This window comes from Streptomyces sp. NPDC048419 (genome assembly GCF_043200415.1).
GTDB lineage: Bacteria > Actinomycetota > Actinomycetes > Streptomycetales > Streptomycetaceae > Streptomyces.
The window spans coordinates 116,125-231,033 of the sequence record NZ_JBICXT010000003.1 but is presented as its reverse complement, the minus strand read 5'-3'; the positions used below and the strand labels follow the sequence as shown (position 1 = coordinate 231,033).

Sequence of the window (114,909 nt, the reverse complement as noted above, 5' to 3'; positions counted from 1 at the left end):
GGGGCAGGCCGGGCAGGAGGTTGAAGATGGCGACGATCAGGTTGGAGACCATCAGGCCGGCCAGCAGGACGCCGGGGACGGTACCGGGCTCCACGGGCTGCATGGCGACGTAGAAGACGCCGGCGAGGACCAGGGAGAGCAGCGGGCCGACGAAGGCCAGGACGAACTCCCGGCCGGGGGTCTCGGCCTCCTTCTCGATCTCGGAGACGCCGCCGAAGAACTGGAGCTGGATACGGCGCACGGGGAGCTTGAAGCGCAGGGCCGCGACCGTGTGGGCCAGTTCGTGGACGAGGACGGAGGCGTAGAAGGCGACCGCGAAGAAGAGGGAGACGAGGTAGCGGGCGGCGCCGAGTTCGGGCAGCACGCGGTCGAGCTGGCCGCCGAACACCCAGGTGATCAGGGCGGCCACGAGGAACCAGCTGGGCGCCACGTACACGGGCACGCCGAAGGGGCGGCCCATGAGCAGGCCGCCTCGGGGGGACTCGGGGCGCCGGGGCGGTCGGGTCCTGGTGGAGCCGGAGTGGGCGAGGGTGCGCTCGTGACCTGCCGCCTCGTGACCGGGGGCGTGGGAGGCGTGGTCCTCCGCGGAGCGGTCGCCGGTGGGGTGGTCGCGGGTGGGACGGTCGTGGGCGGCCGGGTGGCTGTCCGCGGTGGCGTGGCCGTCCGCGGAGTTCCTGCCTTCGGGGCTGTCCGAAGGGGTGGCCTCCGGGCCGGCGCCGTGAGTGGTGTCCCGCCCGTCGCTTCCGCCGGCCCCGCTGCCGTCCTCCCCCTCGGTGGTCTGCGCGGGCCGTCCGTCGGCCGGGGTGGGTGAGGGGGCGGCCGGGGCCACCGGTCCCGCGTGGTGCTCGGTCGGCTCGTCGGTGCCGGACCGCGGCTGCCCGCTCCCGCCGCTCTCGTCCACGATGTCCCCTCGTTCGAAGAGTCTTCCGCGCCTGCCGGGCGGAAGGGTCTGGGGTCGATGGTATGCGGCCGTCGCGGCGTGTTCCGCCCCGGCACCCCCTCTGTTTTCCCGTGCGTCGCACCTGTCACGGGCGCGGCTGGGTCACTGTCAGTGGCGGGCCGTAAGGTCTGGGACATGGAGACGAGCGCGGAGGGCACGGCGGAGGCCCGCAGCAGCGGTGTGGCGCAGGGGGAGGTGCCGGTTCCCGAGGAGCGCGGGGAATCGGTGGCGGCGGTGGTCGCGGTGGAACCCGCCGCGGCCGGCGCGGCGAGCAGGCCGGTGCGGGTGGCCATAGCGCCCGCGAGCCTGTCGCCGTCGCGTGCCAGTGACTTCATGCAGTGCCCCCTGCTCTACCGCTTCCGCGTCATCGACCGGCTGCCCGAGAGGCCGAGCGAGGCGGCGACCCGGGGCACGCTGGTGCACGCGGTACTGGAGCGGCTCTTCGACGCCCCGGCCGCCGACCGGACCGCGCCGCGTGCCAAGTCCCTGATCCCCGGGCAGTGGGACCGGCTGCGCGAGACCAGGCCGGAAGTGGTGGAGCTGTTCAAGGACGACCCCGAGGGCGAGCGGCTGGCGCGCTGGCTGGGCGAGGCCGAGCAGCTGGTCGAGCGCTGGTTCACCCTGGAGGACCCGACCCGGCTCGAGCCGGTCGAACGGGAGCTGTTCGTCGAGACCGAGCTGGACTCGGGGCTGACGCTGCGCGGGATCATCGACCGGGTCGACGTGGCGCCCACGGGCGAGGTGCGGATCGTCGACTACAAGACGGGCAAGGCGCCCCGCCCGGAGTACGCCGAGGGCGCGCTGTTCCAGATGAAGTTCTACGCCCTGGTGGTGTGGCGGCTGAAGAACGTCGTCCCGCGGCGGCTGCAGCTGGTGTACCTCGGCAGCGGTGACGTCCTCACCTACGATCCCGTCGTCGCCGACCTGGAGCGCGTGGAGCGCAAGCTGCTGGCCCTGTGGGAGGCGATCCGGACGGCGACGGAGTCCGGCGAGTGGCGCCCGCGCCCCACCAAGCTGTGCGGCTGGTGCGACCACCAGTCCCACTGCCCGGAATTCGGCGGCACTCCCCCGCCGTATCCGCTGGCGGTGCGGGCGGCCGGTCCGGACGCCGCCGCCGGTCCGGGCCCCGCCGCCGCCCTGGAATCCACGGCCGCCGCGGACCCGGAATCCACCGCCGACCCGGACCCCGCCGCGGGCCCCGACGCCGGCATCCGGGAGGCGCAGCCGGTGCCGGTGAGGGTGGTCGAGTCCGATGACCGCACGCAGGGCAGAATGGGGCCGGACTAGCGAAGGAGACTTACGTGGCCATCCGCGTCCTACTGGTCGACGACCAGCCGCTGCTGCGCACGGGCTTCCGGATGATCCTGGAGGCCGAGCAGGACATCGCGGTCGTCGGCGAGGCCGGAGACGGCCTCCAGGCTCTCGACCAGGTGCGGGCACTCCAGCCCGACGTGGTCCTGATGGACATCCGTATGCCCCGCATGGACGGCGTCGAGGCGACCCGGCAGATCACCGGCCCCGGGCGGGACGGCCCGGCGAAGGTGCTGGTGCTGACCACCTTCGACCTCGACGAGTACGTGGTGGAGGCGCTGCGCGCGGGTGCCAGCGGCTTCCTTCTGAAGGACGCGCCGGCCAACGAACTGGTGCAGGCGATCCGCGTGGTGGCCGGCGGCGAGGCCATGCTCGCGCCGAGCATCACCCGGCGGCTGCTCGACAAGTACGCCACCCATCTGCCTTCCGGCGAGGAGCCCGTGCCGGACACGCTGCACACCCTCACCGACCGCGAGGTGGAGGTGCTGAAGCTGGTGGCGCGCGGGCTGTCCAACGCCGAGATCGCCGCCGACCTGTTCGTCAGCGAGACCACGGTGAAGACGCACGTCGGCCATGTGCTGACCAAGCTGGGGCTGCGCGACCGGGTGCAGGCCGCGGTGTACGCGTACGAGAGCGGGCTGGTGCGTCCCGGCGCGCAGTAAGGCGTCGTAGCCGAAGTCGTGGCCAAGACGGAAGAAGGGCGTCCCCGGCGAGGGGCGCCCTTCTTTCCGTGTGTGCGGTCGCTCAGTCCTTGCTGAGCTCCCAGAAGCGGAACACCGTGGAGGCGTCCAGGCAGTACTCGAGGCCGTAGACGTTCTCCCGGGTCACGGCGTACTGCTTGGCCTGCCAGACCGGAAGGACCGGCAGCTGGTCGGCGACGATGTCCTGGAGCCGGCCGTAGTCGTTGTCGGTCGCGGAGCGGTCGCTCTGGGCGGCGGTGCGCGGGATGAGCGTGCCGGTGATCATGTTGTTGCTGTAGTTGTTGCTCAGCACGTTGCCCTTGCCGAAGAACGGCGCGGTGAAGTTGTCGGCGTCCGGGTAGTCGGGCACCCAGCCCTTCACGTACACGCCGTACTTGCCCTTGGCTATGTCCTTCTCGTACTGGTCGAAGGCGACGGACTTCACGTCGGCGTCGAACAGCCCGCTGTCGTTGAGCTGCTTGGCGATCGCCTTCAGCTCCTCGTCGGTGGCCGGGCCGTAGCGGGACGGGGTGGACCACAGGGTCAGCTTCACCTTGCCGGTGATGCCGTCGGCCTTCAGGGCCTCGGCGGCCTTGGCCGGCGAGGGACTGGCGCCGTAGGTGTCGAAGAAGGCCGTGTTGTGGCCCGCGATGCCCGCCGGGATGATCGAGTACAGCGGGGTGGCCGTGCCCTGGTAGACGTCCTTGATGAGGGCGTCGCGGTCGAGCAGATAGGCGATCGCCTTGCGCACACCGAGCTTTCCGGCGACGGGGTCCTTCATGTTGAAGACCAGGTGCTGGACCTCGGCGCTGCTGCCCTCGACGACCTCGACCTTGGAGTCGTTGTCGGCGTTCTGCAGGTCGGCGACGTCCTTCGCGGTCAGACCGCGGTAGGCGATGTCGACCTTGTCGCTCTGGAGGGCCTTCTTCAGCGCGGACTGGTCGCCGTGGAAGAACTTCAGCGTCACGCCGGAGTTCTTGACCTTGGCCGTGCCCTTGTACTTGTCGTTGACCGAGAAGACCGCCTTCTCCTTGTCGAAGGAGTCCAGCTTGTACGGGCCGGAGCCGATCGCCTTGCCGTCCTTGCGCAGCTTGTCGCCGTCGTACTGGGTGTGGTCGACGATCGAGCCCGCGCCGGAGGCGACCTTGCTCGGGAAGGTGGCGTCGGGGACATTCAGCCGGAAGACGACGGTCTTCTCGTCCGGCGCCTGCACCTTCTCCAGCATGGGGAACATGATCGCCGGACCGGCCGCGTCATTGATCTTGAGCATGCGGTCGAAGGAGAACTTCACGTCCTCGGAGGTCAGCTTGTCACCGTTGCTGAACCGCAGGCCGTCCTTGAGCGTGCACTTGTAGACCTTGGTCGAGGCGTCGGTGAAGCCGCACGACTCGGCCGCCTCGGGCTCGGGCTCGGTCCCTCCGTTGGGGAAGCTGAGCAGCGACTGGAAGACGTTGTTGAACAGCAGCCAGGACCCCGGGTCGTATCCGGAGGCGGGGTCGGTGGCGAGCACGTCGTCCGACATTCCCATGACGACGGAGGACCCGGTCCCGCCGGAGTCGCCGCTGTCTGCTCCGCAGCCCGTCAAAAGCCCGGAGGCCAGCCCCGCCACTACAGGCAGGACCGGCCACTGGTTGCGCATCTTCACGGCAAGTGCTTTCTCGTCGGTGTCAGGACTCCCGGGGCCGCCGTCCCTGGGGCCCCGGGGACGGACGTCAGCCGCTCACGCCGCGGCCGAGCTCCCACAACTGGAGAGTCGAGGAGGAGTTGAGAGCGTACGCGGTGCCGGTGACGTCGTCGCGGGCGGCCACGTACTGCTTGCCCTGCCACAGCGGCAGGATCGGCACGTCGTCGGCGACGGTGTCCTGGATCTCGGTCAGGTCGGGAGAAGCGGCGATGCGGTCGGCCTCGCGGCGGGACGCCGGGATGAGGTCGTTGATGACCTTGCTGTTGCGGTAGGGCAGCTTGAGGAAGTTGTCCTTGTCGAGGAACGGCGCCAGGTAGTTGTCGGCGTCCGGGAAGTCGGGGAACCAGCCCATGCCCCAGACGTCGTAGGCACCCTTGCGCTCGGCCGGGATGTAGGTCTTCCAGAGGGCGCCCTGGATGCTGACGTCGAACAGGCCGCTGCTGTTGAGCTGCTTCTGAAGGATCTCGAATTCCTTCTTGGTCGCCGAGCCGTAGTGGTCGGTCGTGTAGTGCAGCGTCAGCTTCACCGGAGTGGTGATGTTGGCGGCCGCCAGCAGGGACTTGGCCTTGGCGGTGTTCGGGTCGCCGTACTTGTTGAAGAACGAGTTGGAGTGGCCGGTGATGCTGGCCGGGACCAGCGAGTAGAGAGGCTCGGCCTGGGTGCCGTACACCTTGGAGACGAGCTCGCCGCGGTTGATCACCTGCGCCATCGCCTGGCGGACGGCCTTCGACTTCACGCTCGGAGCGTTGGTGTTGAAGGCGAGGTAGCGGATCTCGAGGCCGGCCATCTCGACCAGGTCGATGTTGTTGTCCGAACCGCCGGACAGCTTCTGGATCTGCGCCGGCGACATGCTGCGGGTCATGACGTCGATGTCACCCTTGGTGAGCGCCTTGCCCATCGCGTCGGCGTCCGCGTAGGAGACCATCTCGGCCTTGGAGTTGTTCACCTTGAGAGTCCCCTTGTAGTTGGGGTTCTTGGTGAACGTCGCCTTGGTGATCGAGTCGTCCTTGACCTGGGTCTGCACGGTGTACGGGCCGGAGCCGTCCACGTCGAAGCCGTCACGCAGCTTGTTCTTCTCGTAGTCGTCGGGGTTGACGATGCCGGCGACCGGGGTCGACAGCTTGTACGGGAAGGTGGCGTCGGCGGTCTTCAGGTGGAAGATGACGTCGCGGTCGCCCTTGGCCTCCACCGTGTCGATCGTGGAGAGCAGGCCGACCGGGCCGCCCTCCGCGTTGATGGCCCGCACACGGTCGATGGAGTACTTGACGTCCTGCGCGGTGATGGCGTCGCCGTTGGCGAACTTCAGGCCGTCACGCAGCTTGCAGGCGTAGCGCTCATTGCCGGAGTCGGTGAATCCGCAGCTCTCGGCGGCCTCGGGGACGGGTTCGCCCTCGCCGCGCGGCTGGATCATCAGCGTCTGCACGGTCTGACGCAGGATGTTCCAGGTGCCCACGTCGTACGCGTACGCCGGATCGAGCGGCGCAGGGGCGTCCTTGGTGGCGGTGAACTGGTCCGTCGTTCCGACGACGATCGCGTCCCCACCGCTGCTGCCGCTGTCGGAACCACCACAGGCGGCGAGCACGGGCGCGAGCAGGCCGACCACGACCGGCAGCACCAATGTCTTGCGGTTCATGCTCGTGTTTCTCCAGAGCTGTTCAGGTCCGTGTACCCGGCATGCAGGGGTGTCGCGGCGGATCACGGGGGTAGGGGCGATGGTTCTCGCGACGAGATTAGTCCGCACCTGCACGAGGGTTCGCAGTCACTGGAGTTGAGCCACCATCACGCAGCGGAACCGGCCGTGGACAGACCGGAAGCCCGTGACAGGAAGGATTAGTGCAGCTTTCCATCAATCGGGACACAAGGGCACACGCAACCTGCCCGAAACAGGGCTGTCTGCACACACCGCCCGACCTGTCGAGCCCCATAGGAGTGGCGAACGTCACACCTTCAACAAGCGTGATCGGCACCGGAATTCAGCCGGTCGTCTGGATTCGAATTCTTTCGCACACCGGACTCCGGAATTCCTGTCCTATCGAGTCTGCACACTGGGTGAAGGCTCAGCGCATTTCTGTCATCAGCCCAGTCGCCGGTTCTGTCATGGGCTCAGTCATGGGCTCGGTCGGGGCTCAGTCATCGGCTCTGTGATCACGCGGCGATCAGACCACGCAGAAATGTCAGGTCCACGTCTTCGAGGGTCTTGACGACGGTCCGCCGCACGGCGGGGGCGATGGGGGCCACCGAGGGCACCACGACCACATGACAGCCCGCGGCCTCGGCCGCCGCGACGCCGGTGGCGGTGTCCTCGACGACCGCGCATCTGGCCGGATCCACGCCGAGTCCGGCGGCCGCGGCCAGGTAGGGGTCGGGGTGCGGCTTGGTGCGCGGCACCTCGTCGCCGGCCACCGACAGGGCGAAGTGGTGGGGGCCGAGCGAGGTGAGCACCCGGTCGATGATGCGCCGGTGCGAGGCGGAGACCAGGGCTGTCGGGATCTCGTACTCGGAGAGTTCGGCGAGGAGCCTGGCGGCGCCCGGCATCAGCGGCAGGGCGCGGTCGATCCGGCGCTCGAACCCCTGGTTGAGCAGGACCGAGAGCTCGGCGAGGGCGATGTCGGCGCCGGTGGCCTCGATCAGGAACCCCGCGCTGCGGGTCATCGGCCCGCCGACCACGACATGACGCCAGGAGTCGTCGAGGGTGTGGCCGAGGCCGGCGAAGATCTCGACCTCGACGTCCCACCAGAAGCCCTCGGTGTCCACCAGGGTTCCGTCCATGTCGAGGAGCACGGCCTGAAGAGCAGAGCCTTCGGCCGTACGGGTTCCGAGCGCAGGGACCGTACTGGTCATCCGGGCGCACCTCCTTGAGGGACGGTCAGGCCGGTTCCCGCCCGGGAACCGGCCTGCAGTGGACCGACCAGTGTACGACTGTCGCGGCCGAAACGCCTCGTTTATCCGGCGCGCTCCGGGGCACACCCTCTTTACGCCGAGGGATGCTGTGAGCTGCGCTTTCGCCGGATCCGGCGCGCGGTGTTTCAGCGCGCGTTGAAGTACTTCGCCTCCGGGTGGTGGATCACGATCGCGTCCGTGGACTGCTCGGGGTGCAGCTGGAACTCCTCCGAGAGCTGGACGCCGATCCGCTCGGGCTCCAGCAGGTCCGCGATCTTGGCCCGGTCCTCCAGGTTCGGACACGCTCCGTAGCCGAGGGAGAAGCGGGCGCCCCGGTACTTCAGGGCGAACATGTCCTCCATCTCGCCCGGGTCCTCACCGGCGAAGCCCAGCTCCGAACGCACGCGCGCGTGCCAGTACTCGGCGAGCGCCTCCGCCAACTGGACGGACAGGCCGTGCAGTTCGAGGTAGTCGCGGTAGGCGTTCGCTTCGAACATGCGCGCCGTCTCCTCGCCGATCCGCGAGCCGACGGTGACGACCTGGAGGCCGACGACGTCCGTCTCGCCGGACTCCTGCGGGCGGAAGAAGTCGGCGAGGCACAGCCGGCGGCCGCGGCGCTGGCGCGGGAAGGTGAAGCGGGTGCGCTCGTTGCCGTGCTCGTCCAGGATGATCAGGTCGTCGTCCTTGGAGACGCACGGGAAGTAGCCGTGGACGACAGCCGCTTCGAGCAGGTTCTCGGTCTGCAGCCTGTCGAGCAGACCGCGCAGCCGCGGCCGGCCGTCGCTCTCGACGAGTTCCTCGTACGAGGGTCCCTCACCGGTGCGGGCCTGCTTCAGGCCCCACTGGCCCTTGAACAGCGCGCCCTCGTCGAGCCAGGTCGCGTACTCCTTGAGCTGGATGCCCTTGATGACGCGGGTGCCCCAGAACGGCGGCTCCGGAATGCGGTTGTCGATGGCGACGTCGGAACGGACGCCCTCCTCCGGGCGCTCCTCCACCTCGGCGGGCGCGGTCGCCCGCACCCGGCGCTGCTTGAGCTCGGGCAGCTTCGCGCCCGGCACCCCGCGCTTGACGCCGATGAGCGCGTCCATCAGGCGCAGGCCCTCGAACGCGTCGCGGGCGTAGCGGACCTCGCCGTCGTAGACCTCGTGCAGGTCCTGCTCGACGTACGCGCGCGTGAGGGCCGCGCCGCCCAGGATGACCGGGAAGTCGGCCGCCAGACCGCGCTGGTTGAGCTCCTCCAGGTTCTCCTTCATGATCACCGTGGACTTGACCAGCAGACCGGACATGCCGATGACGTCGGCCCGGTGCTCGGCGGCCGCCTCCAGGATCGCGGAGACCGGCTGCTTGATACCGAGGTTGACGACGTTGTAGCCGTTGTTGGACAGGATGATGTCGACCAGGTTCTTGCCGATGTCGTGCACGTCGCCGCGCACGGTGGCCAGCACGATGGTGCCCTTGCCGTCCGCGTCGGTCTTCTCCATGTGCGGCTCGAGGTGGGCGACCGCGGTCTTCATCACCTCGGCGGACTGGAGCACGAACGGCAGCTGCATCTGGCCGGAGCCGAAGAGCTCGCCGACGACCTTCATGCCGTCCAGCAGCGTCTCGTTGACGATGTCCAGCGCCGGGCGCTCCGTCAGGGCCTCGTCGAGGTCGGCCTCCAGGCCGTTGCGCTCACCGTCGATGATGCGGCGCTTGAGGCGCTCGTCCAGCGGCAGCGCCGCCAGCTCCTCCGCCTTGCCCGCCTTCAGCGACTTCGTGGTGGCGCCCTCGAACAGCTGCATGAGCTTCTGCAGCGGGTCGTAACCCTCGGAGCGGCGGTCGTGGATGAGGTCGAGGGCGGTCTGCACCTCTTCCTCGCTGAAGCGGGCGATCGGGAGGATCTTCGACGCGTGCACGATCGCCGAGTCCAGGCCCGCCTTGACGCACTCGTCCAAAAAGACGGAGTTGAGCAGGATGCGGGCGGCCGGGTTGAGGCCGAAGGAGATGTTCGACAGGCCCAGCGTGGTCTGCACGTCGGGGTGGCGGCGCTTGAGCTCGCGGATCGCCTCGATGGTGGCGACGCCGTCCTTGCGGGACTCCTCCTGACCGGTGCAGATGGTGAAGGTCAGGGTGTCGATGAGGATGTCCGCCTCGTGGACACCCCAGTTCCCCGTCAGGTCCTCGATCAGCCGCTCGGCGATCTCGACCTTCTTCTCCGGGGTGCGGGCCTGGCCCTCCTCGTCGATGGTCAGCGCGATCAGCGCGGCGCCGTGCTCCCGCGCCAGCGCGGTGACCTTCGCGAAGCGGGACTCGGGGCCGTCGCCGTCCTCGTAGTTGACGGAGTTGATGACCGCGCGCCCGCCGAGCTTCTCCAACCCGGCCCGGATGACGGGGACTTCGGTGGAGTCCAGCACGATCGGCAGGGTGGAGGCGGTGGCGAAACGGCCGGCCAGCTCCTCCATGTCGGCGACGCCGTCCCTGCCGACGTAGTCCACGCACAGGTCCAGCATGTGGGCGCCCTCGCGGATCTGGTCGCGGGCCATCTCCACACAGTCGTCCCAGCGGCCCTCCAGCATCGCCTCACGGAACTTCTTCGACCCGTTGGCGTTCGTGCGCTCGCCGATCGCGAGGTACGCGGTGTCCTGGCGGAACGGCACCGTCTGGTAGAGCGAGGCGGCGCCCGGCTCCGGCTGCGGGGTGCGCTCGGTCGGGGTGACGTCCCGGACGCGCTCCACCAGCTGGCGCAGGTGCTCGGGGGTCGTGCCGCAGCAGCCGCCGACGAGGGAGAGGCCGTAGTCGCGTACGAAGGTCTCGTGGGCGTCGGCCAGCTCGGTCGGGCCGAGCGGGTAGCTGGCGCCGTTCTTGCCGAGGACCGGCAGGCCGGCGTTCGGCATGCAGGACAGCGGGATGCGGGAGTGCCTGGCCAGGTAGCGCAGGTGCTCGCTCATCTCGGCGGGACCGGTGGCGCAGTTCATGCCGATCATGTCGATGCCGAGCGGCTCCAGCGCGGTCAGCGCGGCGCCGATCTCGGAGCCCAGCAGCATGGTGCCGGTCGTCTCGACGGTGACGGAGACGATGATCGGGAGGTCCAGGCCGGAGATCTCGCGGGCGCGCTGGGCGCCGATCACGGCGGCCTTGGTCTGCAGCAGGTCCTGGGTGGTCTCCACGATCAGCGCGTCGGCGCCGCCCGCGATCAGGCCCTCGGCGTTCTGCTGGAAGGCGTCGCGGATCGTGGTGTACCCGATGTGGCCGAGCGTGGGCAGCTTGGTGCCGGGGCCGATGGAGCCCAGCACCCAGCGCTGGCGGCCGTCCCGGGCGAGGTAGCCGTCGGCGGTCTCGCGGGCGATGCGGGCGCCCGCCTCGGACAGCTCGTACACGCGCTCGGGGATGTCGTACTCGGCCATCGCCGCGTGGTTGGCGCCGAAGGTGTTCGTCTCGACGCAGTCCACGCCGGCGTCGAAGTACTCCTCGTGCACCGAACGGACGATGTCGGGGCGGGTCAGGTTCAGGATCTCGTTGCAGCCCTCGAGGTTCTGGAAGTCCTCGAGGGTCGGGTCCTGCGCCTGGAGCATGGTGCCCATGGCTCCGTCGGCGACCACCACCCGGGTGGCGAGCGCCTCACGGAGCGCGGACACACGGGTCCGGCTGTCGGAGGAAGGGGTCAGTGGCGACGAGGCCATGAAGGGGCTCCCTTGAAGTGCGACGGCTGTCGGCTTTGCGTCCGCCCGCGGATCTTCCTCGGTGGGCGCACCTCGCCAGGGTAACCGGGTCCGGTCGGGGACGGACGGGGCGTCCACGACGCGGACGAGGATGACGTGCGGGCCACTTGCGGGATACGAGTGACGCAACAGATCGCGACGGATGACGGCCGATCATTGGCGAGAGGTCGACATCGACCGGTAGTGTTCGACATTGCCGAACAGCGGCAGCGACGTCGTTCGTCGACGGTCGAAGGGGACGGAGGCAGCACGGCGATGGCACGGAACATCCAGTCGCTCGAACGGGCGGCCGCGATGCTGCGGCTGCTCGCGGGTGGCGAGCGACGGCTCGGGCTCTCGGACATCGCCTCGTCGCTGGGCCTCGCCAAGGGCACCGCCCACGGGATTCTGCGCACCCTCCAGCAGGAGGGCTTCGTCGAGCAGGACGACGCCTCCGGGCGCTATCAGCTGGGCGCCGAACTGCTGCGCCTGGGCACCACCTATCTCGACGTGCACGAGCTGCGGGCGCGTGCCCTGGTGTGGACGGACGACCTGGCCCGCTCCAGCGGGGAGAGCGTCTACCTCGGCGTACTGCACCAGCACGGCGTGCTCATCGTGCACCACGTCTTCCGGCCCGACGACAGCCGTCAGGTGCTGGAGATCGGGGCCATGCAGCCGCTGCACTCCACGGCCCTCGGCAAGGTTTTGTCGGCCTACGACCCGGTCGCGCACAGCGAGGCGATCGAGGCCGACCGCAAGGCCTTCACCGACCGGACCGTGTGCGATCTCGAGGACTTCGAGCACATCCTCGACATGTCACGCGCGCGTGGCTACGCGGCCGACGTCGAGGAGACCTGGGAGGGCGTCGCGTCCGTCGCGGCCCCCATCCACGACCGGCGGCGGATGCCGGTCGGCGCCGTGGGCATCGCCGGCGCCGTGGAGCGGCTGTGCCGGGACGGCGAGCTGCGCCCCGAACTCGTCGCCGCGGTACGGGACTGCGCCCGCGCGGTGTCGCGGGACCTGGGCGCCGGACGGTTCTGACCTCTTCGCACCCTCTGCACCGGAGCGGGCCGGGCGCTGCAGACCGTCCAGTCGGTACGCACCGTGCTTGTTACCCCGCCGTACGCAGCTGACCTGCAAGATCGACATTTCTCGCCGATCGATAACGATCGAATTTTCGCCAACGGGACCCTTGACGGGCATGTGACCCCGAGGCAAGACTCCCGTCCATCGGTCGGCATTGTCGAACACCTACCGGCAATACGCGCTAGAGTGTGACAACGCCAAGGGCCGGCATCGCTCTCACCCCCGAGGGCAGCTCGAACTCCCGGAGGGACCCGGGGTTCGGTCCCCTGGACGAAGGACAAAGGAGTCGCGGGTGTCCAGCTCCGACATCTTCATCGGCGAGACCATCGGTACCGCCATACTCATCCTGCTCGGCGGTGGCGTCTGCGCCGCCGTGACGCTGAAGGCCTCCAAGGCCCGTAACGCCGGCTGGCTCGCCATCGCCTTCGGGTGGGGCTTCGCGGTCATGACGGCGGTCTACATCTCCGGCCCGCTCTCCGGCGCCCACCTCAACCCCGCCGTCACCGTCGCCCTGGCCATCAAGGACAGCGACTGGAGCAACGTCCCGGTCTACTTCGCCGGCCAGCTGCTCGGCGCGATGATCGGCGCGACCCTGGTGTGGGTCGCCTACTACGGCCAGTTCCACGCGCATCTGACCGACAAGGAGATCGTCGGCGGCCCGGGCGCCCAGGCCACGAAGGTCAAGGCCGTCGAGGCGCAGGAGACGGGCGCCGGCCCGGTCCTGGGCATCTTCTCCACCGGCCCGGAGATCCGGCACGCGGTGCAGAACCTGCTCACCGAGATCATCGGCACCATCGTGCTGATCCTCGCGGTGCTCACGCAGGGCCTGAACGACAAGGGCAACGGCCTCGGCGTCCTGGGCGGTCTGATCACCGCACTGGTCGTCGTCGCCATCGGCCTCTCGCTCGGCGGCCCGACGGGCTACGCGATCAACCCGGCCCGCGACCTGGGCCCGCGCATCGTGCACGCCCTTCTGCCCCTGCCCAACAAGGGCGGCTCCGACTGGGGCTACGCCTGGATCCCGGTGGTCGGTCCGCTGATCGGCGGCGCGATCGCTGCAGGCATCTACAACGTCGCTTTTGCTTGAAGCACGGTGGAACAGTCCCTTCCTAACTCAGTGAACCCCAGGAGCACACAGTGACCGACGCCCACACTGCCGGCCCCTTCATCGCCGCCATCGACCAGGGCACGACCTCTTCGCGCTGCATCGTCTTCGACCGGGACGGCCGTATCGTCTCCGTCGACCAGAAGGAGCACGAGCAGATCTTCCCGAAGCCGGGCTGGGTCGAGCACAACGCCACCGAGATCTGGACCAACGTCCAGGAGGTCGTCGCCGGGGCCATCGCCAAGGCCGGCATCACCCGCGACGACATCAAGGCCATCGGTATCACCAACCAGCGCGAGACCACCGTGCTGTGGGACAAGAACACCGGTGAGCCCGTCCACAACGCCATCGTCTGGCAGGACACCCGCACCGACGCCCTGTGCAAGGAGCTCGGCCGCAACGTCGGCCAGGACCGCTTCCGCCGCGAGACCGGCCTTCCCCTCGCCTCCTACTTCGCCGGTCCCAAGGCCCGCTGGCTGCTGGACAACGTCGAGGGGCTCCAGGAGCGCGCCGAGGCCGGGGACATCCTCTTCGGCACCATGGACACCTGGGTCATCTGGAACCTGACCGGTGGCACGGACGGCGGCAAGCACGTCACCGACGTCACCAACGCCTCCCGCACCATGCTGATGAACCTCCACACCATGGAGTGGGACGACAAGATCGCCGAGTCGATCGGCGTGCCGCTGCAGATCCTGCCCGAGATCCGCTCCTCCGCCGAGGTCTACGGCGAGATCACCGGCGGCAAGCTCGGCGACCTGCTCGGCGGCATCCCGGTCGCCTCCGCGCTCGGCGACCAGCAGGCGGCCCTGTTCGGCCAGACGTGTTTCGCCGAGGGCGAGACCAAGTCGACGTACGGCACCGGCACCTTCATGGTGATGAACACCGGCGACAAGATCATCAACTCCTACGCCGGCCTGCTCACCACCGTCGGTTACAAGATCGGTGAGCAGAAGACGGTCTACGCCCTCGAGGGCTCGATCGCCGTCACCGGGTCCCTGGTGCAGTGGATGCGCGACCAGATGGGCCTGATCTCCACCGCCGCCGAGATCGAGACGCTCGCGCTGTCGGTCGAGGACAACGGCGGCGCCTACTTCGTACCGGCCTTCTCCGGCCTGTTCGCGCCGCACTGGAACGCCGACGCCCGCGGTGTGATCGCCGGCCTGACCCGGTACGTCACCAAGGCGCACCTCGCGCGCGCCGTCCTGGAGGCCACCGCCTGGCAGACCCGGGAGATCGCCGACGCCATGACGAAGGACTCCGGCGTCGAGCTGTCCACCCTCAAGGTCGACGGCGGCATGACCGCCAACAACCTGCTGATGCAGACGCTCTCCGACGTCCTGGACGCCCCCGTGGTGCGCCCGATGGTCGCCGAGACCACCTGTCTCGGTGCCGCCTACGCCGCCGGTCTCGCCGTCGGCTTCTGGAACAACACCGACGACCTGCGCGCCAACTGGCGCCGGGCCGCCGAGTGGACCCCCCGCATGGACGCGGAGACCCGCGACCGTGAGTACAAGAGCTGGCTCAAGGCCGTCGACCGGACCATGGGCTGGCTCGAGGACGAGAGCTGACGAGCGCCTCGCGCAGGTTCAGCCGGCTCTGATGAGGAGTAAGAACCCGAAATGACCAGTCAGTCCACCCTGCAGTCCGTGCCTGCCCTGGGCACCCGCCCGGCCTCCGGCTTCACCGCGAGCCGCGCCGAGACCCGGGAGCAGCTCGCCAAGGCGTCGTTCGACCTTCTTGTGATCGGCGGCGGCATCCTGGGCATCTCCACCGCCTGGCACGCCGCGCAGTCCGGCCTCAGGGTGGCTCTGGTCGACGCCGGCGACTTCGCCGGCGCCACCTCTTCCGCCTCCTCCAAGCTCCTCCACGGCGGTCTGCGCTACCTGCAGACCGGCGCGGTGAAGCTGGTGGCGGAGAACCACTTCGAGCGCCGTGCGGTCTCCCGCCAGGTGGCACCTCACCTGGCGAACCCGCTCACGTTCTACCTCCCCGTGTACAGGGGCGGGCCGCACGGCGCTGCGAAGCTCGGGGCGGGTGTCTTCGCCTACTCCGCGCTCTCCGCGTTCGGTGACGGCGTCGGCCACCTCCTCTCCCCCGCCAAGGCGGCGCAGGACGTGCCCGAGCTGCGCACCGAGAACCTCAAGGCCGTGGCCGTGTACGGCGACGACCAGATGAACGACGCGCGCATGGCGCTGATGACGGTCCGCGCGGCCGTCGAGTCCGGCGCCGTCGTCCTCAACCACGCCGAGGTGACCGGCCTGCGCTTCACCCGGGGCCGGGTGACCGGTGCCGAGCTGCGCGACCGCACCTCGGGCGACGAGTTCGGCGTCGACGCCCGGCTCGTACTGAACGCGACCGGCCCCTGGGTCGATCACCTGCGCAGGATGGAGGACGCGAATGCGGCACCGTCGATCCGGCTGTCGAAGGGCGCGCATCTGGTCCTGAAGCGGACCTCCCCGTGGAAGGCCGCCCTGGCCACCCCGATCGACAAGTACCGCATCACCTTCGCCCTCCCCTGGGAGGACATGCTGCTGCTCGGCACCACCGACGAGGAGTTCGAGGGCGACCCGGCGGACGTCGCGGTCACCGACAAGGACATATCCCAGATCCTCGACGAGGCCGCCTTCTCCGTCCGCGACCAGCAGCTCTCCCGGGACCTGATCACGTACTCCTTCGCGGGTCTGCGCGTGCTGCCCGGCGGCCCCGGCAGCACGGCGAAGGCCAAGCGCGAGACCGTGGTCACCGAGGGCCGCGGCGGCATGCTGTCCGTCGCGGGCGGCAAGTGGACGACGTTCCGCCACATCGGCCGTACGGTCATGAAGAAGCTGGAGTCGCTGCCGGGCGCCCCGCTGGGCGACGACTTCGAGCCCATCGCCTCGCTGCCGAAGAAGCTGCCGCTGCCCGGTGTCGCCAACCCGCGCGCGGTCGCACACCGGCTGCTGGTGGACAACCCGGCGCCCGGGCCGCGGATGGCCGCCGACACGGCCAAGCACCTTGCCACGCACTACGGTTCGCTGGCCTTCGACATCGCGCGGCTGGCCAACGAGAGCCCTGAGCTGGGCGAGCGGGTGCACCCCGACGCTCCGGAGATCTGGGCGCAGGTCGTCTACGCCCGGGACAACGAGTGGGCCGAGACGCCGGACGACGTGCTGCGCCGCCGTACGACGCTGACGATCCGGGGCCTTGCCACGGACGAGGTCCGTGCGAAGGTCCAGGACCTGCTCGACAAGAAGTGACCTCGTGCCGGTCCCTTCCCCTGGCCAGGGCCGGCGCGATCACGGAACGGCCCCTCTCCCCTAGGGGCCGGATCCGCGGGAAGGGGCGGCTCCGCGCCGACGGAGCCGCCCCTTTCGCGTGGCCGGAGATTCAGGGCCTGAGCTGAGCGTTCGGTACCCCGTTCAGCCCGTTGGAACGCCATAATGACGTGAGACATCGGATGTCTGAACGACAGGGAGGCGGGACATGGCGGTCACCGACGAGGCGATCGAGAAGATCAAGGGAATGATCGTCTCCGGCGCGCTGCGCCCCGGCGACCGGCTGCCCAAGGAGAGCGAGCTGGCGGCCGAGCTCGGGCTGTCCCGCAACTCCCTGCGGGAGGCGGTGCGCGCCCTGTCGCTGATCCGGATCCTGGACGTACGGCAGGGCGACGGCACGTATGTCACCAGCCTCGACCCGCAGTTGCTGCTGGAGGCGCTGAGCTTCGTCGTCGACTTCCACCGCGACGACACCGTGCTGGAGTTCCTGGCGGTGCGGCGCATCCTGGAGCCGGCCGCCACGGCGATGGCCGCCTCGCGCATCAGCGAGCAGCAACTGGACGCACTGGCCGCCCAGTTGGAAAAACTCGGGGACGCCCCGTCGGTGGAGGAACTGGTCGCCTGCGACCTCGACTTCCACCGCGGCATCGTGCAGAGCTCCGGCAACTCGGTGCTCTGCTCGCTGCTGGACGGCCTGTCGGGGCCGACCACCCGGGCCCGCATCTGGCGCGGTCTGACCCAGGAGGACGCGGTCAGCCGCACCCTGCACGAGCACCGGGCGATCCTGGCGGCGCTGCGCGACCGGGACGCGGAGGCGGCGCGGTCGTGGGCCACGGTGCACATCGCGAGCGTCGAGCAGTGGTTGCGTTCCACGCTGTGAGGTATGCGAGAGGCATGGGTGTCCGGGGCTCCCGAACAGGGCAGTGATCCGTTCACCCGCCCGTGCAAGGGGGCTGCGGCTGCCCCCGTCGCACGCCGTAAGGTTGGGTGGTCAAGCGAGGGCATGTCGGAAAGGAGGCCTGGGTGATCGAGCTCGAGGGGGTTCCCGAGCTGATCGACCCGGTCATGGTGGCCGCGTTCGAAGGCTGGAACGATGCCGGCGACGCAGCCTCCGCCGCGGTCGCACATCTGGACAAGGAGTGGAAGGGCGAGGTGTTCGCGGCGCTGGACGCCGAGGACTACTACGACTTCCAGGTGAACCGCCCCACGGTATGGATGGACGGCGGCGTGCGCAAGATCACGTGGCCGACCACGCGCCTCTCGGTGGTCCGGATCGGCGGAGACAAGCCGCGCGACCTCGTACTCGTCCGTGGCATCGAACCGTCCATGCGCTGGCGCTCGTTCTGCAACGAGCTGCTGGGCTTCGCGCACGAACTCGGCGTGGAGCTGGTGGTCGTGCTGGGCGCCCTGCTCGGTGACACCCCGCACACACGTCCGGTGCCGATCAGTGGCACCACGTCCGACGCGGACCTGGCGCGCCGCATGGACCTGGAGGAGACGAAGTACGAGGGGCCCACGGGCATCGTCGGGATCCTCCAGGAGGCCTGTACGCACGCGGGCGTGCCGGCGGTGTCGCTGTGGGCGGCCGTGCCGCACTACGTGTCGCAGCCGCCGAACCCCAAGGCGACGCTGGCCCTGCTCAACCGCCTGGAGGACCTGATCGACGTGCGCATCCCGCTGGGCGAGCTGGCCGAGGACGCGCGCGCCTGGCAGGTGGGCGTGGACCAGCTGGCCGCCGAGGACAGCGAGGTCGCCGAGTACGTCCAGACGCTGGAGGAGGCCCGGGACACCGCGGAGCTGCCGGAGGCGTCGGGCGAGGCGATCGCCCGCGAGTTCGAGCGGTATCTGCGCCGCCGGGACGGATCGGGCCCGTCGGGCGGCGGGCACGCCACCGCGGACGGCAGCGACAGCTCGCCCTACCTGCGGGACAACCCCGGCGGCCGGTCGAAACCGCCGAAGCCGCCGAAGCCGGAGCCGGAGGACGACGAGTCCTCGGAGGAATGAGCGAGTGAGGTCCGAGTGAGGGCGGTGCGCCGGTGGCGCACCGCCCTTCTTGTCGCCCCTACGGCCGCTCCGGCGCGTCAGGACGCCGGTGACTTTGGCCGGAATGAGACGTGACCGCTACTTCCGGTCGGAATGCACACGTTACCCAATTCAACTTGTTCCAAACCGAGTTGGCGAAAACAGCCTTTACGCGTCGGCGCGCGCGTGCTTGGTTGTGGAGCGACGGCGCACCCGCACGGACCGAACCGAAGGGAGCGGCACCGATGAGCGACCAGGTACAGCCGGCACAGGGTCCCGGGGCCGGTGGGCCCGGACCCGACGGAGCGGGATTCACCTATCGAGGAGCCGAGCAGGAGCTGATCGTCGTCGCGAGCGCCGAGGCCCGGCTGCGCGCCCGCACCGAGGGCGTCCGCTCGGCGGCAGGTGCCGACGTCTCGGCCCTCAACATGTTCCTCACCGACGAACAGCTGCGGCTGCAACCGCTGTTCGGCAGCGAGGACCGGCTCCAGCAGACCTCCGCGGCGCCGGGCGAGCAGGGCGTGCCCGACCTCGCGCTGTTCTACCGGGTGCGGGGCGGGGAGAGCCGCGCCCAGGAGCTGCGGTCCCGGATCGCGGCCCTGCCGGGCATCGACACGGCGTACGTGAAGCCGGGCGCCGTCCCCGCGACGGTGTCCGACGACGACCGCCGCCTGAAGGAAGGCGCCCCGGTCACACCGGACTTCAGCGGCCGCCAGGGCTATCTGCGCCCCGCCCCGGACGGCATCGACGCCCACTGGGCATGGCACCGGCCCGGTGGTTCGGGTCAGGGGGTGACGGTCGTCGACGTCGAAGGCGCCTGGCAGTTGGGTCATGAGGACCTGGCCGCCAAGCTGGCCGGCGTCGTGGTCGGCACCCCGCTGTCCGACCTCGCCTGGCGCAACCACGGCACCGCCGTGATCGGCGTGATCGGCGGCGACCGCAACGAGTACGGCGTGTGCGGCATCGTGCCCGAGGCCGTGACCGCGGCCGCGTCCTTCCAGGACATCGGCACGGCGGCCGCGATCCACGCGGCGGCCGACCGGCTCGGCCCCGGCGACGTCGTCCTGGTCGAACTCCACCGCCCGGGGCCGCGGTTCGAGTACGCCGAGCGCGACGACCAGCGCGGCTACCTCCCCCTGGAGTGGTGGCCTGACGACTTCGCGGCCGTCCGGTACGCGGCTGCACGCGGCATCCTCCTCGTCGAGGCCGCGGGCAACGGCGGCGAGTCGCTGGACGACGCGATCTACGAGCGCCGCCCCGACGAGTTCCCCGAGTGGTGGCGCAACCCGTTCAACCCCTCCAACCAGTCCTCCGGCGCGGTCCTGGTCGGCGCGGGCGCGCCGCCGCCCGGCACGCACGGCCGTGACCACGGACCGGACCGGTCGAGGCTCGCGTTCTCCAACTACGGCGCCCGCCTGGACGCCCAGGGCTGGGGCCGTGAGGTCACGACCACCGGCGGCTTCTGGGACCGGCCCGGCGATCTGCAGGGCGGTCCCGAGGAGGTCGCCTGGTACACGGACACGTTCTCGGGGACGTCCTCCGCCTCCCCGGTCGTGGTCGGCGCACTGGCCGCGCTGCAGGGAATGCTCAAGACGGCGGGCCAGGAGCCGATGTCCCCGGAACGTGCCCGTGAGGTGCTGCGCGCGACGGGCTCGCCGCAGCAGGACGCACCGGGCCGGCCCGCCTCCCAGCGGATCGGCAACCGGCCGGACATCAAGGCGGCGGTCAACCGTCTGCTGCCGCAGTCGGTCGGCTCGGGCCAGGCCGAGCGGTACTGGGACGAGTTGCTGCCGTATCCGCGCGAACTCCCGCCGAGGCTGAGGCTGTTCGTGGCCGGCGCCTGGCGGAACCTCAACGACCCGTCCCCGGAGATCCGCCAGGCGGTGCACTCCGCCTTCGCGGCGGGACGGCCCGACGTCCGAGTGTGGTTCTCGGACGACGAGATCGTCGGCCTGGTCGTCACGGGCTGACGTATCCCAACCATCAGGGAAGGTGACACCCGCATGAGCACCACCCCGCAGATGAGCCAACTGGGACAGCAGAACCCGAGCACGTCGCCCTACCAGCAGCACCAGCAACAGCCGTTCGGGCAGCAGGGCTTCGGCCAGCAGGGCTCCGGGCAGCAGGGCTCCGGCCAGCAGCCGTACGGGCAGCAGGGCTTCGGCCAGCAGCCGTACGGGCAGCAGGGCTTCGGCCAGCAGCCCATGGGCACGGGCATGGGCATGGGTATGGGCGGCTCGCTCGAGCAGCTCCAGCAGCTCGGCCAGCAGCAGCCCTACCAGGGCCTCCTGCAGCAGCTCGGCCAGCCGCAGGTGGGGCAGCAGCAGCCGATGGGGCAGCAGCACCAGGTCGAGCAGCAGGTGCAGCAGCAGATCCACCAGATCGTCCAGGCCGCGCTGCAGCACATCCAGCAGCAGATCCAGGCGCTGCAAGGCGGCGTCGCGGACGGCTACATCGACGTCGTGCAGCCCCTGCCGGGGCAGCCCAGCGTCATCGTGCTGCGCATCGACGGCCAGCTCAGGATCCTCGCCGACCCGAACCCCCAGACCCGCGACCAGGTCCAGGAGGCCTTCGCGTTCGGCCACCAGGTGGTCGGCGTCTGGGACTCCAACGCGCCGCACATTCTGCGCAGCATCCAGATCCGCAGGATCTGACCCGCGACAGGTGACACGAGGGGCGCTTCCTCCCGGGAGGAAGCGCCCCTTTCCGTGTGCGGCGAGCGCTACAGGGCCACGCCCAGCAGGGCGTCCACGGCGCGCGACGCGACACCGGGAGCGCCGATGTCGGTGCCGCCCTCGGCGTCCTGCCGCGCGGCCCAGCGGTCTACCGCGGCGAGCGCGGCCGGTGCGTCCAGGTCGTTGGCGAGCGCCTCGCGGATCTCCTCGACCAGGGCCTCGGCCGGCGGGCCGTCGGGGCGGGAGACCGCGGCGCGCCAGCGGCCGAGCCGGGCCACGGCGTCCGCGAGCACCTGGTCGGTCCACTCCCAGTCGGACCGGTAGTGGTGGGCGAGCAGCGCGAGCCGGATCGCGGCCGGGTCCACCCCGTCGCGCCGCAGTGCGGACACGAAGACCAGATTGCCCTTGGACTTGGACATCTTCTCGCCGTCCAGGGCGACCATGCCGGCGTGGACGTACGCCTTGGCCATGGGGAACTCGCCGGTCAGCACCTGGGCGTGCGAGGCGCCCATCTCGTGGTGCGGGAAGGCGAGGTCGGAGCCGCCGCCCTGGACGTCGAAGCCCATGCCGAGGTGGTCCAGGGCGATGGCGACGCACTCGATGTGCCAGCCGGGGCGGCCAGGGCCGAGCGAGGCGCCGTCCCAACTGGGCTCGCCGTCACGGGCGGTCATCCACAGCATCGGGTCGAGCGGGTTCTTCTTGCCCGGGCGGTCCGGGTCGCCGCCGCGCTCGGCGGACAGCAGCCGCATGGCGCCCGCGTCGAGGTTCGAGACCTTGCCGAAGTTCGGGTCGGACTCGACGGAGAAGTAGATGTCGCCCTCGAGTTCGTAGGCGGCACCCGCGTCCCGCAGCCGCTCGACGAGCGGCACGATGCCGGGTATCGCCTCGACGGCGCCTATGTAGTGCTGCGGGGGCAGCATCCGCAGGGCGGTCATGTCCTCGCGGAAGAGGGTCGTCTCCTGCTCGGCGAGGGCGACCCAGTCGACACCGTCGCGCTGCGCCCGCTCCAGGAGCGGATCGTCGACGTCGGTGACGTTCTGGACGTACTGAACCTGCCGCTTGGTGTCGAGCCACACGCGCTGAACGAGGTCGAACGCGTTGTAGGTCGCCGCGTGACCCATGTGGGTCGCGTCGTACGGCGTGATGCCGCAGACGTAGATACGGGCGACGGGACCGGGGTCGAGGGGGACCAGACCGCCGGTCGCGGTGTCGTGGATCCTCAGGTCGCGGCCCTGACCAGGCAGGGCGGGGACCTCGGAAGCGGGCCAGGCATGCATGTCATGAGCCTAACCGGACGGAAGTTCCACATACGAACCGGACCGGGCCGGATGGCCGGTGGGGCACTCTTGCGCGCCACCGGCCAGTCTGCTCCTAGACCGGCGGCCAGGGAATGGCCGGCCACTCGCCGCTGGGCTCCGGGTGCCTGCCGGACTCCAGCAGTACGGCGACCCGCGCGCGCGTGGCGTCCAGTTCGGCGGCCGTGATCAGCCCCGACAGCCGTGCGGCCAGCGCTCCCCCGTCGCCCAGGGACTCCTGAAGGTCCTTGAGGACGTCGACCGCCTCCGGGGCCAGCGGTTCGCCCGCCCATCCCCACAGCAAGGTCCTGAGCTTGTTCTCGGTGTTGAAGGTCACCCCGTGATCGATCGCGTACAGCCGGCCCTCGGCCGTGGGCAGCAGATGGCCGCCCTTGCGGTCCGCGTTGTTGATCACCGCGTCGAGCACGGCGAGCCGGCGCAGCCGCTCGTCGTCTGCGTGCACCAGCAGCGCCGTCCGCCCCTCGCCCACCTCGGCGAAACCGATGGCCTTCCAGCCCGGCTCGGGCTCCTCGCCCTCCACCAGGGCGAGCAGGTCCGCCTCGGGGCTCACCTCGATCCACAGCTGGACCATCCCCTCGCCGTACGGCCCCTCGCGCAGCACGGTCGGCGGGACGAGACCCCAGCCGGTCGCCTCGGAGACCTGGTACGCGGCCACCTCGCGTCGGGCGAGATTGCCGTCGGGGAAGTCCCACAGCGGCCGCTCCCCGGCCACGGGCTTGTAGATGCAGGCCGCCTCCCGGCCCTCGTGCGAGAGGGTGCAGTACAGCGCGGCGTTGGAGGCCTCGCGGATACGCCCGCGGACGGTGAGCTCACCCTGCACGAGCAGGTCGACGCCGGTCACGCTCCGCGGCGGTATCCGTTCTGGCGCGGACATACGTGTCCTTCCGGGTCGAGCGGGAGGCTGCACAGCGGACACGGCGGCCGCCCGGCGTTGACGACGTCGAGGGCGCGCTTGGCGAAGGCCCTCGCCTGCGCGCCGGTCAGCCGGACCCGCAGCATCGGGGGTCCGTTCTCCTCGTCCTGGAGCAGGCGCTCCTCGGCCTCGGCGAGGTCCTCCTCGGAGTCGGCGTCGAGCTCCACGAGGGCCTGCGCCTCGACGATCATGCGCTGCTCCTCGCCGTCCCAGGCGAGGGCCATGGTGCCGACCCGGAACTCCTCCTCGACGGGGGTGTCCAGCGGGTCGTTGTCACCGACCTCGGTGGCGGCCACGGCCGGCACGGAGGCACTGCCTCCACTGCGCCGTACGACCTCGTCGAGCAGTTCGTCCATGCGCTCGGCGAGGGCGGCGACCTGAGTCTTCTCCAGGGCCACGCTGGTCACACGGGGGCCCGCGGTGGCCTGGAGGAAGAACGTACGGCGTCCGGGCAGCCCGACCGTACCCGCCACGAAGCGGTCCGGCGGGTCGAAAAGGAACACCTGACGGGACACGTCCTGTCTCCTGGATTCATGGATCGGCATCGGACCGGATGACCGCACGGACCGCGTGGGCGGAGGGGTGCGGCGCTATTGCGACCGCTTCACCCTACTGCGCCCGACGATCACGGTGCGCCCGCACCGCCCCCGACCGGGGCGTCGCCGGCCGGGGGTTCCTCGCGCGGCACCAGGGACGTGAAATCGCCGGTGTCACCGAGGCGGACGAGGAACGGCCTCAGTCGTGTGTAACGAATCGCGGTGATGGAACACGGTTCAACGGAAATCCTCTGGAAGAGGTCGAGATGAAGTCCAAGTGCGTCCGCCACGAGCGACTTGATGATGTCGCCGTGCGAACACATCAGGTAGACGGCGTCGGCGCCGTGGTCGCGCTCCACGCGCGCGTTCCACTCGCGTACGGCCTCGGCGGCACGGGTCTGCATCGCGCGCATCGACTCGCCGCCCGGGAACGCGGCGGCCGACGGGTGTGCCTGCACGACCTGCATCAGCGGCTCGTCCCCGAGCTCGGCGAGCTTGCGGCCGGTCCAGTCGCCGTAGTGCGCCTCCCCGATCCGTTCCTCGGTGTGGACGGTCAGCTCCGGACGGGCCTCGAGGAGCGGCCGGAGGGTCTCCTGGCAGCGCTGCAGCGGGCTGCCGACCACCTCGGAGATCGGCAGCTCGGCGAGCCGGCCGGGCAGTGCGGCGGCCTGGGCTGCGCCGCGTTCGTCGAGGGCGACACCGGGCGTCCAGCCCGCGAGCACCCCCTCGGTGTTGGCGGTGGAACGTCCGTGCCGGACCAGGATCAGCGTGGGCATGCGGCCAAGCGTAGGCGCACGCCCGGGTGCATCCACGGGCGGACGGCGGGAGAATACGCTCCGTGATCGTCGACTGCGCCATCTACCGCGACGGGCGTCGGACGGAGGGGCCCGAGGACTTCTCCGACGCCCTCGACATGTGCCGCCGCGGCGGTGACGCCTTCGTCTGGATCGGCCTCTACGAGCCGACCGAGAAGGAGTTCGACAAGGTCACGCAGGAGTTCGCACTGCACCCGCTGGCCGTCGAGGACGCCCTGAACGCGCACCAGCGCCCCAAGCTCGAGGTGTACGACGACTCGCTGTTCGTGGTCCTCAAGCCGGTCGGCTACGAGGCCAAGAGCGACATCGTGACCTCCGGCGAGGTCATGGTCTTCCTCGGCGACTCGTTCGTGGTGACCGTTCGCCACGGCGAGGAGTCGCCCCTGGCGGACGTACGGCACCGGCTGGAGGAGGAGCCCGACATGCTCCGGCACGGCCCCACGGCGGTGCTGTACGCGATCTCGGACGCCGTCGTCGACCACTACGTCGTGGTGGCGGACGAGCTGGGCACCGACCTGGAGGAGCTGGAGGCGGAGGTGTTCTCGCCGACCGGCGGCGGCTCCCGGCACACGGCGTCCCGGATATACGCCTTCAAGCGGCAGGTGCTGGAGTTCCGCCGGGCCACCGGCCCGCTGGCCCAGCCGCTGACCCGGCTCGCGGGAAACGGTCTGTTCGGCGTGAAGGTGCCCTTCGTGCACGAGAAGGCACGGCCGTTCTTCCGGGACGTCAGCGACCATCTCACGCGCGTGAACGAGGCGGTGGAGGGGCTGGACCGGCTGGTCTCGGACGTGCTCTCCGCGCATCTCGCGCAGATGAGCGTCCGGCAGAACGACGACATGCGGAAGATCTCCGCGTGGGCGGCCATGGCGGCGGTGCCCACGATGATCGCGGGGATCTACGGAATGAACTTCGACCACATGCCGGAGCTGCACTGGACGGTGTCGTATCCGGCGGTGATCCTGCTGATGGCCGTGCTGGAGGTGCTGCTGTACCGGCTGCTCAAGCGCCGGGGCTGGTTGTGAGGCGTACGGCCGCGGGGAGGCCCCGGGGACGTCAGGCGAACTCGGGTGCGGTCGTCGCGGGTCCGCCGAGCGCGTCGCGCCGCTCCGGCATCCTCAGGCTGACCATGCGCCGCCAGCCCGCGGTCCGCTCGTACCCGTAGACGGTCTTGATGCCCGCGCCGAGGAAGGCCGACTTCGCGCCGGACCAGCCGAGAACGCGGCCCATGTGCTCCATGACGGCGATGCTGACGTCGCGGTAGACGCGGATCTCGGCGAGCGCGCACTCCCGCAGCGTCCGCTGGATCGCCCGGCCGTGCCCGGCGTGCGCGAGGCGGAGCAACTCCTCGTGGCAGTAGGCCAGATGGTTGTCCTCGTCGTTCGAGATCATCTTCACCGCGCGGCCGATGTCGGGGTGGTCGGAGAAGTGCCTGCGCAGCAGTTCCATCTGCTCGGAGGCTCGCTGCTCGGTGACCCGGCTGTGGGCGAGGTAGACGACGATGTCCTGCACGGTGAGGGGCTCCTCGCCCTTCAGCTTCTCGTGGGCCAGGCCGATGCCGTGCTTCTCCAGGAGCATCGTGTAGTCGGTCTCGGGCGGTACCGGGACGGGTTCGAGCCCGCGCTTCTTGATCAGCGCGTTGAAGATCCGCCCGTGCTTGTCCTCGTCGGCGCCGTGCCGGGTGATCTTGGGAGCCAGTCCGCGTTCGCTCTCCGGTACGAGCGCGGCGATACGGGTGTTCTCCCAGCCGCCCTGGGACTCCCCGCTGGCCGCGATCGAGCAGAACAGGGCAAAGGACTCGTCGTTGTCGAGGATCTCCTGGAACAGGCTCTTCGCCGAAAGCATCGTGGGCACCTCTCTGCAGGCCGCGCGGAATTCCGCCGGGTTCCGCGAAGAACGAGTCAAATGCGGCTCGGGAGGTGCTGCAACAGCTGTGTCGGACAACTCCGCCAAAAGGAGGACCCGCGAGGTCGCACCGATGCGTAACCACCGGGGCCCGGGCGCGTTGTTCACGGTGACGGCCGTGGCGGGGAAGACCCCCGAGCCCCCACCACGGCCGCAGAAAACTTCCTCGCCCAACGTTCCCGTTCACCGCCCGGCGTCACGCCAGTCCGGCACGCTCCAGGGCCTCGGTGCCGGCGCGGAGCGACGCGAGCCGCTCCTCGAGCGTGAAGCCCGCCGGGTTCAGGCTCAGGGTGGTGACACCGGCCGCGGCGTACTCCTTCATCCGGTCCGCGATGCGGTCCACGGAGCCGAGCAGCGTCGTCTGGTCGATCAGGTCGTGCGGGACGGCGGCCGCGGCGCCCTGCTTGTCGCCGGAAAGGTACTTCTCCTGGACCTCGGCGGCCGCGGCCTCGAAGCCCATGCGCTGGGCGAGCTGGTTGTAGAAGTTCTGCTTGGCGCTGCCCATGCCGCCGACGTACAGAGCCGTGTAGGGGCGGAAGGCGTCGGCGAGCGTGGCCACGTCCTTGTCCTCGCCGACGGCCAGCGGCAGCGTCGGGTGGACGTCGAAGCCCTCCATCGTCTTTCCGGCCTTCTCGCGCCCGGCCCGCAGGTACTTGATCGTGGTCTCCTCCAGGTGCGCGGCGGAGGGGAAGATCAGCAGGGCGCCCTCGGCGATCTCACCGGTCTGCTCGAGGTTCTTCGGGCCGATCGCGGCGATGTAGAGCGGGATGTGCTCACGCTGCGGGTGCACGGTCAGCTTGATCGGCTTGCCCGGGCCGCCGGGCAGCGGCAGCGTCCAGTGCTCACCCTCGTACGTCAGCCGCTCGCGGCTCATCGCCTTGCGGACGATCTCCACGTACTCACGCGTGCGTGCCAGCGGCTTGTCGAACTTGACGCCGTACCAGCCCTCGGAGACCTGCGGTCCGGAGACACCGAGGCCGAGGCGGAAGCGGCCGCCGGAGAGCGAGTCCAGCGTGGCGGCGGTCATCGCGGTCATCGCGGGCTGGCGGGCCGGGATCTGGAAGATGGCCGAGCCGATGTGGATGCGCTCGGTCTGGGCGGCGACCCAGCTGAGCACGGTGGCCGCGTCCGACCCGTACGCCTCCGCGGCCCAGCACACGGCGTACCCGAGCCGGTCCGCCTCCTTGGCGACCGCGAGGTTGTCCGCGTCCATTCCGGCACCCCAGTAGCCGAGGTTGATCCCGAGCTGCATGCCGCATCCCCTTACCGATCAGTAACGTGCCTGTTCGGCAGACCCTAGCGTGTGGAAACTGGTTGTCCACAGGCCCCCACACCATAGGTTCTGGCCAGTAATCTCGGCGTTCATGGAGCAGAGGCATCTCGGCCGTACCGGTCTTCGCGTGTCCCGCATCGGACTCGGCACCCTCACCTGGGGCAGGGACACCGACGAGCACGACGCCGCGGACCTCTTGAAGTCGTTCTGGCAAGCGGGCGGGACCCTCGTCGACACGGCGGACGTGTACGGCGACGGGGAGGCCGAGTACCTGCTCGGACGCCTCATAGAAGGACTGGTCCCGCGCCGCGACCTGGTGATCTCGACGAAGGCCGGCAGCGTGCCCGACCCGGACCGCCGCGTCGACGGCTCGCGCGGCCACCTGCTCTCCGCGCTGGACGCCTCGCTCGCCCGCCTCGGCACGGACTACGTCGACGTCTGGCACATCCACGCCTACGACCCCTGCACCCCGCTCGACGAGACGCTCCACGCCCTCGACCTGGCGGTCGGCAGTGGTCGCGCGCGCTATGCCGGCGTCTCCAACTTCTGCGGCTGGCAGCTCGCGAAGGCGGCGACGTGGCAGCTCGCGGCTCCCGGCACCCGGACCCGGCTCGCGAGTTCGCAGATGGAGTACTCGCTGCTGCAGCGCGGCGTGGAGCGCGAGGTGCTGCCCGCCGCGCTGGACCTGGGCATCGGCCTGCTGCCGTCCTCGCCGCTGGGCCGCGGGGTCCTGACGGGCAAGTACCGGGGCGAGGCCACGCCGCCCGACTCGCGCGGTGCCTCGGAGCATCTGGCGCCGTTCGTCGCGCCGTACCTCGACGACACGGCGAGCCGCATCGTGGACGCCGTGCAGACCGCTGCGGACGGACTGGCGGTGACGCCCCTTCAGGTCGCCCTCGCCTGGATCCGCGACCGGCCCGGCGTGACCGCGCCGATCATCGGTCCGCGCAACGCGCAGCAGCTCACGGCGGCATTGTCAGTGGAGGCCCTTAGTCTTCCTGACGAGATCTGCCGGGCTCTCGACGATGTGTCGGCGCCCGTGCACCGCTATCCCGATCACGACTGGAGCACGCTGTGAGCACGGACCCCGAGACCACGGAGAACGCCGAGCCGGGGACGCCGGGCGCGGCTGCGGAGGACGAGGCACAGGAGTCGGACGCCACCACGGAGGCGGCGGCCGAGGGCGGAGCGCCGGCGGCCGAGGGCGACGGCGCGGGCAAGAGCGAAGAATCCGAGGCCGAGGCCGAGTTGGCGGCGCAGCGGGTCGAGCGGGACCGGATCGAGCGGCGCAAGGCCGAGAAGGCGGGCCCCCTCGACAGCGGCGCGAAGCTCAGCGGGAAGGCCGCCGATCTGCTCGCCGCGGTGCGGGCCGTGGAGAGCGGCCAGAAGCCCGTCGCCACCGCCTTCGAGGACTCCGAACCCGCTCCTCGCCGCCCCGCCCCCGAGCCGGTACGGCGTCCGCAGCCCACGCAGGCGGTCGCGCCGGCCGCCGGTCCCGCGCCGGAGACGGTCGGCGCGGTGGGGCGCGTCCTCGCCGACGGTGGCGCCCCGGACACCCTCGCCGCACGGGCCGCCGCCGCGCTCGGTGAGGACGCGGACGAGCAACTGCGCGCGGATCCCTGGCTACTGCTGCGGGTCGGCGGGGTGCGGCCCGAGCAGGCCGACGGCTTCGCACGGGCGCTGCTCGGCGCGGACGGCCGGCCGGACGACGAGCGGCGGGGCCGGGCGCTGACGGGCTGGCTGCTCGAGCAGGCGGCGCTCGCCGGGCACACGGCCCTGGAGATGCCCGCGCTCACCGCGGCGCTGGCGCAGCGGGACGTGCCCGACACCGAGGCGGCCGTGCAGAGCGCCGTCACGGAGGGCGAGGCGCTGGTCTTCCAGGACGCCCTCGACCCGACCGCACCGGAGCCGCAGGCGGGCGAGGACGGCGAGGAGGCCGAGGAGCGTCCGGTCCGGATCCTGATCGGCCTGGAGCGGTACGCCCTCGCGGAGGAGAGCCTTGCCGACGGCCTGGCCCGGCTCATCAACTCGGTCCCCAAGCAGGACGGTTCGGCCGAGGACTGGGAGCAGGCCGCCGCAGAGGCACCGGGTTCCACCGCAGAACTCCTGCGCGCGGTCGCCGACCACGGCCTGGTGCTGCACACCGGCGGCGAGGCCTCCCTGGCCGAACCGGCGGCCCTGCTGCGGACGGCTGCCGGCCTGGGCCAGCGCGCCTGGGCGGCCACGCACACCCCCGGCGGCCGCGACCGGTTCGCGGCGCTGCGGGCCGGGCAGGGGGACGAGGGCCGCGAGCCGGCTGCCGGGTCCGTCGTCACCGTCGCCGGTCTGCTCTCCGGTGCCGAGGGCCCCGGGCGGGCAGCCGACGGTGCGCTCGACCTCGACCTCCTGGTCGTGCTCGACGCCCCCCAGCTGGACGTCGAGACGGGCGCCCTGCTGATCGAGTCGCTCCCGGACGGCGCCCGGCTGGTGCTGGCCGGTGACCCGGCGGTGCTGTGGTCGGCCGGGCCCGGGCGGGTGTTCGCCGATCTGCTGGGGGCGGGGATCTGTCCGCGCATCGCCTCCCGGATGCCGGACCCGGGCCCCTTGGGCGAGCTGGTCTCGGGCGTCGGCATCGGTGAACTGCAGCAGGTCGAGGCTCCCGGCAAGGAGGTCGTCATCGTCCCCGTGCGGGACGCGGGCGAGGCCGTGCACCGGACCGTGCAGCTCGTCGCGGACTCGGTGCCGCGGGCGATCGGCGTCACGTCCGAGCAGACCGTGGTGATCACTCCGGGCCATGGCGGCGCGGCGGGGACGCGAGCCCTCAACGCGGCGCTGAAGGAACGCCTCAACCCCGGCCCCGGCCGCTTCGGCGGCTTCGACCCCGGCGACCGGATCGCCTACTCCCCCGCGCCGGGGCGTACGGTGCCGGGCACCGTCGTGAAGGCCGACACCGACGGGCTGCACCTGTCGTGCGCGGGCACCCCCGTCGTCGTGGCGAAGGAGCGGGTGGAGCAGTCCGTGCGGCACGGGTGGGCGCTCACCGCGCACCAGGCGGTGGGCGACCGCTGGCCCGCGGCGGTCGTGGTGCTGCCCGGGGACGCGGCGCAGGCCCTGAGCCGCCCGTGGGTCTACACGGCGTTCGGCAGGGCGGACCGTCACCTGTCCGTGGTCCACGGTGTGGAACAGGCGCTTCCGCGGGCCGTGGCCGAGGTCGTGGCCAAGCCGCGCACCACCCGCCTCCCGCTGCTGCTGGCGACCCAGGCACCGGCCGCCGGCTGACGCTCACACCGGACGGCGACGGCGGCGGTCCCCCGGTCTCCCCCGGGAACCGCCGCCGTCCGGCCGCGATGTCGGTGCGCGGTGTCAGCGCTCCGCGTCGAGCGGCTCCAGGTCCTCCTCGCCGTCCAGGTCCGCGTCGAGGTCGTCCTCGAGATCCTCGTCGTCCACGTCCTCGAGGCCCACGTCGTCGAGGTCGTCGTCGAAGACCGCGCTGACGTCGAAGCGGCAGACCACCCGCTGCGGGTCGATCTGCTCGAACGGCGCCTCCAGCCACTCGCCGGGCTCGGCCGGTTCGTCCGTGGCCGTCACCCAGAGCGTGGAGTCGCCCTCCTCCAGCCCGAACTCCTTGTGCCGCGAGGCGATCTCGTCCGGTTCGAACTCGCCGAAAAGGATGCCGAGCGCCCCGTGCACCGTCGCCGAGGCCTCCGCGCCGGAGCCCCGGGAGTCGTCGGAGTCCGCCGCCTCCACCCGCTGTGCCTGCGCCAGCAGCCGCTGCGGCTCGACCACAGCGTAGTCGCGGCGGATGAGCACACTCAGTGCGTTCGGCTCCTCGGGACCCGTGTAGGGCGGCAGCGCGTCCTCCGCACCGGGGATCTCGAAGGGCGTGACCTCGTCGTAGCGGTCGTAGAGCAGCTCGTCGTAGCTCTCGGCGGCCGCGGCGAGCTCGTTGAACGCCTCGTAGACGGCCGGGTCGTCCTCCCCGGACCTGCGTTCGACCGCGGCCAGGTGGCGGTCGAGCGCGGTCTTGACCGCCTCGGCGGCGGCTCGTACCTCGGCAGCGGTGGGCTGCGCAGCATCAGACATAGTGCAGACGCTATCCGTACCGGGCCCCAGCCCGCACAATAGATGCGATGCCGGAATACGAATTTGTCGACGTGTACGTACCGCGCGGGGTCTCCCGCAAGGACGCCACACGCCTGCTGACGGACCATGCCGAGTACGGACACTGGGAGTTGGACCGTCTGAGCCTGCTGCGCGACGGCAGCCGCAGAGTGCGGTTGCGCCGGCGGATCATCCGCCAGGTGCGCGCCACGTGGTGAGCTGAGACCCAGGACGCGACGACGAAACGGAGCGGGCCCCGCATGCACGGGGCCCGCTCCGTTCTGCGCACCGTGGGGGAAGTTCGCGGTGCTTCATCTGCGCTTGCGCCGGTTCACGCCGAAGCGCGCGCCTTGCGGTACATGACAGCGCCGGCCAGCAGAGCCCCGGCGCCCACCGGGAGCACGACGCCGATCGGCAGGTCGCTGCCCGTGTGCGCGAGCTGCGCGCCGCCCTTGGGCTGGGTGACCGTCTGCGTGCCCGGGAGGTTGACCTGCGTGGAGCCTCCCGGCGCAGAGGTGCCCGGCGTGGAGCCGCCCGGCGTGGAGCCGCCGGTCTGGGGCGGGGTGCTCGGGGTGCCCGGGTGCGAGGGATGGCCCGGGTGGCCTGGGTGACACGGGTGACCGGGGTGGCCAGGACTGCCCGGGTGACCCGGGTGGCCGGGAGGCGTCTTGTGCCCACCGCCCGAACCGCCGTTGAAGCAGTCGTTGTCCTTGGCGGCGTTGCCGACGCCGACGACGTTCACGCCGTTCCCACAGACGTTCACCGGCACGTCGATCGGCACCTGGACGTGGTTGCCCGAGCCCACGCCGGGTGAGTCACTGGTGTGCCCGCGGGCGTGGGAGCCGCCGTGCGACCCGGAGGAGCCGCTGCCTCCGCCCTCGTTGGCGCAGGAGTTGCCCATGGCCGGGTTGAGGATCCCCACGACGTCCACCGTGTTGCCGCAGACGTTCACCGGCACGTGCACCGGGACCTGCACGGTGTTGCCGGACAGGATGCCCGGCGAGTTGGAACTGGAGCCGCTCGCGCCCGAGTCGGCGTGGGCGTAGCCGCCCGCTGCGGCGAGCACGCCGGTCGCGGCCGCCACGGTCATCAGGCCCTTGCGGGTGACCTGTCGCATTGCTGAATTCTCCCTGCCTTCGATCCTGACCTGGAATCTCGCGCATCCGCGAAATCGTTCGAAGAAATCCAGAACAACGGCCGGTCGGCTCCGGAGCGCATGGCACGCGCTCCGGAGCCGACGGCGTGAGCGATCCTCAGCGGATCGACGTCACTTGTTGATGCAGGTGTTGCCGAAGGCGGGGTTCAGCAGCCCGATCACGGAGACCGTGTTGCCGCAGACGTTCACCGGGATGTGCACCGGAACCTGAACGACGTTGCCGGACACGATGCCCGGGGAGTGCACCGCGGCACCCTGAGCACCCGAATCGGCGACGGCCAGGCCCGCACCCGCGAGAACCAGACCACCAGTGGCAGCCGCAGCAGCGACGACCTTCTTGATCATTACTTCCTCCTTGTTGGCAAAAGCGATCTCGTGTCGCTGATCGCATTACCTGTAACGAGGAGGGAGTGATGGAGCTACGAGCTGATCGTCGCATTCACTCTTCTCGGTCCGGCTCCGTACGCGCTGCCGATTACGAAGGTCACGACGCGTCGATGAACCGGTCGAGCACGCGCACGCCGAACTGGAGGCCGTCGACCGGCACCCGCTCGTCGACACCGTGGAACATGCCCGCGAAGTCCAGCTCCGGGGGCAGCTTGAGCGGCGCGAAGCCGAAGCCGCGGATGCCCAGGTCGTCGAAGGACTTAGCGTCCGTGCCACCGGAGAGCATGTACGGGATCGCCTTGGCGGCCGGGTCCTCGGCCACCAGCGCGGACTGCATGGCCTCCACCAGCGCCCCGTCGAAGGTCGTCTCGACGGCCTTGTCGGCGTGCACGTCCTCGCGCCTGACCTTGGGCCCGAGGATGCGGTCGAGATCGGTGAGGAACTCCTCCTCGAAGCCGGGCAGGAAGCGCCCGTCGACATGGGCCGTGGCCTCGCCAGGGATGACGTTGACCTTGTAGCCCGCGCCGAGCTGGGTCGGGTTGGCGGTGTTGCTCAGGGTCGCGCCGATGAGCTTGGCGATGCCGCCGAGCCTGGCCAGCGTCGACTCCATGTCCTCCGCGTCCAGCTCGGTGCCGAGCGCGTCTCCGAGTTCGTCGAGGAAGGCCCGGGTCGTCTTGGTCACGCGGACCGGGAACTTGTGCCGGCCCAGGCGCGCGACCGCCTCCGACAGCTCGGTGATCGCGTTGTCCCGGTGGATCATCGACCCGTGCCCGGCGGTGCCGGCCACGGTCAGCTTCATCCAGTGCATGCCCTTCTCGGCCGTCTGGATCAGATAGAGCCGCCGCTGCTCGCTGACCGTGAAGGAGAAGCCGCCCACCTCGCTGATCGCCTCGGTGACGCCCTCGAAGAGGCCGCGGTGCTTGTCGACCAGGTGCTTGGCGCCGAACGTGCCGCCCGCCTCCTCGTCGGCGAGGAAGGCGAGGACGATGTCGCGCGGGGGCCTGCGGCCGCTGCGCAGCCGGTCGCGCACGACCGCCAGGGTCATGGCGTCCATGTCCTTCATGTCGACGGCACCGCGTCCCCACACGCAACCGTCGGCGACCTCGCCGGAGAAGGGGTGGTGGGTCCAGTCGTCGGCGTTGGCCGGGACGACGTCGAGGTGCCCGTGGATGAGGAGCGCGGGCCGCGAGGGGTCCTCGCCCTCGATGCGGGCCACCGTGGAGGCCCGGCCCGGGTGCGACTCGAAGATCTCCGGTTCGAGACCCACCTCGGCGAGCTTCCCGGCGACGTACTCGGCCGCCTTGCGCTCACCCGGACCCGAGTGGTCGCCGTAGTTGCTGGTGTCGATCTGGATCAGCTCGCGGCAGAGGTCCACGACCTCGTCCTCGCCGGAGACGCCCCTGGCCGTGTCCGTCTCGCTCACGCTGCTTCCTCCCGCTGTCACTGCTGGTGGTTCCCCTCATCCTCCCTCTCCGGCCGGCCGGTCCCCAAGAGCGGACCCCGCCCGTCACACGCCGTTCACGCCGGACAGGGGGTGACCAGGGGCCCCTTCAAAGCCTGGTAGTGTTTCCCTCGTCGCCGCGGGCACTCCTCGCGCACGACAGACACCTTGTCCGGGTGGCGGAATGGCAGACGCGCTAGCTTGAGGTGCTAGTGCCCTTTATCGGGCGTGGGGGTTCAAGTCCCCCCTCGGACACATCAGAAGTGAGGCCGTGACCCCCTGGGGTCACGGCCTCACTCGTCGTGTGGGGCATCTCTCCTTCCTCGGAAGATGACCAGGTCAGCGCCCTCTTCAGGCCTCCACGCGCCCCTGATCGGCCCGCTCGAGTGGCCGATTCACGGGGGCGAACCTAGCGTTCGTACTAAAATTTCCGGCTTGTTACGGAGCTGGAGTCGGACAACCCCAGGCACACCTGCGGGCCCGCCAGCGCCCCGGAGGCTTCCGGGATCGAGACGCGAGGACCGATGGCAGCCATAGACGAGAGCAGCGCTCTCGGCCTGCTCGGCGATGAGCTCAGCGCTGAGATCCACGAGGAGATCGACCGGCAGTTCGGCGACATCGCCCGCTTTTCGGGAGGTCAGGCGGCCTCTCCGCGCACCCTCGTCGACATCTTCGACGCCTCCGTTCGCTCCTGCCCGGACGAGCTGGCCCTCGACGACGGCACGACGCGCCTCACCTACCGCGCGCTGGCCACCGAGGTGGAGCAGCTGCGCCGGCGGCTCGCCGCGGCCGGGGTCGGTCTCGGCGACCGCGTGGGCGTCCGGGTCCCCTCCGGCACCAACGACCTCTACGTGGCCGTCCTGGCGGTCCTCGCCGCGGGCGCGGCGTACGTCCCCGTGGACGCCGAGGACCCCGACGAGCGGGCCGAGCTGGTGTTCGGGGAGGCCGGGGTGCGGGCCGTGGTCGGGGCCGGTCACGAGCTGACCGTGCACGGGCGCAGCGACGTGCCCGCCGCGCGGCCCGGTGGTGAGCACGACGCGTGGATCATCTTCACGTCAGGCTCCACCGGCAGGCCCAAGGGCGTCGCCGTCAGCCACCGCAGCGCCGCCGCGTTCGTGGACGCCGAGGCCGCGCTGTTCCTCACCGACGACCCCATCGGCCCCGGCGACCGGGTCATGGCCGGGCTGTCCGTCGCCTTCGACGCCTCCTGCGAGGAGATGTGGCTGGCCTGGCGGTACGGCGCCTGTCTGGTGCCCGTGCCGCGGTCGCAGGTGCGCAGCGGGGCCGACCTCGGGCCCTGGCTCGTCGAGCAGGAGATCACCGTGGTGTCCACGGTCCCGACGCTCGCCTCGCTCTGGGAGTCCGAGACCCTCAACGACGTACGTCTGCTGATCTTCGGCGGCGAGGCCTGCCCGCCGGAGCTGGTGCAGCGGCTGGTGACCGAGGGGCGCGAGGTCTGGAACACGTACGGGCCGACCGAGGCGACCGTCGTGGCCTGCGCCTCGCTGATGTCCGGCGAGGAGCCGGTGCGGATCGGGCTGCCGCTGGACGGCTACGAGCTGGCCGTCGTCGACGAGGCCGGCGAGCCCGTGCCGATGGGCGGCAGCGGGCAGCTGGTGATCGGCGGGGTCGGGCTCGCCCGGTACCTCGACGCCGAGAAGGACGCGGAGAAGTACGCGCCGCTGCAGTCCCTGGGCTGGGAGCGGGCGTACCGCAGCGGTGACCTGGTCAAGGCCGAGCCGGAGGGTCTCGTCTTCCTCGGGCGGGCCGACGAGCAGATCAAGCTCGGCGGGCGCCGGATCGAACTCGGCGAGGTGGACACCGCGCTGCAGGCGCTGCCCGGCGTCGCGGGCGCCGCGGCGGCCGTGCGCACCGCGCGCAGCGGCAACCAGCTCCTCGTCGGCTACGTCGTCACCCAGGACGGCTGGGACCACGCGGCCGCGGTGGAGAAGCTGCGCGCCGAACTGCCCGCCGCGCTCGTGCCGTTGCTGGCCCCGGTCGGCGACCTGCCGACGCGGACCAGCGGCAAGGTCGACCGCAACGCGCTGCCCTGGCCCCTGGAGGGCCTGGAGACCGGCGGGCCCGCCGAGCAGCTCTACGGCACCGAGGCGTGGCTGGCCGAGCAGTGGACGGAAGTCCTCGGCATCCCCGTCACCGGCGCCCGTGACGACTTCTTCGCGATCGGCGGCGGCAGCCTGGCCGCCGCCCAGCTGACCACGAGGCTGCGCACCCGCTACCCGAGCGCGGCAGTCCTCGACATCTACCAGCAGCCCACCCTGCGCAAGCTGGCCCGCCGGCTCGAGGCGTCGGTGACGGACGACAGCGCCCGGCGCACCGTCGCCCCGGTGCCGGCCCGTGCCAAGGTGATCCAGCTCCTGCTGCTGGTCCCCCTGTTCACCCTGCTCGGCCTGCGCTGGACGATCGCGCTCGCCGCGGCCGGGAATCTGCTGCCGGCCTACTCGTGGCTGCCGACGGCCCCCTGGTGGCTGCTGACGGCCGGTGCCGCCGTGCTCTTCACCCCGCCCGGGCGGCTCGCGATCGCGGCGGGCGGTGCGCGGCTGCTGCTGCGCGGCGTCGAGCCCGGCCGGTACCCGCGCGGCGGCGCCGTGCATCTGCGGCTGTGGACGGCCGAGCGGCTGGCCGAGTTCAGCGGGGCGACCTCGCTGACCGGCTCCTGGCTGGAGCGGTACGCGCGGGCGCTGGGTGCCAAGATCGGCCAGGACGTCGACCTGCACTCACTGCCCCCCGTCACCGGTCTGCTCAAGCTGGGCCGGGGCGCGGCCGTGGAGTCCGAGGTCGACCTGTCCGGGCACTGGCTGGACGGCGACCGGCTGGAGATCGGGGCGGTCAAGGTCGGCGCGCACGCCACCGTCGGCACCCGCAGCATGCTCTTCCCGGGCGCCCGCGTGGGCAAGCGCGCCGAGGTGGCGCCGGGTTCGGCGGTCACCGGGCAGATCCCGACCGGCCAGCGCTGGGCCGGCGCACCCGCGGTCAAGCTCGGCAAGGCCAAGCGCCACTGGCCCAAGGAACGCCCGCAGCGGGGCACGTACTGGCGTGTGATGTACGGCCTGACTGGCCTCGCGCTCTCCGCGCTGCCGCTGCTGGCGGGCGGGGCCGCGTTCCTCGTGGCGCGGGCGCTCGTCGACCCGGCCGCGCCGGTGCGGGGTGCCGCGCTCGCCCTGGTCCCGGCGACGCTGGCCTTCGGGGCGGCGTACGCGCTGCTGATCCTGGTCTCCGTACGGCTGCTGAGCCTGGGCCTGCGCGAGGGCACGTATCCGACGCACAGCCGGACCGGCTGGCAGGCCTGGACCGTCACCCAGCTGATGGACCGCTCCCGCGAGACGCTGTTCCCGCTGTACGCCGGGCTGGTCACGCCGGTGTGGCTGCGGCTGCTCGGGATGCGCATCGGGCGCGGTGCCGAGATCTCCACGGTGCTCGCGCTGCCGAGTCTGACGACGGTCGGCGAGGGCGCGTTCCTGGCCGACGACACGCTGACCGCGCCGTACGAGCTCGGCCGTGGCTGGATGCGGATCGGGCGCGCGGAGATCGGGCGGCGGGCGTTCCTCGGGAACTCCGGGATGACGGCGCCGGGCCGCAGCGTGCCGGACGGCGGTCTGGTCGGGGTGCTGTCGGCGACCCCGAAGAAGGCGAAGAAGGGCAGCTCCTACCTCGGGCTGCCGCCGGTGAAGCTGCCGCGCAGCGCCGAGTCCGGCGACCACAGCCGGACCTACGACCCGCCGGCCCGGCTGCTGCTGGCCCGCGCCCTGGTGGAGCTGTGCCGGCTCGTGCCGGTGTTCTGTTCGGCGGCGCTCGCCGGCGCGACGCTGGCGCTGCTGTGCCTGCTCGGGCCGTGGGCCCCGCTGCTGTCCGGCCTGGTGCTGCTGGCGGCCGGCGGTGCGGCGGCCCTCGTCTCGATCGTCGCGAAGTGGCTGCTCGTCGGGCGGCACCGCACCGGTGAGCACCCGCTGTGGAGCGGCTTCGTGTGGCGCAACGAGCTGGCGGACACTTTCGTCGAGGTGGTGGCCGTGCCGTGGCTGGCGGCCATGGTGCCGGGGACGCCGCTGATGACGGGCTGGCTGCGCGGCCTGGGTGCCAGGATCGGCAAGGGCGTGTGGGTGGAGAGCTACTGGTTGCCGGAGACCGATCTGGTGACCCTTGAGAACGCGGCGACCGTGAACCGCGGCTGCGTCCTGCAGACCCACCTCTTCCACGACCGGATCTTGCGGACGGATACTGTGGTTCTCCGTGAGGGCGCCACGCTGGGCCCTGGCGGGATCGTGCTGCCCGGCAGCACGGTCGGGGCCCGCACCACCCTGGGTCCCGCGTCGCTCGTCATGGCAGCGGAGTCCGTCCCGGACGACACCCGCTGGCTGGGCAACCCGATCGAGGCATGGCGTCCCTGAGCGCGGGTCACTCGGAGCCGGTGAGCGGGGCATCGGCGAGGGCGAGTGGCGATACGGCGCAGGGAGCAGAAGCGGCAGTGGCAGTTCAGCAGCAGGCGGGTTCGGACCCGTACTTCCCGGACCACGGTGACGCCCGGTACCGGGTGCACCGCTACGAACTCACGCTGGACTACCGCCCGGGCCCGAACCGGCTGGCCGGGACCGCCCGGGTCAACGCCATAGCGGGCCGGTCGCCACTGTCCGAGTTCTTCCTCAACCTCTCCGACTTCAAGGTCGGCCGGGTCCGGGTCGACGGGCGGCAGCCGCACTACACGCACCGCGGCGGGAAGCTGCGGGTCCGGCCCGCCAAGCCCGTGCGGGCCGGGGCCGCCTTCACCGTCGAGGTGCAGTGGTCCGGCAACCCCAAGCCGGTGAACAGCCCGTGGGGCGGGCTCGGCTGGGAGGAGCTGGAGGACGGGGCGCTGGTGGCGAGCCAGCCGATCGGGGCGCCGTCCTGGTACCCGTGCAACGACCGGCCCGCCGACAAGGCCGCCTACCAGATCTCGATCACCACGCCGTCCTCGTACGCGGTGGTGGCGGGCGGCCGGCTGCTGACCCGTACGACGCGCGCGTCCACGACGACCTGGGTGTACGAGCAGCCGGCGCCGACGTCGAGCTATCTGGTGGGCCTCGTGATCGGCAAGTACCAGACGGTGCTGCTGGGCGATCCGGGGCCGGGCGGGGTGCCGCAGCACGGGCACATCCCGGCGCATCTGCTGCCGCAGTTCTCCCGGGACTTCGCGCGGCAGCCGCAGATGATGGACCTGTTCCAGGAGCTCTTCGGGCCCTACCCGTTCGGCGAGTACGCCGTGGCGGTGACCGAGGAGGAGCTCGACGTCCCCGTCGAGGCACAGGGGTTGTCGCTGTTCGGCGCCAACCACGTGGACGGCGCGCGGGGTTCGGAGCGGCTGGTGGCGCACGAGCTGGCGCACCAGTGGTTCGGCAACAGCGTGTCCATCGCGGACTGGCGGCAGATCTGGCTGAACGAGGGGTTCGCCAAGTACGCCGAGTGGCTGTGGTCGGAGCGGTCCGGCGGCCGCAGCGCGCAGCAACTGGCCGCCGTCGCACACCGGTTGCTGTCCGCACGGCCGCAGGACCTGCGGCTGTCCGATCCGGGCCGCAAGTCGATGTTCGACGACCGGCTCTACGAGCGCGGCGGGCTGACCGTGCACGCGGTGCGCTGCGCGATGGGCGACGACGCGTTCTTCCGCATGCTGCGGGGCTGGGCGGTGCTGCACCGGGACGGGGCCGTGACGACCAAGACCTTCACGGCCCACGCCAACCGGTTCGCGGACGAGCCGCTGGACAGCCTCTTCGAGGCCTGGGTGTACGGCGCGGAGCTGCCGCCGCTGCCCACGCAGATCCCGGCGCGTCCCTCGCACCCGCCCACCAACGCCGAGTCGGCGTAGGCGGGCGGGCGGCCGTCCCTGGGCAGGGCTCTCAGCTCGCGGGCACCTTCAGCTTGTCCCAGCTGACCTTGCCCGGGATGCCGTCGGCGTCCTTGCCCTTGAAGCCGAGCTTGTGCTGCCAGGCCTGGTAGGACTTGCGGTCGGCGTCGGTCCACTCGGGGCCGGGGCCCGACTCGTAGTGGTCGCAGCCCTCGGCGACCAGGCGCTTGCCCATCTCGGTGACGAGCGGGGACTTCTGCCCGTCGTGGAAGAAACCGCCGCCGGGGAAGGGCGCGTACCGGGGCTTGGACGGCGGCTTCGGGTCGCCCGTCCCGCCTCCGCCTCCCTTGCCGGCCAGCCGTTCGGCGATGCGCTTGCGCATCCCGTCCATCGTGAAGCCGCGCGGGTCCTGCTTGCCCGGCTGCCACTCCTTGTGGCCGATGACCGACCGCTCGCTCCAGCCGTAGTGCCGGCAGATCGCCGCGGAGACCTTCTCGATGGCCTCCTTCTGCGCCTCGGGCCAAGGGTCCTTGCCGTCACCGAGGTTGATGCACTCGAAGCCGTAGAAGTGCCGGTTGCCGTCGGTGTCGGCCTCGTTGTCGTGCGGCAGCTTCGACTCGTTCACGACGGCGCGCAGGACGTCGCTGTCGCCCAGACCGGCATGGTTGGCACGGCCGTTGCCGACGAGGTGGATTTCGCCCTTCTTGTCGATGACGCCGTGGCACAGCGGGCCGGGCAGCCCGGAGTAGCCGTTGTAACAGATGTTGACGGAGTTCTCGGTGCCCGAGGTGACGGTGTGATGGATCATCACGCCGTTCACCGGGCCCCAGGGTCCCTTCGTATTGCGGTTGTGGGTGCGCCAGTTGCGCACCTCATGGACCGTCAGGCCCTCCGCCCGCAGGATCTCCATCAGCTTGGACGCGCTCATGGGCGTGGCCATCAGTTGTCTCCTTCCGCGGTTGCCTCCGCCTCCGCCGTGGTCTGCGACCTCCCGTGGGACGGGTCCTCCGCCGCACTCTCCTCACGCCGCGCCTGCTCCTCCGCCGCGAGGGCCGCCTTGTCCGCGGCGGGGATGCTGCTGGCCAGCGGGCCGAAGGCGAGCCGCAGGTCGACGGCGCTCTCCTCGCCCTTGACCAGGGCCAGCGGGGCGAAGTGGCGGGCGATGCCGGCGGGGCCCTGGAGCAGCGGGCGGCGGGCCGGGTCGGCCGGCCATTCGACGCTGCCCGTGGCGGTGCGGGCGGGGATCAGCCAGTGGTCGCCGGTGCGGTAGCCGCCGCCCTTGGCGAAGTACACCGCGACACCGTCCTCCAGGGGCAGCCACTCCCCCTCCGTGACGGGGACGGCGCCGGCCTTGAGGCCTGCCGTACGGCCCTTGCGCCTCGGCCCCTCGTGGTGGTCCCAGCGGCGCAGGAACGGGTTGAGTCCGGGCAGCCGCCCCACCCCGGGGTCGGGCTCGGCGGAGAGCCGGACGCGGCGGCCGGGCAGGTCGAGCTCCTCGACCCGCAGCAGGGGCAGGGCCTCCAGCCGGGAGGAGTACGCCGTGTCCGTGAACTCGACGTGGTCACCGACGTCCAGGTCCAGCTTGCCGTCGTTCCCGAGAGACGCCAACTGCACCCAGGTGCCGTCGAGTTCGTCGACCGGGAAGACGACGGAGCCGTTCTCCCGCGACCACTTGAAGGTGGCGTCCTCGGCCTCGCCGGCGGCGTGCACCTCCACCCGGTAGAGCTGGTTCTCCGGTCCGCGGTAGCGGGCGTCCGGCCTGACCAGGCAGGGGTCCTCGTCGGCGTGGTCGGGCCGCTCGCTGCGGGCGGCCAGCCGGGCCGAGGACAGCGCCTGGCGCTGCGCCCACTTCTCGAAGGCGGCGCGGACCACCTCCTTCGACGGATCGGCGTCCTCGATCGCCAGCTCGCTCAGGGAGAGCGGCAGCACCTGCCAGACCACCTTGACGCGGGCCGCCGTGTCCGGCATCGCCGCGCCGAGGGCGACCTCGCGCAGCGCCGGGTCCTCGGCCGAGTTCACCGAGCGCTCCCACACGTTCAGGTAGACCAGGAACGGCGATTGGGCGGGGGAAGGCAGCCGGTCGCCGGGCTTCTCCGGATCGCGGAAGGCGTCGGGCTGGTCCCAGTAGGTCCAGTACGACGGCGGCGCCGGGGTGTCCGGCGCCGCGTCGGCGTCCTCGTCCGGCACGGGCGTGCCCGGCGCCGGACGGCCCGCGTCGACGAGGATGCCGTCGACGTAGTAGCGCCCTCCGTGGACGTGGAGCGTGTCGATGTCGTGCTTGCCGCCGACGTACTCGATGCGGAAGCCCGCCGCGTCGCGCGGCCCGCCGTGGCGGCCGATCAGGTCGGCGGCGAGGGTGCGGGCCCGGTGCAGCTGGATCGCGGTCTGCTCGTTGGCGTCGGCGTCGAGCTGGACCCGGCCCTGCTGGGCGACGACCGCGGAGTAGTGCCGCTCCGGCCGGAAGGTGAGACGGGAGAGATCAGCGTGCATGAAGGGGGTCCCCCTGGTTCAGGAAAATGCGGGTGAGTCGTTCGGCGGCACTGCTCATGTCACGAAGAAGATCCCGGCGTCGACGCCCGCGGGCGTGTACTCCGCGAGCCGCGCGCGCAGTCCGTCCTCGCGCTGTGGCCGGTACAGGTCGTGGAAGGCGCCCATCTCGGCGCCGTCGTCGGCGCCGCGCCGGATCTCCTCGGGGCAGGAGTCGGCCAACTGCCCGTACCAGGGCGTCCCGTAGCGCACGGCCGCGAACAACGGCCGTACGCCCGGGGCGAGATCGGGCAGGCAGCGGTGCCGCCGCGGGGTGCGTGAACCGGCGGGGACGTAGGAGTGCCGCAGGCAGCCGACGCCGCGCCGGGCCACGTGCAGTTTCCCGGTGAAGACGGAGTTCTCGGCGATCTCCACCGCGTGCGTGTGGACTTCGCCGATGACGGTCGTGCGGTGCAGGTGCAGCACGGCGTGGGCGTGCCGGCAGTCCGGGGCGGACAGGGCCTCGCGGTCGTCCCCGGTGGCGTCGAGGATGCTGTCGCGCAGATGGATGTCGAGCGGGTCCTCGCTCACCTCGTCGCCGATGACCTCGACGGTGCCGAGGATGCTGTGCTCGATCTGGACGCAGGCGGTGGTGCGGTCCAGGACGATGCTGGGCTCGTCGGGCGAGTGCGGCTCGCACTCGGGTTCCAGGGACCAGCCGGGCACGAGGGTGGAGTGCCGTACGACGACCGCACCCATCGGGCCGGTGACGTTGATGCCGCGCCCGGCGACGAGCAGCCCGTCGAGGACGACGCGGGGCCGCTCGTGGGGGGCGCAGTCCGCCTCCACGGCACGGATGTTGAGGGCGTCGGGACGGTTGCTGTACCAGTCCAGCAGCCGGATCACCGGCCGGGTGCCCTCGGCCGCGCGCAGCTCCAGCCGGTCGCCGGGGTCGAGGTCGAAGTCCAGCTGCTCCTGGTAGGCGCCGCTGTGCGTGATCTCGATGATGCCGTCGGGGCCGGTGTCGCCGGACCGGTGGTCGTGCTGCCAGGCCCGGTAGGCGTCCATGATCTGGCGGTACGGCTGCCCCGGGCCGACCCGGTAGAAGGCGGCGTCGGGCCGGTCCACCCGGTCGGGCCGCTCGTACTCGCCGCCGCCGAGGTCGGCACCGCTCGCGTAGTGGTGGTCCACCCACACGCCCTGCCGGGGCGCCGACCTGGCCCCGAAGGCGATCCGCCCGAGCTCCGGGTCGACGGCGACCTGACCCCGCTTGGGCCGGTAGCGCCACTCGGAGAGGTCGGCGACCACGATGTCGGACGGCGGTACGGGCCGGTCCTCGCCGTCGCGCCGAATGACGAAGCTCTTGCCGGGGCCGTAGTAGTCCAGCAGCCGGTCGTGGAGCAGGCGGCGGGTGACGAAGGCGGGGACGTTGTCGACCGTGGCGATGTGCGTGGGCGACGGCTCCGGGACAGGCTTGGTCACCAGGGGGCTGTCGTTGCCGAGGATCGAGAACGTGTAGAGGTTGCGGGCGCGGTCGATGCAGTACGCCGGGGACGAGGTCACCGGGTACGCCTTGAGCCGCCAGACGAAGAGGCCGACACCGGTCGGCGTCCAACCGCCCTGACCGCGCGCCGAGTTGGCGCGGCGGACGTCGGCCGTGCGGGCCGTCGTCCCGAACGGCCCCCCGGTGAGCGCGAGCGCCGAGCCGTCGCGCAGGTCGAGCAGGCGGCCGCGTCCGGTGTCCCGGTACAGCTTCACCGACTGGTTCTGCGCGACCAGCCGTGACAGCTCGACGGCCCGCGCGGGCCAGCCGGCGACCTGCTCGGAGATCTCCTCCAGCAGGTGCAGCGTGCCCTTGCGGCGGCGGTTCGCGACCGTCGCCGCCACGTCCGCGCGCGGCGCGATCGCCTCGGCGAGCGCCTCCCGGCCGCCGTCGTGCAGGCCGGTGGTGAGGACCCGCTCGTAGCCGGGCAGGGTGCGGTAGCCGACCAGGTCACCGAGGTAGGGCAGCACCCAGGGCGCCGCCGTCTCCACGAACAGGTCCTCGTAGCCCTGCTCGACGCCGTCGCGGACCCGGTCCAGCTGCTCGGCGATCACCGCGAGCAGCGCGCGCAGCGGCTCGCCCTCCTCGGCGTCGCGCAGCAGGTGCCAGCGGGGCAGCAGGGCGGCGAGGCCGTCGGGCTCCCGGGACACGACGGGGGCCGTCGTGTCGAACTGGACGTCCGCCGGGTTCGCGGCCATCACTTGACCTCCGTGAGGATGAGGGTGTCCGCCGCCCGTGGGGACAGCAGGGCGAGCTGGGCTGGGCGGATGCCGCGGAACACGCACACCGGGCGGCCCTTCTTCAGGCGCCGGGTGTCGGTGATGTCCGGGTTGAGGCGCAGGAGTTCGGCGAGCGGGACGCCGTAGCGCCCGCAGATCTCCGACAGTGTCTCGCCGTTGTCGGCGCGGACGGTGTGGATCTTCTCGTCGTACGTCGCCGGGCGCGCGGGCACCGAGGCCCTCGGCGGGCCGGGGTCGTTGAGCACCGCGGCGAGTTCGTCCGGGGTGGCGGAGGCGGCGACGCCGGTAAAGACGTCGACGTCCACATAGTCGACCCCGGGCACGGTGTGGGCCGTGGCGAGAAGGTCGGAGAGCCGGGCGGGCTGCCCCAACTCCCGTCCCTCGTAGCCGAGTCGGCCCAGCAGCGCCTGGCGCAGGCGCGGCTCGACGTACTCCCATGCGTGGTCGGGTGCGACCTTCACCCTGGCGGCGGCGAGCAGCAGGACCAGTTCGCGTACGTCCACGCGGACGGCCAGGTCGGCGTCTCCGTACTCGGTGAGGGCGCCGCGCAGGGCGCGCAGGGTACCCGAACCGCCGTCCAGGGGCACGTCGTCGGTGCCCGCGACCGTCACGTGCAGCACGCGCCGCCGTCCGTCGAAGAGTTCGCGTGCGGCGGCCCGGCCGATGCCGACCCGGGAGCGGGCGAAGTCCTCGTAGTCGGCGGGTGAGACGAGCCGGTCGAGGGCGGAGACGGCCAGCGGGATCGTCCGGCGGGTCAGCCCCGGACCGTCCGCGTCCGCGCCTCCGGTCGCCGGGCGGGGATTGGTGACGGCGGTGACGCCGAGCGGGCGGGTGAGCGGCTGGGTGAGCCGGTCCGCGGGCACGTCGGCGGCCTTGCCGGTGCCGAAGCGGTAGCTCGCGTGGACGTTCTCATGGCCGCTGGGCAGGCGGGCGCCGTGCACGCCGTCGCCGAAGCTGACCGTCGTACGGCCGTCGGAGGCGGTGCCGGTGATGTAGACGCGTTCGCGCGGGCCGCGCCCGGCGAGGCTGTCCACCTCGTGCCAGCGCACACCGTCCACCCTGATCTCCAGCACCGGTGTGGCGCCGAGGGGGTTGTCGTCGGCGAGCCAGGTCAGCGGAGACTGCCAGAGCGCGAAGGTCTGGCCCACGCGGTCGGAGTCGCCGCTGCCGATGGCCTCCTGACGGCTCTCGCCGTGCGTGGCCTCGACGACGTTGCCCAGGACGCGGACCGTCTCGCGGCGGTAGCGGTGGGCGAGGTCTGTGGTCAGGGTCAGGCCGGTGTGCACACGGTCGCCGGGCAGCCGCGGGTCGACGGCCGGGTCGGCGGAGGCGATCGTGACGACCTCGGTCGCCGTGACACCGGTCGTGCCGGGGATGTCGCTGCGCTCGCCGGTGACGACCAGGAGGCGGCCGGCGGTCAACCCGTCGTAGAGCTGGGCGAGTTCGATCTCGTTGCTGTGCACGTCCTCGCCGAGCGGCTCGTCCGCGAGGCGCAGCGACTCGCCCGCCGCGTACACCGTGGTGTCGCGGATGTGCGAGAGCAGGACGTCGAACTCGTCCAGCCACGGGTCGGCGAGGGTGAGTTCGGTGCCGCGGCCGGTGATGCCGTAGTTGGTGTACGCCGCCGTACGGACCGATACGACCTGGGTGGTGACGAAGGCCAGCGCGGCGTCGCCGGGTATGCCGTCCTGGGTGCCCTTGGTGGGGCGCTGGATGGCGACCCAGCTGCCGACGGTGATGCCGGTGTGCACGGTGTCCAGCTGGAGCACCTTGCGGTTCACGGGTGCCGGCTTGCTCGCGATGACGATCTCGACGTTGGGCTCGGTGCTGCCCACGGTGTAGCGCAGGCTCACCTCGTACTCGCCGTGCGTGAACTGCCGTGTGTCGCCCGGCTGGAGGGACTCCTCCCGGGCCGAGCCGTTGTTGATGCCGACGTGGATCGCGCCGTGCTCGTCCGGCCGGGACACGAACAGGGTGCGGTCGGGCAGGCCGTCGCGGAGGCGCACGGTGACGCCGGGCTCCTGGGAGTCGGAGGGGCGCCGGGTGAGCCAGCCCAGGTCGTGGTCCTGGGCGGCCCGCGTCGACAGGTCGACCTGGCCCGGCCCGAGCGCGAAGCTGACCTGCTGGGTGAGCGGCAGCGTCACCGCCCGCTGGTCGGAGCTGTTGCCCTCGACGTGCTGGAACTCGGCCCGGACCGGGGCCTTGGCCCCGGTGTCGTAGACGATCCGCAGGCCGGTGAGCGCGGCTCCCGTGAGCGGCCAGTCCGTGGAGCGGATGACCCGCCCCTTGTCGTCCTGGACGGCCTTGAGCGGGGCGGTGGCCCCGAACGGCGCGGCGCTGACCCGCATGGCGAGCAGGTCCCGCAGGATCTGCGCGCCGCCGTACGAGGCCGCGGCCGCCTTGCGCCAGGCGGGATACAGGCCCGCGAGCCCGGGGTTGAGGGCCGTGAGCAGCCGCGCAGTGTCCGCGCCGGGCTGCTGGGCGCCGGGGCCGGCGGGCGCGGCGGGCGTCCGGGCGCGCAGGGCGGGCAGGACGGCGGCCAGCGCGTTGAAGGCAGCCTCACGGGGGTTCGTGGCGCTCGTCGCCTTGGTGGAGGCCTGGGGCTCCACGCTCTGTGCAGGCGCCAACCCCAGTGCGCGCCGGGCGAGTTCGTCGAGGACGGCCTGCAACTGCTCGAACCAGGCCGCGACGTCGCCCCACGGCGTGGCCAGCACCTTTGCCTCACCGGTCCGGGCGACCGGCTCCGCGAGGCCGGCGGCAAGCCCCTCCGGCGTCTTCACGTCGTCCAGAGCTGCCCGCAAGGGCGCCAGCACCTGATCCTCGAAGTCCTCGATCAGCCGGCTCACCGGCCGTGGATTCGGCACCTCGGGCGTCGGCGGCTCGTCGCCCGGCTCACCGGGGGCGGACGGCTCCGCGATCCACCGCCGGACCTCGTCGACCAGCTCCTTGAGCGTGGGCGGAGCCGACTTCGGCAGGGTGAGCGCCGTGACGTCCTCGTCGCGGTCGACGCGCGCACCCGCGACGGACAGCAACTTGCGCTCACCGCCCACCTGTTCACCGAACACGAACAGCAGCTGGTCACCGGTCTGCAGCGAGTTCGCCGTCCCCTCGACGAAGATCTCGGAACGGCGCTCCAGGTCGTCCGGTGTCACCAGCGACGGCCGGCGCCTGCGCACCTTCAGCTCGTTCCAGTCCCAGCGGGCGGTGAGGTCCCGGCCGGTCTCGAATTTCACGGACTCCTCGTCGGCGGAGGCCGGCACGCTGTGCGTGCGCGCACCGCGCGGGATCACGACCTGGAGCGTCTCCGCCCGCGGGTCGCGTTCGAGGGTGTACGCGAGGTGGGTGGCGGCGGCGACGCCGGGCCGCGGCCGGTGTCCGACGAGCCGGCCGAGCAGGACCAGCGAGCGGTGCTCATTGGCCGTACGGACATAGGCCTCGTCCGCGATCCGCTCCGAGTGGAAGGTGAGCAGGTCGCCCAGGACGGCGGCGGCGTCGAGCAGGCCGATGGCCGGGTCGTCCGGGGTGCGCACCGTCAGGCCGTCGAGTGCCGGGTACGCCGGTGAGGCGAGCCGGTCGAGCAGGGCGGCCAGGAAAGAGCCGTACTCGCCGACGCGGTAGTCCAGGGCGGTGCGACCGGGCGGGTTGTGCACAGGGGCGGGCGCGAGGCGCTCGTCGTGGCCGCCGCATGCCCCGGCGCAGGAGCATGTCCGGCTCATCGGGCACCTCCCAGGGTTATCGCCAGCAGGCCGTTCTCCGGCCGGTCCGGGTCGTTGTCGCAGGTGGCGATCTCCAGCGGGCCGAGCCGCAGCACGCCGTCCTCCCTCTCTCCTCGTTCCTGTTCGAACAGCCGCCGCAGCCGGGTGACCTCGACGCTCAGCACACCGGGTACGGCGGCGGCGACGGCGACCAGACGGCTGAGCCGTACGGGCTCGCCGAAGGTCAGCGCGTCCGGGTGGAAGAACCCGAGCCGGCCGTCCGCGAGCCGGCCGCTGCCGAGGACGCGGTACAGCTCGGCCAGGATCTGCCCGTGCTGGTGGCCGGGCGCGGCGCACACGCGCAGCGCGAGGTCGAGCGGCACCAGGCGGGCGGGGCCGACCACGAGGTCGTGGCCGATGCGCCGGAACGCCTCCAGGTCCTGCTCCACCCGCGCGAGCAGCCGGGCCGAAGGCTCGGCGCCGCCGTACGCGTCGATCGCGACGTGCGCCTCCTGGACGCTGCCGGTCCAGCGGATCTCGGCGGCGGCCCGCTGCACGCCGGGCAGCGCGCCGGCGAGGGCCGCGTAGTCCTCGGCGGTGACCGCGCGCAGCCGGGTACGGCGCAGGTCGAGCGGGGCCAACTGGCGTGCCTGCTCGACGGGTTCGGGCTCGATGCCGCCCACGGCGGGCAGCGGGTTGCGCACGAGTGCCGTCGGCGGCTGCTCGCAGTCGCTCCGGATCACCAGGTGGTTGATGGCCTCCGCGCCCACGTTGCCCGCGACACCGCCGCCGAGGCGGTGATGCAGGGTGAGGCGACGGCCCGGTTCGGGCCTGGCGCCGTGCCGGCCGTCGCCGAAGCGCAGCGCGAGCCTGCCGTCGTCCTGGAGTTCACCGACGAAGTGCCGGTCGCGGGGGCCGCTGTGCAGCAGGTCGCGGCGGGGCAGCCAGGTCAGTTCGCCGTCCGTGACGCGTACGGCGGGCAGCGCGGTGCGCGGGTCCTGGTCGAGGGCGGCGGTCGCCGAACCGCGCAGCACCGGCTCGCCGGGGTGCAGTCCGGCCGCGTACACCAGGCCCCAACTGTGCGCGATCTCCCAGGCGATGTGCCCGTCGAGGACCGTCCCGGCCCGGGCGCGGGCGGCGAGGACCGCCACCCTGCGCAGCTTCGCGTCGAGCAACTCGTCGTTGCGGTACAGGAGTTCGCGCAGCGCCCGAACGGGATGGGCCCGGAGCTCGTACCGCTCGATGGTCTTCAGACCGTAGACGACGGTGAGTTCGGCGATCTCCTCGTCCCCGAGTCCGTCGCGGTCGCGGGCGCTGCGCCACAGCTCGACGAGCCGCTGCCGCACCCGTCCCGGGATCGCGGCGATGCGCTCGGCCTGCCCGGCGGCCACGGCCCCCGGGTCCGGGAAGGGCACCGCCTGGACGACCGGGGAGCGGCCGAGGACCGGGCGGAAGCGGGGCCTGACGCCCGGGTACACGGACTGTGCGAGGAGGGTGCGCAGGGCGGCCGCCTGGGCGTAGGCCGTGCCCGGTACCACGCTCCCCCAGCCTCCGGCCGGTGGGACCCCCACGTGCCGCTGCCCGGCGCGCTCCAGACCGATTCCGGCGCGCACCGTCGCGGCCTCGCCCACCACCTGGAACAGCTCGCGCACGTCGTCGGGTACGAGCGCCTCGCCGCTCGCCGCCCGGTCCGTGAGGGAGTTGATCAGCCGGGCGGGCGCGTTGCCCTCCTCGCGGTCGGCGCAGCCGAAGGCGGGAGGGTCGCAGGGCGCGACGACGGCCGGCCCGGGCGGCACGGTGGCCGTATCCGGAAGGCCGGTGAGGGTGCGTCCGTGGTCGACGAGCACGACGTTGCCGCGGGCCAGGGTCACGTCCTCGACGGGCAGGCAGTCGCGGCCGCCGCGGGTGGTGAGGCAGAGCGGGAAGCGCAGCGCGTCCTCGGCGGCCCAGGTGACCTCCAGGACCGGCTGGTCCTCGATGCGGTCGACACCGGGGGTGACGGAGATGAGACGGACGGCCTGGCGGTGGGCGGGGTCGGCGTCGCCGGGGGTGCCGGTGCGCGGGCCCTTGACCTCCTCCAGGATCAGCAAGTCACCAGGACCAAGGCTCAGTTGGCGGTCGCGGCAGGTCTCCGGGTCCTGCCACTCGTCGCGCAGGGTGGCGGCGGTCGCGCCCTTGGGCAGGGCGCACACCTCGCCGCCCCAGGTCCACAGGCGGATCGCGTTGTGCGCGACCCTCAGCTCCAGCGGGTCCTCGGCGACGACTGGTTCGAAGACCTGCACCGAGCCCCGCTCGTCCAGGTCGCCGAGGTCGTTCTCGTCGATCACCGGGCCCGGCTCGGGCCGGTCGTGCGGGTCGAGGGCGCGGACGTCGACGGAGGCGAAGCGGAAGGTGCCCGCGGCGAGGGTGGTGTCGCCGGCGGTCCGGACGGCGACGTAGGCGCGCGCCGTGCAGCCGTCGTGCATGGCGTAGTCGATGAGCCGGACGTGCCGCCGCACGGAGACCCGGCGGCGCGCTGTGTCCAGGTAGGCCTCGGTGGCCACCGCGTCCTGCTGGTAGCTGATCTGGTCGCCGGTGTGGGCGAGCAGCTCCACCAGGGTGACGCCGAGGTCGGCGGGGTTGCGCTCGATCCAGTCGGGGGTGGTGAGCGCGAGCCGGTCCAGGAGCAGCTTGCGGATGGTGTCGTAGTCACGCGCGGTGTAGTCGACTACGGGCGCGGCCGGGAAGTCCGGCTGCTCCTGCCCGTCCTCCTTGCAGTCGAAGGGAGTTGGGCAGTCGGGCAGGAAGGAGAAGGAGGCGCGGTGGTAGCGCTGGTCGAAACCGCGGAAGGGCTCGGTGCCCGGGCGGCCGTACGGGTCGGTCTCGACGAGCGCGAACACGTACCGCGAGGTGTCGCCGGTCCGGTCGAGGGTGACGTAGAGCCGGTCGTCGAGCTCGGGGTCCTCCTCGCGTTCGACGCTGACGTCCACGACTGTGATGTCGGTGAGTCCGGTGATCCGGCGGCCGCCGTCGATGCGGACGTTCTCCGGGCCGAGGCCGTGCGGGGCCTTGCCGAGGAAGGTGACGGTGAGCAGGAGCCCGTCGTCGCTCACCTCCACGGCGTCGACTCCGTTGAGCTGTGCGGCGCGTACCTTCGCGCGGCGGGACGTGGCGGTGGTCATGCGGCCCTCCCCTCGAACACGTCGTCGGTGCGGGCGCCGGTGGCGCGCAGGACGTAGGACAGATGGACGCGTACGGCGTCGTCGTCGCTGACCACGTCGAGCGCGACGACGTCGATCAGGTCGCCCAGCCAGCGCTGCAGCGAGGCCTGCACGGAGAGTTCGAGGGTGCTCACGAGTTCCGGGCTGTTGGGGGCGAAGACGAGGTCGAGCAGCCCGCAGCCGAAGTCGGGGCGCATCACGCGCTCCCCCGGGCTGGTGAACAGCAGCTGCTCGATCAGGTCGTGGACGTGCTCGGCGTGGCCGGCGTGCGCGGTGCGTCCCCGGCGGTCGGCGCGGAAGGGGAACGCGATGTCGGTGCGCGGGCGGCCCGCCCGGCTCGGCTGACTCATCGGGCGGTCACCTTTCGCGGCGCGGCCAGGACGACGGGCGGTCCCTGCGGCACGAGGGCCGCGCTGAAGCACAGGGCCGCGGAGGTGTCGAGCAGCACGGGGGCGCCGTCGACCGTGATGCCGCTGCCGTCGGCGGTCCAGCGGACCGTCACGCAGGGCGTGGGCACACCGTCGAGGGTGTGCGGGCAGCCGACGACGACGTACGCGTGCCTGGCCGTCGCTACGGCGGCACCCCCGATGCGTACGCCGCCGGTGGGCGTGGTGGCGGCGGTGACCCGGCCACCGTGCGGGCAGCCGATCACGGCGCCGGCGTCGAGCAGACTCCCGGACAACTTGGTGCGTCCCCCGTCTTCTATCGCTTCGAGAGCACGGTCAACTGGCCCTCGTTGATGGTCACTTCCCTGCCGCGGAGCACGATCTCGGCGCCTGCGCCGGTCGCGATGACCACGGCCTCCTTGGTGATGCGGAGGTAGGCGCCGCCCTGGGCCTGGAGCAGGATTCCCTGATCGGCGCCGGCGGTGTCGTTCATGACGATCTTGTGCGCGCCCGGCGTCTGCACGACGACGGGCTTGGCCGGCGAGTTCGTCTGGAGCGCGCGCCGCGCGTCGGGCGGCAGTTCCTCGGCAGCTCCGTACCAGCACCCGGTCCACACCGGGAAGCTGGGGTCCCCCTGCTCGAACTCCACCCACACGCCGGCGCCGGGCGGCGGCACCACGAACTGGCCCGACTCGGGCCCGGTGAACGGCAGACAGGGCAGCGCCCACGTGGACGCCTCGTCCCCGAGCACGTCGGGCACCTCGACGGTGATCCGGCCGATCCGCAGCGGGTCGTTGTTGTCGACGACCCGGCCGCGGAACTTGCCGAGGTAGCGATTGCCGTTTGCCGCCATGCTGAACTGCTCCTGGTGGGTGAGTCGTTGAGGCGTTTGGGTCGTCAGGGCCGGACGTAGTCGCTGCGGGCCTCCAGCCCCTCCCGGGAGAGGGTGAAGTTCTGCTGGAAGGACCCGGGCCGCAGGTTGTGGGTGACGGACTTGACGTAGTAGTCGCCGTCGTACGCCCGTCCGGAGCCGCGCACGCCGACCAGCTGGCGGGGCTGCAGGATGTAGCCGTGCCGGTTGACGTCGAGCGAGCCGGAGCCGGAGACCACGTCGGCGGAGACGGCGGCACGGGCGAGGAGTTCGGCCTCGGCCTGTTCGCGCTGCTGCTTGGCGGTGCCGGAGAGCGTCCTGCGCTTGAGGGCGGGGGTGGGGCGCCGGCCGAGGGGCGGCCGAAGGGGACTGATCGGCGGCTGGGGCAGGAGCGTGGACACACGGGTCCCCGGGTCCTGCCAGCGGGCCTGCGGCTCTTCCCGCGCCGTCCCGTCGTACGAGAACGTCAGCTGGTCCACGGTCGTGTTGGCGTCCATGTTGACGTTGAGGGCGTGCTGGCGGATGCCGAGACGGACCTCCGGTCCCCAACGGGCCGAGGACTGCCCGGGGTTGGGGCCGGGTTCGAGGTAGAAGGTGTAGCCGTTGGCGCGGGCGAGGTCGGTGACGTACTGGAGGTCGGTACCGGTCTGGTAGTGGACGCGGAGATCCTGGTGCGGGGGCTGGGCGATCTTCTCGGCGTAGACATCGGGCCGGATGCCGTAGTCGGAGTAGCGCCGCAGGATGCTCAGAACCCGTTCGGAGGGCGGGAGGTTGGGGTACCTGGCGGTCCGCTCCTCCAGATCCATCAGCAGGGTCAGATCCTCGCCGGTGACGGTGAGGGTGGAGTGGCCGGGCTGGTTGCTGGCGCCGACCTCCTGCCGGACGACGAGCCCGTCGAAGAGGACGTCGGGCGTCCCACGGACGCTGACGGTGACGATGAGCCGCGTCTTGGGGTCGAAGAACCCCTCGGGCAGCAGGCGTTGATTGATGAGCCCGCTCTTGGTGAGGTCGAAGGCCAGCTGGAATCCACTGCGTTCGCCGGCGGTGGCGGTGATCTGGGCGGACAGCAGGGCCTCGGTCACCTCGGCCGGGACGGGGCGGGCGAGCTTCGGTCCCATGAGCAGCGTGATGTGGACGGGACCCTGCCCGACGGGCTGGTCAGACACGCCGGTGCCCTCCCGGCTCGGGGATCTCGATGATCCGCCCCGCCTCGTCGGTCAACTCCCGTGGATCGAGTACGGGGTTGGCGTCGGCGATGCGCCACCACTGGCCGGGGTCGCCGTAGAACCGCTGGGCGAGCAGATCGGGCCGCTCGCCGGCGCCGACGACGTGTTCCTGCGTCTCCTGGATGTCGAGGGGAGGCAGCAACCGGCGCTTGGCGTAGCGGACTTCGGTCCCGTCGGGAAGCCGGTGGATGCCAATCTCGGCGTCGTGGTACCTGCTGGTGCGGGGGTAGGGGTGCGCACCGGGTATCGCGCCGAGGGCGCTCTCGTAGGACTCGATGTCGGCCATGGCTGTGGGTTCAGCCCCTTCCACTCAGTACATCGGCACCCGGCAGTCCCAGGGCCCCGAGGCTGCCGCCGCGGGCGGCGGCCGCGAGCCGTTCCTTCTGCGCGAGGTGCGCCATGTACAGATCCGCACCGCGGTGCCCGGCGGGCAGGTCGCTGACGGTGAGGATCTTCATGCCGATGCTCAGCGCGGCCCGTATCGGATTGAGATTCACGTCGAAGGCGGACTCGTTGACGGACAGCTCGGTGAGCCGCACGGGCATGACCCGCTTGCTCCCCCACGTGAACAGCGTCAGCGGCATCTCGATCGGGCTGATCTCGATGGTCCCCTTCTGCGACAGCCGGCTCGCGGCGCGCAGCTGCGCGGTGGTCGGCTGCACGAGCATTTCGAGGGTGGCCAGTTGGGGGTGGATGCCGTCCGGCGCCGCGATCTCCAGCTGATCGGTGGCATCGATCTCGGCGGTGAACTTCCACGTCTCCTCGGCGGGCCCCTTCAGCCGCAACGCCTCGTTCCGATCCCCGCCCCCGCTCCCCCCACTCGCACCGTCACTGCTGTCCCCGGCGGACTGCGGAGCGATGCTGCGCTCCAGGGTGTCGGGGTTGAACTGCAGGACGATGACGCGCTGGGGGGTGCCGCGGTCGGGGTCGACGACGACTATTCCGGAGCGGATGGGTTTGGGGATGTCTGCGTAGCGGGTCATTCTTCCTCTCTCCGCCCTTCAGTCCTGCAGCTGTGTGGTCGACACCGAGCAGTTGTCGCACCAGAAACCGAAGAGCGACCCACCAAAATCCATCGGCCCGAAGAGGGTGGGCCCACTGTCCACCGCAGCCAAGAAGGGCATGAACTTCCCGCACTCGGGACAGATGGGATGCGTCTCCGGTGAAGGCCACCGAGGCAGACCGCCGACCTGGTGACGAGAACTGCCAGTGATGGCCGGCAGGCTCACGCCCGTCTGGTTGGGGTGGAGCTCCAATGCCAGGGACCGTTCACCGGGAATCACACGCGAGTGGTCCACAGAGGGACCCTGTGGCTGGAAGTAGGCATACGTTCCCTGAGCCGTGAATCGCACTGTCAGGACGTCGACTTCATCGCAGTCGCAAGAGAACCAGAAGAACGACGGATCACTGCTCAACTCTTGCGGCAGGGCCGTCGCGGAGAGCGTGAGCACCCGGTCGGCAGGACTACTGCACCGGGCGCACAAGGGGACCTCGTGCGCGTATCGGCCGCCCATGGCGTGGGGGCTCTTGCCTCTTTCTGTGACGAACCCCATGTAGGCGGGACGCAACCCCGACTCAGCTCCGCTGTCGGGAAGCCTCCCTGCCAGCGGCATCAACCACTCCCAGTCCTCGGGATCATCGATTTCGTCGCGCACCGAAGCGATCAGGTCAGCCGCATGCACAGTCCTGATGAGGGCCAGTGCTTGCAGGCTGTCCAGGTCCCGGGTCTTGTGCCATTCGTTCAGGAAGGCGTCGGCCGAATCGTCCGGTGCGCCGGACAACAGACTCTGCCGCACGGCGGCTCTCTCGATTTGATCAGCGTGGGATCGCAGCCGGGCGGGGTGGAACACGCCGATGGCGAAGATGACCGAGGCAAGAGGCGACTCTGGATCCGGGGACGCGAAGAAGTCGTTGACGAATGCATCGAGCAGGTGTTCCGGAAGCCAAGGCACGAGCCGGGCGACCGCTTGCACGACCGGCCCCTTGCCGCGCAACCGCTCGGCCGCGCGCGTCTTCTCTTCCTGCCCGCCTGGGGTCAACTCCAGGTATGCAGCAATGTACTGGGCCACCGCTGGGTCGTCCGTATCCGTAAGACAGTCCGCAGCCAAAGTGATGCCCGGGTCACCCTGCTGTGTGAAAAATGCTGTGATGCGGTCCGACTTCTCGGAAACTGACAGGCCGGGGTCGAAGGCAATCTGCTCGACGCGTTCAGTCGGTGTCATTCCTTGCCTTCTTCCAGTAGTGCAACAGCAGATTGTCGATACTGCGGGAGTAGTCGATTTCTTTTCGGTCGGTAAGCCGCTTGTAGTGCAAGATCATGCTATAGACCTGACTCTTCACCAGAGTTCTCTTACTTTGCCAACTCGTCAGGTAGAAACGGAAGTCGTCCTCAGCCGCCACGGTCAGGTCCCTGGCGTCAAGAGCGATCTGCTGAGGCGTGTTCCTTGACCCGTGCGTGCGCGAACCGCCCTCCGGATCGGCCTTCCGGTATTCATGCTCCTTTCCGGTGACCATCATGGCGAGGGCCTCATTGTAGATCTTCTTGCTCTTCGGCCCCCTGCCAATGTTCCCCTGCGCATTGACAGTGATGAACTCTTCCTTCTGAAGGAAATCAGTGATTTCCCCCTCGTCCATCTTCGTGTTCCTTCTGGCTTCTTCCCTTGCAATGGCTCTGCGCTGCGCCGCATGGATGAGCGCGGCGCCCGAGGGTATGTGGTCCGGGGTGAGCTTGTCGCCCGTTACGGCTCGCTTCTCCGCACGTTTGAACGTCAGGCTTTCACCCTTGCTTACGGGACCGCCACGCCGGCGTCGCCGTTGTCCCCGCCCCGCCAACGGGTTGGCGAGAATGTTGTTCAACTCGGCAGAGAGCGCATTCGGTTGACCAGGCTCTGCCGTCGCATCCGCTTCCGCCTCCGGTTGGGCCGCGCGCTTCTCCTGCCGTTCGCGCTCCCGGATGCGATCGGCTTCGGCTTCCTCCACAGCCCGGGCGTCCGTCCGGGCTTTCGTGGCTTCCGGCGGTTCGGTCCAGGCATCCGTGCTGTGGAACGGAAGAACCATCCCCTGCGGGTTGAGCAGAGCCATGATCCGGCCGCTCTTGGCGCCGTCGAGGGTCAGCCCGGTGAGCCGGTACCACAGACGAAGGCCGGCCAGCGTCACGTTCATCACAGGGCGGGGCACGCCCGGAGTCATGATGCGCTGGAGGAGCGGGCGGATACGGGTGAGGATCTTCTGGAGACGTGCCTCCTTGGACTCCTTCGACTTCTCCTTCTTCTTCCGCCCATCCTGTTTGCGCCTCTTCTGCTCCTGCTGCCGCCTCTTGTGGTCCCGTAGCTGGTCCTTCTTCTTCTTGAAGAAGTTCCGCACCTTGGCCGCACCGTTCTTGAGCGCCTTGCCGAGCTTCGACTTCTTCAGCTTGCGGCCTAGGGTCTTCGCCGCGTTGCCGACCTTCTTCAGGGCGGACTTGACGGCGCCCTTGGCTTTCGAGAGGGCCTTGCCCACCGGGGACTTGGGCTTCTTCGGCTTGGTCGGCTTGGGGCCCTCGATCTCCTTCTTCTTGTGTGTCGCCTCGGGCCTCTTGTCCTTGGCGTCCTTGGCCGAGTCCTTCTCCTTGGCCGGTGTCCGGTCCTTCGACGGCTCCCGATCCGGCGTCCTGTCCTTCTCGGGTGTCCGGTCCTTGTCCGGCACCCGTTCCTTCGAAGGCTCGCGGTCCGGTGTCCGGTCCCTCTCCGGTGCCCTCTCCTTCGGCTGGGCCTCCCCCTCAGGCTTCTTCGCCGGACCCTTCGGCGTAGCGTGATCTTTCGGTTTCACCGGGGACTTGAGGTCGTGGGACGGTTCGCCCTTCGGGCGGTGTTCCGTGCCCGGATGGCCCAGGGCCTGGCGGGCCTTGCGCATGGCGCCCCGGGCCGAGTTGACCGCGGCGCCCGCCGCCTTCTTCGCTCCGCCGCCGACCTTCTTCAGGCCGTCCATGATCTTCTGGGCCATGCCCTTGAGGCGCTTGCCCACGCCCTTGGTCGCCGAAGACAGCTTCTGGAGAAGGAAGTTGGTGATGAAGTCCAGCAGCGCCACCACACCCGCGGCGACCGCCTCGGCGAACAGACACGCCGCCGGACCCGCCTTCACCGCCGTCAGGTACGCCCAGAACTTCGAGAACGCCGAGAGGATCGAGCTGACCGTCGACCAGGCCGCCATCAGTCCCTGGATGATCGTCAGGATCGCCCCGGCCGCCGGCACGATCATCGAGACGACCTTCTCGATGACCAGCGTCGCGATCATCATCGGGAGGGAGGCGATGATCGCGTCCCAGGCCATCTTGCCGATCTGCTTGAGCGACACACAGCCCTTGACCAGGACGTCGATCACGGCCCTGCCGAGCCCGAGGATGCCCTCGACCTTCGTGTCGAACCAGCCCTTGACCGCCACCTTGATGGCGCCCCACAGATGGTCCGTGATACCGGACTTGGCCGCGCTGCCCGCCTTCGAGATCCAGCCGCCCGGGTCCGGTGCGATGTCCGCCACCAGCGCCGCGAACTTCCCCAGCGCCTCGATCGCCGCCTGCGCGAACTTGATCGCGCCCACGATGATCGCCTGGTAGGCCTTGATCACTGCCTTGACGCCCGCCTCCAGGACGTCCAGCAACTTGTTCAGGCCCGCGGCCAGCGCGTCCAGCAGCGTGTTGACCGCCTTCTTCAGGCCGTCCGCCAGGCGGTTGACCGTCGCGATCGCCGCGTCCCGCAGGCCCTCGATCGCCTTGCGGAAGCGGTCCCGGAGTTCGGGGAAGGCCGACAGGAGCGTGTCGCCGATCGCTATCAGGACGTCCGCCAGGGCGTTGATCGCCTTGACAGCCAGGTCCCGTACGAAGTCGATGGCCTGGTTGGCCCAGTCCTTGAACTTGTCGATGATCCCGTTGACCGCCTTGCGGGCGGCGTCGAAGACCGCGGTGACCGCCGCGAGCAGGCCCTTGAAGAAGTCGGCGACCTTGTCGGCGATCCAGCCGAGCAGGCCTCCGGAGGGCTTCTTCTCCTCCTTCTTCTTCCTGGCCTCCTTCTCGGCGTTCTCCCGCTCGGTGTCGATCTGGCCGTTGTCCTTGTCCTTGCGCGCGCCGATCTCCTTGTCCTTGTCGTCGCGCGCCTTGACGATGTCCTTGTTCTTCTTGTCGTGCTCGTCGCCGGACTGCTTGTCCGCGTCCGCGACCTTCTTGTCCTGCTCGGACCGCCAGTCCTCGCGCTGCTTCTGCGTCTGCTGGGCGACGCGCCCGCGTTCGGCGGTCTGCTGCGTGGTGTTGCGCTCGACCTCGCGGTCGATCTCGGTCTGCTTGTCCTGCTTGGCCTGCTGCTCGCTCTGCTGGTGCTCCTTGTCCCTGGCACCGAGGTCGCCCTGCGCCTTGCCCGCGGCACCGGTGATCTCGGTGCCCTTCTCCTGCTTGGCGACGGCTCCGACGCCGGCCCTCGGCGCGGGCGTGGCCGCGAGCGCGCCGCCCTTTCCGCCAGCGGCGCCGCCGGAGGCCTTGCCGGTGAGCTGTTCCCTGGGCGCGTCGGGGAAGACCTGGTCCTCGCCCATCGGCTTGGCCGCGTCCTGGCGGCCGGTGGTCTGCAGGTCGGACTGCTTGTCCTTGAGCGCCTTGGCCTGGTCGTCGGTGCGGGTCGGATCGCTGGGACCCTCGAGGCGGATCTTCGGCGCCGGGCCGACGGTCCTGTTCTCGAGTGCGGGGTCGGTGGTCGGGACGGCGTCGGCCGCCGCCTCGACGCTCTTCGCCTCGGACTCGCGGAGTCCCTTGTCGGGTACGGCCGGAGGCGGCGGCGGAGGCACGTCGGAGGCGGGCTGCTTGCCCTCGGCCTTGTCGCCGCCCTTCGCCTTCTGCTTGTCGGCCTGGTCCTCGGGCCCGATCCGCTCCACCTTGCCGGTGACCTGGGCGGCCGCGGGCGCGGCCTGGGGCGGCGCGGACCGCGTCTGCGGTGCCCCGGACGGACGTTCACGTGTGGGCGGTGCCGCGTCGAGCCGCTTCTGCTCGTCGGCGATCTTCTTGTCCGCGGCCTTGTCGACCCCGGGCATGGCGGCGGCCGCCTGGTCGGGCGCCAGCTTGCTCACGGTCTGCACGGCGGCCTTGGGGTCCTGCCCCGAGACGTCCGGCGGCTCCTGCTGCTTCTCCTCGGGCGCGGCCCCGCCGCCGCCCCCGCAACCGCCCTGCCGGCCCTCGTCCTTCTCGGGTGCGGGCGCGGGCGGCGCGCAGCCGCCACCGTCCTTCTCCAGCGAGGCCTCGGGCCTCGGCGCGTCGGTCGCGGCGGTCTGGCCCGGCCCGTCGGCCTGCTCCGCGGCCGGGCTCACCGCCGCCTGGGCGACGGACGGCGCGGCACCCGGGCCCGCGGCGACCGCGGGCCCGGTCTTCTCCGAGGCGCCGACCGGTCCGTGGGGTACGGCGCCGGGCCCGCTCTCCTTGGGCACCTGGCTCTTGGCCTGCGGTGCCTCGCGCTCGGAGCGGGGCGGCTCGGCGGCGCGACGGGTGGCCGGCGAGGGGTCGCGGTCCTCGACGGGGGTCTTCGGCGTCTGGGCACCGGCCGGCCGGGACACGGCGGCCGCGACAGGGGTCGCCACCGCGGGCACGGGCCCCGGAGCCGCAGGGCTCGTACGGGACTCGGCAGCCGTACGTTCCCGCTGCCGGTCCTTCTCCTCCTGCTCGTCCCTGACGTCCGGCCGCTCCTCGTCGCCGTCCGTCCCGTCGGAACCGGCGTCGTCCGCGTCCTTGGTCTGCTCCCGCTCCTGCAGCTGCTCCGGGTCCGGCTTCTCGGTCTCCGGCTCGGGCCGCTCCTTGTCCTGGGTGGCGAGGTCGGGGCCGACCTCCTGGTCGAGCGGCTTGTCGGTCTCCTGGAGGTCCTTGGTGCCGCGGTCCTGGCCCTGCGCGACGGGTCCGTTCTCGGGCTGCGGCGCCTCGCCCTCGACCGGCCCCTCGTCCTGTCCGGGCGCCTTCGGTTCGGGCCCGGCCTCGGCCGCGTCCTCCTCGGACCGCTCCCGCTCGTTCTTCTCCCGCTCCTGCTCGGTCCGCTCGGCCTTCGTCGGCGGCGGGGTGGGGAAGGAGGGCAGGGACGGCTGGGCGGCGCCCGGTCCGAGCTGGTCCGCGGTGGGTACGGCGGACAGGTCGAGGTCGGCGTCGGGCAGGTAGTCCTCGGGCTTGAGCGCGGGCTCGTCCTTCGCGCCCGGCGCCCCGGCCTCGTCCTCGCCGCCCGCGACCTCCTGGTCGGCGCCCGCCTCGAGGCCGAGCGGCCGTTCCTCCTCGCGCGGTTCGGCCTCGGCGCCGCCGTCCTCGTCCTTCTCGTTCAAACCGTGCTCGGACAGCGCGGAGTCGGGCTGCTCGGCGTGTTCGTCGACCTTCTCCGGGCGCGCGGGGCCGGGCTGGGCCTTCTGCCTGGGGTCCGGCTCCTCGCGCTTCGAGCCGGCGGCCGGCTGGGTCTGGTCGTCCCGCCGCTTGCGTTTGTCGGAGCCGGGCGCACTGGCCTGCTGCGGGTCGGCCTCCTCCCGCTCGCGCTGCTCCTTGCGCTCCTCCTTGGCCTGTTCGGTGCCCTCCTGCTGCCCCTGGGCGCGTTCGTCGGAGGCCTGGTCGGTGCGTTCGCGGTCGGTGGCGGACTGCTCGTCGGACTGCTGCTGCTCCTCCCTGGCCTGCTGCCGGGAGGCGTTGCGGGTGTCCTCCTGCTCGGTGCGCCGCGCGGCGTCCTGGTCCTCGGTGGCCGCGTCCGCGCCGGCCCGGCTGCGGTCGCTGCTGCTCTTGGCGTCGCGCGACCTGGCGTCCCGCTGCTCCTCGCGGGTGTCGTCGGCACGCCGGTCGGCGGAGCCTCGGTCGGACTCCTGCTTCTTCTGCCACCGGGTGCGTTCGACGCCGAGCTCCGCGAAGAGGTCGACCTCGGGCAACGGCGCCTCGGCGGGCTGGAGTTCGACGGGGCCGGGGCGGGCCCGGTCCGCGATCTCCAGCAGCCGGTCGTACTCGGGGGTGAGCAGCCGGTTCTCCAGCCGCTCGACGACCGCGTCCTCCAACTCCTCCGACATTCGCGCCAGTTGGAGTCGTACACGACCGGAGGCGTCGGTGGGGTCCCCGCGCAGGCTGCGCAGCACATTCCCGGCGATCCGGTCGACGAGGGTCGCCGGGTCGACGGCCTCGGCGCGCATCCGGTCGGCGTCGACGGTGGCGTACCGCAACCAGCCGGGGGTGTCCTGCCCCTCCTCGACCTGCGGGGCCGGCTCTGACGGCTGCAGGGAGTCCGGCCGTACGACCGCCTGCGCCGCCTCCTCCGCCTCCCGCTCGACGGCCTGCTGGGGCAGGCTCACCGCGCCGAGCTCGCGGCCGGCCCGCAGGGTGCCGAGGCCGTGCGGGTTCTGCACCGTGTGCTGGAGCTCGTGGGCGAGCAGGCGCCGGCCCTCGTCGGTACCGGGGCGGAAGGCGCCCTCGCGGAAGAAGACGTCCTGGCCGACGGCGACCGCGTCCGCGCCGAGCAGCTCGGTCAGCTGCCCGGCGTCCCGGCCGGTGTGCAGCCGTACCCGGCCGAGGTCGTGGCCGAGCTGCTCCTCCAGCTCCCGCCGGATGCCGGGGTCCAGCGGCTGCCCGGCGCCGCTGACGATGTTCTTCGGCTCGGGCGCACGGGATTTGGCGGCACGTTCCCTGCGCTTGCGGCGGCGCTGTTCGGCGCTCTGCTCCGCCTGGCCGTCCTGGGTCCGGGAGCTCACGGGCCCACCTCCCCGTGACCGCTCAGGCCCTCGTGCACGGCACGCGCCAGCTCCTGGCCGAGGCGGCGCGCGGACAGCCCGGCCGGCAGGGGCGGCAGCCCGGACAGCGCGTCGACGGCGAGGGCGCCGCGCGCGGCCAGCGGCACACCGTGCAGCCGTACGAGACGGGTCAGTTCGGTCTCGAATGCGGCCGACACCCGGTCCGGGTCGGCCCGGAAGCCGTCGAGGACCAGTTCGCCGATGTCGACGCGGATCGCCGAAGGCTCTGTCCCGGGCCCGGAGTTCACACCCATCCGCGGACCTCCGTGGGCGTCAGCGAGCGCTCCAGCTTCAGATACTCGGTGCGGGCGGCGGCGAGCATGTGCCGCATCTGCAGCCGGTCGCCCTCCTCGGCGGCGAGGAACGCCCCGGACAGGGCGATGTTGCGGATCGAGCCGCCGGCGACGGTGAGCTGGGCGAGCAGCCCGGGGTCGATGTCCTTCACCGGCGCCTGCGGGGGCAGCACGCGCCGCCAGATCTCGGCCCGCTCGTACTCGGCCGGGAAGGGGAAGTCGACGACGAAGCGGATGCGCCGCAGGAAGGCCGTGTCGAGGGCGTTCTTCATGTTGGTGGTGAGGACGGCCAGGCCCCGGTAGGCCTCCATGCGCATCAGCAGATAGCTGACCTCCAGGTTGGCGTACCGGTCGTGGCTGTCCTTGACCTCGCTGCGCTTGCCGAACAGCGCGTCGGCCTCGTCGAACAGCAGCAGCGCGCCGCCGCGTTCGGCGGCGTCGAAGACCCGGCGGAGGTTCTTCTCGGTCTCGCCGATGTACTTGCTGACGACCTGCGAGAGGTCGATGACGAACAGGTCGAGGCCGAGCTCGTTCGCCATGACCTCGGCGGCCAGGGTCTTTCCGGTGCCGGAGCCGCCCGCGAACATCGCGGTCACGCCAAGGCCGCGGCGCAGGGTGGCGGCGAAGCCCCACTCCTGGTGGACGGTCGCCCGCTGCCGCACATGCGCCACGATCTCCCGCAGCACGCCCGTCTGCCGCTCGTGCAGCACCAGGTCGTCCCAGCCGGCCTGCGGCGTGATCCGCCGGCCGAGCTCGTCCATGCCGATGCGCGCCTCCTCGAGCCCGGCCCGCCAGGCGAGTCCGGCCGCGTCCAGCTCGTCCTCCTGCGGCAGCAGGCGGCGCACGGTGGCAGCCGCGGACCGCACGACGTGCGGGGGCAGCTGGAACTGGGCGACGAGGGAGCGCAGTTCACCCTCGGCCAGGTCGGTCTCCTCGAAGGCGCCCGACCACAGGGCGAGTTGCTCGTCGTCGTCGAGCCGCGGCACCGCGGCCCGGGCCCGGTAGGAGCGCTCTGATCGCAGCGGGTCCTCGCTCGACACCACCACCGGTACGGCGGCGCCGGCCAGGAAGGACTCGGTCGCCGCCCGCTGGTCGCGGTCCAGCTCGCCCACCTCGACGAGCAGCGCCGACGGCAGCAGGATCGCCTCACGCTGCCACAGCCGGGCGAGCCGGTCGCGCTCCACGGGCTCGGCGGGGATGTCCTCGGCGCTCATCGTGTACAGCCCGAGCCCCGAGCGTGCGGCGGCCGCCGCGGCGATGTCGGCCCTGCTGCGCAGATCCCCGCCGGTCACCTCGACGATCGGCGCCTCGGCGCCCGCCCCGGTCGTCCAGCCCTCGGCCAGCCGGCTCGCCGCCAGGTCGTACGACGGCGTCAGCGCCTGCGGCACCGGGGTGCGGCGCAGCTGGCCGTGCAGCCGCGCGTCGAGATAGGGCGAGCCCAGCAGGAAGTGCAGGATGCGCTCGTCCAGCCGGAGCCGGGAGGTGGTCAGCCGGGTCTCGTCGTCCAGCTCGGCGATCCGCCAGCGCCTGAGCGGCGCCACGGGCGTCAGCGCGCTCCAGTGCGGTTCGGCGAGCGCGGCCAGGGCGAGCGAGAAGGTCGGGTACGCGCGCTCGGTGTCACCGCAGGCGGCGGCGCACCGGGCGGCGGTCGTGGGCTCCAGCTCGTGGGCGGCGGCGAGGAGTACCAGGTCGCGCTCGAAGGAGGTGAGGCCGAAGCAGGAGACGAGGGCGTCGAGGGGGGCGGTGCCGGGGCCCGCGGTGGGGGCCGGCTCGCTGCCGGGTGCGTCGCCCTTCGCGGCGGACCGCGCCGCGTGCGCGTCGACCCTGGCCAGGACACGGCGGATCTCCGCGGTCAGCGTGGGCCCGTGCTCGGTCGTCGCCATGTCCTCACCTGCCCCCGTCGTCGTCATGCCGCCTCACTTCTCCGTGCTGTCGTCGCTCTGCCGCGGCGCGTTCCTGGTGGTCCGGGGAGCCGTCTTGCGGGCCCGCGCTGGGGACTTGGCGGCGGACCTGGCGACAGCCTTCGCCGGGGCCTTGGCCGCCTTCCTGGCGGTCGACGGAGCGGGAGGTTCGAGCTCGGCCGTCCCAACCGGCCCGGCCGGCGGGTCACTTGACGGCGCCGAGTCCTGCGGCTCGGCCCCCGCAGGTACCGGCGCGCCTGGCGCCCCGAACGGCAGCACCCGCACCTCGGGCCGTTCGACCGGCTTGCCCGCCACCGGGATCTGACGTCCGTCGATGAGGACGAGCGTCGCCTGGTAGACCACGGACAGGGTGTACGGCGTCTGGTAGAGCATCCCCCACAGCTTCGACGTCTCGTCGACGTCCATCACGGTCGGCGTGAACCGCACGCGCTGGGCCGTCGCGGCGAGGTCGCTGTCCGCCAAGTAGGGCCGCTCACCGGCCTGTTCGATGACGTCCCTGGGCAGGATCGGGATCTCGTGCAGGGTGCGCACCACGGAACCGATCAGCCGCTGCCCGACCAGCTCCCGCTCGTCGCCGTACGCGCTGATCACGTAGTGCAGGTCGAGCGCCGCGGCGGGCCGCTTGACCAGGGTGCCGTCACCGGCCCGGGTCGGGAGGTCGTTGTTGCGCTGCGAGGTGTTGGGCGTGACCTGGTAGAGGAACACCGAGATCGTCGGCTGCTCCAGCTGCGGGTCGGCGGGCGGCTTGCGCGGCTCGACCTTGACGGCCTCACCGAACTCCGGCCCCACGTTGTTCTCGATCAGCAGCGCGAGGGCCTGGGTGACATGGGCGATGGCAAGTGCGTTGCTCATGACGTCAGTTCCTCGGTTCCTCTCGGGCTGCTGATCCCTGTCCGTGGTTCACTCGCGCCCCCGCGCCAGATACTCGGCGAGGCTCACGGTCGCCCCGGCCCGCTCCTTCGCGGGCGTTGCCTGCCGCCCGCCGCCCGAGGGCTGTGCGGTCACCTCGAGCCGCCCGATCTGCACCTGGACCACCTGCTCGGTGGCCCGGGCCGGGCGCCGGGCCGCGGCCTGCCGTACGGCGTCGCGTGCCGCCGCCGTGTCGGCGGCGCCGGGTCGCAGCGCCGCCGACACGGCGTGGGGGGCGGTCTCCGCGCCCGGGGGGGTGGGCGGGGAGACCGCGGTCCGTGCGGGTTCCGGTTGTGGCGCACGTCCCCGCCCCGCCGCACGCCGCGCGGCGTCGGCCGGGGGCCGCGGCCCCGGGGCGACGGGCGCGGCGGGACGCGGCAGGGGTGCCTCGCCACGGGCCGGCGCGGCCGGACGCGGGTCCGGGCCGGCCGGTTCGCGTTCGGTGCGTACGACGGTGTGCTCCCGTTCCGTGTGCGTACGGGTCTTGCCGGCCGCGGTCCGCGCTTCGCCCGCCGGTGGTGCGGCCGGCGGGGCCGCGGGCCACAGCAGCGCGTCCTGTTCGGGCGCCGCCGCCCGCGGCCGTACCGCCTCGACGCGCTCGAACGGGCCGGGCAGCCGGGGCCGCACCCGCGCCGCGGCCGGTCGGGGGGCGGCGTGCCGCGCGATCAGCCGGTCGAGGAAGTCCGGGGAGTCCGGGGAGACCTGGGTGTCAGACATCCGCACACAGCTCCAGGTAGTAGCGGCGCCGCGTCGGGCTGAGCGCCAGGATCTCCGGCTCGCTCCACCCGTAGGCGGTGGCGAGCAGGTGGACGTCGAGCAGTACGTCCCGTGCCCAGGCGTCCAGTTCGGTCCACAGGTAGGAGGCGATGTCGAGTTCGGCCCGGGTGGCCGCGCCGCACTCGGGGCAGGCGATGTCGAGCACCAGGTCGGCGCCCGGATCGGCCGCCTCGACGGCCTCGGCGATCCGGCGCTGCACCGCGGCGGGCAGCTCCGGGCCCCTCACCGCGGTCGTGCCGCGGGCCGCCGAGACCAGGCACCGGGCGAGCAGGGCCGTCCGCGGGTCCGCCGCGCGGGCCGCGGCCCGCAGGTCGGCGATCCCGGGCAGCCTGAACTCGACGTCCCAGCCGCCCTCCTGGACCCGTACGACCTGCTCGCCGTGTCCGCCCAGCGATCCGGCGAGTTCGCCGGCGTCCAGGTCGAACTCCATGTCCTGGCCGCAGGCGGCGCACTCCAATCGCACCTGCATCCGCTCGCCGAACAGCGCCCGGCGCAGCGCGAACAGGTCCGCCTCGCGCTCTCCCACGGGAACGTCGGGCAGCCGCGAGACGTCGACGTCCGGGCGTGCCGCGCGGTGCAGCAGCAGCGCCCGTCCGACGGGCGCCTCGCCGAGCCCCGTCTCCCAGGCGGCCAGCAGTTCGGCCGCCCCGGTGATCGCCATGTCCTCCCCCCGCTCTCCGGACCACCGTGCCGTCAGGCCGGGTTGAGGAACGAGGGCTCCTCGGGCTCGGGCACCTCGTAGTCCCGCTCCCAGCCCTCGCACTCGAGCTTCAGCGACTGGATGGCCACCGCGTTGGCGTTGGCGTCCATCTCGCCGAGGACCTGGTACTCGCTCGGCCAGGTCCGGTAGAGCTTGTGCGAGACGGCGACCTGGCCGGCCTCGTTGAGGACCTGGATGACGATGTCCTTGCGGAAGTCCGCGAGGGACACCTCGGAGCCGAGACCCGCGCCGACCTGCCAGACCTTGTTGGCCCAGCGGTCGAACTCGGGGTCGTGGGTGACCCCGCGCTCGAGGGTGATGCCCTCGAACTCCGAGCGGCCCGGCGACTTGCGCGGGGAGGAGGGGTCGCCGCCGTGCCGGTGCTTGACGACCTCGGTGGTCCGCTTCAGCGGACTGATCTTGCTGATGCCGGCGACCGTCCGACCATCCCACAGCACCAGGAACTTGAAGTTCTTGTAGGGGTCGAATCGATGCGCGTTGACCGTGAACTCAGCCATCGGATTCCTTCAGCTCTCCATGGTTCTGCCGGCGCTACAGCGCGAACTGCCCCGACGTCTGCTGGATCTTGACGACCACGAACTCGGCCGGACGGACCGGCGCGATGCCCACGAGCACGTTGACGACGCCGTTGGCCACGTCCTCGTCCGTCGTGGTCTCGCTGTCGCACTTGACGAAGTACGCCTCGCGCGGGGTGCTGCCCTTGAAGGCGCCCTGGCGGAAGAGCGTGTGCAGGTACGAGGAGGCGCCGAGCCGGATCTGCTGCCACAGGCTCTCGTCGTTGGGCTCGAACACCACCCACTGCAGGCCGCGTTGGAGGCTTTCCTCCACATGCAGCGCGAGCCGCCGCACGGGCACGTACTTCCATGCGCTGTCGAGGGCGTCGGAGCCCTCCAGCGTGCGGGCGCCCCACACCAGCGGGCCGGTGAGCGGGAAGGTGCGCAGGCAGTTGACGCCGAGCGGGTTGAGCAGCCCGGTCTCCCGGTCCGTCAGGTCGACGGTGAGCGAGTGCACCCCGACGAGCTGTGCCTCGGTGCCGGCCGGTGCCTTCCAGACACCGCGCTCGGAGTCGGTGCGCGCGATGACGCCCGCGACCGCGCCGGACGGCGGGAAGGCGCGCAGCCGCCCGGTGAGCGGGTCGGTGAGCTGAATGTGCGGGAAGTACAGCCCCGCGTGGTTGCCGCGGACGGCGTCGAAGGCGGACAGCCCCGCACGCGCCGAGTCCACGCTCACCCAGGTGCTGGGCGCGTCGACCAGCAGGAAGATCCGCCGCTCCTCGCACAGCCGCTCGGCGGCCGAGACCACGGTGAGCGCGTCCTCGGTCTTCTCGTACGACGCCAGCTCCGGCAGGGAGAGCAGGTTGACGTCGGCCACCCCGCGCAGCGCCTGGATGCCGGTCTTGCCGGCCTCGGAGCCGATGAGGTCGCGCGGGCCGGGGGCCTCACCGTCCTCGCCGCCCTCCAGCGGGAACACCGGTGGGTTGACCGAGGCCTCCAGGCCCAGGTCGTTGGCGCACTCGCCGAGGAAGCGGACGACGTCCTCGGGGTCGGTGGAGCCGGCGACCACCTGGATACGGCGGCCGAAGGCGGTGACCTCGACGCCCGCGAAGGCGTGCTTGCCCGGCGCGTCGGGCAGCGCCCGCAGCTTGCGCTCCAGGAGCAGCGCCAACTCGGCCACGGAGGACGGGGCTTCGCCGTCGCAGTCGGCGTCGTAGAGCTTGAACTCACGCTCCACGTCGCCGATCTTCACCGTCAGGTCGACGGCCAGGTCGGGCAGTTCGTGACCGAACGGCTTGGAGACGGTGCCGGACGGGTCGGGCCGGCCCTCGCCGACGGCCTCGACGCGGATGAGCCGCGAGCCGGCGTTGACGACGGTCGGCGCGTAGCTGCCGCTGCCGTCGTCCATGGACAGGCCGTTGAAGCTCTCCCGGGCGTCGCCCTTGGCGTCGTAGACACGCAGGTTGAAGGTCTCGTCGCAGGCCGCGGTGTCGTGGTCGACGGCGACCCGCAGGCCGTTGCCCCACACGCCGGGTTCCTTGGCGTGGACCTCCAGTACACGGCTCTCGCTGTGGCCCTCGGTGGACTCCAGGACGACGCACGCGGACTTGCCGCTGCCGGCCTTGGCGACCCGGACGATCACGGCGACGGAGCCGCCGTTGCCGAAGAACTGGTGCACGGCGTAGGCGAGCGGGCTCTGCGCGCTCAGCCCGCCGAAGCGCCGCTCGAAGTCGGCGAATCCGGTGACGCGTACCGCTTCGTTGAGCGGGCCGCGCCGGGTATGCCCGACGAAGGCGGTCACCGACGTGGTCACGGCGGAGATGGTGCGGGTGCTGCTGGGAAGCTCTTCGACGTAGACACCCGGATACGTCGGCCTCGCGGCGCTCACGGCATTCGTCGGCATTCCCCCTCCAATCCCTTTTCAGGCACCGGTCGAAGGCACCAAGAGACGGCAGAGGGAGAGGTTTCGGCACAGCGGCAGGCGGCAGTCGTCCGACGCGTCATGCCGCGCCGGCCCGCACACCCCGTATCAGCGTTCCCCCGTCATTGTCCCGGACGGACTGCCGTCCGGGCCAAGCAACCACGCTTGTGACTCCTGGTGCTCAAGTGCTCTTCCACCTTGAGGAGTTGGCGGTTGCACATGCAAGGCGGGTTCACGCCAGCCCGAAAGGAGGTTCGATGAAGGCCGGCGTTCACGACCCACACGCGATGTGCGCGTGTCGGATCAGGCGCTTCACAGATCTCACACAGCACGTGGTGCAGCAGAATGGAACCCATGTCCCGACGTACCTCGCAATCCCGGCGGCAGCACGGCTCCGCCCCAGTTCACAACCCCTGCTGCCCTTGCGGTCTTGCGGAGACGTACGAGAAGTGCTGTGGCCGATTCCACCGGGGTGAGGCCGCGGCACCGACGGCCGAGGCGCTGATGCGCTCGCGCTACAGCGCCTTCGTGAAGCTCAACGAGCCTTATCTGCTGAGGACTTGGCACCCGAGTACCCGTCCCGGGGAACTCAAACTCGACCCGGGGATGCGCTGGAGCGGACTGGAGATCCTGGAGACCGCCGGCGGATCCGCCTTCCACCCGACGGGCACGGTGACGTTCCGGGCGTCCTTCGAGGGCGGCTCGCTGCACGAGCGAAGCCGGTTCGAGCGGGCCGACGGGGCGTGGGTGTACGTCGACGGGGACATCCTCGGCTGACGGGCCTCATCGACTGCCGGGACTTCCTCCGACGAGGCCCGCCGGCCCGGGCGCTACGGCGCCAGGATGTCCAGTTCCTGGAGTGCGCCCACCGTGATCTCCCGGGTCAGCTGCTCGGCGCGGGCCGCGTCGCCCGCCCGGACCGCCTCGGCGACCTGGACGTGCAGGGTGACGGCGGCCGGGTCGGGGTCCTCGAACATGACCTCGTGGTGGGTGCGGCCCGCGAGGACCTCGGCCACGACGTCACCGAGCCGCGCGAACATCTCGTTGCCCGACGCCGTCAGGATCACCCGGTGGAAGGCCATGTCGTGGACGAGGTACGCCTCCAGCTGGTGGCCGCGCGAGTTGGCGACCATGCCGAGCGCGCACTCGGTGAGCTCCGCGCACTGCTCGGCGGACGCGTGCCGGGCGGCCAGCGCCGCGGCGACCGGCTCGACGGCCGAGCGCAGGACGGTCAGCGAGCGCAGCTGATGGGGGCGGTCGGCGCCGGCCAGCCGCCAGCGGATGACCTGGGGGTCGTAGACGTTCCATTCGGCCTTGGGGCGGACGGTCACGCCCACACGCCGGCGCGACTCGACCAGATGCATGGACTCGAGCACCCGAACCGCCTCCCGCATCACGGAGCGTGACACGTCGAATCTCTGAGCCAGCTCGTCGGTGCGCAGAACGCTGCCCGGCGGGTACTCGCCCGCGGTGATCGCGGGGCCGAGGGAGTCCAGTACATGGCCGTGCAGCCCCCGGCCCGGTGTGCTCATGAACTCAGCGTACGGGGCAGATCACGGAAACAAAAAGTCAGACTTATTTGTCACAGACTCTTGAATTCGTCGTACCTAATCGGTTTCAGTGTCGTCGACATCAGGTCGACATCAGGTGTCGAAGAAGACAGCAGACAGTGAGGCAGCGATGAGCACCCCCCATGTCGTCGTGGTGATGGGCGTCGCAGGCACCGGGAAGACCACCATCGGTCCCCTTCTTGCGGCCAGGCTCGGCGTCCCGTACGCCGAGGGCGACGACTTCCACCCGGAGGCCAACATCAGCAAGATGTCGGCCGGCGTTCCGCTCGACGACGAGGACCGGTGGCCGTGGCTCGACGCCATCGGCGCCTGGGCGCACGGGCGGGCCGGGCTCGGCGGGGTGGTCAGCAGCTCGGCGCTGAAGCGGGCCTACCGCGACCGGCTCCGCGCCGCCGCACCCGGTGTCGTCTTCGTGCATCTGACGGGCGACCGTGCCCTCATCGAGGAGCGGATGTCGCACCGGCAGGGCCACTTCATGCCCACGGCGCTGCTCGACTCCCAGTTCGCCACGCTCGAACCGCTCCAGCCGGACGAGGCGGGTGTCGCCGTGAGCGTCGCCGGGAGCCCCGAGGAGATCACCGCACGGGCCACGAAGGCGCTGGAAGGCCTCCCCCACCCGGCCGCGTAGCACCAACTCCCCCATCCCCGTACCTGCAAGGGAAACACCGTGACCAGACTCAGCGTCGAGATGCTGGCAGCGGACGCACCTCCGCCGATCACCTCGGCAGGCCATGCTCAGCTGGGCATCGCCGTACTGGTGGGCATCGCCGTCATCGTCGTACTCATCACCAAGTTCAAACTGCATGCCTTCCTGTCCCTGACGATCGGCTCGCTGGTGCTCGGCGCGGTCGCGGGCGCCCCCCTCGACAAGGTGATCGTCAGCTTCACCACCGGGCTCGGCGCCACGGTCGCGAGCGTCGGCGTGCTGATCGCCCTCGGTTCGATCCTCGGCAAGCTGCTGGCCGACTCCGGCGGCGCGGACGAGATCGTCGACACGATCCTCGCGAAGGCGACCGGACGGTCCATGCCGTGGGCGATGGTCCTGATCGCCTCGGTGATCGGTCTGCCGCTGTTCTTCGAGGTCGGCATCGTGCTGCTGATCCCGGTCGTGCTGATGGTCGCCAAGCGCGGCAACTACAACCTGATGCGGGTCGGCATCCCGGCGCTCGCGGGTCTGTCCGTGATGCACGGCCTGATCCCGCCGCACCCCGGCCCGCTGGTCGCGATCGCCGCGGTCAAGGCCAACCTCGGTGTGACGCTGGCACTCGGCATCCTGGTCGCCATACCCACGGTGATCATCGCGGGGCCGCTGTTCTCCAAGGTCGCAGCCCGCTGGGTCGACGCGCCGGTCCCCGAGCGGATGCTGCCGCCGCGCGCCTCCGAGGAGCTGGAGAGGCGCCCGAGCTTCGGTGCCACCCTGGCCACCGTGCTGCTGCCGGTCGTGCTGATGCTGCTGAAGGCGCTCGTCGACATCGTCGTGGACGACCCGGCCAACCTCACCCAGCGCGTCTTCGACGTCATCGGCAACCCGCTGATCGCCCTGCTCGCGGCCGTGATCGTCGGCATGTTCACGCTGGGCCGCGCGGCCGGGTTCACCAGGGAGCGGATCAGCGACACCGTCGAGAAGGGCCTCGTGCCCATCGCGGGCATCCTGCTGATCGTCGCCGCGGGCGGCGGCTTCAAGCAGACGCTGATCGACTCGGGCGTGGGCCAGATGATCCTGGACATCTCCAAGAACTGGTCGATCCCCGCGCTGCTGCTGGCCTGGCTGATCGCGGTGATCATCCGTCTCGCGACCGGCTCGGCGACGGTGGCGACGGTCTCGGCGGCCGGCCTGGTGGCCCCGCTCGCGGCCGACATGTCGACCACGCACAGCGCCCTGCTCGTCCTGGCGATCGGCTCCGGCTCGCTGTTCTTCAGCCATGTCAACGACGCCGGCTTCTGGCTGGTGAAGGAGTACTTCGGCCTGAGCGTCGGCGACACCGTCAAGTCCTGGTCCGTGATGGAGACGATCATCTCGGTGGTCGGGGGCGGCCTGGTCCTGCTCCTCTCGCTGATCATTTAGGAGTACGACGATGAGTCACCCGCTGTTCGACATCAGCGGCCGCACGGCCCTGGTCACCGGCTCCAGCCGCGGCATCGGGCTCGCCCTGGCCCGCGGACTCGCCGAGGCCGGCTGCACGGTGGTCCTCAACGGACGGGACGCCGACCGCCTCACCAAGGCGGCGGCGGACCTGCCCGGCGACGTCCGCACCGCCGTGTTCGACGTGACCGACGGTCCGTCGGTGGCCGCCGGCATCGCGGATGTCGAGCAGCGGGTCGGCCCGCTGGACATCCTGGTCAACAACGCGGGCATGCAACTGCGCGCCCCGCTCCTGGAGTTCACGGACGCGGACTGGCACCGCGTCCTGGACACCAACCTCACCAGCGCGTTCCTGGTCGGCCGTGAGGCGGCCCGCCGGATGACCGGGCGCGGCCACGGCAAGATCGTCAACATCTGCTCGCTGCAGAGCGAGGTGGCCCGCCCGGGCATCGCGCCCTACGCGGCCACCAAGGGCGCCCTGAAGATGCTCACCAAGGGCATGTGCGCCGACTGGGGCCCCTGCGGCGTCCAGGTCAACGGCCTCGGCCCCGGCTACATCGAGACCGAGCTGACCCGCGCCCTCGTCGAGGACGAGGAGTTCAGCTCCTGGGTGCGCCGCCGCACGCCCGCCGGCCGCTGGGGCCGTACCGAGGACCTGGTGGGCGGGGTGCTGTTCCTCGCCTCGCCCGCCGCGGACTTCGTCAGCGGGCAGATCCTGTACGTCGACGGCGGAATAACGAGCGTGCTGTGAGGGGGCCGACCGCCATGCCGCGAATGCTCGGTTGCGTGATCCACGGCCGGGGCGACCTGCGCGTCGAGGAGCTGCCGGTCCCGGAGCCCGGGCCCGGCGAGGCGCTCGTCGCCGTCCGCTACGGCGGCGTCTGCGGCTCCGACCTGCACTACTGGCGGCACGGCGGGGTCGGCGACTTCCTCCTGAAGGAGCCGATGCTGCTCGGGCACGAGGTGGTCGGGACGGTCGTCTCCTACGGCACCCCGGACCCGTCGGCTCCGGCCACCGGCACGGCGGTCGCGGTGCACCCGGCGACCCCCTGCGGGGTCTGCCCGGAGTGCGCCGACGGGCGCCGCCACGTCTGCCGTGACACCCGGTACCTGGGCAGCGCCGCGCGCTTCCCGCACGTACAGGGCGGTTTCGCGGCCCGGATCGTCGTCCCCGCCGAGCAGTTGAGGCCCCTGCCCGAGGGCCTGGAGCTGCGGCGGGCCGCGCTCGCCGAGCCGCTGTCCGTCGCGCTGCACGCGGTGCGGCGGGCCGGACCGGTGGCCGGCAAACACGTCCTGGTCACCGGGTCGGGCCCCATCGGCTGCCTGGTCGTCGCCGCGGCCCGGGCGGCCGGCGCCGCCCGGATCACGGTCACCGACCTTCTCCCGGCGGCCCTGGAGTACGCGCGCCTCGCGGGCGCCGACACCGTCGTACGCGCCGACGACCCGGCCGACGCCGGGTGGCCGTCCGAGGGGGCCGAGGAGGACGCAGTGGATACGGCCGTGGAGGCGTCCGGGGCGGCGGCCGGCCTCGACACCTGTCTGCGCCTGGTGCGGCGCGGCGGGGTCGTGGTGCAGCTGGGCATGCTGCCGCCCGGCCCGACCCCGTTCGCCGGGAACCTCGTCGTGAGCCGGGAGATCGAACTGCGGGGCGCGCTCCGCTTCGACACGGAGTTCGACCAGGCGCTGCGGCTGCTCGCGGCCGAGCCGGCCCTCGACGGGCTGGTCAGCGCGGTGGTCCCGGTGGCGGAGACCGAGTCGGCGTTCGCCCTCGCTGCGGACCGCGGCCGTTCCTGCAAGGTGCTGCTGGACTTCGGCGGCTGAATTTCGGCCGAGGATCCGCAGAAACGCCTTCCCCGGCGGCGCTGTCGGCCCGATGATGTGGAGACCCCCCGGACCCGGGTGCCCGGGGGTTTTCTGCGTCGGGGGGCGTCATGCCGATTTCCTTCGGGATGCGTATCTCGGGGCTGCTCGTGGCCGGAGCGGTGGCGGTGGCCTTCGCGGCCTACACCGGTGACGGAAGCGGCACCCCGGACAGAGGGGGCGGGGACGCCAGGATCGTGACGGTCGGGCCGTCGCAGAGCGACCGTCCCTTCGCGGCTCCCGCATCGCCCACCCCGCGTCAGTCACCCGCCGGTGAGGCGAGCGCCGCCGTGCCCCCGAGCACTGCGGGCCACACCCGCACGACCGCCGCGCCGCCTCCTGCCGGCACCACCTCCCCCACGCCCACCTCCGTCAACAGGCTTCTCGTCAGCCCCAACTGGCTCCCGCCCGGTCCGGTCTCACCGAACGCCGACCCGGTTCCCGACCCGTCGAGCGTCTACGACCGGCTGCGCGACCCGCACCGGTGCAGGGCCGCCCTGGACGTGATCCCCACAGCCTCCGCCGACCCCGAGTGGCGGGTGCTGCGCGCCCTGGCCACCGCATGCCTGGCGGTGCAGGGCCGGAGCGGCGGCTGGGACACCGCGCGCAAGGAACACGCCGACCTGGCCGGGAAGGTCGGCACCTGCAAGGGCCGGGCCGCCTACGCCGTGCTCGGCGGGCTGCTGGACTTCCACCGGCGGCATCCGGCAGGCACAGCGCGGTTGACGGCCTCCCCGGGCACCGCTCCCGCCTGCGCCTACCGGATCGGCGGCGTCGACAGCGGCGGCGACCACACGGCACAGCCGGGCGACACGGTCGCCGTCGAGCTGCGCGACACCTACTTCGACCAGGCCGAACTGCCGCGGTTCGGGAGCGTGTCCATCGGCGGGCAGCGGCTCGCCGGGCCACCCGTGCCGCGGTCCCGGTCGGGCGACACCCTGGTGCTGTCCGTCGTGGTGCCGTCCCTGGGCCGCTACCCGCGGACGGTCGACGTGACCGTCCGGTACGGCGGTACCGAGGTACGGCTGAAGGACGCCTTCACCGTCACGGCGCCCGCCGTGGTGCCGTCGCCGAGCGGGCCGTCAGGGACGCCACAGGGGGTGCTCACGCTCGGCCCACTCCCGGTCGACCCGTCCGGTCCGTAGCCCGCTGCGGGCCTGCGGATCCCCGATCGCCATGCCGATGTGCCCGGCGAGCACGATCCCGATGGTCAGCGCCAGCCAGTCGTGGACGAAGGTCGCGCTGGTGCGCCACATGATCGGAGTGAGATGGGTGAACCACATGATCAGGCCCGTGCCGAGCATCACCAGCGACGCCCCGGCGATCCAGGCCGCGTAGATCTTCTGCCCGGCGTTGAACTTGGCCGCCGGCCGCGAGGAGCGGCGCTTGTCGCGGCGCAGCGCCGCGCGCAGCCAGACCCTGTCGTGCGGCCCGAAGCGGTTCAGGTGCCCGAGGTCCGCGCGGAAGTACCGCGAGAAGAGACCCACCAGGACCGGCACGGGCAGGGCGAGCCCGGCCAACTCGTGGACGCGGACCACCAGCTCGCGGCGGCCGATCAGTTCGGCGAACTGCGGGATGTAGAGGAAGGCCGCCGTCACCACGCACACGCCCATCAGCGCGGCCGTCGTGCGGTGCACCCAGCGCTGCGCGGGCCCGAACCGGCGGATCTCGGCGGCCTGCGGGGTGCGCGCCTCAGCTCGTAGGGTCATCGTCGCGTCCGTTCGAACGGCCGACCCAGGCGTCGACGTCGTAGCCGAGGTGCTCCCAGTAGCCCCGCTCCACATGCTCGGTGACGGTGATCCCGGAGAGCCACTTGGCGGACTTGTAGAAGTACATCGGCGCCACGTACAGGCGGACCGGGCCGCCGTGGGCGTGGCCGATGTCCTTGTTCTGCATGCGCAGCGCCACCAGGACGTCGGAGCGGCGCGCCTGGTCGAGGGTGAGGCTCTCGCTGTACGTGCCGTCGAAGCAGGTGAAGCGTACGGCGCCCGCCGAGCCGTGCACCCCGGCGGCGTCCAGCAGCCGGGACAGCCGTACCCCTTCGAAGGGGGTGTCGGGGACCCGCCAGCCGGTGACGCACTGGACGTCCTTGACCAGCTTGGTCTGCGGCAGCGCGCGCAGGTCGTCGAGCGAGTACGACTTCGGGTGGTCCACCAGGCCGCCGACGGTGAGGCGGTAGTCCGAGGCGTTCTTGCGCGGCACGGAGGAGGCGACGGAGTAGTAGCGGAAGCCTCCGCCGTTGGGCAGCAGGCCGGTCAGGCCGGTGGGGTCCTTGTCGGCGGCGGCGCCGAGGAAGCCTTCGAGCGCGCGCTGCAGCGGGGGCGCGGCGACCACGCCGAGGGCACCCAGGCCGATGGTGCCGAGCAGCACCCGGCGGCCGATCGGAGTGCCGCGTTCCGCCGGGGGCCGAGGCTCGCCGGGCTCCTCGGGCTGTTCGGAGTTCACGTATCCATTCGAACACCCGCGGCCCCTGCGGAGCCAGGGATCGCGGGTGCTCGTCAGGATTCCGTCATCTTCTTACCGGCTCCTCAGAAACCGGCCCACCGGCTCCTTGGGAACCGGCGGTACGGAACCGGCGGTACGGAACCGGCGTACGGAACCGGCGTACGGTGCCGGTCCCCAAGGCCTCCGTCACGGCGTCTCCTGCGCCGCCTTGTCCAGCTGGAACGCCTCGTTGCCGAGCCCGATGCGGGCGTGCACCTCGGGCGAGCGGGAGCGCAGGTAGAGGCCCTGGGCCAGGCCGACGACCAGGGCGAGCCCGATGATGCCGGGCAGCACCCAGCTCAGAGCCGAGTCGGGGCCCGCGCCGACCAGGACGTCGAAGTCCTTGACCGTGTAGCCGGCGATCACCAGCAGCGCGACGGCCGCGAGCCCGGAGGTGACCAGGCGCCAGGACTGGGCGCCCGCGGCGCCCCGCCGGGCGAAGAAGACGATGACCGACACCGAGGCGGCCGCCATCAGCAGGATCACGCCGAGGGCGCCGATGTTGCCGAACCAGGTGAACAGGTGCAGGACGGGCGCGGTCGGGTCCCCGGTGGGCTTGTCGTCGGCGATCGCGAAGATGATCACGACCACCGCCGCCACGGCCGTCTGAAGCAGGGAACCGGTGCCCGGGGCGCCGCTGGAGCCGGTGGTCCGGCCGAAGGTGCGCGGGAGCAGGCCCTCGCGGCCCATCGCGAAGGTGTACCGGGCGACGACGTTGTGGAAGCTGAGCATGGCCGCGAACATGCCGGTCACGAACAGGATGTGCAGGACGTCGGTGAAGGCGCCGCCGAGCCGGGAGTCGGTCAGCGAGAAGAGCATGCCGGCGCTCTCCTTCTGCGCGACGCCGACGACCTTCGAGGGACCGGCGGCGACGGTCAGCGCCCAGCTGCTGAGGGCGAAGAAGACGGCGACGCCGCCGACCGCGTAGAACATCACGCGCGGTACCAGGATGTGCGGCCGACTGGTCTCCTCCGCGTACACGGGCGCCTGCTCGAAGCCGAGGAAGGCCGCGATGCAGAAGCACAGCGCGGTGCCCACGCCCGCGCCGCTGAGCGTGTCCGGGTTGAAGGCGTGCAGCGACAGGCCCTCCCCCGCGGGATCGCCGATCGCCGCGACGTCGAAGATCACCACCAGGATCACCTCGACGACCAGCAGCACGCCGAGCACGCGCGCGTTGACGTCGATCTTCAGCCAGCCGAGCAGGCCGACGACCACGAGGGCCACCAGCGACGGTATCCACCAGGCGACGGTCAGGTCGGCGTACTTGTCCAGGAGCCCGGAGACCTCGAAGCCGAAGATGCCGTAGATGCCGACCTGGAGGGCGTTGTAGGCGACCAGGGCCACCAGCGCCGCGCTCGCGCCGGCCGTACCGCCGAGGCCGCGGGAGATGTAGGCGTAGAAGGCCCCCGCGTTGTGGACGTGCCGGCTCATCTCGGCGTAGCCGACGCTGAACAGGATCAGGACCACGCCGAGGGCGACGAACAGCAGCGGCTGCCCGACGATGCCCATCACCGCGAATGTGGTGGGCATGACACCGGCGACCACCATGAGCGGGGCGGTCGCGGCGAGAACGGAGAGCAGCAGGCCCCCCGTGCCGAGGCGGTCGGCGCGCAGGGCGCGCTCCTCGCCGAGATAGGTACTGATGCCGTCGGAGGTGGATCTGCTCGCGCTCGAACTGCCCGTGGTCATCGCGGGGACCGTCCTTCTGTCGGGGTCGGGAGTGTCATGCCGTGCCGAGCGCGGCGGCGCGCGCGGCACGGAAGGCGGAGTGCGGATCGCGGTCCGGGTACGACCACGGGGCGGGGGTGGCGTGCTCGCCGATGCGGTGGAAGAGGGCGGCGGCCTCGGCGCCGCGGCCCTCGCAGAACTTGGCGTGGGCGAGGAAGTTGAGGTCGACCAGGCGGCGCGGGTGGCCCTCGTGCTCCCACTCCAGCCACCAGTCGAAGGCGGCCTTCATCACCTGCCGGGCCCGGCGTCCGCTCCAGTGGCCCGAGGCCGCGGGGTCCGGGGACGCGTGCCCGGCGGTGGCGAGGACGCGGTAGCGCTCGGCGTGCGCGACGACGGGCAGGATGGCGAGCGGGGAATCCGCGGGGGCCTGTTCGGCGGCCCAGTTGGCGAAGTCGTAGACCTCGTGCAGCGGATCGGGGCCGGCGCCGGGGTGCCGCTCGGCGAGGTGGGCGACCATCAGGTGATGGGCGTGGTGGTGGTCGGGGTAGCGACCGCGCACCTGGTCGAAGAGGCGGGCGGTCTCGTCGCCCGTGCCCGTCCCGCGCTCCAGCATGAGCAGGCCGAGCCACGGGGTGGGGTCGGCGGGCACCCGGGACGCGGCCGCCTCGCAGGCCTCGCGGGCGCGCTCCGGCTTCTCCTTGCGGCGCAGGGCGCGCTGCACCAGCGCGAGCGCGAGCAGCAGGGCAGCGTCGGTGGAGTCGGGCTCGGCGAGCAGCCAGTCGCGGGCCCACGCCTGCGCGTAGGGCTCCAGCGCCAGCACGGTGACCCGGTGGCCGCGGCGGTCCCAGTCGTCACCCGTCTGCACGAGCAACGACCGGGCGGCCTGCCACCGGCCCTGCGCGAGCGCGGCGCGGGCCGCGTGCAGCCCGGCGTCGTCCAGCGCCGCGTCGAGGGCCTGGGCCGCGCGCTTGCGGCCCCGGCCGAGGGGTGGCGGGGGTGGAGACACCGCGGGAACGTCCTCACGCGACGCTGCTCGTCGCCTGATATCGATGTGCCGTCGACTGGTCACGCACAGCAAACCCGCAGCCATTGGTTCACGTCAAGGGACGAACGGGTGTTACACGCGTCAACTCCCGTGACAGGAGGGGTACTTAGAACCGGACGGCCCACCGACGTTCCGAATATCCGTTTCACGCATGTGGCGTACGCCATGGCGGGCACAGGTAGGGGCGCCTCACCATGACGGGACGCCGAGGGGACGCTACAGTCACCCAAACGCACCCCGAGACCCCCCGCCCAACGATCGAGGTACGCGCGTGTCCGTTCTGGTTCTCGTACTCGCCGTGAGCGCGGCCTGCTGCCTCGGCTTCGGATTCGTGCTCCAGCAGAACGCGGCCCAGCGGGCGCCGCTCAGCGACTTCCTCTCGCTGCGGCTGCTCTTCGACCTGATGCAGGTGCCCCGCTGGCTGGGCGGCATAGCCTTCATGGTGGCCGGCATGGTCCTCGGCGCGATCGCGCTGAGCCAGGGCGAGATCTCCCTGGTCGAGCCCCTCCTGGCCACCAACCTCCTGTTCGCGCTGGGGCTGTCCCGGCTGCAGACCAGGCAGTCACTCGGCCGCCAGGGCTGGACGGGACTGGCCCTGCTCGCGGGCGGCGTGACCGCCTTCATCGTCGCGGGCCGGCCGCGCGGCGGCACAGCGGTCACCGACCCCTTCCGGCACTGGCTGATCATCGGCGCCATGGTCGGCCTCGCCCTCCTGCTGACGACCTTCGCCAAGCGCTCGCGCCTCAGCGCGGGCCCGGTCCTCCTCGCCCTCGCCGCGGGCCTCCTCTACGGCGTCCAGGACGCCCTCACCCGGGTCAGCGGCCAGCGCTTCTCCGAGGGCGGCCTGACCGACCTGGTCACCACCTGGCAGCCGTACGGCGTCGTCGTCATCGGCGTCACCGGCCTGATCCTGGTCCAGAGCGCCTTCGAGACCGCGCCCCTGCGCATGTCGCTGCCCGCCCTGACCGCCGCCCAGCCGCTGGCCGGCATCGCCTGCGGGGTCGGCTTCCTCGGCGACCGGCTGCGCACCGACGCGGGCGCGCTCGCCTGGGAGGCGGCCGGTCTCGCGGCGATCGTCGGCGGCATCGTCCTGCTCGGCCTGCACCCGTGCATGCCCAGCGGCGCGGTCCGCCAGGAGCGGGCCAGGGACCTCCAGCCGAACTGACGCCGTCCTGCTTGGATGGCCGTATGACGAGCCCCGCAGACGAGATCCTCGACATCGTCGACGAGCACGACCAGGTCGTCGGGCAGTCCCCGCGCGGCGAGGCCTACGCCCGGGGCCTGCGCCACCGCTGTGTCTTCATCGAGGCCAGGGACGCGCAGGGCCGCCTCTTCGTCCACCGCCGCACCCCGACCAAGCTGGTCTTCCCCTCCCGCTACGACATGTTCGTCGGCGGCGTGGTCGGCGCGGGCGAGTCCTACGACGACGCGGCGCTGCGCGAGGCCGAGGAGGAACTCGGCGTCTGTGGCCTCCCGAGCCCCCGCTTCCGCTTCAAGTTCCTCTACGACGACGGCGCCGGCCACAGCTGGTGGTCGGCGGTGTACGAGGTGCGCTGCGAGCTGCCGGTCAGCCCGCAGGTGGAGGAGGTGGCCTGGCACGACTTCCTGCCGGAGGCGGAGGTGGAGCGGCGGCTGGCGCAGTGGGACTGGGTGCCGGACGGGCTGGCGGCGTACCGGCGGCTGAAGGCGTTCCGGTCCGCCGGATAAAGTCCTTCGCGTGATCGCATTCGTACGGAACGTCCGCCTGTGGTTCGCGCCCGAGGACGTGCGCGAGGAGGGCAGTACGCCCGACTACCGCTTCTCGCTGGCGAACGAGCGCACCTTCCTGGCCTGGCTGCGCACCGCGCTCGCCCTGATCGGCGGCGGCTTCGCGGTGGACCAGTTCCTGCCGGACCTGCGCTGGGCCTGGCGCGCCGGGCTGGCGCTGGCGCTGCTCGGCGCGGGCGCGCTGTGCTCCCTGCGGGCGGTCAACCACTGGATGCGCTGCGAGCGCGCGATGCGCCGCGGGGAGGACCTGCCGGTCTCCCGGTTCCCGGCACTGCTGAGCGTCGTCGTCGCGGTGGTGGCCGTCGCGATGGTCGTCGTGGTGCTCGTCGGGTGGGAGGGATGAGCGCCGGCGCGGTCCCCGAGCGCGACCCCGGCCTCCAGCCGGAGCGCACCCGCCTGGCCTGGCGGCGTACGACCCTGGCGAGCACCGTCGCCGCCGTACTCGCCACGAAGACCGCCCTGCACGGCGGCGTCTCCGCGGCGGGGGTCGTCGCCTGCGCCCTGATCTGCGCCCTCTGGGTCGGCTTCCTGCTGGTCGCCCACCGCCGCATCCGCGCCCTGGCCGCCACCGGCAGCCCCGGGGCCCTCACCCCACGGCACGCGACGGCCGCCATCGTGTGCACGGTGGCGATGGCGGTGTGCGGGGCGGCGCTCGTTCTCTAGCGGGCCGGCACCTCCCGTGCTCGGGCGGCCCGGTCAGGGGACCGTCACCACGATCTTGCCGCGTGTGCGGCCCTCCTGGCTGAGCCGGTGCGCCTCCGCCGCCCGCTCCAGCGGGAACGTCTGCGACACGTGGACCGTCAGCGCGCCCTGTTCCACGAGTTCGGTCAGGTGCAGCAGGTCCTGGGCGTCCGGGCGGACCCAGCAGTACAGGCCGCCGTAGCCGGTGACGCCGCCGTCGGCGATCGACGCCAGGCGGCCCTCCGGGGCGAGCAGGTTGGCCGAGACCTTCAGGGCGTCGCCGCCGACCGTGTCGAAGACGGCGTGCACACCCTCGGGGGCCAGCCCGCGCACCCGCTCGGCCAGCCCGTCGCCGTACGCCACCGGCTCGCAGCCGAGCCCGCGCAGGAAGTCGTGGTTGCGCTCGCTCGCCGTGCCGATCGGCCGGCCGCCCAGATGCCGCACCAGCTGGACGGCGACGGAGCCGACGCCGCCCGCGGCCGCGTGCACCAGCACGGTCTCGCCCCGCCTGACCTGGAGCGCCTTGACGAGCACCTGGTAGGCGGTGAGTCCCGCCAGCGGCAGCCCGGCGGCCTCCTCGAAGGAGAGGTTGCGCGGCTTGCGGGCCAGGGTGCGCACGGGGGCGGCGACGTACTCGGCGAAAGTGCCACGCCCGAGGAAGTCTTCGCGCACATAGCCGATGACCTCCTCCCCGGCGGTGAACTCCCGCACGGAGACGCCCGGTTGCACGACGACACCGGACACGTCCCAGCCGGGGACCACCGGGAAGACGGCGTCGACCATCGTGTCGAGATACCCCTCGCGGCACTTCCAGTCGACGGGGTTGACGGCGGCCGCACGGACCTCGACCAGCACCGCGTCGGGGCCGATCTTCGGATCGCGCACCTCGCCGTACTCGAGCACGTCGGGTCCGCCGTACCGGCTGTAACTGATGCCCTTCATGCCACCGACCCTCCGGGGTCCCCCGGCGCCACGCAACCGGGATGCCTTGATATGCGGCGAATGCGTGGCAGCCTGTCCGTCGTCATCACCCCGTACCCCTGAAGGTGAGCACGATGACCACCCTTCATCAGGAACACGCCTCCCACGCACACGACCACGGTCCGGGCTGCGGCCACACGGAGGTGCCGCACGGCGACCACGTCGACTACGCGCACGGCGGCCATCTGCACCGGGAGCACGGCGGCCACTGGGACGAGTGCGAGGCCGACGGGCACGCCCCGCACGAGGGCCACGACCACCGCCACGGCGACGGCTGCGGGCACGAGAGCGTCCTGCACGGCGACCACGTCGACTACCTCCACGACGGCCACCGGCACGCCGCGCACGACGGCCACTGGGACGACCACTGACGCCGGACGAAGATCACTGACGGCCGCCGGCGCCCGGCCTGGACCGGCCCCTGACAGCTCCCCGCGGCGCCGCGCGGGGGGCTGTCGGCCTATCGTGGCTCGGATCACGTTCGGCTCCCGCACTGGACGGCATACCGACCGGTCGGCATCATTGGTCGGGACACGTTCACGCGCCCGCGAAGGAGCACCGATGAGCCCCGACCACCCGCCAGGTCTCGATCTCGACCGGCTGCGCGGCCTGCTCGACCAGGAGCGGCCCGGTCTGGTGCACGGCCCCCTGACCGGCCGGCTGATCGAGGGCGGTCGGTCGAACCTCACGTACTCGGTCTCGGACGGCACCTCCCGATGGGTCGTACGGCGGCCCCCGCTCGGCCATGTGCTGGCCACCGCGCACGACATGAAGCGCGAGCACCGCGTGATCAGCGCGCTGCACCCGACGAACGTCCCGGTGCCGCGTCCGATCCTGCTGTGCGAGAACCCCGACAACGAGGCGGCGCCGGGGTCCCCCTTCTACGTCATGGAGTTCGTGGAGGGCACCCCGTACCGCACCGCCGACCAGCTCGCCCCGCTCGGCCCCGAGCGCACCCGGGACGCCGTGCTGTCCCTGGTGGACACCCTGGTCGAGCTGCACGCGGTGGACCCCGCCGAGGTGGGCCTCGCGGACTTCGGCCGCCCCGAGGGCTTCCTGGACCGGCAGCTGCGCCGCTGGGGCAAGCAGCTCGACGCCTCCCGCAACCGCGACCTGGCCGGCATCGACGAGCTGCACGCGACGCTCGGCCGGCACCTCCCCCGGTCCCCGGCGCCGGCCGTGGTGCACGGCGACTACCGGCTCGACAACGTCCTGATCGGTGAGGACGACCGGATCAAGGCGATCCTCGACTGGGAGATGTCCACGCTCGGCGACCCGCTCACCGACCTCGGCCTGCTGGTGATGTACAGCAAGCCCCTCGGGATGCCCAAGTCCCCCGTCTCCACCACGGCCGAGGCCCCCGGGCACCCGGACCCGGCCGAGCTGATCGAGCGGTACGCCGCGCGCTCGGGGCGGGACGTCTCCGCGGTCTCCTGGTACACGGCGTTCGCCTGGTTCAAGCTCGCCGTGATCCTCGAGGGCATCCACTACCGCTACACCCTGGGCCAGACGGTCGGCCGCGGCTTCGACCGCATCGGTGACCTGGTGCCCGTTTTCATCGAGCACGGCCTGACCACTCTTCAGGAAGGCTGATCAGTCATGGACTTCGCGTTCGACGCGCGCACCGAGGAACTGCGCGCCAAACTCCTCGCCTTCATGGACGAGTACGTCTACCCGGCCGAGGCGGTGGCCGAGGAGCAGCGGGCCGCCCTGGCGTCCCCGTGGGACACCCCGGCCGTGGTGGAGGAGCTCAAGGCGGAGGCCCGCAGGCAGGGTCTGTGGAACCTCTTCCTCCCCGACGCCGAGCACGGCGCCGGGCTGACCAACCTCCAGTACGCGCCGCTCGCCGAGATCACCGGCCGCAGCCCGCAGTTGGCGCCCACGGCCACCAACTGCGCGGCGCCCGACACCGGCAACATGGAGGTGCTCGCGCAGTTCGGCGACGAGCGGCAGAAGAAGCAGTGGCTGGAGCCGCTGCTCGCCGGTGAGATCCGCTCGGCGTTCGCGATGACCGAGCCGGAGGTGGCGTCGTCCGACGCCACCAACATCACCACGCACATCGAGCGCGACGGCGACGACTACGTCATCACCGGCCGCAAGTGGTACATCTCCGGGGCGATGAACCCGGACTGCAAGATCTTCATCGTGATGGGCAAGACGGACCCGGACGGCGCGGACATCCGCCGCCAGCAGTCCATGGTGCTGGTCCCGCGGGACACCCCGGGTGTCACGGTCAAGCGCGCCATGCAGGTGTTCGGTTACGAGGACCACTCCCACGGCGGCCACGCCGAGGTGATCTTCGACCACGCGCGCGTGCCCGTCTCCAACCTGATCGGCGAGGAGGGCGGCGGCTTCGCCATCGCCCAGGCCCGCCTCGGTCCCGGCCGTATCCACCACTGCATGCGGCTGATCGGCATGGCGGAGCGGGCCATCGAGCTGATGTGCCGCCGGGCCGTCTCGCGCAACGCCTTCGGCAAGGCGCTCGCCCAGCAGGGCGTGGTGCAGAACTGGATCGCGGACGCGCGCGTGGCGGTCGAGCAGCTGCGCCTGCTGGTGCTGAAGACGGCCTGGATGATGGACACCGTGGGCAACAGGGGCGCCCACACCGAGATCCAGGCCATCAAGATCGCCACGCCCCGCACGGTCGTCGGCATCCTCGACCGCGCGATCCAGCTGCACGGCGCGGGCGGCGTCAGCCAGGACTTCCCCCTTGCCGAGCTGTACGCCGGCGCCCGCACCCTGATGCTGGCCGACGGCCCGGACGAGGTGCACCAGCGGTCGCTGGCCCGGCGGGAGTTGAAGAAGTACCTGTAGGACCAAGAAGTAAGGGGCGGTCGCCGTGGCGACCGCCCCTTACGCATGCACTTCCTACGGGTTGCTCACGCACTGCCTACGGGCGCAGCGCCCGCAGCAGCAGGTCCGCCAGGTGGTCGGCGACCTCCTGCGGGCCCATCGGGCCGTCCGGGCGGTACCAGGTGGACAGGTGGTGGACGGAGCCGAAGTGGTAGTCCACCACCAGGTCGGCCGGGGTCGCCTTGGAGAAGACGCCCGACTGCTGGCCCTCCTCCACCAGCGCACGGAAGCGCTCGTGGTAGCGCCGGCGCTCCGCGCGCACCTGCTTGTTCTTCTCCGGGCTCAGATGGTGCATGGAGCGGAAGAAGATCATCGCGTCGTCGAGGTTCTCGATGGTGGTGACGACGACGTCGGCCGCCGCGCCCCGCAGCCGCTTCTCGATCGGCTCGTCCGCGTCCGCGAACGCGTCGAGTCGCTCCTGCTGCACGCGCAGCACGCGCGCGTACACCTCGTGCAGGAGGTCGTCCTTGGAGCCGAAGTAGTGGTACAGCGCCCCCTTGGTGACGCCGGCCGCCTCGACGATCTCCTGCACGGAGGTGCGGTCGTAGCCCTGCTCCGCGAAGAGCCGGGTGGCGGCGGCCAGCAGCCGCTGCGGGACGGGCGTGCCGTCACCGTCCGTCGTTCTGGGCACTGTGCCGCCACCTGCCTTCCGGGCGTTCTGCCGTTCTGGACGTACTTATTCGCTGTGCTGCGGGCGGGAGCGGAGCTCCCGACGGAGGATCTTCCCACTGGCCGTCTTCGGCAAGTCGGGCAGGATCTCCACCTGCCGCGGGTATTTGTAGGCAGCCAGTCTCTCCTTGCAGTACATCGCGAGTTCACCGGGGTCCGTATCCGTTCCCGGCCGGAGGCTGATGTACGCCTTGACGGTCTCGCCGCGGTAGCCGTCGGGCACCCCGACGACGGCCGCCTCGCGCACCGCCGGGTGCGTGTACAGCACGTCCTCGACCTCGCGCGGCCACACCTTGAAGCCGGACGCGTTGATCATGTCCTTCTTGCGGTCGACGACGTACAGCCAGCCCTGCTCGTCCATGAACCCGATGTCGCCGGTGCGCAGCTCGCCGCCCGGGAACGTCTCGGCCGTCGCCTCCGGCCGCCGCCAGTAGCCGGGCACGACCTGCGGCCCGCGCACGACGATCTCGCCCTGCTCCCCGAAGGGCAGCTCCTGTCCCTGGTCGTCGACGATCCGCACGACCGTCTCGGGCCCCGGCACGCCCACCGCCAGCGTCCCGGAGGCCGGGTCGACGGGGGCCTCCAGGCCGGGCGGGACGGAGGCGCAGGGCGCGGTGCACTCGGTCAGGCCGTAGCCGTTGCGGATGTAGGGCCCGAAGCCCGCGCGGAACTTCTCCACCAGGGCCGGCGGGAGCGGCGCGCCACCGCTGGAGATGATGACGAAGGAGGAGAAGTGGTCCGGGAGTACGTCCGGGTGCGCGGCCAGCGCCATGAACGCGGTGGACGGGCCCACCGTGTAGTGCGGGCGGTGCTCGGCGAACGCCTCCAGCACGACACCCGGTTCGAAGCGGTACGTCAGCACGAGCGTCCCCGCGCTGTTCAGGCACGCCCCTAGCTGGCACACCATCCCTGTGATGTGGAACAGCGGCGCCAGCGCGTAGTACACGGGCGCATCCGGCAGACCGAGCCCGGTGCGCTGCCGCTCGGCGTTGTACATGATGTTGCGGTGCGTGTTGGTGGCGCCCTTGGGGGTGCCGCTGGTGCCCGAGGTGTAGCTGATCAGCGCGATGTCGGAGGGGCCGGGCGCACGGCCCTCGGGCGCCTCGTAGCCGGCCCGGGCCACGGTGGTCAGGTCCGCGGCGTCCGCGGCCTGCGGCTGCCGCTCGAAGGTGAGCACGCGCGCGTCACCGCGCGTCTGGAAGTCCAGCTCGCACCCGGTCAGCACGATCCGCACCGGCGAGTCCGCGGCGGTCTCGCGCAGATAGGTCTCCCAGGCGCGGTCCGAGCAGATCAGCGCCGCCACCTCGCCGTCCCGCAGGACGTGTGCCACCTCCCCCGACTTGTACATGGGGTTGACGGGCACGACGGTGGCGCCGGCCTTCCACGCGCCCAGCAGGGCGAGCACGAACTGCGGGGAGTTCTGCAGCAGGATCGCCACCCGGTCGCCGCGCTCCAGGCCGCGGGCGGCGAGGTGCCCGGCGACCGAGTCGCTCAGCTCGTCGACCTCGCGGTAGCTCAGCCGCCCGTCGAAGTAGGCGAGGAAGTCCCGCTCGGGGGCCTCGGCGGCGACCCGCCGCAGGGAGTGCACCAGGGAGCGGTCGGGTCGGATCGGCGCACGCTGCGCGTCGCTCAGCAGGGCCACCCAGGGTTTGGCCTCGTATCGGGAGCCGGTCACCGAACCTCCTCCCACTTCTGCTGCAGGTGGTTCATGCCGGCCAGCCAGCGGTCCGGCTCGGCGGCCCTGGCCTGGTAGTACGCGGCGACCTCGGGGTGCGGCAGGATCAGGAACCGGTCCTCGTCGATGCCCTTGAACAGGGCGTCCGCGACGTCCGACGGCTCGACCGCGGTCGGCCTGAGCACCAGGTCACCCGCGGCACCGGTGGCGGCCAGCATGTCGGTACGGACGCCCTGCGGGCAGATCGCGTGCACGCTGATCCCGCGGTGGCGGTAGGTCAGCGACAGCCACTCGGCGAAGGCGTAGGCCCCGTGCTTGGTGACGCTGTAGGACGGCGCGCCGATCATCGTCAGCAGCCCTGCGGCGGAGACGGTGGAGACGAAGCGCCCGCTCCCGCGCTCCAGCCAGGCCGGCAGCAGCTGGTCCGCGGCACGGACGTGCGCCATCACATTGACGTCCCAGGAGGTCGCCCAGGACTTCTCGTCGGCGGACAGCCCCTGGGCCCCGTCGTCGAAGGCGACACCGGCGTTGGCGCAGTACACGTCGACGGTGCCGCCGAGCGCGTCCCGCGCCTCGGCCACGATCTCGGATGCGTCGCCGGGCACCGCGATGCCCCCGATCTCGTCGGCGACGGCCCCGGCCCGTGCCCTGTCGAGATCGTTCACGACGACCCGGGCCCCCTCGGCGGCGAACCGCCGCGCGATCGCGGCTCCGATCCCACCCCCGGCCCCCGTGACGACGACACCAGCACCTCGAACGGCTTCCACCATCGGTCTCCTTCGACAAGGCTCGGCTCCAGCACCCCCGCGAGGGCCAGACTAACCGGTCGGTATGTATCAAGAAAGGGGGTGCCGGGAAGGTGTTCGGGGGCGCGGGGAACGGCGCGGCAGGCCACGGCGGACCGGCACCTTCCCCACGACCGGCGGGAGCAATACCTTGCACCCCATGCGCCTATCCAGACGAGCTCTTCTCGCAGCGACAACGGCGGCAGCATCCTTCACCGCGGCACCCCCGGCCACCGCCGCCGGCCGCGACCGCCGCAAACCACTGCGCACCGGCTTCGAAAACCTCGAGGCGAGCGCCTACGCGCCCTTGCGGGGCCAGCGCGTGGGCATCGTCACCAACCCCACCGGCGTGACCCGCGACGTCCGCCACATCGTCGACGTCATGCACGCGGACCCCCACGTCGAGCTGACGGCGGTCTTCGGCCCCGAACACGGCTTCCGCGGCACCGCCCAGGCCGGCGGCTCCGAGGGCCGCTACGACGACCCCGCCACCGGTCTGCCCGTCTACGACACATACCTCAAGAGCGGTCAGCCCCTCGCCGACGTCTTCACCACCGCGGGCGTCGACACGATCGTCTTCGACATCCAGGACGCCGGTGCCCGCTTCTACACGTACATCTGGACGCTGTACGACTGCATGGAGGCGGCCCAGCTGGCGGGCAGGCGCTTCGTCGTGCTGGACCGGCCCAACCCGGTGACCGGTCGGGCGGCCCAAGGCCCGGTGCTGCACAAGGAGTTCGCGACCTTCGTGGGCAGGCAGCCGATCTCCCAGGCGCACGGCATGACCGTGTGCGAGCTGGCCCGGCTGTTCAACGGGGAGTTCCTGAGCGCGCCCGTCCCGCTGGAGAACGTCCTGATGACGGGCTGGAAGCGCGCGGAGTTCTACGACGCCTCCGCCCTCCCCTGGGTGCCGCCGAGCCCCAACATGCCCACTCCCGACACGGCGTTGGTCTACTCGGGCACGTGCATGTTCGAGGGCACCAACCTGTCGGAGGGGCGCGGCACGACCCGGCCCTTCGAACTCCTCGGAGCGGACGGCATCGACGGCCGCTGGGCCGCCGCCGCCAACGAACTCCACCTCCCCGGCGTGCACTTCAGGGAGGCGTACTTCGCGCCGACGTTCTCCAAGTTCCAGGGCAAGACGGTCGGCGGGGTGCAGATCCACGTGGACGACCGGGCGGCGTACGACCCCGTGCGCACCGGCATCGCGCTGCTGGTGACCGCCAAGCAGGTGTGGAGCGACTTCGCCTGGCGGCCCGACAACTGGATCGACAAACTGACGGGCTCCACCCACGTGCGTACCGCGATCGACGCGGGCGCGAGCACGGACGAGGTGGTGGCGGGCTGGCAGGAGGAACTGACCGCCTTCCGCCGCATTCGAAAGGAATACCTCCTCTACAAGTGAGTCGTGACGTATGGCCAACCTCGCCCGCCGGCAGGACGATGCGCCCACCGCGCATCGCTACGGGGGTCGAGGGGGCCTGTCATGGCACAGCCGCAGATGAGTGTGACTCCCTACTGGGAGCTGACCTTCGACGCCGACGGGGACGCCGACGGCCGGGAGCGGGACACGCTGCTCGGCGAGGTCGCCCGCCGCGGCGTCCGTGACCTGATCGTCTTCGCGCACGGCTGGAACAACGACCGTGCGGGCGCGACCGCGCTGTACCGGCGGTTCTTCGAGCCGATTCCGGGACTCGTGCCGAACGCGAAGATCGGCTACGTGGGCGTGATCTGGCCGTCGATGCGCTTCAGCGACGAGCCGATCCCCAACTTCCCCAAGTCCGTGGTGGCCACGGAGGCGGAGGCCGTGCCGGGATCCGCCCTCGACAAGGACACCCGGCACGCGCTGCTGGAGACCTTCCCCGGCCGGGCCACCCTGGTCGACCAGATCGCGCGGATGCTGGACCAGCGGCCGGAGAACGAGATCGAGGAGTTCGGGCGGCTGGTGCGGCTGCTGGTGGAGGTCGTACCGGGCGGTCCGCAGCCCCTGTTCGCTGCGGACACGCTCGCCGAGGGCGTGCCGCAGAGCGATCCGGTGCTGTTCACCGGGGACGCGGCGACGCTCTGCGACGAGTTCGCCCAGGCGCTGACGGCGTTGCGATCCGGCGGTGACACCGCTCAGTTCGGCCTGCCGAACCCCTGGGACGGGGCCAAGGAACTGCTGCGGCAGGCGACGTACTACGCGATGAAGCGGCGCGCCGGCACCGTCGGCGAGCGCGGACTCGGGCCCCTGGTAGGGCAGTTGGCCCATGCGGCGTCCTCGGTGCGGGTGCATCTGGTCGGGCACAGCTTCGGCGGCCGGCTGGTGTCGTTCGCGCTGCGCGGCCTGCCGGACGGCGTCCGCACGGTGAAATCCCTGACGCTGCTCCAAGGGGCCTTCTCGCACTACGCGTTCGCGGCCCGGCTGCCGCACGACGCGCACGCGGGCGGCGTGCTCCAGGGGCAGCAGAACCGGGTCGACGGCCCCCTGGTGTGCTGCTTCTCCCACTTCGACTCGGCGCTCGGCACGATCTATCCACTGGCCTCGCGCATGGCGGACGACGCGCAGGGGGTGATCGAGGGCTTCGGCCTCGCGGACCTGCTGGGCGCCCGCTGGGGGGCGATGGGGCACGACGGCGTGCAGGCGGTGACGGGCACGCGCGCGTACAAGCTCGCCGACGCGCTGAAGGCGACGCTTCCGGTCTCGGGCTGCGTCAACGTGGACGCCGCGGCCGTGGTGCGCACGGGCGGGCCGCCCGCCGGCGCGCACAGCGACATCGTGCACCCGGAACTGGCCCGGGTGGTGCTGGCGGCGGGCCGCATCCGCTGACCCGCCGCCGCTCCTGAGTCATCCGCCGTGCGTCACCGGTGCGAGGTGTACTCCACCACCTGCTGGAAGGTGGGCCGGTTCTGCCAGCTGATGGTGTGGTGCTTGATGCCGCCCAGGGTGCGCTGGTTGATCGAGTCGGCGCACCACTGGTCGCCCGCCGAGCACAGGTCGTCGCCGGGGTAGACCTCGGACGCGGACTTGCCGGCCGCCTCCTTCAGCGTGCTGATCAGGGCGTCCCGGCAGTCGCTCAGGCTGCCGCCGCCGCAGTACTTCTCGGCCAGCGGCCCCTTCACCGACTCGCCCAGCACCGCCCGGACGTCCTTGTCGACGTAGCTCCACCAGCCGAACTGGAAGGAGCTGCCGGCGTGCGAGCCGGTGGGCCCGTGCCCGGCCGAGGGTGACTCGTCGATCGGCAGATTGGCGGTGAGCGCGGTGTAGAGGTCGTCGCCGAGACCCGGCTGGAACTCGGCCTTCACCAGCAGTGGCCACCAGGCGTCCAGGATGCGGATCGCGTCGGAGTCGGCGTACTTCCTGGAACCCGCCGACGTCTCCGTGCGCTTGGCGCCCGCGGTGAGCCAGGTCTGGAGCTTGCTCACGGCCGCCGCGGCCGTGGAGTCGGTCACCGTACTGCTGTTGATCACCTTCAGCAGGTCCGGCAGCACGTCCTCGGCGCGCAGATCGGTGAGCGACGCGTCCGCCATGGCCTGCACCAGTTTCGTACGGGTCACCCCGCCGGCCGCGACCAGCTTCTTCACCCGGTCCTCCAGCAGGTTCCCGCGGTGGACCGAGCCGTCGCCCCAGCTCGCGGTCGTGTAATCCATGGCCTGCTTGTTGTTCCAGGAGACGTAGTAGTCCTGGTCGATGGAGTTGGGGTGCTGCGAAGCGGGCGTGTAGGCCGCCGTGTTGGTGGCCGGGTCCCAGTTCTTCCACTCGTAGGCGGCCTGTCCCCACATCGGGAACTCGGTGTCGACGCCGCTCGCGCGCACCGGGTTGTCACCGCTGTTGTAGTACGCGGTGTGCTGGGAGTCGGCGTAGAACCAGTTGAAGGTGTAGTTGATGTGCTGCACCGCGGACTGGAAGGTCTGCGGGCTCTTCACGTAGTCGGGGTCGTTGAGCATCTGGAAGCCGATGATCGAGTCGGCCTCGTGCAGATAGGAGGAGCGCAGGGTGGTGTAGGCGACCTTCTTGCCGCCGACGGTCGCGCGGTAGGAGACGGGTCCGTACTTCGTTCTCCACACCCGCATGGTGTACGACCCCGCGGCCGTGCCGTCGGCCGTGGTCGGCTTCCAGGCGTTCTTCTGCTCGATCTTGTCCATGGCCGTGCAGGTGCCGTGGTACAGGTAGTGGTAGTCGTCCTGGCACAGTTCGACGGCGTAGGTGTCGATGATGTCCTGGCCCGAGGTGGTCGCGGACCACGAGTAGTCCTGGCCGCGGCCGAGTTCGACGTACATGCTCAGACCCGCGAAGGACGCGCCGCGGGCGCTGATGCCCGGGCCCTGGATCTCCTGGAGCATCAGCAGCTGCGGGGCGAAGTAGCCGGTCTGCGGTCCGAAGACGGCGACGGGGTGGCCGCTCGCGGTGTACTTGCCGCTGACGACCAAGGCGTTGGACATGCCGCGTTTCGCGGAGCTGAGGGCGGTCGCGGTCGCCTGCTGGGCGGCCGTGGTGGCGCTCTGGCTCGCCCCGGTGCCGGTGGCGTCGTAGACCAGCGGCTCCGTCGTCACCGAGCCGGCGTCGGGCAGGGCCTCACCCTGGGCGTTCGCGGGCTTGGTGCCGTAGGGGAAGCTCTCACCGTTGTGGACGGTGAGGACGGCCTCGGGGTCGTTGCGCTCGCGGAAGGACTCCCAGACCTTGGTGCCCTCCTCCACTCCGTACTTGGACTGGGCGGCGATCAGCGAGAGGGCGTTGTTGACCTCTCCGCCACCGCCGGAACCGAACAGGGAGCCGATCACCGATGCCAGTGCCACCAGGTCGGTCAGCTTGAAGTGGTCGATCGTGCCGGCGTTGGTGACCGCGTCCTTGTGACCGGTCAGGACGTACTCGCCGGGGAAGTAGCGGCCGGAGTCCGAGGCGTCGATGTAGGAGTTGATGCCCGCGAGATAGGCGTCGGCGTCGGAGAGGGCCTGCTGGCCGCGGGCGCCGTTGTTCGCGACCGCGTTGTCGATCTGGGCCTGCAGGTCGGCCTCGGTGTAGGGGGCGTTGCGGTAGAACTGCTGCTCCAGCCCCTGGTTGGCGGCCGCGCCGCCGGCGAAGGAGGTCAGCTGGCCGCGCCCCACGTGCCGGAACAGGTCCATCAGCCACAGCCGGTCCTCGGCCGCGGCGTACCCGGCCCCGAACTCGGTGCCGTAACGAGTGGTGCCGGTGATGTGCGGCACACCCGTCTTCTTGTCGCGGACGATCGTGACGTCGCCGCGCCCCGCGGGCTTCTCCGAGGAGGCGACCTGGTCGGAAGCGACCCCGAACGACGCGTCGTTGAAGAACGTGTTGATCTTCGTGTCGGTGAGGGTGGAGTACCCCGAGGCCAGGTTCGCATAGGGCCCGAGCTGGTCCTCCGCGTGATCGGGCTGGGTTCCGAAGGCCTGGTTGAGCAGGATCTGGGCGAGCGTCGCGTTGCCGTTCTCACCCGGCGGCACGATGTCGGAGCACTGGCCGCCGCAGTAGTCGTTCGAGGCCGTGGCGGCGGCTGCCGTCGCCTGGGTCAACGGGGACAAAAGACCTGCAATCAGGACGCATATGGATGCGGTCTTCAGGAACCCGGCGAGTCTGCCGGGAGTTCTCAGTCTGAACGGGGTGCTACGAGAGGTGCGTCGTGGCATGGCAGCTCCTACCGACGGGGGTGGGCCGGGACGTTACCGGCGGTATCCCCGGGAGTGAAGATGAACATGCGTCAAGTTTTGGAGTCGTACGACGGGCTTATGGGGGGCATCGGAAATCGGATGGAGCCGATTCGCTTGTCGATACGTCTATTCGGAGACGTCCGTACGACGACGCCGAAGTGACCGAAGTACAGGTGCAGGTGTGACGGAGGTGCAGGGCGATGGCCGGTTTCCGGAGTCTGGCGAGACAGGTCCGCGACCCGCGGTGCGATCTGGCACTGCGGCGCTACTCACTGCGCAAGTGCCTTGAGCGGTTCGCTCCTTACGGGCACAGGGCGACCTGGGACCATTTGTGCTCCCGGGCAGGGTTCGGTCCCGAGGACCGCTCCCCCGACCCGGTGCGGCTCGTGGCCGCACTGGACGAACTGGAGGAAGCGCGCTCGGTCTGGCAGGCCTACGAGGTCGAGTTCGCCGAGCGGCGCAAGAAGGAGAAGCACGACGGACTGCGTCGGCCGGGCACAGTTGACGACTGGCACCGGCTGACCTGGGGCGGTTTCGGTGTCGCCTGGTGCGACGATCCGCGGGTGCATCCGCGGGAACCGCTGGCCGAGGTGCTGCGCCGGCTCATCGCCGCCCTGGAGCGCGAACCGGGGGCCGTCTGCCCGGTGTGCGGCGACGAGCGCCTGATCTGGAAGTACGACCTGGACCACGAACCCTCGGCCGGTCCGGTCTGCACTCACTGCGGAATTCTCGTACCACGGCCCGTGCTCAAGCCCGAGGCCCTGGCTGACGCAAGGCGCGGAAGGCTGCTCGTTTCGGCCTGAGCAAGGCGGGGGTGCGCCGGGGATGCCGCACCCCCTGAAACCCTGACACCCGGTGGCCACCGGGTAGTTGTCGGTGGCGCCTGCGAGGCTTGGGCCATGCTGCAGGTGTGTCTGAACGGACCGCGCGGGTCCGCCGACGGCGCGATGGTGCCGCTGACTCCGCAGGCGATGGCCGAGTCCGCGGCGCGAGCCGTCGCGGCCGGGGCGACGGATCTCCATGTCCATCCCAAGTCGCCGTGCGGCCACGACTCGCTCTCACCCCGGGTGCTCGCGCCCACGCTGGAGGCGATCAAGGCGCGGGTGCCGGTACCGGTCGGTGTCACCACGGGCGCCTGGGCCGAGCCGGACGCGGCAACCCGGCTGATGGGGGTCCCCCCGCGCGAGCGAATTCGAGCGTGGGGGAGGATCCGGAGCTGGACCGGCCTGCCCGGCCTGCCCGACCACGCCTCGGTCAACTGGCATGAGGAGGGCGCCGAGGAGATCGCCGCGGCGCTGATCGAGCTCAGGGTCGGCGTCGAGGCCGGCATCTGCTGGTCCGGGACGGACGGGGCGGCCCGGTTCGCCGTCTCCCCGCTCGGCCCACGAGTACTGCGGGTGCTGGCCGAGGTGACGGACACCTCGGCGGACACGGCCGAGGACACGGCGCGCGTCCTGCTGTCCGGCCTGGGCTCCGCGCACGGCCGCCCGGTGCTGCTGCACGGCGAGGACGGCGGAGCCTGGCCGGTGCTGCGCCTGGCCGGGCGCCTCGGGCTCGCCACCCGCATCGGCCTGGAGGACACCCTGCTGCTGCCGGACGGCCAACGGGCCCGCTCCAACGCACAGTTGGTCACCGCGGCACTGGACCAGTACGGCTCTCGAAGCTAGCACCGGCAAATCCCCTCGCTCCACCCCTTTCCCGTCCGGACAGTTGGGGGCGATGAAACACGCCTGAGAACCATCTGCCGAGGGGACCTTTGATGTCGACGCTCCGCGTCACCGCCGAAGTGCTGACGATCCACGAGCATCCGAACGCCGACGCGCTCGACCTGGCCCAGGTGGGCCTGTACCGGGCGGTCGTCGCCAAGGGCGCCTACCGCACCGGCGACGCCGCCCTCTACATCCCCGAGCAGTCCGTGCTGCCCGCCGGGCTGATCGAGGAGCTGGGGCTGACCGGGCGGCTGGCGGGCGGCAACGCGGACCGGGTGAAGGCGGTCCGGCTGCGCGGCGAGCTGTCGCAGGGCATCGTGTGCCGGCCGACGGCGCTCGCGGACGTCGACCTGGCGCGGGCCGCCCTGGACGGCACGGACTTCGCGGAGCTGCTGGGCATCACCAAGTGGGTGCCGCCGATCCCGCCCACGATGAACGGCGAGGTCGAGTCCGCGCCCGATCTGCTGCCCTGGGTCGACATCGAGAACATCCAGCGGTTTCCGGACATCTTCGCAGCGGGCGAGGATGTGGTCCTGACCGAGAAGCTGCACGGCTCGGCCTGCCTGCTGACGTATCTCGCCGACGAGGACCGGGTGCACGTCTCCTCCAAGGGCTTCGGCGCCAAGTCCCTTGCCCTGAAGGAGGATCCGCGCAACCTGTACTGGCGTGCGGTGCACGGCCACGACGTCGCCGGGGCCGCGGCCCGGCTCGCCGAGCGGCTGGGCGCGCGCCGGGTCGGCGTCTTCGGCGAGGTGTACGGCGCGGGGGTCCAGGACCTGACCTACGGCGCCGACGGGCGCCGCGAGACGCTCGGGTACGCCGTGTTCGACGTCAGCGCGGAGATCGACGGCACGGTCCGGTGGCTGGACGCGGCCGAACTGCTGGGCGGCGAGCTGCCGTTGGTGCCCCGGCTCTACGAGGGGCCCTACGACATCGAGCGGATGCTGGGGATCGCGAGCGGGCGGGAGACCGTGTCCGGGCGGGAGCTGCATCTGCGCGAGGGGGTCGTGATCCGTCCGGCGGCGGAGCGGTACAGCCCGGTGACCGGCGGCAGGGCGATCGCCAAGGCGGTCAGCGCCGCCTACCTGACGAGGAAGGGCGGCACCGAGTACGAGTGAGCCGGGCCGGGCGGCAGGTCCACCGCCGACCCGGCTCAGTTCTGCTCCTGCCGCTTCCGGCTGCCGCCCGGCTCGACCATGAGCCGCGAGCCCGTGCGGCTCTGGCCGAACACGTCGTCCGGGTTGGACAGGACACAGGTGTCCAGCGACAGACAGCCGCAGCCGATGCAGTCGGTGAGGTGGTCGCGCAGACGGTTGAGCTGCTTGATGCGCTCGTCGAGCTCGGTGCGCCAGGCCTCGGAGAGACGGGCCCAGTCCTCCCGGGTCGGGGTGCGCTCCTCGGGGAGCTCGGCGAGCGCCTCACGGATCGTGGCCAGCGGGATGCCGACGCGCTGCGCGGCCCGTACGAAGGCGACCCGGCGCAGCGCGTCCCGGTGGTAGCGGCGCTGGTTGCCCGTGGTCCGGCGGCTGCTGATCAGGCCCTTGGACTCGTAGAAGTGCAGGGCGGAGACGGCGGCGCCGCTCCGCGCGGCGAGCTGGCCGACCGTGAGCTCGTGGATCTTCTCGGGAATCTGGGGCACCCCTCGAACCCTACCCACCCCTCCCCCGTGGTGGTCCGTTGACATCGAGTGCGCACCCGACCATGCTAAGCAGTTGCTTAGACATTGCGAGGCATGGGAGGCCGGGACATGGCAGAGCCGAGGATCTTCAGGTCCGTCGACGAGCTGAAGGCGGCGGTGGGCGAGCAGCTGGGGTACACCGACTGGCTGGAGATCGACCAGAAGCGGATCGATCTCTTCGCGGAGGCCACCGGGGACCACCAGTGGATCCACGTCGATCCGGAGAAGGCCGCGGCCGGGCCGTTCGGGACCACCATCGCGCACGGCTATCTGACCCTCTCCCTGCTGCCGCTCTTCGGCCCGCAGCTGATGGGCGTCGAGGGCGTGCGGATGGGCGTCAACTACGGCACCAACAAGGTCCGTTTCCCCGCGCCGGTGCCGGTGGGCTCGCGGCTGCGGGCCACCGCGCGGATCAGTGGCGTCGAGGACGTGCAGGGCGGCGTCCAGGTGGCCGTCGCCTACAGCGTGGAGCGCGAGGGCGGCGAGAAGCCGGTCTGCGTGGCCGAGTCGGTGGCCCGCTTCTACCTCTGAGCCCGGCGGCTACTTGACCCCCACCATGCGCAGCACGAGGTCGGCGTAGAGCGCGCCGACCTCGTCCGGCGTCCAGGGGCCGTCCACGTTGAACCAGCGGGCGACGTCGATGCAGAGCGACAGGACGGCGAGGGTGGTGCCCTTCACGTCCAGCACGTCGAACTGGCCGGCCGCCACGCCCTCCTCGATGACCGCGCGCACCTCGGCGTCGCACTGCCGGCGCAGCGCGAGGATCTCCTCGCGGGCGTCGGGGCCGAGCGAGTCCAGCTCGTACTGCACGACCCGTGCGGTCGTACGGCCGCCCGCGTGCCAGCGGACGAAGGAGCTCACCGCGTCCGCGAGCCGCTCGGTCGCGGTGCCCTCGCGCCGGGCCGCCGTCTGCAGGATCTCGAGCGCCTTGGCGTGACCGATCCGGCTGATCCGGTGCAGCAGCTCTTCCTTGGTCTTGTAGTGGATGTAGAGCGCGGCCGGGCTCATGCCCGCGCGGCCCGCGATGTCACGGGTCGTGGTGGCGTGGTACCCCCGCTCGGCGAAGGCCTCCACCGCGGCGACCAGCAGTCGCCGGGCCGCGTCGGGCGTGACCTCGCCCCACGCGGACGCCTCGCCGCCGGCCGTCTCCTCCGCCGTACTCATCGCTCACCTCTTCTGCAGACAGGGACCTCACCATACCGCCACAGGTGAGCGAGCGCTTAGTGTGCCCGCTCAGAGCTTTTCGAAGGGGTGGTAGGCGCGCTCCGCCACCTCCTGCCGGTCGCGGATCACCTTGGCGAGGGTGAAGGCGGAGGTGACCAGGTACAGGACGGCGATGGCGAGGAACGCCCGCACCCAGGCGTCGGCGTTCAGCTTGAAGATGCCGATGGCGGTCGCGGCCATGGCGACGGCGAAGGAGGCGACCGCCTGGCCGTAGAAGGCGGCCGTGTTCTGCTGCTTGCCCGGTGTGTCACTCATGGGGACAAGGATCGGCGGACGCGGCCGGACCCACATCCGCCGTGATACTCAGCTCGGCTACTCAGACGGCCGCCGTCCCCGGACGTTTTTCAGAAGGCCGAAACCCCGGTCAAGGCCCGCCCGATGAGCAGTTTCTGGATCTGGCTGGTGCCCTCGTAGAGGGTCATCACACGGGCGTCGCGCAGCAGTTTGCCCGCCGGGTACTCGTCGATGTAGCCGTAGCCGCCGAAGACCTGGAGAGCGTTGTTGGCGGCGCGGACCGCGGCCTCGGAGGCGAAGAGCTTGGCCTTGGAGGACTCGACCGCGAAGGGCTGCCCGCGGTCGATCAGGTCGGCCACCCGCCAGGTGAGCAGCCTCGCCGCGTCCACGTCGACGGCGATGTCGCTGATCAGCTCCTGCACCAGCTGGTGCCCGGCGATGGACTTGCCGAACTGCTCGCGCTCGCCCGCGTACTTCACCGCCACGTCCAGCGCGGCCTGGGCTATGCCCACGCAGCCCGCCGCGACCGACATCCGCCCTTTGGCCAGGGCGGACATGGCCACCGAGAAGCCCTTGCCCTCCTCGCCCAGCATCGCGGAGGCGGGGACGCGCACGCCCTCCAGGACCAGTTCCGCGGTGGCCTGGCCGCGCAGGCCGAGCTTGCCGTGGATGGTGCGGCGGGTCAGGCCGGGGCTGTCGGCGGGCACCAGGAAGGCCGAGACGCCCTTGTGGCCGGGGGCGTCGGTGGAGCGGGCGAACAGCAGCACCACATCGGCCCAAGTGCCGTTGGTGATGAACATCTTGGTGCCGTCGAGCACGTAGTCGTCGCCGTCGCGCACCGCGCGCGTGGAGAGGTTCCCCGCGTCGGAGCCGGTGCCCGGCTCGGTCAGGCCGAAGCAGCCGACGTACTCGCCGGAGGTGAGCCCGGGCAGCCACCGCCGCTTCTGCTCCTCGTCCCCCCAGGCCGCGATGGTCTTCGCGACCAGCCCGAGCGAGACGGACACGATGCCGCGCACGGAGGAGTCACCGCGCCCGAGCTCCTCCGTCACCAGGCAGTACGCGAGGTGGTCACCGCCCGAGCCGCCGTACTCCTCGTCGACCGTGAGGCCGAGGAAGCCGACCTCGCCGAGCTTCTTCACCAGGGACCGGTCGACCTCCTCGGCCCGGTCCCAGTCGATGACGTGCGGGGCGATCTCGCGGTCCACGAAGTCCCGGGCGAGCCGCCGGACGGCGGTCTGCTCCTCGCTGAGCTCCAGGTTCATGCCGAGTCACCCCACAGTTGACGGACCTTGAAAGCCGTACATTTAAATTAGCACTGCTAGTTTCCGAGTGCAGCCCTACTATGTGCGCCATGGCCCGACCGCGCAAGCCCTTGCTCAGTACCGACCGCATCGTCGAGACGGCACGTGCGCTGGTGGACGCGGAGGGTCTCGCGGCCGTCTCCACGCGCCGGCTCGCCGCGCAGCTGGGCGTGAGCGGACCCTCGCTCTACAACCACTTCCGCACCAAGGACGAGATCCTGGAGGCGGTCGCCGACTCGGTCAGCGCGCAGGTCGACCTGTCGATGTTCGAGGACGGCCGGGAGTGGCGGACCGCGCTGCACGACTGGGCGGTCTCCTACCGGAACGCCCTGCGCGACCACCCCAACATCGTCCCGGTCCTCGCCACCGGGCCCGGCCGCCGCCCGGCCGGACTGCGCCTCGCGGACGCGGTCTACGGCGCGATGGTCGACGCCGGCTGGCCGCCCGCGCAGGCCACCTCCATCGGCGCCCTGATGCGGTACTTCATCATGGGCTCCGCCCTCGGCTCCTTCGCCGGGGGCTTCGTGGACGACGCCAGCGCCTACGACCCCGCCGACTACCCGCACCTCGGCCAGGCCCATCTGCTCGCCGAGCAGCAGGAGAAGATCGACGAGCGGGCCTTCGAGACGGGTCTCACGGCGCTGCTCGACGGGCTGGTGCAGCAGTACGAGCAGGCCCGGCGGACCGCCTGAGACAGTTCGGCCGGCGCCGAAGCGTCCGTGCCGCATCCTGGGATGCATGACCACCAGGGATCCGCAGGCACCGCAGCTGGCCCGGCTCGCCGGGCTGATCGCCGACGAGACCCGCGCCGTGTGTCTGCTGGCGCTGCTCGACGGGCGGGCCTGGACCGCGAGCGAGCTGGCACGGCACGCGGGCGTCGCCGCGTCGACGCTGAGCGAGCACCTGGGCAAGCTCGTCGCGGGCGGGCTGCTCACCGAGGAACGGCAGGGCCGGCACCGGTACGTGCGCCTGGCCGGCACCCGGGTCGCGCAGCTCGTCGAGGACCTCGCGGCGCAGGCGGCCCCGGCCGATTCCGTACGACCGCGGCCGCGCACGCTGCGGGAGTCGAGTGCCGGGGCGGCGATGGCGCGGGGGCGTACCTGCTACGACCACCTGGCGGGGCGGCTGGGGATCGCGGTCACCGAGGCGCTGACGCTGCGCGGGCTGCTGCGGCAGGACACGGGGTTCGCCTTGACGGACGCGGGAGTTCGGTGGTTCGGCGCCACGGGCATACCGCTCGAACGCAGGGGGCGACGTCCGCTGGCACGCGCCTGCCTCGACTGGACCGAGCGGCGGCCGCATCTCGCGGGTGTCGCGGGCGCGGCGCTGTGCCGGCATGCGCTGGATGCGGGGTGGTGCGTGCGGATCGGCTCGGAGCGTGCGGTGAAGGTGACCCCGGCGGGTGAGGGGGCACTGCGTGAACTGCTGGGCATCAGCGCCGATTCGCTGCGCTGAGTCCTGCCTGTGCGGGTGCGTCGTGGCTGGTCGCGCGGTTCTTCGCGCCCCTGGCGGCGCCGCGCGAACCCCCCGTCCGAAATCCGCGAGCCCTTCCTTCTTTTCCCTCCTAGCCTCTGGAGCATGATGAACCTGCGTCGTTCCGAGCTGCTTGCCCCCGGTGCCGCCCTGGTCACCGTCGTGCTGTGGGCCTCCGCCTTCGTGTCGATCCGCAGTGCGGGGTCCGCCTACTCTCCGGGGGCGCTGGCGCTCGGGCGGCTGCTGTCCGGGGTGCTGGTGCTCGGGGTGCTGCTGGTCGTCCGCGGGGAAGGGCTGCCGCCGCGGTCGGCCTGGCGCGGGATCGCGATATCCGGAGCACTGTGGTTCGGCTTCTACATGGTGGTCCTGAACTGGGGCGAGCAGCAGGTGGACGCCGGTACGGCGGCCCTGGTCGTGAACACCGGCCCCATCCTCATCGCGCTGCTGGGTGCGCGGCTGCTCACCGATCCCATGCCGCCTCGGCTGCTCGCGGGCATGGCGGTGTCGTTCGCGGGCGCGGTTGCGGTCGGGCTGTCGATGTCGGGCGACGGCGGCTCCTCGGTGCTCGGGGTGGTGCTGTGCCTGCTCGCGGCGGTCGGCTACGCGGCGGGGGTCGTCGCGCAGAAGCCGGCGCTGGGCAGCGCGAGCGCGCTTCAGGTGACGACGTTCGGGTGCCTGGTCGGCGCGGTGGGCTGTCTGCCGTTCGCCGGGCAACTGGTCGGCGAGGCCGCCGACGCGCCGGTCTCCGCGACCCTCAACATGATCTACCTGGGCGTGTTCCCGACCGCGCTCGCCTTCACGACCTGGGCCTACGCCCTGGCCCGTACGACCGCCTCCCGCATGGGCGCGACCACGTACGCGGTGCCCGCGCTGGTCGTCCTGATGTCGTGGCTGGCGCTCGGCGAGGTGCCGGGGCTGCTCACGCTGGGCGGCGGTGTGCTCTGCCTGGCGGGCGTGGCGGTGTCGCGGTCCCGGCCGAGGAGGGGGCCGGCCCTACGGGCCGCGGCGCCGGAGGAGGCTCCGGAGCCGCAGCCCGAGGGCGCCCGCGAATCCGCGTGAACGCGCCCTGCCCGCAAGGAACTTGACGGACGGCGGGGGGTGCTAGAAGACCACCAGCGCCCTGCCGCCCTTGCCCGCCAGCATGTTCTCGAACGCCGCCGGGATGCCCTCCAGACCGATTCGCTCCGTCACCAGGGCGCCCAGGTCCAGTCGGCCGGCCCGGACGTGCTCGGCCAGCACCGGCAGGTCCTTCGCGGGGTCCGAGTTGCCGTACACGCACCCGGCCAGGGTCCGGCCCCAGTGGAAGATCTCCAGGGCGTTGAAGGTGACCTGCTGGTCCTTGCCGCCGATGCCGACGACCGTCGTACGGCCGCCGCGGCGGGTGGAGTCCCAGGCCGTGCGGATCGTGGCCGCGCGGCCCACGCACTCGATGGCGACGTCGACGCCCTGCTTGTCCGTCAGGCCCCGGATCTCGCGGGCCGTCGTCTCGGAGGCGAGGACGTAGTCCGTGGCGCCGGCGCCGCACGCCAGCTCCTCCTTCTCGGGTGAGACGTCGACGGCGACGATACGCGCGGCACCCGCGATCCGGGCCGCCTGGAGGGCAGCCAGGCCCACTCCCCCGACGCCGTACACCGCCACGGTCTCCCCGGCCTCCACCCGCGCCGAGTGGTGGACGGCTCCGTAGCCGGTGAGGACCGCGCAGCCCAGCAGGGCGGCGTCGGTGAGCGGGATGCCGTCGGGGAGCGGCAGGACGCAGGACGCCGGTACGACGGTCTCCTCCGCGAACGCGGCGACGTTCAGGCCGGGGTGCAGGTCCGAGCCGTCCGAGGCGCGGTGGGCGTAGACGTCGGCGGCGCCGTTCAGGGCGTTGGCGCAGAGCCACACCTCGCCGAGCGAGCAGGCGTGGCAACTTCCGCAGGACGGCGCCCAGTTGAGGACGACATCGGCGCCCGGCGCGACATCGGTGACACCCTCGCCGGCGGCGACGACGGTACCCGCGCCCTCATGGCCGAGGACGGCGGGGACCGGCACCCTCATGGTGCCGTTGGACAGGGACAGGTCGGAGTGGCACACCCCGGCCGCGGCGAGACGGACCCGGACCTGACCGGGGCCGGGGTCCGGGAGGTCGATCCCGGTGATCTCCAAAGGAGCGCCCACGGCGGGGAGAACTGCTGCGCGAACCACGGGAAGGCTCCTTCAGAACTGGAGGGACTTGGTCTGCAGGTACTCGGACAAGCCGTGCGCGCCGAGTTCACGGCCGACGCCCGACTGCTTGTAACCGCCGAAGGGGGCAAGGGGGTTGAAGCGGCCGCCGTTGATGTCGACCTGGCCGGTCTGCATACGGCGGGCGAAGGCGACGGCCTCGTCCTCGTCACCGGCCCAGACGGCACCGGCGAGGCCGTAGACCGTGCCGTTGGCGATGCGCAAAGCGTCCTCCTCGTCCTCGTAGGGGAGGATCGACAGGACGGGGCCGAAGATCTCCTCCTGGGCGATGGTCATCTCGGGCGTGACGTCGGCGAAGACGGTCGGCGACACGAAGTAGCCCTGCTCGCGCGGCGATTCGGGGCCGCCGGCGACCAGCCGGGCGCCCTCCGCGACACCCTTCTCGATGTAACCGCGCACCCGCGCCTGCTGCTTGGCGTTCACCACCGGGCCGATGCGCTCGCCGTACTTGGCGGCGGCACTCGCAGCGAGACCGACCGCCTCGTCGTACCGGTCGCGGTGCACCAGCATCCGGGTCCAGGCGCTGCACGTCTGGCCGGAGTTGGACATGACGTTGGCGACGCCTACGTTGACCGCCTTCGAGAGGTCGGCGCTCGGCAGGATGACGTTGGCGGACTTGCCGCCCAGCTCCAGGGCTACGCGCTTGATCGCGGCACCCGCGGTCGCGCCGATCCGCCGGCCGACCGCGGTGGAGCCGGTGAAGGAGACGAGGTCGACCTCCGGGTGCTCGGCCAGCGCCTGGCCGGCGACCGGGCCGAGACCGGTGACCAGGTTGAACACCCCGGCGGGGACGCCCGCTTCGTGCACCGCCTCGGCGAAGAGCTGGGCGACCAGCGGGGTGTCCTCGGCGGGCTTGAGCACCACCGTGCAGCCTGCCGCGAGGGCCGGGGCGACCTTGGCGACGATCTGGTGCAGGGGGTAGTTCCAGGGCGTGATCGCACCGACCACGCCGACCGGCTCCAGGTGCACGGTCGAGTTCCCGGCCTGCTCCTCGAAGGCGTAGGTCGCCGCCAGCTCGGCGTAGGAGCCGGCCACCGCGACCGGCACGGCCGCGTGGACGTTCTGCGAGAACTTCAGCGGCGAGCCGAGCTCGGTGGTGACCGTCTCGGCGATCTCCTCCTTGCGTGCCGCGAGGACGTCCCGGAGGGCGGCCAGCCGGGCGCCCCGCTCGGCCGGCGGGGTCGCGGCCCAGGCCGGGAAGGCGGCGCGGGCGGCCCGTACGGCCTGGTCGACGTCGTCGGCGGTGCCCGCGGGTACCCGGGCGACCACCTGCTCGTCGACCGGGTTCACGACCTCGATCGTCTCCGTGCCGACGGCGGGGCGCCAGGCGCCGCCGATGTACATGCCGTCGTGTGCCTTCATGGTGCTCCTCCGGGGGCGGGGTGCGTCGTGCGCGTCAAACCTACCGACGCCCCATAAACTAGCGACGATAGTTTTCCGGCGCCAGACGTCCCCTGTCCGAGAGCCTCCGGGAGCCCGCTACTCGTCCAGATCGGGCAGCCGCGCCGGGGACGGGCAGATCCGTTCGCCATGCTGGTCGAAGACGAACAGATGGGCCAGGTCGACCAGGAGCGGGACCTGCATACCGTGGCGGAGTTCGATGTCGGGGGTGGTGCGGACCACGAGGTCGCCCGGGAGGCGGACCTCCGTCGCCGCGGGCTCGGGACCCGGGTCCCCGGCGTCGTCCATGACCACCACCGGCCCGGCGCGCAGGGCTTCCGCCCGCTCCCGGATGCGGGACAGCACGGACGTGCCGCCGTCCCGGCGGCGCCGCCGGGAGGGCCGTGCCGCGGGGCGCGGCGCCTCGAGATCGGGTACGACGGCGGGCCGGGAACCGGTGTTGAAGTGCACCAGGATCTCGTGCCCCTGGAACTCCACGTGCTCCACCAGCCCGGTGAGCGGCACCTCGCCGGTGCGGGCGGAGGCGTGCTTGGCGATCCGGACGGCCTCCGAGCGCAGCCCGACGATCACCTCCCGGCCCTGCTGCACCCGCAGCAACTGGTGGTCCAGGGTGAGGGGTTCGGGCAGCCGGAGATACTGCTTGCCGAGGCTGATGGTCATCGCACCGTCCAGCGGGGCCCGGACCACACCGCGCAGCAGGTTGATGCGCGGTGTGCCGATGAAGGCGGCGACGAAGACGTTGCGGGGCAGGGCGTAGACCACGCGCGGTGTGCCCACCTGCTGGAGCACCCCGCCGCGCAGCACGGCGACCCGGTCGCCGAGCGACATCGCCTCGGCCTGGTCGTGGGTGACGTAGACCGTGGTGACGCCCAGTTCCCGGGTGAGCTTGGAGATCTCCGCCCGAAGGTGGTTGCGCAGCTTGGCGTCCAGGTTCGACAGCGGCTCGTCCATCAGGAAGGCGGAGGGATGGCGGGCGATGGCCCGGCCCATCGCGACGCGCTGGCGCTCACCGCCGGAGAGCTGACTCGGGAAGCGGTCGAGAAGTTCCTCGATGCCCAGCATGCGGGCGGTGGCGTCCACGCGCGGGCGCGGGTCCTCCCCCGGGTTCTCCACGCGCAGCGGGAAGCCGATGTTGCCGCGGCTCGTCATGTTCGGATAGAGGGCGAAGTTCTGGAACACCATCGCCATGTTCCGGTCGGACGGGAGCAGGTCGTTGCCGTACTCGCCGTCCAGCAGGAGTCTGCCCTCGGTGATCTCCTCCAGCCCGGCGATCATCCGCAGCACGGTGGACTTGCCGCAGCCCGACGGCCCGAGCAGAACGAGGAACTCGCCCGGCCTGATGTCCAGCGACAGCCGGTCCACCACGCGAACACCTCGCGTGTACGTCTTGCTCACGTCGTGCAGGGAGATGGCGCGTGTCATGACACTGCCCCCGGAGGCGTTCTGAGCGAGTGCTGGTGCTCGGCGGCAAAACGGCCCGTGCGGGTCGTACGGGCTGTGAGTCACGGAAGTTAACGGACCGTACCGACTCAACGGAAGACACACGACACAATCGGCCCCTCCGTTCCGCCCAGTGAGAAACCGGGCGCGCCGCTCCGCCGCGTCAGCGGGTCGCGGTCAGATGGGCGAAGACGACGACGTTGCTGGTGTAGCCGGTCCTGCGGCTGAACAGCCCGCCGCAGGTGAGCACCCGCAACTCGGGGCGCTTGCTGGGGCCGTAGACCTCCTTGTCGGGGAAGCGGGACTTGTCGAAGACCCGCACCCGGTCCACGGTGTAGACCGCGGTGCGGCCGTCCAGGCGCCGGGCCTCGACGGTCCTGCCGGGGCGCACCTGCGCGAGCGCGGCGAAGACCGCGGCGCCGGTCCTGGTGTCCCGGTGCCCGACCGCGATGGCGGTGCCGGCCTCGCCCGGCGAGGCGCCGTCCTGGTACCAGCCGACGAGCTTGGGCTTGTCGAGCGGCGGTGTCTCCAGCTGATGGTCGGCGCCGACCTTCACGGCGACGATCGGCGCGTCGATGCCCAGGGACGGTACGCGCAGGCCGGTCGCCGGCGACCGGGGCAGCGGGTCGGGCGGCGGGGTGGGCTTGGCCGACGGGCTCGGCTCGGCGGCCCCGGGACGCTGGTCGGCGACGCCGGGCACCGGGTCGGCGGGCGCGCCGGCGGCCGGTCCCCCGGCCCGGACGGACGGGACCGGGTGGTGGTGCCCCCCGCACCGGACGACCGTCACCAGGACGGCCACGATCAGGGCCGTCCTGGTGAGGCGGTAGGCGCGGGTCCGGTGCCAGGGCCTGCGTCTGCGCCTAGGAGGCACCGTGCGAACGGCGGCGGATCAGCGTGCGGACGTACACGGCACCGCCGACCGCGACCAGTCCGACGCCCGCCGCCGCGCTCAGCGGGGTGTACGACTGCACGGTGTCGACGAGGCCGCCGCCGCCGGCGTGGACACCGCCCCTCGGCCCGCCGTCCTCGTGCCCGGCCCCGGGGCCGTGATCCTCGATCGTGCGGTTCGGTCCCTGCTGCCCGTGTTCGTTCCTGCTGTGGCAGCCGACCGTGAAGACCTTCTCCTTCGGAGGGGTGGCCGCCGCACCGGGCAGGGTCGGCGGAACGGTCCACTGCAAGGTGTACCTGCCGTCGGCCAGGCCTAGCGTGTCGGTGTGACCGGCGCCGCCGGCCAGGGAGATCGTGCCGCTCACCGTGGCCGCGGTGGGCAGCGGGGGCTGCGCCGTGATGGTGTAGTCGACGCTGGCCACCGTGCCGAAGTTGGCGGCATCGAGGTAGAACTTGCAGACCTCGGGATCGTCCTTGGAGACGCCGTAGGGCACCCGCTCATTGTGGATCCTGATGTCGGCACCGTCACCGGGGGCCGCCACGGCGGCCGTCGTCCCGAGCCAGGAGGCCCCGGCCGCGGTGAGTACGGTGAGGGCAGCCGCGGCTCCGAGACGGGCGCCGACGGACGGGGGCATCAAGGTGGGCATGGATGTTCCTCCGAGTCAGACGATTTTCATACAAATCGCTCTTTCACCTGACTCTCTTTCACATCCACCCCGGGACCAGGGTGACCACCGCCCGACGCGCCGTCACATGTCGCTCGACCGGCGCAACGGCGCCCCCTGCGGGCGCTTCCCGGCGGTGCCCCGGGCCACCTGACCGCCGCCCGGGGCGGCCGGCGCGCGCAGCGCACTGTCCGCCGACAGCATCAGCAGGGCTCCGAGCATGACGAACGGCGCCGCCACTCCCGCGACCCCGGCGACCAGGCCCGCCGCGGCGGGCGCGGCGACCTGGCCGAGGCGGTTGCCGGTCAGGCGCAGCGCGAGGGCCGTGGAGCGCGCGTCGTCGGGAGCGGCCTGCACGACCGTCGTCATGGACAGCGGCTGACCGACGCCGAGGCAGAACCCGAGGGCGGCCAGCAGCACGCCGAGCGCCCACACCGGCATCGGCAGCGCGATCCCCGCGCACAGCAGGGCCGCCAGCAGACAGGTCACGGTGAGCAGCGCGGGCCTGCCCAGCAGCCGCAGCAGCGGTGTGAGCACCAGCCGGCAGGCGATGGTGGCGCCCGCGCGCACGCTGAGCAGGACACCGATCACCGAGGGCGCGATGCCCCGGTGCTCGCCGACCACCGGCAGATAGGCGGTGAGGATGTCGGTGGCCGACAGCACCGAGAGGCTGACGAGCATGCCCGCGGGCACCCCCCGGGCGCGCAGGATGCCGCCGACCGGGACCCGGGCGCGTGCACCGGCCGGCGACTCGATCGCCGTACGGTCCTCGATGCGCCACAGCGACGTGAACGCGACCGCGGCTCCCGCGCCCGCCACCAGCAGGGCCTGCGCGCTGGTGCCCGACATGTCCGGGCCGCCGATCAGCACGCCGGCGGCGATGGGGCCGACCAGTTGGCCGAGCGAGGCGCCGATGGTGAAGTGCCCGAAGTTGCGGTCCTGTTCGTGCGGGGCGGACTGGCGCGCGACGAGCGACTGGGAGCCGATCACGAAGCAGAGGTGGCCGAGGCCCATCACCCCGCTCCAGACCGCCATCGTCCACAGCGAGCCGGCCACCCCGCTCAGCGCGCAGCCACCGGCGATGAGCACCACGCCGACCGGCAGCAGGGGTGCGCAGCGGCCGTGGTCGGTGCGGCGGCCCAGCGGTACCGCGGCGAAGAGTGGTAGCAGGGCGTAGACGCCTGCGACGACACCGACCGCGCGCTCGTCGGCGCCCAGCGCGAGGGCCCGGTAGGAGACGGCGGGCCGGGCCATCGACACCGCCCCCTGCGCGAAGCCGAAGGCGATGACGAGGCGGAGCAGCCAGCCGCGGTTCCCACCGGGCCTCATGGTCAAGTCCTCCAGAAGATGCGTGCGGTGGATCAGATGATGCCGAACAAAATTCCTGCCCCGAGGATCACCAGTGATGTGAGCACGGCCCACTTCACGACGAACCTGGTGTGGTCGCCGAACTCGACCTTGGCCATGCCCACCAGGACGTACACGGCCGGGACCAGCGGGCTCGACATGTGCAGCGGCTGGGCGATGAGCGAGGCGCGGGCGATCTCCAGCGAGGAGACGCCGTGGGCCTGTCCGGCCTCGGCGAGGACGGGGAGGATGCCGAAGTAGAAGCCGTCGTTGGACATGAAGTACGTCAGCGGGATGCTCAGGATGCCGGTGACGAAGGCCATGTGCGGGCCCATGCCGTCGGGGATGTTGTCGACGAGCCACCTGGCCATGTGGTCGACCATGCCGGTGCCCTGGAGGACGCCGGTGAAGACGGCGGCGGCGAAGACCATGCCGGAGACGTTGAGGACGTTCTCCGCGTGCGCCGCGATACGGGCCTTCTGGTCGGGCATGTGCGGGAAGTTGACGGTCAGCGCGGTCGCGGCGGCGAGCAGGAACAGCACCGGGATCGGCAGCAACTCCATGATCATGGCGGTGAGCAGGGCCACCGTGAGCAGCGCGTTGAACCAGTACAGCTTGGGGCGCAGGGTGGGCCGCTGCGGGTCCAGGCCCTGGAAGCCCCCGCTCCCGTCCTCGTCGTCGCGGTCCTCGCCGGCGAGGTCCGCGTCGGTGCCCGAGCCCGAACCGCCGCTGCGCGCCGGGGACTTGCCGCGGCCGGCGCCGCTGCCGGAGCCCACCAGCACCGTCTCGGTCTCCTTCTCCTCGACCAGGACCTCGTCCAGCGTCAGCACGCCGAGCCGCTTGCGCTCGCGGCGGCCGAGGACGTACGAGAGCGCGAGGACGAAGAGCAGGCCCGTGGCGAGCGCCGGGATCATCGGCACGAAGATGTCGCCGGCGTCGAGCTTGAGCGCGGTGGCGGCACGGGCCGTCGGACCGCCCCACGGCAGGGTGTTCATCACGCCGTTGGCCATGGCGGCGACACCGGTCATCACGACCAGGCTCATCTTCAGGCGCTTGTACAGCGGGTACATGGCCGAGACGGTGATCATGAAGGTGGTCGAGCCGTCGCCGTCGAGCGAGACGATCGCCGCGAGCAGGGCCGTGCCGACGACGATGCGCAGCGGGTCGGCCCTGCAGAACTTCAGGATTCCCCGGACGATCGGGTCGAAGAGGCCGACGTCGATCATCACGCCGAAGTAGACGATCGCGAACATGAGCATCGCCGCGGTGGGGGCGAGGCTGGTGACGCCGTCGATGACGTAGTCGCCGAGCTTCGCGCCCTTTCCGACGAAGACGCAGAACAGCGCCGGGATCAGCACGAGCGCCGCGATCGGCGACATCTTCTTCAGCATGATCAGGACCAGGAAGGTCGCGATCATGGCAAAGCCGAGGAGGGTCAGCATGAGTGGATACCTAACGTTCGCCCTTGAACATCCCACCGGGCAGGCGGTGCGACGACGTTAGGTCCGTCCAAACGGCGTTAACAAGACGTTGACGTGCGAGCAATAAGCGCAAAACTCCAGGTCAGGGCTTTGCTCAGGTCAGCGACATGATCGATTCGGCCACGGCCGTGACCTCCACCGGCACTCCGTTGAGGACCGCGTTGCCCGAGAGCGGGTCGAGCAGGCTGCCGTCGAGGAGCTGGTTGACGTTGACGCCCGGGTCGGTCGCGGCGTGCCTCATCCGGGTGCCGGGCCGGTCGTGTCCCCAGCCGTGCGGCAGGCTCACCACGCCGGGGCGCACCCCGTCCGTGACCTCGGCCGGGGCGGTCACCTCTCCCCCGGCACCCTTGACGCGGACGGCGGCCCCGTCCCGCACGCCGAGGCGCTCGGCGTCCTCGGGGTGGATGTGCAGGGTGCAGCGGTTGCTGCCGCCGGTGAGGGCGGGGACGTTGTGCATCCAGCTGTTGTTGGAGCGCAGATGGCGGCGGCCGACGAGGACGAGCTCGTCCGGGAGCCGGTCCAGCGCTTCGCGCAGCCGCGGCAGGTCGTCCGCGATCGGCCGCGGCAGCAGCTCGACCTTGCCGCTCCTGGTCTTCAGCGGCTGCGGGAGGCGGGAGCCGAGCGGGCCGAGGTCGATGCCGTGCGGGTGCGCGAGCAGCCGCTCCAGCGACAGCCCGTCGGGCCGTACGCCGAAGCCGTCGCCGTAGGGGCCTAGGCGCAGCATCATGTCGAGCCGGCGCTCGGGGCCGCTCACACCGGTGAGTTGGCCCGTGAGTTCCTGCGGGTCGCGGCCGTGCACGGGCGAGTGGGGCTCCTTGACGGCCTTGCCGAGGGTCTGGCCTATGACCATGTCGTCGACGGCGGACGGGTGGGCGCCGTGCATGCCGGTCGCCGCCAGGATCAGCCGGGCGAGGATCTCGGTCTCGGCCATGCGGCCGGGCTCCAGGGGAACGGCGGGGCGCGTGTAGCGGACCTGGTTGCGCACCGCGAGGGTGTTGAAGGCGAAGTCGTGGTGCGGGCTCTGCGAGGGCGGGGGCGGCGGCAGCACGACGTGGGCGTGGCGCGAGGTCTCGTTGAGGTACGGGTCGACGCTGACCATGAAGTCCAGGGAGTCCAGGGCCTTGTCGAGCCGGTCGCCGTCGGGCGCGGACAGCACGGGGTTGGCGGCGACGGAGACGAGCGCCCGGATCGGCTCACCCTCA

Annotated in this window: 95 protein-coding genes and 1 tRNA gene (2 of these 96 cut by a window edge); 39 read left to right on the top strand and 57 right to left on the bottom strand. The window is 71.6% G+C overall.

Annotated features, from left to right (window positions below):
• Positions 1-901, bottom strand: partial view of a site-2 protease family protein gene (locus tag ACGFYN_RS08745; protein ID WP_393865064.1) — the 5' portion only. 671 nt of this gene lie to the left of the window's left edge; the window shows 901 of its 1,572 coding nt (coding positions 1-901); it begins with the start codon at positions 899-901; the stop codon falls past the left edge of the window.
• A 174-nt stretch (positions 902-1,075) separates the two neighbouring features.
• Between ACGFYN_RS08745 and ACGFYN_RS08740 the strand changes: the two genes are divergently transcribed.
• Both ACGFYN_RS08740 and ACGFYN_RS08735 read left to right on the top strand, forming a co-directional pair.
• Positions 1,076-2,227, top strand: a complete 1,152-nt coding sequence (locus ACGFYN_RS08740) for a RecB family exonuclease (RefSeq protein ID WP_393865063.1) — start codon at positions 1,076-1,078, stop codon at positions 2,225-2,227.
• Between the two features lie 14 nt (positions 2,228-2,241).
• Positions 2,242-2,913 (top strand): response regulator transcription factor, encoded by a 672-nt coding sequence (locus ACGFYN_RS08735; RefSeq protein ID WP_020939010.1) that lies wholly within the window; start codon positions 2,242-2,244, stop codon positions 2,911-2,913.
• Between the two features lie 82 nt (positions 2,914-2,995).
• On the opposite strand, the gene ACGFYN_RS08730 is transcribed toward ACGFYN_RS08735, so the two are convergent.
• The 4 genes from ACGFYN_RS08730 to metH form a co-directional block, all read right to left on the bottom strand.
• A complete protein-coding gene (locus ACGFYN_RS08730) occupies positions 2,996-4,576 on the bottom strand; it encodes an ABC transporter substrate-binding protein (protein ID WP_393865062.1) in 1,581 nt (526 codons plus the stop codon).
• 67 nt (positions 4,577-4,643) lie between these two features.
• Positions 4,644-6,248: an ABC transporter substrate-binding protein gene (locus ACGFYN_RS08725; RefSeq protein WP_393865061.1), complete on the bottom strand. Its 1,605-nt coding sequence runs from the start codon at positions 6,246-6,248 to the stop codon at positions 4,644-4,646.
• A gap of 512 nt (positions 6,249-6,760) precedes the next feature.
• On the bottom strand, positions 6,761-7,456 hold the full coding sequence (locus ACGFYN_RS08720; RefSeq protein ID WP_393865060.1) for an HAD family hydrolase: 696 nt from the start codon (positions 7,454-7,456) through the stop codon (positions 6,761-6,763).
• A 185-nt stretch (positions 7,457-7,641) separates the two neighbouring features.
• Entirely contained in the window at positions 7,642-11,154 is a 3,513-nt protein-coding gene (gene metH / locus ACGFYN_RS08715; protein WP_393865059.1) for a methionine synthase, read from the bottom strand.
• 294 nt (positions 11,155-11,448) lie between these two features.
• Between metH and ACGFYN_RS08710 the strand changes: the two genes are divergently transcribed.
• From ACGFYN_RS08710 to ACGFYN_RS08675, 8 genes are all read left to right on the top strand, one after another.
• On the top strand, positions 11,449-12,213 hold the full coding sequence (locus tag ACGFYN_RS08710; protein ID WP_393865058.1) for an IclR family transcriptional regulator: 765 nt from the start codon (positions 11,449-11,451) through the stop codon (positions 12,211-12,213).
• Between the two features lie 337 nt (positions 12,214-12,550).
• Positions 12,551-13,345, top strand: coding sequence for an MIP/aquaporin family protein (locus ACGFYN_RS08705; protein WP_393865057.1), 795 nt, complete (start codon positions 12,551-12,553; stop codon positions 13,343-13,345).
• Positions 13,346-13,395: 50 nt separating this feature from the next.
• Positions 13,396-14,934: a glycerol kinase GlpK gene (gene glpK, locus ACGFYN_RS08700; protein ID WP_393865056.1), complete on the top strand. Its 1,539-nt coding sequence runs from the start codon at positions 13,396-13,398 to the stop codon at positions 14,932-14,934.
• 51 nt (positions 14,935-14,985) lie between these two features.
• A complete protein-coding gene (locus tag ACGFYN_RS08695) occupies positions 14,986-16,602 on the top strand; it encodes an FAD-dependent oxidoreductase (RefSeq protein WP_393865055.1) in 1,617 nt (538 codons plus the stop codon).
• A 226-nt stretch (positions 16,603-16,828) separates the two neighbouring features.
• Positions 16,829-17,500 (top strand): FadR/GntR family transcriptional regulator, encoded by a 672-nt coding sequence (locus ACGFYN_RS08690; RefSeq protein ID WP_393865054.1) that lies wholly within the window; start codon positions 16,829-16,831, stop codon positions 17,498-17,500.
• A gap of 143 nt (positions 17,501-17,643) precedes the next feature.
• Positions 17,644-18,624 (top strand): PAC2 family protein, encoded by a 981-nt coding sequence (locus ACGFYN_RS08685; RefSeq protein WP_393865053.1) that lies wholly within the window; start codon positions 17,644-17,646, stop codon positions 18,622-18,624.
• Positions 18,625-18,887: 263 nt separating this feature from the next.
• The gene (locus tag ACGFYN_RS08680) at positions 18,888-20,612 is read left to right on the top strand and encodes a S8 family peptidase (protein ID WP_393865052.1); all 1,725 of its coding nucleotides are present in this window, start codon (positions 18,888-18,890) and stop codon (positions 20,610-20,612) included.
• Between the two features lie 33 nt (positions 20,613-20,645).
• Positions 20,646-21,296 carry a hypothetical protein gene (locus ACGFYN_RS08675; protein ID WP_393865051.1) on the top strand — a complete coding sequence of 217 codons (651 nt, stop codon included), beginning with the start codon at positions 20,646-20,648 and terminating at the stop codon, positions 21,294-21,296.
• 68 nt (positions 21,297-21,364) lie between these two features.
• On the opposite strand, the gene mshC is transcribed toward ACGFYN_RS08675, so the two are convergent.
• The 4 genes from mshC to ACGFYN_RS08655 form a co-directional block, all read right to left on the bottom strand.
• Complete coding sequence (gene mshC, locus ACGFYN_RS08670) at positions 21,365-22,594, bottom strand: cysteine--1-D-myo-inosityl 2-amino-2-deoxy-alpha-D-glucopyranoside ligase (RefSeq protein WP_393865050.1); 1,230 nt, start codon at positions 22,592-22,594, stop codon at positions 21,365-21,367.
• A gap of 94 nt (positions 22,595-22,688) precedes the next feature.
• On the bottom strand, positions 22,689-23,507 hold the full coding sequence (locus ACGFYN_RS08665) for an SCO1664 family protein (protein WP_393865049.1): 819 nt from the start codon (positions 23,505-23,507) through the stop codon (positions 22,689-22,691).
• Positions 23,471-24,061: a DUF3090 domain-containing protein gene (locus ACGFYN_RS08660; protein ID WP_393865048.1), complete on the bottom strand. Its 591-nt coding sequence runs from the start codon at positions 24,059-24,061 to the stop codon at positions 23,471-23,473. Before ACGFYN_RS08660 ends, ACGFYN_RS08665 begins: the two co-directional genes overlap by 37 nt.
• 110 nt (positions 24,062-24,171) lie before the next feature.
• Positions 24,172-24,858 (bottom strand): histidine phosphatase family protein, encoded by a 687-nt coding sequence (locus ACGFYN_RS08655; protein ID WP_393865047.1) that lies wholly within the window; start codon positions 24,856-24,858, stop codon positions 24,172-24,174.
• Positions 24,859-24,920: 62 nt separating this feature from the next.
• On the opposite strand from ACGFYN_RS08655, the gene corA reads away from it, so the two are divergent.
• Positions 24,921-25,919, top strand: coding sequence for a magnesium/cobalt transporter CorA (gene corA / locus ACGFYN_RS08650; protein WP_393865046.1), 999 nt, complete (start codon positions 24,921-24,923; stop codon positions 25,917-25,919).
• A gap of 31 nt (positions 25,920-25,950) precedes the next feature.
• On the opposite strand, the gene ACGFYN_RS08645 is transcribed toward corA, so the two are convergent.
• Complete coding sequence (locus ACGFYN_RS08645) at positions 25,951-26,739, bottom strand: ferritin-like domain-containing protein (protein ID WP_393865045.1); 789 nt, start codon at positions 26,737-26,739, stop codon at positions 25,951-25,953.
• Between the two features lie 256 nt (positions 26,740-26,995).
• Positions 26,996-28,051 carry an LLM class F420-dependent oxidoreductase gene (locus ACGFYN_RS08640; RefSeq protein WP_393865044.1) on the bottom strand — a complete coding sequence of 352 codons (1,056 nt, stop codon included), beginning with the start codon at positions 28,049-28,051 and terminating at the stop codon, positions 26,996-26,998.
• Positions 28,052-28,163: 112 nt separating this feature from the next.
• Here ACGFYN_RS08640 and ACGFYN_RS08635 point away from each other — a divergent pair, with 112 nt between their 5' ends.
• Positions 28,164-29,150: an aldo/keto reductase gene (locus tag ACGFYN_RS08635; RefSeq protein ID WP_393865043.1), complete on the top strand. Its 987-nt coding sequence runs from the start codon at positions 28,164-28,166 to the stop codon at positions 29,148-29,150.
• A complete protein-coding gene (locus tag ACGFYN_RS08630; protein ID WP_393865042.1) occupies positions 29,147-31,330 on the top strand; it encodes a helix-hairpin-helix domain-containing protein in 2,184 nt (727 codons plus the stop codon). The genes ACGFYN_RS08635 and ACGFYN_RS08630 overlap by 4 nt, the downstream gene beginning before the upstream one ends.
• An 84-nt stretch (positions 31,331-31,414) precedes the next feature.
• Here the strand turns inward: ACGFYN_RS08630 and ACGFYN_RS08625 are convergent, their stop codons facing one another.
• Complete coding sequence (locus tag ACGFYN_RS08625; protein WP_393865041.1) at positions 31,415-32,134, bottom strand: hypothetical protein; 720 nt, start codon at positions 32,132-32,134, stop codon at positions 31,415-31,417.
• Positions 32,135-32,181: 47 nt separating this feature from the next.
• Here ACGFYN_RS08625 and ACGFYN_RS08620 point away from each other — a divergent pair, with 47 nt between their 5' ends.
• Positions 32,182-32,370, top strand: coding sequence for a DUF5703 family protein (locus ACGFYN_RS08620; protein WP_005485166.1), 189 nt, complete (start codon positions 32,182-32,184; stop codon positions 32,368-32,370).
• A gap of 113 nt (positions 32,371-32,483) precedes the next feature.
• On the opposite strand, the gene ACGFYN_RS08615 is transcribed toward ACGFYN_RS08620, so the two are convergent.
• From ACGFYN_RS08615 to ACGFYN_RS08605, 3 genes are all read right to left on the bottom strand, one after another.
• A complete protein-coding gene (locus tag ACGFYN_RS08615) occupies positions 32,484-33,269 on the bottom strand; it encodes a chaplin family protein (RefSeq protein ID WP_393865040.1) in 786 nt (261 codons plus the stop codon).
• 150 nt (positions 33,270-33,419) lie between these two features.
• On the bottom strand, positions 33,420-33,653 hold the full coding sequence (gene chpH, locus ACGFYN_RS08610; protein WP_393865039.1) for a chaplin ChpH: 234 nt from the start codon (positions 33,651-33,653) through the stop codon (positions 33,420-33,422).
• Between the two features lie 139 nt (positions 33,654-33,792).
• The gene (locus ACGFYN_RS08605; protein WP_393865038.1) at positions 33,793-35,118 is read right to left on the bottom strand and encodes a M20/M25/M40 family metallo-hydrolase; all 1,326 of its coding nucleotides are present in this window, start codon (positions 35,116-35,118) and stop codon (positions 33,793-33,795) included.
• A gap of 188 nt (positions 35,119-35,306) precedes the next feature.
• Between ACGFYN_RS08605 and ACGFYN_RS08600 the strand changes: the two genes are divergently transcribed.
• The 3 genes from ACGFYN_RS08600 (at position 35,307) to ACGFYN_RS08590 (ending at position 40,987) form a co-directional block, all read left to right on the top strand.
• Positions 35,307-35,391 (top strand) — tRNA-Leu (locus ACGFYN_RS08600).
• A 269-nt stretch (positions 35,392-35,660) separates the two neighbouring features.
• Positions 35,661-39,539, top strand: coding sequence for a Pls/PosA family non-ribosomal peptide synthetase (locus tag ACGFYN_RS08595; RefSeq protein ID WP_393865037.1), 3,879 nt, complete (start codon positions 35,661-35,663; stop codon positions 39,537-39,539).
• A gap of 77 nt (positions 39,540-39,616) precedes the next feature.
• The gene (locus tag ACGFYN_RS08590; protein ID WP_393865036.1) at positions 39,617-40,987 is read left to right on the top strand and encodes a M1 family metallopeptidase; all 1,371 of its coding nucleotides are present in this window, start codon (positions 39,617-39,619) and stop codon (positions 40,985-40,987) included.
• A gap of 31 nt (positions 40,988-41,018) precedes the next feature.
• Here the strand turns inward: ACGFYN_RS08590 and ACGFYN_RS08585 are convergent, their stop codons facing one another.
• The 20 genes from ACGFYN_RS08585 to ACGFYN_RS08490 are packed head-to-tail and all read right to left on the bottom strand — an operon-like array spanning position 41,019 to position 70,857.
• Positions 41,019-41,906 (bottom strand): peptidoglycan-binding protein, encoded by an 888-nt coding sequence (locus ACGFYN_RS08585; RefSeq protein WP_393865035.1) that lies wholly within the window; start codon positions 41,904-41,906, stop codon positions 41,019-41,021.
• Positions 41,906-43,456: a DUF6519 domain-containing protein gene (locus tag ACGFYN_RS08580; RefSeq protein WP_393865034.1), complete on the bottom strand. Its 1,551-nt coding sequence runs from the start codon at positions 43,454-43,456 to the stop codon at positions 41,906-41,908. Before ACGFYN_RS08580 ends, ACGFYN_RS08585 begins: the two co-directional genes overlap by 1 nt.
• 54 nt (positions 43,457-43,510) lie before the next feature.
• On the bottom strand, positions 43,511-45,673 hold the full coding sequence (locus ACGFYN_RS08575; protein WP_393865033.1) for a hypothetical protein: 2,163 nt from the start codon (positions 45,671-45,673) through the stop codon (positions 43,511-43,513).
• Positions 45,673-49,431: a putative baseplate assembly protein gene (locus ACGFYN_RS08570; protein WP_393865032.1), complete on the bottom strand. Its 3,759-nt coding sequence runs from the start codon at positions 49,429-49,431 to the stop codon at positions 45,673-45,675. Before ACGFYN_RS08570 ends, ACGFYN_RS08575 begins: the two co-directional genes overlap by 1 nt.
• A complete protein-coding gene (locus ACGFYN_RS08565; protein ID WP_393865031.1) occupies positions 49,428-52,571 on the bottom strand; it encodes a putative baseplate assembly protein in 3,144 nt (1,047 codons plus the stop codon). The genes ACGFYN_RS08570 and ACGFYN_RS08565 overlap by 4 nt, the downstream gene beginning before the upstream one ends.
• On the bottom strand, positions 52,568-52,960 hold the full coding sequence (locus ACGFYN_RS08560) for a GPW/gp25 family protein (RefSeq protein ID WP_393865030.1): 393 nt from the start codon (positions 52,958-52,960) through the stop codon (positions 52,568-52,570). The genes ACGFYN_RS08565 and ACGFYN_RS08560 overlap by 4 nt, the downstream gene beginning before the upstream one ends.
• The gene (locus tag ACGFYN_RS08555) at positions 52,957-53,292 is read right to left on the bottom strand and encodes a hypothetical protein (protein WP_393865029.1); all 336 of its coding nucleotides are present in this window, start codon (positions 53,290-53,292) and stop codon (positions 52,957-52,959) included. The genes ACGFYN_RS08560 and ACGFYN_RS08555 overlap by 4 nt, the downstream gene beginning before the upstream one ends.
• Positions 53,293-53,312: 20 nt before the next feature.
• On the bottom strand, positions 53,313-53,849 hold the full coding sequence (locus ACGFYN_RS08550; protein WP_393865028.1) for a phage baseplate assembly protein V: 537 nt from the start codon (positions 53,847-53,849) through the stop codon (positions 53,313-53,315).
• A gap of 44 nt (positions 53,850-53,893) precedes the next feature.
• Positions 53,894-55,033, bottom strand: a complete 1,140-nt coding sequence (locus ACGFYN_RS08545; RefSeq protein WP_393865027.1) for a hypothetical protein — start codon at positions 55,031-55,033, stop codon at positions 53,894-53,896.
• Positions 55,026-55,379, bottom strand: a complete 354-nt coding sequence (locus ACGFYN_RS08540; RefSeq protein WP_393865026.1) for a hypothetical protein — start codon at positions 55,377-55,379, stop codon at positions 55,026-55,028. The genes ACGFYN_RS08545 and ACGFYN_RS08540 overlap by 8 nt, the downstream gene beginning before the upstream one ends.
• 10 nt (positions 55,380-55,389) lie before the next feature.
• Positions 55,390-56,076: a hypothetical protein gene (locus tag ACGFYN_RS08535; protein WP_393865025.1), complete on the bottom strand. Its 687-nt coding sequence runs from the start codon at positions 56,074-56,076 to the stop codon at positions 55,390-55,392.
• Positions 56,077-56,094: 18 nt separating this feature from the next.
• A complete protein-coding gene (locus tag ACGFYN_RS08530; protein ID WP_393865024.1) occupies positions 56,095-57,315 on the bottom strand; it encodes a hypothetical protein in 1,221 nt (406 codons plus the stop codon).
• The gene (locus ACGFYN_RS08525) at positions 57,302-63,799 is read right to left on the bottom strand and encodes a DUF4157 domain-containing protein (protein ID WP_393865023.1); all 6,498 of its coding nucleotides are present in this window, start codon (positions 63,797-63,799) and stop codon (positions 57,302-57,304) included. Before ACGFYN_RS08525 ends, ACGFYN_RS08530 begins: the two co-directional genes overlap by 14 nt.
• Positions 63,796-64,092 carry a hypothetical protein gene (locus tag ACGFYN_RS08520; RefSeq protein WP_393865022.1) on the bottom strand — a complete coding sequence of 99 codons (297 nt, stop codon included), beginning with the start codon at positions 64,090-64,092 and terminating at the stop codon, positions 63,796-63,798. Before ACGFYN_RS08520 ends, ACGFYN_RS08525 begins: the two co-directional genes overlap by 4 nt.
• Entirely contained in the window at positions 64,083-66,041 is a 1,959-nt protein-coding gene (locus tag ACGFYN_RS08515) for an ATP-binding protein (protein WP_393865021.1), read from the bottom strand. The genes ACGFYN_RS08520 and ACGFYN_RS08515 overlap by 10 nt, the downstream gene beginning before the upstream one ends.
• 6 nt (positions 66,042-66,047) lie before the next feature.
• Positions 66,048-66,905, bottom strand: coding sequence for a Pvc16 family protein (locus ACGFYN_RS08510; RefSeq protein WP_393865020.1), 858 nt, complete (start codon positions 66,903-66,905; stop codon positions 66,048-66,050).
• A 48-nt stretch (positions 66,906-66,953) separates the two neighbouring features.
• Positions 66,954-67,679 carry a hypothetical protein gene (locus tag ACGFYN_RS08505; protein ID WP_393865019.1) on the bottom strand — a complete coding sequence of 242 codons (726 nt, stop codon included), beginning with the start codon at positions 67,677-67,679 and terminating at the stop codon, positions 66,954-66,956.
• The gene (locus ACGFYN_RS08500) at positions 67,672-68,400 is read right to left on the bottom strand and encodes a hypothetical protein (RefSeq protein WP_393865018.1); all 729 of its coding nucleotides are present in this window, start codon (positions 68,398-68,400) and stop codon (positions 67,672-67,674) included. Before ACGFYN_RS08500 ends, ACGFYN_RS08505 begins: the two co-directional genes overlap by 8 nt.
• Before the next feature lie 32 nt (positions 68,401-68,432).
• Entirely contained in the window at positions 68,433-68,957 is a 525-nt protein-coding gene (locus ACGFYN_RS08495) for a phage tail protein (RefSeq protein ID WP_016434446.1), read from the bottom strand.
• Positions 68,958-68,991: 34 nt separating this feature from the next.
• Positions 68,992-70,857: a phage tail sheath family protein gene (locus ACGFYN_RS08490; RefSeq protein WP_393865017.1), complete on the bottom strand. Its 1,866-nt coding sequence runs from the start codon at positions 70,855-70,857 to the stop codon at positions 68,992-68,994.
• A gap of 372 nt (positions 70,858-71,229) precedes the next feature.
• Here ACGFYN_RS08490 and ACGFYN_RS08485 point away from each other — a divergent pair, with 372 nt between their 5' ends.
• Positions 71,230-71,652, top strand: a complete 423-nt coding sequence (locus tag ACGFYN_RS08485; RefSeq protein ID WP_393865016.1) for a YchJ family protein — start codon at positions 71,230-71,232, stop codon at positions 71,650-71,652.
• Positions 71,653-71,705: 53 nt separating this feature from the next.
• On the opposite strand, the gene ACGFYN_RS08480 is transcribed toward ACGFYN_RS08485, so the two are convergent.
• Positions 71,706-72,407, bottom strand: a complete 702-nt coding sequence (locus ACGFYN_RS08480; RefSeq protein WP_393865015.1) for a FadR/GntR family transcriptional regulator — start codon at positions 72,405-72,407, stop codon at positions 71,706-71,708.
• A 148-nt stretch (positions 72,408-72,555) separates the two neighbouring features.
• Here ACGFYN_RS08480 and ACGFYN_RS08475 point away from each other — a divergent pair, with 148 nt between their 5' ends.
• The 5 genes from ACGFYN_RS08475 (at position 72,556) to ACGFYN_RS08455 (ending at position 77,534) form a co-directional block, all read left to right on the top strand.
• Positions 72,556-73,074 (top strand): gluconokinase, encoded by a 519-nt coding sequence (locus ACGFYN_RS08475; protein WP_393865014.1) that lies wholly within the window; start codon positions 72,556-72,558, stop codon positions 73,072-73,074.
• 39 nt (positions 73,075-73,113) lie between these two features.
• Positions 73,114-74,511, top strand: coding sequence for a gluconate:H+ symporter (locus ACGFYN_RS08470; RefSeq protein ID WP_393865013.1), 1,398 nt, complete (start codon positions 73,114-73,116; stop codon positions 74,509-74,511).
• 10 nt (positions 74,512-74,521) lie between these two features.
• Positions 74,522-75,280 (top strand): SDR family oxidoreductase, encoded by a 759-nt coding sequence (locus tag ACGFYN_RS08465; protein ID WP_393865012.1) that lies wholly within the window; start codon positions 74,522-74,524, stop codon positions 75,278-75,280.
• 23 nt (positions 75,281-75,303) lie between these two features.
• Positions 75,304-76,350 (top strand): L-idonate 5-dehydrogenase, encoded by a 1,047-nt coding sequence (locus ACGFYN_RS08460; protein ID WP_393865323.1) that lies wholly within the window; start codon positions 75,304-75,306, stop codon positions 76,348-76,350.
• A 110-nt stretch (positions 76,351-76,460) separates the two neighbouring features.
• Entirely contained in the window at positions 76,461-77,534 is a 1,074-nt protein-coding gene (locus ACGFYN_RS08455; RefSeq protein WP_393865011.1) for a hypothetical protein, read from the top strand.
• Here ACGFYN_RS08455 and ACGFYN_RS08450 read toward each other — a convergent pair.
• From ACGFYN_RS08450 to ACGFYN_RS08435, 4 genes are all read right to left on the bottom strand, one after another.
• Positions 77,472-78,098, bottom strand: coding sequence for a cytochrome b/b6 domain-containing protein (locus ACGFYN_RS08450; protein WP_393865010.1), 627 nt, complete (start codon positions 78,096-78,098; stop codon positions 77,472-77,474). The genes ACGFYN_RS08455 and ACGFYN_RS08450 overlap by 63 nt on opposite strands.
• A complete protein-coding gene (locus tag ACGFYN_RS08445) occupies positions 78,082-78,834 on the bottom strand; it encodes a molybdopterin-dependent oxidoreductase (protein WP_393865009.1) in 753 nt (250 codons plus the stop codon). Before ACGFYN_RS08445 ends, ACGFYN_RS08450 begins: the two co-directional genes overlap by 17 nt.
• 186 nt (positions 78,835-79,020) lie before the next feature.
• Entirely contained in the window at positions 79,021-80,562 is a 1,542-nt protein-coding gene (locus ACGFYN_RS08440; RefSeq protein ID WP_393865008.1) for an APC family permease, read from the bottom strand.
• 34 nt (positions 80,563-80,596) lie between these two features.
• Positions 80,597-81,547, bottom strand: a complete 951-nt coding sequence (locus ACGFYN_RS08435) for a hypothetical protein (protein WP_393865007.1) — start codon at positions 81,545-81,547, stop codon at positions 80,597-80,599.
• Positions 81,548-81,857: 310 nt separating this feature from the next.
• Here ACGFYN_RS08435 and ACGFYN_RS08430 point away from each other — a divergent pair, with 310 nt between their 5' ends.
• The 4 genes from ACGFYN_RS08430 to ACGFYN_RS08415 are packed head-to-tail and all read left to right on the top strand — an operon-like array spanning position 81,858 to position 84,016.
• The gene (locus ACGFYN_RS08430) at positions 81,858-82,751 is read left to right on the top strand and encodes a DMT family transporter (RefSeq protein WP_393865006.1); all 894 of its coding nucleotides are present in this window, start codon (positions 81,858-81,860) and stop codon (positions 82,749-82,751) included.
• A 23-nt stretch (positions 82,752-82,774) separates the two neighbouring features.
• Positions 82,775-83,293, top strand: coding sequence for an NUDIX hydrolase (locus ACGFYN_RS08425; protein ID WP_393865005.1), 519 nt, complete (start codon positions 82,775-82,777; stop codon positions 83,291-83,293).
• 10 nt (positions 83,294-83,303) lie between these two features.
• Positions 83,304-83,696, top strand: coding sequence for a YidH family protein (locus tag ACGFYN_RS08420; RefSeq protein WP_393865004.1), 393 nt, complete (start codon positions 83,304-83,306; stop codon positions 83,694-83,696).
• Positions 83,693-84,016, top strand: a complete 324-nt coding sequence (locus tag ACGFYN_RS08415; protein WP_393865003.1) for a DUF202 domain-containing protein — start codon at positions 83,693-83,695, stop codon at positions 84,014-84,016. Before ACGFYN_RS08420 ends, ACGFYN_RS08415 begins: the two co-directional genes overlap by 4 nt.
• A 33-nt stretch (positions 84,017-84,049) precedes the next feature.
• On the opposite strand, the gene ACGFYN_RS08410 is transcribed toward ACGFYN_RS08415, so the two are convergent.
• Positions 84,050-84,976 (bottom strand): NADP-dependent oxidoreductase, encoded by a 927-nt coding sequence (locus ACGFYN_RS08410; RefSeq protein ID WP_393865002.1) that lies wholly within the window; start codon positions 84,974-84,976, stop codon positions 84,050-84,052.
• Positions 84,977-85,089: 113 nt separating this feature from the next.
• On the opposite strand from ACGFYN_RS08410, the gene ACGFYN_RS08405 reads away from it, so the two are divergent.
• The 3 genes from ACGFYN_RS08405 (at position 85,090) to ACGFYN_RS08395 (ending at position 87,829) form a co-directional block, all read left to right on the top strand.
• Positions 85,090-85,386: a hypothetical protein gene (locus ACGFYN_RS08405; protein ID WP_393865001.1), complete on the top strand. Its 297-nt coding sequence runs from the start codon at positions 85,090-85,092 to the stop codon at positions 85,384-85,386.
• A gap of 190 nt (positions 85,387-85,576) precedes the next feature.
• Positions 85,577-86,608, top strand: coding sequence for a phosphotransferase family protein (locus ACGFYN_RS08400; RefSeq protein ID WP_393865000.1), 1,032 nt, complete (start codon positions 85,577-85,579; stop codon positions 86,606-86,608).
• A 6-nt stretch (positions 86,609-86,614) separates the two neighbouring features.
• Positions 86,615-87,829 carry an acyl-CoA dehydrogenase gene (locus ACGFYN_RS08395; RefSeq protein WP_393864999.1) on the top strand — a complete coding sequence of 405 codons (1,215 nt, stop codon included), beginning with the start codon at positions 86,615-86,617 and terminating at the stop codon, positions 87,827-87,829.
• Between the two features lie 76 nt (positions 87,830-87,905).
• On the opposite strand, the gene ACGFYN_RS08390 is transcribed toward ACGFYN_RS08395, so the two are convergent.
• From ACGFYN_RS08390 to ACGFYN_RS08380, 3 genes are read right to left on the bottom strand one after another with little or no spacing between them, the layout of a single operon-like run.
• Positions 87,906-88,499, bottom strand: a complete 594-nt coding sequence (locus ACGFYN_RS08390; RefSeq protein WP_393864998.1) for a TetR/AcrR family transcriptional regulator — start codon at positions 88,497-88,499, stop codon at positions 87,906-87,908.
• 45 nt (positions 88,500-88,544) lie between these two features.
• Entirely contained in the window at positions 88,545-90,212 is a 1,668-nt protein-coding gene (locus tag ACGFYN_RS08385; RefSeq protein WP_393864997.1) for a class I adenylate-forming enzyme family protein, read from the bottom strand.
• Entirely contained in the window at positions 90,209-90,982 is a 774-nt protein-coding gene (locus ACGFYN_RS08380; RefSeq protein WP_393864996.1) for an SDR family oxidoreductase, read from the bottom strand. The genes ACGFYN_RS08385 and ACGFYN_RS08380 overlap by 4 nt, the downstream gene beginning before the upstream one ends.
• Before the next feature lie 175 nt (positions 90,983-91,157).
• Between ACGFYN_RS08380 and ACGFYN_RS08375 the strand changes: the two genes are divergently transcribed.
• Both ACGFYN_RS08375 and ACGFYN_RS08370 read left to right on the top strand, forming a co-directional pair.
• Positions 91,158-92,402, top strand: a complete 1,245-nt coding sequence (locus ACGFYN_RS08375; RefSeq protein ID WP_393864995.1) for an exo-beta-N-acetylmuramidase NamZ domain-containing protein — start codon at positions 91,158-91,160, stop codon at positions 92,400-92,402.
• Positions 92,403-92,483: 81 nt separating this feature from the next.
• Positions 92,484-93,806, top strand: a complete 1,323-nt coding sequence (locus ACGFYN_RS08370) for a serine-threonine protein kinase (protein WP_393864994.1) — start codon at positions 92,484-92,486, stop codon at positions 93,804-93,806.
• Between the two features lie 32 nt (positions 93,807-93,838).
• On the opposite strand, the gene ACGFYN_RS08365 is transcribed toward ACGFYN_RS08370, so the two are convergent.
• Positions 93,839-96,622 (bottom strand): penicillin acylase family protein, encoded by a 2,784-nt coding sequence (locus ACGFYN_RS08365; protein WP_393864993.1) that lies wholly within the window; start codon positions 96,620-96,622, stop codon positions 93,839-93,841.
• Between the two features lie 221 nt (positions 96,623-96,843).
• Between ACGFYN_RS08365 and ACGFYN_RS08360 the strand changes: the two genes are divergently transcribed.
• The 3 genes from ACGFYN_RS08360 (at position 96,844) to ACGFYN_RS08350 (ending at position 99,470) form a co-directional block, all read left to right on the top strand.
• Positions 96,844-97,446 carry a hypothetical protein gene (locus ACGFYN_RS08360; RefSeq protein ID WP_393864992.1) on the top strand — a complete coding sequence of 201 codons (603 nt, stop codon included), beginning with the start codon at positions 96,844-96,846 and terminating at the stop codon, positions 97,444-97,446.
• 96 nt (positions 97,447-97,542) lie between these two features.
• Entirely contained in the window at positions 97,543-98,310 is a 768-nt protein-coding gene (locus tag ACGFYN_RS08355) for a 3-keto-5-aminohexanoate cleavage protein (RefSeq protein WP_393864991.1), read from the top strand.
• A 92-nt stretch (positions 98,311-98,402) separates the two neighbouring features.
• Complete coding sequence (locus ACGFYN_RS08350; RefSeq protein WP_393864990.1) at positions 98,403-99,470, top strand: RNA ligase (ATP); 1,068 nt, start codon at positions 98,403-98,405, stop codon at positions 99,468-99,470.
• Between the two features lie 35 nt (positions 99,471-99,505).
• Here the strand turns inward: ACGFYN_RS08350 and soxR are convergent, their stop codons facing one another.
• Positions 99,506-99,991 carry a redox-sensitive transcriptional activator SoxR gene (gene soxR / locus ACGFYN_RS08345; protein ID WP_393864989.1) on the bottom strand — a complete coding sequence of 162 codons (486 nt, stop codon included), beginning with the start codon at positions 99,989-99,991 and terminating at the stop codon, positions 99,506-99,508.
• Between the two features lie 108 nt (positions 99,992-100,099).
• Here soxR and ACGFYN_RS08340 point away from each other — a divergent pair, with 108 nt between their 5' ends.
• Positions 100,100-100,561, top strand: coding sequence for a MaoC family dehydratase (locus tag ACGFYN_RS08340; RefSeq protein WP_393864988.1), 462 nt, complete (start codon positions 100,100-100,102; stop codon positions 100,559-100,561).
• A gap of 9 nt (positions 100,562-100,570) precedes the next feature.
• On the opposite strand, the gene ACGFYN_RS08335 is transcribed toward ACGFYN_RS08340, so the two are convergent.
• From ACGFYN_RS08335 to ACGFYN_RS08325, 3 genes are all read right to left on the bottom strand, one after another.
• Positions 100,571-101,194: a TetR/AcrR family transcriptional regulator gene (locus tag ACGFYN_RS08335; RefSeq protein WP_393864987.1), complete on the bottom strand. Its 624-nt coding sequence runs from the start codon at positions 101,192-101,194 to the stop codon at positions 100,571-100,573.
• A gap of 69 nt (positions 101,195-101,263) precedes the next feature.
• A complete protein-coding gene (locus ACGFYN_RS08330; protein ID WP_393864986.1) occupies positions 101,264-101,509 on the bottom strand; it encodes a YiaA/YiaB family inner membrane protein in 246 nt (81 codons plus the stop codon).
• Positions 101,510-101,598: 89 nt separating this feature from the next.
• On the bottom strand, positions 101,599-102,750 hold the full coding sequence (locus ACGFYN_RS08325; protein WP_393864985.1) for an acyl-CoA dehydrogenase family protein: 1,152 nt from the start codon (positions 102,748-102,750) through the stop codon (positions 101,599-101,601).
• Positions 102,751-102,839: 89 nt separating this feature from the next.
• On the opposite strand from ACGFYN_RS08325, the gene ACGFYN_RS08320 reads away from it, so the two are divergent.
• The 3 genes from ACGFYN_RS08320 to ACGFYN_RS08310 all read left to right on the top strand — a co-directional run bounded on the left by ACGFYN_RS08320 (position 102,840) and on the right by ACGFYN_RS08310 (position 105,321).
• Positions 102,840-103,481 carry a TetR/AcrR family transcriptional regulator gene (locus ACGFYN_RS08320; protein ID WP_393864984.1) on the top strand — a complete coding sequence of 214 codons (642 nt, stop codon included), beginning with the start codon at positions 102,840-102,842 and terminating at the stop codon, positions 103,479-103,481.
• 46 nt (positions 103,482-103,527) lie between these two features.
• Positions 103,528-104,244 (top strand): ArsR/SmtB family transcription factor, encoded by a 717-nt coding sequence (locus tag ACGFYN_RS08315; RefSeq protein ID WP_393864983.1) that lies wholly within the window; start codon positions 103,528-103,530, stop codon positions 104,242-104,244.
• A gap of 126 nt (positions 104,245-104,370) precedes the next feature.
• Positions 104,371-105,321: a DMT family transporter gene (locus ACGFYN_RS08310; RefSeq protein WP_393865322.1), complete on the top strand. Its 951-nt coding sequence runs from the start codon at positions 104,371-104,373 to the stop codon at positions 105,319-105,321.
• 42 nt (positions 105,322-105,363) lie between these two features.
• Here the strand turns inward: ACGFYN_RS08310 and ACGFYN_RS08305 are convergent, their stop codons facing one another.
• From ACGFYN_RS08305 to ACGFYN_RS08270, 8 genes are all read right to left on the bottom strand, one after another.
• Positions 105,364-106,446 (bottom strand): zinc-binding dehydrogenase, encoded by a 1,083-nt coding sequence (locus tag ACGFYN_RS08305; RefSeq protein WP_393864982.1) that lies wholly within the window; start codon positions 106,444-106,446, stop codon positions 105,364-105,366.
• Between the two features lie 12 nt (positions 106,447-106,458).
• Entirely contained in the window at positions 106,459-107,847 is a 1,389-nt protein-coding gene (locus ACGFYN_RS08300) for an aldehyde dehydrogenase family protein (protein ID WP_393864981.1), read from the bottom strand.
• 117 nt (positions 107,848-107,964) lie between these two features.
• On the bottom strand, positions 107,965-109,308 hold the full coding sequence (locus ACGFYN_RS08295; RefSeq protein WP_393864980.1) for an ABC transporter ATP-binding protein: 1,344 nt from the start codon (positions 109,306-109,308) through the stop codon (positions 107,965-107,967).
• A gap of 181 nt (positions 109,309-109,489) precedes the next feature.
• Positions 109,490-110,197, bottom strand: a complete 708-nt coding sequence (locus ACGFYN_RS08290) for a class F sortase (protein WP_393864979.1) — start codon at positions 110,195-110,197, stop codon at positions 109,490-109,492.
• Positions 110,187-110,861, bottom strand: coding sequence for a hypothetical protein (locus ACGFYN_RS08285; protein ID WP_393864978.1), 675 nt, complete (start codon positions 110,859-110,861; stop codon positions 110,187-110,189). Before ACGFYN_RS08285 ends, ACGFYN_RS08290 begins: the two co-directional genes overlap by 11 nt.
• Positions 110,862-110,963: 102 nt before the next feature.
• Positions 110,964-112,208 carry an MFS transporter gene (locus ACGFYN_RS08280; protein WP_393864977.1) on the bottom strand — a complete coding sequence of 415 codons (1,245 nt, stop codon included), beginning with the start codon at positions 112,206-112,208 and terminating at the stop codon, positions 110,964-110,966.
• A 32-nt stretch (positions 112,209-112,240) separates the two neighbouring features.
• Complete coding sequence (locus ACGFYN_RS08275) at positions 112,241-113,668, bottom strand: CitMHS family transporter (protein WP_393864976.1); 1,428 nt, start codon at positions 113,666-113,668, stop codon at positions 112,241-112,243.
• A gap of 133 nt (positions 113,669-113,801) precedes the next feature.
• Positions 113,802-114,909 carry the end of a molybdopterin oxidoreductase family protein gene (locus ACGFYN_RS08270; RefSeq protein ID WP_393864975.1) on the bottom strand. The gene runs 1,145 nt beyond the window's last position, so 1,108 of the gene's 2,253 nt are visible here — the last part of the coding sequence; its start codon lies off the right edge, out of view; the stop codon is at positions 113,802-113,804.

Coding starts and splice junctions, on each gene's coding strand:
- ACGFYN_RS08740 (WP_393865063.1), top strand. CDS start 1,076: ATGGAGACGAGCGCGGAGGGCACGGCGGAGGCCCGCAGCAGCGGTGTG.
- ACGFYN_RS08725 (WP_393865061.1), bottom strand. CDS start 6,248: ATGAACCGCAAGACATTGGTGCTGCCGGTCGTGGTCGGCCTGCTCGCG.
- ACGFYN_RS08720 (WP_393865060.1), bottom strand. CDS start 7,456: ATGACCAGTACGGTCCCTGCGCTCGGAACCCGTACGGCCGAAGGCTCT.
- metH (WP_393865059.1), bottom strand. CDS start 11,154: ATGGCCTCGTCGCCACTGACCCCTTCCTCCGACAGCCGGACCCGTGTG.
- ACGFYN_RS08710 (WP_393865058.1), top strand. CDS start 11,449: ATGGCACGGAACATCCAGTCGCTCGAACGGGCGGCCGCGATGCTGCGG.
- ACGFYN_RS08695 (WP_393865055.1), top strand. CDS start 14,986: ATGACCAGTCAGTCCACCCTGCAGTCCGTGCCTGCCCTGGGCACCCGC.
- ACGFYN_RS08690 (WP_393865054.1), top strand. CDS start 16,829: ATGGCGGTCACCGACGAGGCGATCGAGAAGATCAAGGGAATGATCGTC.
- ACGFYN_RS08680 (WP_393865052.1), top strand. CDS start 18,888: ATGAGCGACCAGGTACAGCCGGCACAGGGTCCCGGGGCCGGTGGGCCC.
- ACGFYN_RS08675 (WP_393865051.1), top strand. CDS start 20,646: ATGAGCACCACCCCGCAGATGAGCCAACTGGGACAGCAGAACCCGAGC.
- mshC (WP_393865050.1), bottom strand. CDS start 22,594: ATGCATGCCTGGCCCGCTTCCGAGGTCCCCGCCCTGCCTGGTCAGGGC.
- ACGFYN_RS08665 (WP_393865049.1), bottom strand. CDS start 23,507: ATGTCCGCGCCAGAACGGATACCGCCGCGGAGCGTGACCGGCGTCGAC.
- ACGFYN_RS08655 (WP_393865047.1), bottom strand. CDS start 24,858: ATGCCCACGCTGATCCTGGTCCGGCACGGACGTTCCACCGCCAACACC.
- ACGFYN_RS08645 (WP_393865045.1), bottom strand. CDS start 26,739: ATGCTTTCGGCGAAGAGCCTGTTCCAGGAGATCCTCGACAACGACGAG.
- ACGFYN_RS08640 (WP_393865044.1), bottom strand. CDS start 28,051: ATGCAGCTCGGGATCAACCTCGGCTACTGGGGTGCCGGAATGGACGCG.
- ACGFYN_RS08635 (WP_393865043.1), top strand. CDS start 28,164: ATGGAGCAGAGGCATCTCGGCCGTACCGGTCTTCGCGTGTCCCGCATC.
- ACGFYN_RS08625 (WP_393865041.1), bottom strand. CDS start 32,134: ATGTCTGATGCTGCGCAGCCCACCGCTGCCGAGGTACGAGCCGCCGCC.
- ACGFYN_RS08620 (WP_005485166.1), top strand. CDS start 32,182: ATGCCGGAATACGAATTTGTCGACGTGTACGTACCGCGCGGGGTCTCC.
- ACGFYN_RS08615 (WP_393865040.1), bottom strand. CDS start 33,269: ATGCGACAGGTCACCCGCAAGGGCCTGATGACCGTGGCGGCCGCGACC.
- chpH (WP_393865039.1), bottom strand. CDS start 33,653: ATGATCAAGAAGGTCGTCGCTGCTGCGGCTGCCACTGGTGGTCTGGTT.
- ACGFYN_RS08595 (WP_393865037.1), top strand. CDS start 35,661: ATGGCAGCCATAGACGAGAGCAGCGCTCTCGGCCTGCTCGGCGATGAG.
- ACGFYN_RS08585 (WP_393865035.1), bottom strand. CDS start 41,906: ATGGCCACGCCCATGAGCGCGTCCAAGCTGATGGAGATCCTGCGGGCG.
- ACGFYN_RS08580 (WP_393865034.1), bottom strand. CDS start 43,456: ATGCACGCTGATCTCTCCCGTCTCACCTTCCGGCCGGAGCGGCACTAC.
- ACGFYN_RS08575 (WP_393865033.1), bottom strand. CDS start 45,673: ATGGCCGCGAACCCGGCGGACGTCCAGTTCGACACGACGGCCCCCGTC.
- ACGFYN_RS08570 (WP_393865032.1), bottom strand. CDS start 49,431: ATGAGCCGGACATGCTCCTGCGCCGGGGCATGCGGCGGCCACGACGAG.
- ACGFYN_RS08565 (WP_393865031.1), bottom strand. CDS start 52,571: ATGACCACCGCCACGTCCCGCCGCGCGAAGGTACGCGCCGCACAGCTC.
- ACGFYN_RS08560 (WP_393865030.1), bottom strand. CDS start 52,960: ATGAGTCAGCCGAGCCGGGCGGGCCGCCCGCGCACCGACATCGCGTTC.
- ACGFYN_RS08550 (WP_393865028.1), bottom strand. CDS start 53,849: ATGGCGGCAAACGGCAATCGCTACCTCGGCAAGTTCCGCGGCCGGGTC.
- ACGFYN_RS08540 (WP_393865026.1), bottom strand. CDS start 55,379: ATGGCCGACATCGAGTCCTACGAGAGCGCCCTCGGCGCGATACCCGGT.
- ACGFYN_RS08535 (WP_393865025.1), bottom strand. CDS start 56,076: ATGACCCGCTACGCAGACATCCCCAAACCCATCCGCTCCGGAATAGTC.
- ACGFYN_RS08530 (WP_393865024.1), bottom strand. CDS start 57,315: ATGACACCGACTGAACGCGTCGAGCAGATTGCCTTCGACCCCGGCCTG.
- ACGFYN_RS08520 (WP_393865022.1), bottom strand. CDS start 64,092: ATGGGTGTGAACTCCGGGCCCGGGACAGAGCCTTCGGCGATCCGCGTC.
- ACGFYN_RS08515 (WP_393865021.1), bottom strand. CDS start 66,041: ATGACGACGACGGGGGCAGGTGAGGACATGGCGACGACCGAGCACGGG.
- ACGFYN_RS08510 (WP_393865020.1), bottom strand. CDS start 66,905: ATGAGCAACGCACTTGCCATCGCCCATGTCACCCAGGCCCTCGCGCTG.
- ACGFYN_RS08505 (WP_393865019.1), bottom strand. CDS start 67,679: ATGTCTGACACCCAGGTCTCCCCGGACTCCCCGGACTTCCTCGACCGG.
- ACGFYN_RS08500 (WP_393865018.1), bottom strand. CDS start 68,400: ATGGCGATCACCGGGGCGGCCGAACTGCTGGCCGCCTGGGAGACGGGG.
- ACGFYN_RS08495 (WP_016434446.1), bottom strand. CDS start 68,957: ATGGCTGAGTTCACGGTCAACGCGCATCGATTCGACCCCTACAAGAAC.
- ACGFYN_RS08490 (WP_393865017.1), bottom strand. CDS start 70,857: ATGCCGACGAATGCCGTGAGCGCCGCGAGGCCGACGTATCCGGGTGTC.
- ACGFYN_RS08485 (WP_393865016.1), top strand. CDS start 71,230: ATGTCCCGACGTACCTCGCAATCCCGGCGGCAGCACGGCTCCGCCCCA.
- ACGFYN_RS08480 (WP_393865015.1), bottom strand. CDS start 72,407: ATGAGCACACCGGGCCGGGGGCTGCACGGCCATGTACTGGACTCCCTC.
- ACGFYN_RS08475 (WP_393865014.1), top strand. CDS start 72,556: ATGAGCACCCCCCATGTCGTCGTGGTGATGGGCGTCGCAGGCACCGGG.
- ACGFYN_RS08465 (WP_393865012.1), top strand. CDS start 74,522: ATGAGTCACCCGCTGTTCGACATCAGCGGCCGCACGGCCCTGGTCACC.
- ACGFYN_RS08460 (WP_393865323.1), top strand. CDS start 75,304: ATGCTCGGTTGCGTGATCCACGGCCGGGGCGACCTGCGCGTCGAGGAG.
- ACGFYN_RS08455 (WP_393865011.1), top strand. CDS start 76,461: ATGCCGATTTCCTTCGGGATGCGTATCTCGGGGCTGCTCGTGGCCGGA.
- ACGFYN_RS08450 (WP_393865010.1), bottom strand. CDS start 78,098: ATGACCCTACGAGCTGAGGCGCGCACCCCGCAGGCCGCCGAGATCCGC.
- ACGFYN_RS08440 (WP_393865008.1), bottom strand. CDS start 80,562: ATGACCACGGGCAGTTCGAGCGCGAGCAGATCCACCTCCGACGGCATC.
- ACGFYN_RS08425 (WP_393865005.1), top strand. CDS start 82,775: ATGACGAGCCCCGCAGACGAGATCCTCGACATCGTCGACGAGCACGAC.
- ACGFYN_RS08415 (WP_393865003.1), top strand. CDS start 83,693: ATGAGCGCCGGCGCGGTCCCCGAGCGCGACCCCGGCCTCCAGCCGGAG.
- ACGFYN_RS08410 (WP_393865002.1), bottom strand. CDS start 84,976: ATGAAGGGCATCAGTTACAGCCGGTACGGCGGACCCGACGTGCTCGAG.
- ACGFYN_RS08405 (WP_393865001.1), top strand. CDS start 85,090: ATGACCACCCTTCATCAGGAACACGCCTCCCACGCACACGACCACGGT.
- ACGFYN_RS08400 (WP_393865000.1), top strand. CDS start 85,577: ATGAGCCCCGACCACCCGCCAGGTCTCGATCTCGACCGGCTGCGCGGC.
- ACGFYN_RS08395 (WP_393864999.1), top strand. CDS start 86,615: ATGGACTTCGCGTTCGACGCGCGCACCGAGGAACTGCGCGCCAAACTC.
- ACGFYN_RS08380 (WP_393864996.1), bottom strand. CDS start 90,982: ATGGTGGAAGCCGTTCGAGGTGCTGGTGTCGTCGTCACGGGGGCCGGG.
- ACGFYN_RS08375 (WP_393864995.1), top strand. CDS start 91,158: ATGCGCCTATCCAGACGAGCTCTTCTCGCAGCGACAACGGCGGCAGCA.
- ACGFYN_RS08370 (WP_393864994.1), top strand. CDS start 92,484: ATGGCACAGCCGCAGATGAGTGTGACTCCCTACTGGGAGCTGACCTTC.
- ACGFYN_RS08365 (WP_393864993.1), bottom strand. CDS start 96,622: ATGCCACGACGCACCTCTCGTAGCACCCCGTTCAGACTGAGAACTCCC.
- ACGFYN_RS08360 (WP_393864992.1), top strand. CDS start 96,844: ATGGCCGGTTTCCGGAGTCTGGCGAGACAGGTCCGCGACCCGCGGTGC.
- ACGFYN_RS08355 (WP_393864991.1), top strand. CDS start 97,543: ATGCTGCAGGTGTGTCTGAACGGACCGCGCGGGTCCGCCGACGGCGCG.
- ACGFYN_RS08350 (WP_393864990.1), top strand. CDS start 98,403: ATGTCGACGCTCCGCGTCACCGCCGAAGTGCTGACGATCCACGAGCAT.
- ACGFYN_RS08340 (WP_393864988.1), top strand. CDS start 100,100: ATGGCAGAGCCGAGGATCTTCAGGTCCGTCGACGAGCTGAAGGCGGCG.
- ACGFYN_RS08335 (WP_393864987.1), bottom strand. CDS start 101,194: ATGAGTACGGCGGAGGAGACGGCCGGCGGCGAGGCGTCCGCGTGGGGC.
- ACGFYN_RS08330 (WP_393864986.1), bottom strand. CDS start 101,509: ATGAGTGACACACCGGGCAAGCAGCAGAACACGGCCGCCTTCTACGGC.
- ACGFYN_RS08325 (WP_393864985.1), bottom strand. CDS start 102,750: ATGAACCTGGAGCTCAGCGAGGAGCAGACCGCCGTCCGGCGGCTCGCC.
- ACGFYN_RS08320 (WP_393864984.1), top strand. CDS start 102,840: ATGGCCCGACCGCGCAAGCCCTTGCTCAGTACCGACCGCATCGTCGAG.
- ACGFYN_RS08315 (WP_393864983.1), top strand. CDS start 103,528: ATGACCACCAGGGATCCGCAGGCACCGCAGCTGGCCCGGCTCGCCGGG.
- ACGFYN_RS08310 (WP_393865322.1), top strand. CDS start 104,371: ATGAACCTGCGTCGTTCCGAGCTGCTTGCCCCCGGTGCCGCCCTGGTC.
- ACGFYN_RS08300 (WP_393864981.1), bottom strand. CDS start 107,847: ATGAAGGCACACGACGGCATGTACATCGGCGGCGCCTGGCGCCCCGCC.
- ACGFYN_RS08295 (WP_393864980.1), bottom strand. CDS start 109,308: ATGACACGCGCCATCTCCCTGCACGACGTGAGCAAGACGTACACGCGA.
- ACGFYN_RS08285 (WP_393864978.1), bottom strand. CDS start 110,861: ATGCCCACCTTGATGCCCCCGTCCGTCGGCGCCCGTCTCGGAGCCGCG.
- ACGFYN_RS08280 (WP_393864977.1), bottom strand. CDS start 112,208: ATGAGGCCCGGTGGGAACCGCGGCTGGCTGCTCCGCCTCGTCATCGCC.
- ACGFYN_RS08275 (WP_393864976.1), bottom strand. CDS start 113,668: ATGCTGACCCTCCTCGGCTTTGCCATGATCGCGACCTTCCTGGTCCTG.